We start from the raw sequence: 113,518 nt of genomic DNA on the forward strand, positions 1-113,518 counted from the left end.
GACGGTGCCGCGCTCAACGCTCTTGGCCAGCGCTGAGGCGACGCGGTCACGGGCGGCGGAGGCAGCGTCGTCGTCGCGCTCCACCACCACCACTGTTGCTCCGGCCGTGCAGAAAGCGTGGGCAATGCCTGCGCCCATCCGACCGCCGCCGAGCACGCCTACCGTGGAGGGAACTGCCATTACTTTTTCTTCCTCTCAAGAAACGCCGACATGCGGTCAAACTTGGCCTGCGATTCAAACAGAATCCCCTGCGCCAGGGTGTCAATGACGGGGTGGGCCTCCGCCGGGGCGGCGAAAACTGTTTTGGTGAGCCGGACCGCCAGCGGGTCCTGGCGGTCGATCCGGTCAGCCAGGGCGTGCGCGGCGTTCAGCAGCTGCTCGGGAGCGGCGAGTTCCGTGACCAGGCGGGCCGCCAGCGCTTCCTCCCCCGTCAGCACGCGTCCGGCCAGCAGGATCTCCTTGGCGAGCGGCTCGCCCACGAGTTCCTTCAGCCGCCAGGCGGCACCTGCAGCGGCCAGAATCCCCAGCGAGGTTTCCGGATTGCCGATCTTCAGTCCTGGCGTGCCGATGCGGAAGTCCGCAGCGAAGGCCAGCTCCGCTCCCCCGCCCAGCGCGTAGCCGTCCAGGGCAGCGATGACGGGCATGGGCAGCTTGGCGATCCGGGCGAACACGGTGGAGTTAATGCCGCGCAGGGCGTCGTCGCGGCGGCGTTCCCGCAGCTGGGCTATATCCGCCCCCGAGGCGAACACCCCGTTGCTTCCGGCCAGGATGAGGATCCGGGGGTTCTCTTCCAGATCGGCACACAGTACGTGCAGCTCGTCCACCATGGCGGAATCAATGGCGTTGCGGACTTCCGGCCGGTTCAGGACCGCGGTGACGCGCCCGTTCCCCTCGGTGATCTGCAGGGTGGTGAAGGAGCTGTAATCGTTGCCCATTTACACGGCCTCGATCAGCATGGCCGTACCCTGGCCGACGCCGACGCACATGGTGGCGATGCCGTGGGAAGCACCCTCGCGTTCCATCCGGTTCAACAGGGTGATGGCTATCCGGGAGCCGGAGGATCCCAGCGGGTGGCCCAGGGCAATGGCGCCGCCGTCGTTGTTGACGATGTCCTCGTTCACACCGAGCCGGCGGATGCAGGCCAGGGACTGGGTGGCGAAGGCTTCGTTCAGTTCAAAGGCGCCGACGTCGGCAAGTTTCACGCCGCTGCGCGCGAGGACCTTCTGCGTGGCCGGGACCGGACCGATGCCCATGATTTCCGGCGGCACTCCGGCGGAGGCGCCGTCGACAATCCGGGCCCGGGCGGTGAGACCGTATTCGCGGATGGCGCGCTCGGACGCCACGATGATGGCGGAGGCGCCGTCGTTCAGTGTGCTGGAGTTGCCGGCGGTGACAATGCCGCCGGCCCGGACCACGGGACGCAGCTTGGCGAGCACCTCAGCGGTGGTGCCCTCGCGCGGACCCTCGTCGGTATCCACCACGGTGTCGCCCTTGCGGCCGCGGACGGTGACCGGAACTATTTCGTTCTTGAAGTGTCCGGCGGCAATGGCGGCCAGCGCATTCTCATGCGAGCGGACGGCAAACGCGTCGGCGTCGTCGCGGGAGATACCGTCCACGGCGGCCAGTTCCTCTGCGGTTTCCGGCATGGAGTACGTCATCTTGCCGTCGCGGGAGAGTTCTCCGGAGGTAAAGCGTTCGTTCACGAAGCGCCAGCCGATGGAGGTATCGAAGGTTTCACCGGGCTTGGCGAAGGCCTTGGTGGGCTTTTCGGTGACCCAGGGCGCGCGGCTCATGGATTCGGTGCCGCCGGCAATGACAATGTCCGCGGCTCCCGCCTTGATCATGTGCGAGGCCATGATGATGGCGGACAGCCCGGAGGCGCAGAGCCGGTTCACGGTGATGCCGGGAACGTCGCTGGGGAACCCGGCGAGCAGCGCTGCGAGGCGTGCTACGTTCCGGTTCTCTTCGCCGGCACCGTTGGCGTTGCCCAGGATGACTTCGTCGACGACGGCGGGGTCCAGTCCCTCGCGCGCCACCAGTTCCTGCAGCGTCAGTGCCGCCAGGTCATCGGGCCGGACACTGGACAGCGCGCCCCCGTATCTGCCCACCGGGGTCCGCACTCCGCCCACGAGAAACGCTTCAGTCATGTCTGCTCCCACTGTCTGTGTGCCGCCGGCCGACGCTGGCCGGGCAGCATTTACTGACCATTCGTTCTGTAAAGAATTGCACGGCGGCGTACCGCGGTCAATGTGACCGGCCTTAGGTGACGGACGGCTCCTGCGGACAGAAAGTCCGCAGGATCATCCGCAGCCGGCGGTTCGCGGGGCTAGGCTTCGGGCATGAGCTTCAACATTCAAATATGCGTGGACTGCGAAAACGCCCATGAGCAGGCTGATTGGTGGGCGGAAACGCTGGGCTGGGTCGTTGAACCCCTGGACCAGGCCATGATTGATTCCCTGCTGGATCAGGGGACCATTTCCCCGGACATGCTGGTTGACCATAAAGGGCAGCGGCGGTGGCGCGACGGTGCGGCGATCTGTCGGGAAAGCGAGGTCGGCTCCTCGGAACGCCTGCGTATCCTTTTCCAGCCCGTGCCCGAGCCCAAGACGGCAAAGGACCGCATCCATCTGGACGTCCATATCAACGGGGCGGACAAGGACGTGATACGGGCGGAACTTGAGGCACGCGGAGCCACCTTCCTGTACTCGGAACAGCAGGGGCCATCATCCTGGTACACCATGGCCGATCCCGAAGGAAACGAATTCTGCATCGCCTAGGCCAACGGGCAGCGGCGAGAGAATCCGGCCTGCGGCGCTTCCAGGGTTATTGCAGCAGTTCCGCCGGCACAGCGTAGGTCAGCAGGACCGCCAGCAGGTTCTTGGCGGCGTGCACGGCGTAGGACAGGATGAAATTGTTACCCGCCCAGACGTAGATGCCCACCAACACCGCACCCATCGCCAGGTACGGCATCAGGACCGGCAGCGTCAGCGCCTCCTTGCCGGCCAGGTGGATGCCCGCGAACAGCACCAGGGAGATTCCGCAGCAGACCCATATGTTCAGGTGCCTGCTGAGCTTGCCGATGAGCAGGTGGCGGAAGATGTACTCCTCCACAAACGGAGCGATCAGCACCAGCAGGGGAATGATCAGCAGCGGAGGCAGGGACACCACCAGCCCCTGGACTGCTTCCTGGTTGACAGCTGTTTCGGGCGGTCCGGTGAAGGCCACCGCGACGGCGGTGAGCACCAGCATGGCAAAGACCCCGCCCGGAATGATGGCCAGCGTCAGCCAGGGCCGGGTGGCCAGGATGCGGGTTTCCCGCACCGCGTACCGCCAGGAAGCCCAGGCGGCCAGCGCGCCGGCCGAAAGGTAGAACGCCAGGTTCACCACGTAGCCGGCCAGCAGCGGATCGGGAATCAGGGTGGTCAGTCCGGGGATGCCGAGCCCCGGGGCGTAACTGAAGATCAGCAGGAACAGCACATAAAACCCTCCGGCAATTCCGTCGCGCCGGGTAAAGGCGTAGGACAGGAACTCCGGCCGGCGAAGCTCAGCCACGTTAGACGGTCAACTCCGCCATGACGCGGGGCATGGCGTCCAGCAGTTCCCCGGCCAGGAAGCTGAGGGGTCCCTGGGCGGCGGCCAGCCGGTCGCCGGCGGTGGAGTGCAGATAGGTTCCCCAGCAGGCGGCCTGTTCGGGACTGGCTTTTCGTGCCAGGAACCCGGCGATGGCGCCGGCCAGAACGTCTCCGCTGCCGGAAGTTCCCAAACCTGAGTTGCCCGAAGGAACTTCCCAGCGCCGGCCGTCCGGTGCCGTGATGAACCCGTGGGCCGCCACCACCGCCTTATATTTGGCCGCAATATCGAGGGCCGCCTGCTCCACGTCGAGGTCCGCCTCGGGGTCAAGGTCCAGCAAACGTGCGGCTTCGTTCTTGTTCGGAGTAAGCACCAGCCGGCCGGCCCAGCCTTCATACACCTCCGGCAGACCGGGCAGAACGCCAAGTGCGTAGGCATCGAGGACCACCGACGCGTCATCCTTCATCAGCGGAGCAATACTCCGGAGCAGCTCTGCGGTGGAATCGGCGTCGTCCAGACCGGGGCCAACCACCACCACGTCGGACGTTTCCAGATCGGCCCCAATGGCCTTGCCCGCCCGGGACCCGGAAATTACGCCGTCGTCTTCGGGCAGCGGAGCGCACCCCGATTCGGGAACCGCCACGGCAACGGCCACGGCCACTGATTCGGTTACGGCGAGTGTCAGCCGGCCAGCTCCTACACGCAGGGCAGCGCGGCCGGTGAGCATGGCAGCGCCGGGAGAACGCCGTGCGCCGCCGACCACCAGCACGTTGCCGCGGTCGGATTTGTCGGCGGCCTCACGGTTGACCTGCCAGCCCCTCAGCAGGGCGGGAGTTACGGCAGTTACGGGTTCAACGGGGGTGGACATGGTTGTCATCTCCTGCATGCTCGGTCACCGGTGCGCCGCCGGATTCCAGGTGGTCAACGGCATTGAAACTCTCCAGCGCCCAGCGGCCCTTTCCTTCCGGGCGCATCAGACGGGTAATGGAAGCGTTGCGGACGCTCGTACTGGCGGCAATATCTAGAAGTTCGGCCTCGCTGAGCTGCTCGCAGATGTAGCGGATCAGCATGATCACGGCGTCATGGCAGACGACGGCGACACGCTTTCCGTCGTTTTCGTCGTCGATGTCGCGGAGGACCGAACGCAGCCGCAGTGCCACGTCGGCCCAGGATTCCCCGCCCGGGGGCCGGTAGGAGAACTTGCCCAGCCAGTTTCGCCGCTGTGCTTCATCCGGGAAACGGGCGTCCACTCCTGCTGAGGTCAGCAGGTCCAGGATGCCCAGTTCCCGGTCGCGCAGCCGTTCGTCCAGGCGCATGTCCTGCAGGCCTGTCAGCTCGGCTGTCTGCCGGGCCCGCAGGTACGGCGAACACCAGACGGCCTCGGGACGTTCATCCTCCGGCAGCGCGGCGAGCCAGCGGCCCAGCGCTTCACCCTGCTGAACACCGGCGTCACTCAGCGGAACGTCGGCGTCCCGCAGCCCAATGTCGATGACTTCGGCCCCGGAGCGGTGTGCCGCTGTGGCAGCTACGTTTCCCGCGCTTTCGCCGTGGCGGATGAGGACCAGTTCAATTGCACCCATCCTCCGACTCTACCCCTGCTCCAAAATCGAGCCGAGATGAATTGAAGAAAAAACCATCCGGGATTCATTATTCGAAGTCCTTGATTTGGGCACAGCGGATGTGGTTAGGCTCGACAATGGAAAATACGCTTTGGAACGCCTCAACAGACATTTCCAGGATTTCTGCAGGGAATCGGGCACGGCGGACTTTATTGGCATGCTCAGGGGTGGTTGTCCTTGCATCCTGCTCTGCGGCTCCCGCGGACAGCACCGCCGCCGGGAGCACCAACAGCCCTGCCCCCACTGTCCCTTCGTCTTCTTCTGCCTCCCCCATGCCCGTTCCCTCATCTGCATCAGCTGAAAGCACACCCTTACATGAACCTCTGTCACCGGATTCACGGTCGTACCCGGCGGAAGAACTCGTTCTCTCCGAAAAGGGAACAGGCAGCGGAAGCTATGTTGTTGAGGGTGGACTGAGAGAGGGAGAATCCATCACCATTGCGGTCATGTGCACCCCGGGCGGAAAACTGGACGTGAAGACCGACCCCGCCATCGCAGGCATCGGCAACTTTCACTGCGGCAATGGGCCGCTTGACATGAGCGTCAGCAATCCCGCCTTCGTGCGGGACATTCCGGATCTGTTCGTCACTGTGGAGACGTCCAGCGGCGGGTCCTTCTGGGTTCAGGCCCGGGTCCACAGCGGCGCCTAGGATTTATGAAAATGTTTCCTTTGCATGGATAAATAAACTCCCAACACTTTCCAAAAAACCTTGATTCACCTTACGTCATTGTGTTTAGGGTCGTTGATGGGAACCTTTATGAAGGAAAGTGCATCGACCGCAGCACGCACCTCCGCCACCCGAAAGGTGAGCGGTCTTCTGGCCTGCGTGTTTGTTGTTGCCCTCGGTGGTTGTTCCGCAGATGGGGCAGCCGAAGCCGAGCCGGCAACCACGCCGGCTGCCGAAAGCCCGTCCCCCTTCGTTGTTGCTCCAGAATCGGATCTGGCGGAACCCCTTGCACCGCAGATTGAATTCGACGGTTATTCTCCCTCCGGGCAGAGGGTTCTTTCCGAGCAGGGCGTTGGCACCGGAACCCATGAGTTTGACGGAGTACTGGAAGCGGGACAGGTCCTGAGCCTCTCTGCGTCCTGTTCCCCCGGTGATTCGGTGTCCATCAGCGCAGGTATGGGGAGTTATACCGTTCCCTGCAGCAGCCCCGGCAGTTCATATTCTTTCAATGCTCCGGCCGCCGAGCCGGTTGAAGACGTGGAAGTCACTGTGGAAACAGCTGACGGCTCCCCCTACTGGCTCGCGGCCTGGGTGCACGACGCAGAATAAGCCTGCCGCGCGCCATCACGTGCGGGTGCGCTGGTCCACCTTGCCACCGTTGCGGACTGTAAAGGTCAGCAGGAACGCAACTGCGGCGAAGGCCGCCAGCAGCATGAGCCCCACGAAGTAGCTGCGGTTGGCCGGATCGTAGGTGGCACCCATGACCAGCGGCGGAAAATAGCCGCCCAGTCCCCCGGCGGCGGCGATGATCCCGCCGACCGTGCCCACGTCCTGCGCCGGCGCTGCCCGTCCCACCCAGGCAAACACACCCCCGGTGCCCAGCCCCAGGAACAGGGCCATCAGGATGAACGCCGTGCCGTACACCCGTTCCTCCTCCGGCCGCAGCGCAACGACAATGGCCAGGACCACGGTGCCGGCCAGGGACGTGAGCGTCACCAGTTTCGGACCCACTTTGTCCGCGATCGTTCCGCCGATGGGCCGGGCGATCACGGCTGCCACGGCGAACCCGGCAGTACGGGTTCCGGCAGCGGTGGCGTCATAGTCGTACACGTTGCCCAGGTACGTGGGCAGGTAGTTGGAGAACGCCACGAACGCGCCGAACACCACCCCGTAAAGGAAGCACAGTTGCCAGGTCACGCGCAGGCTGAAGGCGTGGGTAATCTTCGGCAGCACCGGTTCGGTGGGTGCAGACCAGGCCGGTGACTCACGCAGAATCAGCCAGCTCAGAACCGCCATGGCCGCCACCACGACGGCGATGGTGATGTGGGTGCCCATGTAGCCGACGGCGGTGACCAGCCGCGGCGTGAAGAACGCCGAGACGGCGGTGCCCACCATGCCCGCGCCGAAGACGCCGGTGGCGAATCCTTTCCGGGTGCGTTCGTACCAGGCCGAGCAGAACGGAATACCGATGGCGAACACCGTCCCGGCGATGCCCAGAAAAAACGCAATGACTACCAGGAACGGGAAGTTCCCCATCTGTCCCACGATGCCGGTCAGCAGCACCAGCGGCGCGGTAACACCCAGAATGACGGTGAACATGATCCGGCCGCCGTAGCGGTCGGTCAGGGCCCCCACGGGAATGCGGGCCACGGATCCCACCAGGATGGGCATGGCCACCAAGATGGAGGTCTGACCCGGTCCCAGATCCATGTCTGTGGCGTACCGGCTGGACAACGGCCCGATGATTGTCCAGGCCCAGAACCCCACCGTGGACGCCACCGTGGCAACAATAAGGTTCTTCAGCTGACCGGATCTCAGGTCCGCGGATGACGCCGGCGATTGCGCTGAAGCTGGCATGACGGTCTCCTCTCGTGCAGGGCTGGTGCCGGCGCATCAGTTCCGGGGTGTGCCTTTGCGGTTGCGGTCCGGAGTGCCTACCGGAGCCCAGCTGCCGCGCGGCGTGGGTGACCCGGGTGCAGGTCTCTTTCCGCGGGAGCGGTAGACGATGTACGGGCGGAACAGGTACTGCACCGGTGCGGTGAAGGCATGGACCAGACGGGTGAACGGCCAGAGCGCAAACAGCGCCAGCCCCCACAGGGTGTGGATCTTGAAGGAAAGGGACGCTGCGGTCATCGCGGCAATGTCCGGCTGGAAAATGAAAATGGAGCGGAACCACGGCGCCACGGTGTCCCGGTAATTCACGATCCCGGCGTCGAAGACGGAGAAAACGGTGGTGGCCAGCCCGGCCAGGATGGCGGCCAGCAGGAAGATGTACATCACTTTGTCATTCCGGGTGGTGGCCATAAAGACCGGCCCGGTGGTCCGCCGCCGGTAGATCAGCAGGACGATCCCCACAAGCGTGGCGAACCCGGCAATGGAGCCCACGCTGAGGGCAAAGAAGTGGTACCGGTCCTCATTGATCCGGATGGCATCCATCCAGGTCTTCGGGATGACCAGCCCCACAAAGTGGCCCACGATCACCGCCAGGATGCCAAAGTGGAACAGTGGAGAGGCAATGCGCAGCAGCCGGGATTCGTACAGCTGGGAGGAGCGGGTGGTCCAGCCGAACTGGTCATACCGGTAGCGCCAGATTGAGCCCAGAATGAGTACGGCCAGCACCACGTAGGGCAGCACGCCCCAGAGCATCACGTCGCCCAAACCCACCTGCACGTTGGCCGGCGGAGGTACGTCCGCACGTATCATGGCGCGTTCCTTTCATGCACCGGCAGCAGCCGGGAACTGTAAGGTTCCAGGCCCACCGTTTCCGTGGGCGGCCCGTAGCCGGCCGTCTGCATGACCGTTTGCCGGTCCTCGGGAGAAACCCCGGGCAGGGTCGAGCAGACCAGGGCCAGGGCTCCGGAGTACGGAAGATTGTCATCGCGCAGTGCCAGCCGCAGCAGTTCCAGCGAGGGCCGGTAGCGCTGCAGCAGTTCGTAGCCGTCCGACGGGGAAACCTTGGCGGCGAATTCCAGCACCAGCGGCAGGTAGTCCGGCAGCTCGGAGCCTTCGGGCAGGGCGCCGTGTGCCCGGTAGACCTCTTTGAAGGCTGCGAGCGCCTCACCGCGGCGGCGGGTGTCGCCGTCGGTCCAGTAGGTCAGGTGCAGGCTGTGCCGCTTCGACAGGTCAAATTCCTGGACATAATTCGACTGCACCTCGGGCAGCGGTTCGACGGTCAGCCAGGAGAGCAGCTCATCCAGCGGTTCGGCATCCGCGCCGGCTTCGGCGAGCGCCGCACGCATGGACGGCACCAGGTCCACCAGTTCCTGGTCGGGATACTCCAGCAGCAGCCCGCAGACCTGCCGGACGACGGCGCTGCGCCGGGGATGGGCATCCTTGTACGGCTCCGGCTCGACGGTTCCTTTGCCGGGCTTGCCGAGCAGTTTCTCCAGCAGGCTCACCGGCCACCTCCCTGCTGGTCAGGTCCGTCGCCCTCGGCCTGGTCGTAACCGGCGCCGATGCCGCTTTCGGACTGGGTACCGCCGGTGGTTCCGGGCACACCGCGGTTGCCGTCAGCTGGAAACAGGCCCCTGGGAGACCCCCGCCCGTCCCAGTTCAACAGGTTGACGCGGCCGCCGAGATCGCCGTTGCCGGTGGGATCGTCCCCGCGCTGGCGGGCCTGCAAGGCGGCGAAGTTTTCCACCGCAACGGGCATCGGCCGCCCGGAGGCTTCGCCGAAGACACCGGTTTGCCCCATTCCGGGGCCTCCGTCCACATCCAGGGAACAGCCGATTTCCTCCAGGTTGTGGGCGTCCTCGAGATGGGCACTGGGAATGACGTAGCGCTCCTCATACTTGGCGATGGCCATCAGCCGGTACATGGCCACGATCTGTTCGCCGGTCATTCCAACATCGGCGGCAATCTGTTCATCGGGGGCGTCACCGAGGGTGATGTTCCGCATGTAGGCGCGCATCGCGGCGAGCTTGCGCAGTACACCGGTGACCAGGTCAGTGTCCCCCGCAGTGAACAGCTCCGCCAGATACTCCACGGGGATCCGCAGCGCCTCGATGGCGCCGAACAGATTATCCGCGCTCTCGCCGTCGTGCCCCTGTTCCTTCAGCACATCCACGATCGGGGACAGCGGCGGCACGTACCAGACCATGGGCATGGTGCGGTACTCCGGATGCAGCGGCAGTGCCACCCGGAAGGTCTTGGCCAGTGCGTACACCGGCGAGCGCCGGGCGGCCTCCAGCCAGTCCTCCGGAATGCCCTCGGCCCTCGCCGCGGCAAGCACCTCCGGGTCATTGGGATCCATCATCAGATCCAGCTGGGCCTCGTACAGGTCCTTTTCATCCGGGACCGAAGCGGCAGCTGTGACCCGGTCGGCGTCGTACAGGAAGATGCCAATGTAGCGCAGCCGGCCCACACAGGTCTCGGCGCACACCGTGGGCAGGCCCACCTCGATGCGCGGATAGCAGAAGGTGCACTTCTCTGCCTTGCCCGAGCGGTGGTTGAAGTACATCTTTTTGTACGGGCAGCCGGTCACGCACTGCCGCCAGCCGCGGCAGCGGTCCTGGTCCACCAGCACAATCCCGTCCTCTTCGCGTTTGTAGATCGCACCGGACGGGCAGGACGCCATGCAGGAGGGATTCAAACAGTGCTCGCAGATCCGCGGCAGATAAAACATGAAGGTGGAGTCGAATTCCAGCTTCACCTTCTCCTCCGCCTCGCGGCGCATCTTTTCCAGCACCGGGTCGCTGAGCTGGGTGCGGGGCGAACCGCCCAGGCTGTCATCCCAGTTGGCGGACCACTCGATCTTCATGTCCTCGCCGGTAATCAGGGACTTCGGCTTCGCCACCGGAAAATCGTTGCCGGCGGGAGCGTTGATCAGGTTTTCGTAATCGTAGGTCCACGGCTCGTAGTAGTCATCCAGCTCCGGCTGGACCGGGCTGGCGAAGATGCCAAAGAGCTTGGCCAGCCGGCCGCCGGCCTTCAGCTTCAGCTTGCCGCGGCTGTTCAGTTCCCAGCCGCCCTTCCACTTCTCCTGGTCCTCGTAACGGCGCGGATACCCCTGCCCGGGACGGGTCTCCACGTTGTTGAACCAGACGTATTCAGTGCCTGCCCGGTTGGTCCACGCCTGTTTGCAGGTAACGGAGCAGGTGTGGCAGCCGATGCACTTGTCCAGCGCCATCACCATTGCTGTTTGGGCCATGATTCGCATCAGTACGCCACTTTCTGGGAACGCTTGCGGACAACGGAAACAATGTCACGCTGGTTGCCGGTGGGACCCAGGTAGTTGAAGGCCCAGGACAGCTGCGCGTAACCGCCGATCATGTGGGTGGGCTTGACCAGGATGCGGGTCACCGAGTTGTGGATCCCGCCGCGCCGGCCGGTCGCCTCCGACTTGGGCACGTCAATGATGCGTTCCTGGGCGTGATGGACATAGATGACTCCGGCCGGCATCCGGCTGGACACAATGGCCCGTCCCACCAGGACCCCGTTGTTGGAGATGCACTCCACCCAGTCATTGTCATTAACTTCAATCAGTGCAGCGTCCTGCGTACTCATCCATACGGCAGTTCCGCCGCGGGAGAGCGAGAGCATCAGCAGGTTGTCCTGGTATTCGGAATGGATGGACCATTTGTTGTGCGGCGTCAGATAGCGCACCGCCACCGACAGGTCGCCTCGGGTGCCCAGCTGCGGTTCTCCGAACAATCGATGCATGTCCAGCGGCGGCCGGTAGATCGGCAGGGCCTCCCCCATGTCCTGCATCCAGTCATGGTCCAGGAAGAAGTGCATCCGGCCGGTCAGCGTGTGGAAGGGCTTGAGCCGCTCAATGTTGATGGTGAACGGTGCGTAGCGCCGCCCGCCGGTTTCCGAGCCCGACCATTCCGGCGACGTGATCACCGGCGTGGGCCGGTCCTGGGTGTCGCGGAAGGTGATCTTCTTGTCCTCCGCACCCTCGGCCAGGTCCGCCAGCGGGGTGCCGGTCCGCTTCTCCAAGGTCCGGAAACCCTGCACCGCCAGTTCCCCGTTGGTGGTTCCGGAGAGCCGCAGGATGGCCTCGGCCATCCGCGCATCCGTATCCACGGCCGGGCGGCCCGCCGCAGCGCCCCGGTCATACACCCCGTGCATCCGGGCCAGCTCCTGCACCGGCCTGGTGACGTCATACTTCACGAACTTGGTGACCAGGCCCAGCTTGTCCGCCAGCGGCCCGACAGCCACGAACTTCTGCGCAATGGCCGTGTAGTCCCGCTCCACCACTTTAAGCTCGGGCAGGTTCTTGCCCGGGATCGCCGGAATGTCGGTGCCCTTCCAGTCCGGGGCGTGGCCGCCGGGCTGGGCAATTTCGCCCGGGGTGTCATGCGTCAGGGCCGTAGCCACCAGGTCCTTCCGGACGCCCAGATGGGTCACGGACTGGCGGGAGACTTCCTCGGCCAGCAGCCGGAAAAGATCGTAGTCCGTCTTTGCTTCCCACGGCGGTGCGATGGCGGGCGTGAACGCATGCACATACGGATGCATGTCCGTGGAGGAGAGGTCGTATTTCTCGTACCAGGTGGCGGCCGGGAACACGACGTCGGAGAGCAGGGTGGAACTGGTCATCCGGAAATCAGCGGACACCAGCAGGTCCAGCTTGCCCTCCGGTGCGTTGTCCCGCCAGACGACGTCGGCGGGCCGGGATTCGCCGTGATCCTTCCCCATCACGTTGTTCAGGGTGCCCAGCAGATGCTTCTGGAAATACTCCTCCCCCTTGGCTGAGGAACCCAGCAGGTTGGAACGCCACAGAACCAGGGTTCGAGGCCAGTTCTCCGGCGCATCCACGTCCTCCACGGCAAACCGCAGCCGGCCGTCCTTGAGCCGCCGGGCCACCCAGGACGCTTCATTGGCTGCCTCGCCGCGGGCCACGCCGGCCGCTGCCTCGTCGGCCACATCCAGCGAATTCTTGGCGTCAAACTGCGGGAAGAACGGCATCCAGCCCATGCGGGTGGACTTGGCGATCACATCTGCGGTGTGCATCCCGCGCAGGTGCCCCTGCGCCAGCGGCGACTGCATGGAATCAGAGGAATAGCCGTCGGAACGGAACTGGTCGGTGTGCATGTACCAAAAGGCGGTGCCGATCATGAACCGGGGAGGCCGGTTCCAGTCTCCGGCCGACGCCATTGCCGCCCAGCCGGTGATCGGCCGGCACTTTTCCTGGCCCACATAGTGAGCCCAGCCGCCGCCGTTGCGGCCCTCGCAGCCGGTGAGCATGAGCATCGCAAGGATTGCCCGGTAGGTAACGTCCCCGTGGTACCACTGGCAGATTCCGGCGCCGAGGATGATCATGGACCGGCCCTTGGACTTTTCAGCGTTGGCCGAGAACTCACGGGCGGTGCGGATAACCGCTTCAGGGGACACATTGGTGACTTCCTCCTGCCAGGCAGGAGTGTAGGGGGTTTCTGCGTCGTCATATCCGGCGGCCCACTCCCCCGGCAGTCCGTCCCTGCCCACCCCGTATTGGGCGAGCATCAGGTCAAAGACCGTAGTCACCGTGCGTCCGGCGACCGTCGCGACCGGCACGCCGCGGCGCATCACGGAGCCCACGCCGCTGGGATCGGTGAAGGCCGGAAGGTCCACCCTGCTGGTTTCCCCCTGCCAGGAGGAAGCATCAGCGATGGACAGCGCCGGAACCACGCCTTGCAGGTCCAGGTTCCATTTCCCGGCGTCGCCGTCGTTGTAGCGGAAGCCCACTGAACCGTTGGGCACAACGGGGGTACCGGCGTCGCGGTCCAGCAGCACCGTCTTGAAGGCGGCGTCTGCGGCTCCGGACTCACGCCCGCCGAGGTCCGCGGCGGTGAGGAACTTGCCCGGAACCACCGTTCCGTCGGCGCGGGTGTCCACCGAGACCAGGAACGGGAGGTCAGTGAACTGGCGGACATAGTCCTCGAAGAACGGAACCCTGCGGTCCACGAAGTTCTCCTTGAGAATCACGTGGCCCATGGCCATGGCGAGCGCACCGTCTGATCCGGCCTGGGCAGGGAGCCACTCGTCCGCGAACTTGGTGTTGTCCGCGTAGTCGGGGCTGACCGAAACCACCTTTGTCCCGCGGTAGCGCCCCTCCACCATCCAGTGGGCGTCCGGGGTGCGGGTGACCGGGATGTTGGAGCCCCACATCATCAGGTAGGTGGCATCCCACCAGTCCCCGGACTCGGGCACATCGGTCTGGTCCCCGAAAACCTGCGGGCTGGCCACCGGCAGGTCCGCGTACCAGTCGTAGAAGCTGTTCATCACCCCGCCGATGAGGTTGATGAACCGCGCGCCGGCTGCGTGGGACACCATGGACATGGCCGGAATGGGAGAGAAGCCGGTGCAGCGGTCCGGACCGTAGTTCTTGATCGTGGCCACGTGCGCCGCGGCTGTCATTTCCAGCGCCTCGGCCCAGCTGGAGCGGACCAGTCCCCCCTTGCCGCGGGCCTGCTGATAGGTGCGGCGGCCTTCGGGATCACCGACCACCTGTTCCCAGGCCAGCACCGGATCCCCTGTGTCCTTCTTCGCCGCCCGGTACATTTCCAGAAGCACGCCGCGGATATACGGATAGCGCACGCGGGTGGGTGAATAGGTGTACCAGGAGAATGCGGCACCGCGCGGGCAGCCCCGAGGCTCATATTCGGGGCGGTCCGGTCCCACCGTGGGATAGTCGGTTTCCTGCGCCTCCCAGGTGATGATCCCGTCTTTGACGTAGACCTTCCAGGAGCAGGATCCCGTGCAGTTCACTCCGTGGGTGGAGCGCACCACCTTGTCATGGCTCCACCGGTTCCGGTAGAACGAATCGCCCTTGCGCCCGCCCTCCCGGAACACGGCACGGCCGTCGTCGGTCTCATCCCAGCGGGTGAAAAATCTGCCGAGCTTGAGCATTGCTTCTGTTGCCGGGCCATCGATCCCCGGAGCGGAACCAGCCATGAAACCCACGCTAGGCCGGGAGCGGCGGGCCGGACAGTCCAGCGGCACGAAATACCTGCCGCGGGGGCAAACCGGGCCGGAGGGACGGCTTCTGCGCAGTGCCCCCACGGGGTCCCGCACAGTGGGTTTGGGATGGAGCGATAAACTCGGAACTGTGAGCACAGATCTTCCTGAACAGGTGTCCGATATTTTCGACCCGCAGCAGTGGCGTCTTGTCTCCGGGTTCGAGGACCTGCAGGACATGACCTACCACCGCCAAGTGGAGCGCTCGGCCGACGGCGGGATCGTGCGTGACCTGCCCACCGTGCGCATCGCGTTCAACCGTCCGGAGGTCCGCAACGCGTTCCGCCCGGGCACGGTGGATGAGCTGTACCGGGCCATGGACCATGCCCGGATGACCCCCGACGTTGCCACGGTTCTGCTCACCGGCAACGGCCCCTCCCCCAAGGACGGCGGGCATTCCTTCTGCTCCGGCGGAGACCAGCGGATCCGCGGCCGCGACGGCTACCGGTACGCCGAGGGCGAGACCCGGGAAACCATCGATCCGGCCCGCGCCGGCCGGCTGCACATCTTGGAAGTCCAGCGCCTGATGCGCACCATGCCCAAGGTGGTCATCGCCGTCGTCAACGGCTGGGCCGCCGGCGGCGGGCACAGCCTGCACGTGGTCTCGGACCTGACCATCGCCTCCCGCCAGCACGGGAAGTTCAAGCAGACCGACGCCACGGTGGGCAGTTTCGACGCCGGCTACGGTTCGGCGCTGCTGGCCCGGCAGATCGGCCAGAAGAAGGCCCGTGAGATCTTCTTCCTCGCCCGGGAGTATTCCGCCGAGGACATGGTGGCCATGGGCGCGGTCAACGAAGCCGTGGACCACGAGAACCTGGAAAAGGTCGCCCTGGACTACGCCGCGGACATTGCCCGGCAGTCCCCGCAGGCCATCCGCATGCTGAAGTTCGCGTTCAACCTGGCCGATGACGGCCTGGCCGGACAGCAGGTCTTCGCCGGGGAAGCCACCCGGCTGGCCTACATGACCGATGAGGCAGTGGAAGGCAAAGAAGCCTTCCTTGAGAAACGGGACCCCGACTGGTCCTCCTTCCCCTACTACTTCTAAGCCGCCGCCATGGAACTGCTGACCGTCCACACTCCCGCCGGGTTCAATGCCGAGGCGCTGCTGGCTCCGCTGGCAGACGCCCTCGCCGGTGAAGGTCCGGCGGTCGCTCCGCATGCGGACCCGAACCAGACCTTCTCCGGGGAACTGCCCAACGATGACATCGCGCTGGTGATCAGCACCTCCGGGTCCACCGGAACCCCCAAGCAGACGATGCTCAGCACCGATGCCCTTGCGGCGTCCTCCATGGCCACGGCCATGGCGCTGCACGCTGACGGGCAGTGGCTGATGGCGCTGCCGGCACACTACATTGCCGGCGTCCAGGTCCTGATCCGGTCGCTGTACGCAGGGACCCAGCCGGTTTTCATGGACACCTCCGGTTCTTTCAGCGCTGCGCGCTTCACACAGGCTGCGGAACAAATGACGGACCGCAACCGGTTCACCTCCCTGGTGCCCACGCAGCTGCACCGGCTGCTGACCAACGTGGAGCCGGAGACCCTGCGCGTGCTCCGCCGTTTCAACGCCATCCTGCTCGGCGGTGCACCCGCCGGCGCCGGTCTGCTCGCCGACGCCGCCGCCCTGGGCCTGAACGTGGTGACCACGTACGGCATGAGTGAAACCTGCGGCGGCTGCGTGTACGACGGCGTGCCGCTTCCCGGTGTCGATGTCCAGATGGAATCCGGTGCTCTCTGGATTGCCGGTGACATCCTGGCCGACGGTTACATGGGACAGCCGGAGCTGACCGCTGAACGTTTCCGCTTTAATTCCGGCAAACGCTGGTACCGGACCGATGACACGGGCGACGTGCGGAACGGGCGGGTGACGGTCTCGGGAAGGCTGGATGACGTCATCGTCAGTGGCGGCATCAAGATTTCCGCCGCCTCCGTGAGCGCCGCCATCGAACAGCTGCCTGAAGTGTCCGAGGCCGTGGTGCTGGGACTGGACAGCCCGGAGTGGGGCAGCCTGGTGGGTGCCGCCGTCGTCGGCTCCGTAGATCCTGAAAAGGTGCGGGACGCCGTCCGCTCGGCGCTGGGAAAGCCTGCCGTGCCCAAGGTGGTGCTGTTGCTTGAGGCCCTGCCCCTGCTGGCCAACGGCAAAACCGACCGGGTGGGGCTCCGGCGCCTCCTGGCGGCCGCCGGGCACACCCACCCCTGAGCCGCCGGCGCCCGCCTTCCCTGCGGGTTTCACGGCCGGCCTCCGGCTCATTGGAACGTTGAAAACCATCAGAACCAACACGAGAACAAGAGGACGTTGATTGTGGCTACAGCCGCGCAGTGGTTAGAAGGAGCCCGCCCCCGCACCCTGCCGATGGCAGTGGCGCCGGTCATTATCGGCACGGCCGCGGCGTATGACCTGGGGTCGTTCAAACCCCTGAATGCCGTGCTCGCCGCACTGGTGGCCATCCTGCTGCAGGTGGGCGTGAATTACGCCAACGACTACTCGGACGGCATCCGCGGAACTGATGACAACCGGGTGGGCCCGCTGCGGCTGACCGGATCCGGCGCGGCACGTGCCAATCAGGTCAAGTACGCGGCCTTCGCCTGCTTTGGTGCTGCCATGGTTGCCGGTCTGGCCCTGGTCGTCCTGTCCTCGGCCTGGTTCCTGATTCTGGTGGGAGTGGGCTGCGTCGCGGCGGCCTGGGGTTACACGGGCGGCCGCAACCCCTACGGCTACCTGGGTCTGGGCGACGTCTTCGTGTTTGTGTTCTTTGGTCTGGTGGCAACCCTGGGCACCACGTACACGCAGGCCGGACAGGTCAGCCTGCCTGCGCTGATTGGTGCCGTGGGTACCGGACTGATCGCGATGGCGCTGCTGATGGCCAACAACGTTCGGGACATCCCGACTGACCGCGAGGCTGGTAAACGGACCCTGGCCGTGCGGCTGGGCGACGAGGCTGCCCGCATCAGCTACGTAATGATGCTGGCGGTGGCCATCCTGCTGCCGCTGTTCCTCGCGGCCGACTACCCCTGGGTGCTGCTGGTGCTGCTGCTGATTCCGGCCTGCCTGATGCCCAGCTGGCTCATGCTCAAGGGCAAGAAGCGCCGGAGCCTGATCCCGGTCCTGCAGCAGACCGGGCTGATCAATCTGGGCTTCGCACTGCTGTACAGCCTCGGACTCGTCCTTACCCGGCTGCTGGCCTAGGGATAACGCCCGGGATCGTGCTTACTTCTCGTCGCGGGGACGGCGGTCTGAGTTGATCTGCACATCCGGGTGCGCGTCCAGCAGGCTGTCTTCAGCACCGGCGTCGTCGCGTTCAACGCGGTTTGTGGTCCGCGGGTTGTTGCCGTGGAAGCGCTGCTGAACAGTGCGCGCCGCTTCGTCGCGCATCTCGCGGAAGAACAGGTACGTCACGCACCACGCCAGGACGGCACCGACAATGGCGGAGAGCACAAGGCCCAGCCCAAGCCACACGCATGCTGCAAAGAAGACGGCCACCAAACCAAGGCGGAGAGCGGTAAATTTCCAGAAAGCCACACCGCCATTCTAGTGGCTGTTCCTGCGGCGGGCGTCTTCAGGACCGGGTTGGAAGCTGTTCGACCCGCCCGGCTTGGAACTCACAGCTGAAGGTCAGGTGCGCTCCCCTACAATTGAGTCATGCCTCGCCTCGTGCTTTTCGGTGTCATCATTGTCGCCGCCGTCATTATTTACGCCATCATCGACTGCGTCATGTCGCGGGCGCAGGAGGTGCGCAGCATCTCAAAGACTGCATGGATCTTCACGATCGTGCTGTTGCCGGTGATCGGCGCGCTCCTGTGGTTCCTGTTTGGACGGCCCAAGAGCGGCCCGGAGCCGAAGAACCGCAAGGTCCGGCATCCCACCGCACCCGATGACGACCCGGAGTTCCTGCGCAACCTGGCGATCCGCCGTCGGCAGCAGGAGAAGGAAGCCGAGCTCAAGCGGCGCGAAGCCGAACTGCGTGAGCGTGAAAAGCAGTCCGGGACCAAGAAGAACGACGACGAAAAGCCCACCACGTAGACCTTTCCGGTGTTGAACCGCAGAACCCGCTCCCGGCATCACGGGGGCGGGTTTTTTGCTGCCCGGCGGCGGGGGTCGGGTCTGGCGGCTGCCTGTCGTCCAGGTCTGGCGCCGTCGGTGCCCCACTGTTCCAGCAGGACCCTGCACCGAGAAAGCAAAAACCCGCCGCCCGGCGAACCGGAGGACGGGTTTTTGCGGCCGAAAGCCAATAAGCGCGTTAGACGCCGGAGTAGCTGTGCAGGCCGGCGAAGAAGACGTTCACGATCGTGAAGTTGAAGACCACGCAGAGGAAGCCGACGATCGAGAGCCAGGCGGCACGGGTACCGGTCCAGCCGCGGGTGGCGCGGGCGTGCAGGTAGCCGGCGTACACGACCCAGATCACGAAGGTCCAGACTTCCTTGGTATCCCAGCCCCAGTACCGGCCCCAGGCCTGCTCAGCCCATACGGACCCGGCCATGAGGGTGAACGTCCACAGCACGAAGGCCACGGCATTGATGCGGTAGGCGAAGTTTTCCAGCGCCTGGGCGGACGGAACAATGCGCAGGAATGCGAGTTTGGAGGTGCCGCCGGCGCGGATCTTGGACTCGCGGTCCGCCTGCAGCAGCTGCAGGACGGACATGGCGAACGTGAGCGTGAACAGCGCGGAAGCAATAACCGCCACCGACACGTGAATGATGAGCCAGTAGCTCTGCAGTGCCGGGATCAGGTGGGCCACCGGCGTCGGGAAGCCAATGGTCGCCACCATCATCATGATCAGGACCAATGCCAGCACGAACGTGCCCAGGAAGCGCAGGTCACGCTTGAGCAGGACCAGCAGGAAGACGACGGCAACCACGAGGGCGCCGGTGGTGCAGAACTCGTACATGTTGCCCCAGGGCACCCGGTGGGCGGCGAGCCCGCGGGCGACCACGGCTGCGGTGTGGATCAACGCACCCAGGATGGTCAGCGCAACGCCGACGCGCGCGGCGTTGCGGCGCGCTCCAACGTACCCCATGGAGGCATCAGCAGTCTGTGCCACGGCACCGCCGTCGGCAGTCGTGCCGTCGGCGTCCCAGCCGCGCACGTTGCCGTCCGCCAGATACGTGTCGGAGCCGGCGCGGCCCGAGCGGGCGGACGGGCCGGAGACAGCGCCGGCGCGGGCGGGCACCGAAGCCCCGGCCTGCTGCTCGGTGAGCTTGGATTCCACGGCATGGATGGTTTTGCTGCTCTTGGCGAGGTCCCAGGTGAAGGCAAGGAACGCCACCGTATAGGCGAACGCCGCCAACAGCATGAACAGCTCGCTGTACTCAGCGAGGGTGTAATCGATGGAGGGCATTACGAGTCCTTACCTGTTTCCTTCTCCTGCGCGGCATTGCTGTCCGCTGATGCTCCGGGTTCTTCGTCCCGGTCTGTCATGTGCTGTCCGGCGCCCGGGGCAGATGTTCCCCCCGCGCCATTGTCCTCCACTGGGCCGGCACCCGCCAACCACTGCTTTTGGAGCAGATCGCGGACGGCTGCGGCCTCGGTGGCCAGGCGCTGGTCTTCACCGCGGGCCAGGAGCCCGTATTCGACCATGATTCGGCCGTCGGCATGGGTTCCGGTGCGGACCCAAACGCGGCGCCGGGCCAGGAACAGTGACGCTGCCAGGCCGGCGAGGGAGAGGGTGGCGAAGGTCAGAACCCAGATCTTCGCCGGATCGTAGTGGATGTCCAGGGCGGCGTAGCGCTTGATGCCGTCAAAGCTGATGGAGCCCTTGCCGTCGGGAAGCTCGTAGGTCTCGTTGACGCCCAGGACAATGCCGCCGGCATCCAGGTTGCGGCTGTTGATCTCGGTGAGATCCTCGGTGTCCAGGACGTACACGTTGCTCGGCACGCCGTCGTCCAGGCCCAGGTCGCCGTAGTAGGCGTTGAGGTTCAGCTGCGGATTGATCGGATCCGGGTCGCCTGAATAGGACACGCCCTGCTCGTCGAGCATGGCCGTGGGGAGGAAGAAGCCCACGAAGCCGAGCTGGTCCGGCTTGGCATCCGGCGCCTTGATCACCATCAGTGACGTGTACATGCCGTCGCTGGGAACGGACACAACCGGACCCTGCAGTGCAATGTTGCCCTCGCCGTCGCGCACGGTGACGACGGGCGCATAACCGTTGCCGACCAGGTAGACGCGGCTGCCGCCGATGGTGAGCGGGGCGTTGACCTTGAGCGTTTCGGTGTGCTCGGCGGCATCCGGGCTTTCCTTGACCGTCATGTCGGCGGTGAAGTCCAGCGGCTGGCCGTAGTGGGTGGGCGACTCGCGGTCGAACCGGACGCTGAACTTGTCCAGCGTCAGCGAGTAGGGCGCCAACTGCTGCTCGGTGAAACTGGTGCCCGGGGTGAACGAGTCGTAACCCACCAGGGTGTTGACGAAGGATTCACCCTCCACCACCACCTTCTGTCCGCTGTAGCCAAAGAGTCCGCCGACGGCGATGCAGATCAGCACCCCGATCAGGGCGGTGTGGAACACGAGGTTTCCGATTTCCTTCGCGAAGCCGCGTTCAGCCCCCACGGAGGGGCGGTCGGTGTCCAGGTCCCGGACATCCACCCGGTAGCCGCGCTTGCGCAGCATCTGTGCGGCTTCCTTGACAGCGGCGGCAGCAGTGAGGCCCGACGACGCCGGCACGGCCAGGGTTCCGTACTCCGGCAGCCGGGACAGCCTCTTGGGTGTGCGCGGCGGCTTGGAGCGCATGGCCCGGTAGTGTGCCTTGGCCCGGGGAATGACACACCCGATCAAGGAAATGAACAGCAGCAGGTAAATCGCCGAGAACCAGACCGAGGAATACACGTCGAAGAGCTGCAGCCGGTCCAGCCAGGGACCGGTGTCCGGATTGTCCTTCAGGTACTGCGTGACGACGGCAGGGTTGGCCGGCCGCTGCGGAAACAGCGATCCCGGCACAGCGGCCACAGCCAGCAGCAGGAGCAGGAACAGCGCCGTGCGCATGCTGGTGAGCTGGGTCCAGGCCCAGCGCAGCATGCCCAGCGGGCCGAGGGACGGCAGCTGGACATCCCCGCCGCGGCCCTTGCCGCCGGCGCCGTTCCTGCCGCCCTTGCCTCCGCCGGGCACGCCGGAGCCACTTGCGCCGTTTTTCTCGGCTTCGGTCAAAACATCCGGTTCGCGCTTCAACTGGCTCTCATGGTTCTTTGAAGGGTGTTTGGGCGGGGCATGGGCTCTGGGAGTCCTTGGTCTTTTGTCAGCGGGATTGGCGTAGGCATCAGATCGGCAGGGTCACACTATCCAACCAACCTTGGAGATTGTTGATCCAGATGTTCCAGACGCCTGTGATCATCAGGACACCCAGTGCAATCAGCATTCCGCCGCCGAATCGCTGCAGTGCGAGCCGGTGCCTGCGGAAGACGCCCAGGGCGCCCATGCCGCGGCGGAAGCCCAGGGCGATCAGCAGGAACGGCAGGCCCAGGCCAAGGCAGTAGATGAAGGTCAGGAACGCGCCCTTGGCGGCGGTGGCATCGTCCCCGGAGAAGGACAGCAGCTGCACGGCCGAGAGGGTCGGGCCGAGGCAGGGCGCCCAGCCCAGCCCGAACGTGATGCCCAGCAGCGGTGCGCCCCACAGCCCCGCCGGCGGGCGGGCGGTGATTTTCCGGTCCCGCTGGAACCAGCTCAGGCCGCCCATGAAGACAATGCCCAGGACGATGATGGCCGCACCCAGGACCTGCGGAATCCAGGCCTGGTCGGCACCGCGCAGCCAGCCTCCCAGCTGGCCCACGCCGGCGCCGATGATCACAAAGACGGCGGAAAAACCCAGCACGAAGAGGCCGATCCCCACCAGCATCCGTCCGCGGCGCTGCTTTTGGAGGTCAACACCGGTCAGGCCGGTGACGTAGCCCAGGTATCCGGGAACCAGCGGCAGCACGCACGGGGACAGGAACGAAACGAGCCCGGCCAGGGCTGCCACCGGAATGGCCAGCAGCATGGAGCCGTTCAGGATGGTCTCGGCGAAAACGTTCGCGGCAGGCAGCGCAGCGGGCACGCCGGCGGTGAGGGCTGAAGCAAACATGCCGGCTAGGCTGCCAGCGCGTCGGAGATGAGGGCCTTCAACGTGCCCTTGTCCGCCAGGCCGAGGATGCGGGCGGCCACGCGGCCCTCGCGGTCCAAGACCAGCGTGGTGGGAACGGCCGACGGCGGCACGAACTGGGTCATGGCCAGTAGGATTCCGCCGTCCTTGTCCTGGAAGCTGGGATAGGGAATGTTGAACGACCGTTCGAAGGCTTCCGCGGTGTTGCGCTCATCCCTGATGTTCACACCGTAGAAGCGCGCCCCCTCGGGCTCGAACGCATCGTGGAGTTCCACCAGATCCGGGGCTTCCTTGCGGCAGGGCGCACAGGCGGCGTACCAGAAGTTCAGCACCACTACGCTGCCGGCAAATTCCGACGACGAGACGGTGGTGCCGTCAAACAGGGCGCCTTCCAGCTGTACGGGCTCGCCGCGCTGGTCAGAGGCATATTCGGTGACGGACCCGTCACCGGCGATGTAGTTCTTGTTGTCCCCCGCTTTGGCCTGCGCGGCAAGCGGATCCTCCACGGCGCAGCCCGATGCTGCGGCAACTGCAGGCACGCCGAGAGCCAGGCCGGCGCCAAGCTTCAGGAAGGAGCGGCGGCGCATGGCATCCGGCTGGGGGGTGCTCTGAGGATTCTTCAACTATTTCCAGCTTTCATCGCGGCAGGGGGGCCACTTCTACAACGCGTAGTAATTCTATTATGCTCCCGGAATGTTCGCCGCACCGGGCAGAAGATCCGCGGAGGGCTCGGCGTACCGGACGCCGATCAGGGTGTCCCCGTCGAAATCCAGGGAGGTTACGGAGGTCAGCGTGCACTGCCGGTTGCGGGGATCATGCCAGAGTTTGCGTCCCTCGGCGGACAGCCGCGTGACCCAGATGGGCAGCTGATGGCTGACCAGGACGGCTTCGGCACGGTCGCCGCCGAGCTCGACGGCGCGCAGCCGGGCGTCGGTGACTGCCTCCATGACACGCGCGGCCTGGGCCGCATACGGTTCACCCCAGGACGGCTTGAAAGGGTTGCACATCAGCGGCCAGTAGCGCGGGTTGCGCAGCCGGCTGGTGACGCCGGAGAGCCCCTCGAACTTGTTGGTGGCTTCCAGGATGCGCTCATCGGTGGTGATGCCCAGGCCGAGGGACGCCGCGATGGGAGCGGCGGTCTCCTGCGCCCGCGTCAGAGGCGAGGCGACGAGGTGAACGAGCTTGGCGCCGTCGTTCTTCTGCGCCTCAAAATAACCGGCAACGCGGCGGGCCATCTGCTGGCCAAGCTCGGAAAGGTGAAACTCCGGCAGGCGCCCGTAAAGGACTCCGTCGGGGTTGAAGACTTCTCCATGACGGACGAGGTGGATCGAGGCACGCGACATGTTCCTAAGTTTCGCAGAGTGAGCGCGCAGGACTAAATTCGTCACAATGGTTGAAGCTTGAACTAAACCGTGCGATAGTTGATGCAAATGCATGAACATGCAGCGGGGAGTCTCCCCGACATCTACCAGCATCAGGAGCACCTCATGATCCCCAGCGGACTCATCACCGGCACTTGGACCCTCGACGGCTCGCACAGCGAGATCGGTTTCACTGTCCGCCACGCCGGCATCAGCAAGGTGCGCGGCAACTTTGACGATGTCACCGCCGTGATGGAAATCGGCCCCTCCCTCGAGGATTCCACCATCAATGCCGTCATCCAGTCCGCGTCCTTCAATTCCAATGACGCCAACCGCGACGGCCACGTCAAGGGTGCCGATTTCTTCGACGTCGAGAAGTTCCCCGAGCTGACCTTCGCCGTCACCGGCATCGAAGGTTCCGGCGAGACCTACCGCGTGGCGGGCGACCTGACGATCAAGGGCACCACCCGCCCGGTTGTCCTGGAGACCGAATTCAACGGCGTGGCAGTGGACCCCTTCGGCGCAACCCGTGCCGGTTTCTCCGGCTCCACCGTCATCAGCCGCAAGGACTTTGGCCTGACCTGGAACGCCGCACTCGAAACCGGCGGAGTCCTGGTCGGCGACAAGGTGACCATCAGCGTGGACGCAGCCTTCGTGGCTGCCGCGTAACACAGGCATCACTCCCGCTCCGGCGGGCTGCAACGTAACACCCCGGCCTTTGGGACGGGGTGTTACGTTGTTTATGCTCCGGGATAGGCTGGAATGGATCTGATTGCTGTTCCCTGATCATTCCTTCCAGGAAGCAGTACCCGCACCAACGAGCAAGCAGGCGGCGATGAGTACTCCCCCGAATACCCCGGATCCCCGGGATCCGAACGTTCCCTCGAATCCCGGCGCAGCCGATGACCAGCCCAAGTACGGCCAGCGGCTTCCCCAGCCGCCGCAGTACGGGCAGGACCAGCCGTATCCCGCCTACGGCCAGCCGGGAACCCCCAATCAGCCCGGCCAGCATTCGTCCCCCTACGGGCAGCCGTATGGACAGCAGCCGTACGGACAGCCTTACGGGCAGCCGCAGAGCCCCTACGGATACCAGGCGCCGCAGCCATCCGGATATGCGTATCCGGGATCCGGCGGTCCGGTTCCGGGCATTAAGGGTCCGGCACCCCGGGAGGTTATGACGGGCTTCTGGCTCATCATCGCTGCCGGCATCGTGACCTTCCTGTCCATGATCATCACGGTGCTCTCCAGCGCTGAAGATCCGCTGGCCACGCTTCCTCCCGCGGACCGCCAGGACATGGAGGATGCCGGCGTCACCGCGGAGCTGATGCGCAGCTCGTTCCTGACCGTAGGTGTGGTGGTGGCGGTAATCGCCCTGCTGATCTACGTCCTGCTGGCTGTCCTGATCCGCAAGGGCAAGAACTGGGCACGGATTGTTGCCACAGTGTTCGCCGCGATATCCGCCGTCGGGCTGCTGCTGTCCCTGGTGACCGGAATCGCCTTCTCCTCGCCGCTGAACCTGCTGAACATGCTGGGCACATTGGCCGGAATCGCCGGCGTTTTCATGCTGTACCGCCCTGCGTCCCAGCCATATTTCCGCAGCCAGCCGCGTTTCGGACCCTACTGACGGACCTCCAAGGGAGCCGGAGCCGCTGCTGAGGCGGCACGCACCAAAAAAAGCCGGACCGTTTCCACGGACCGGCTTTTTTAGTGCCCGGGTCTCCCGGAGAGGGCCCGCAGTGGTCACAACAGCAGGGAAGCGGCGTAGCGTTTGATCTCCCGCTGGGATGGGCAGCCCATCCAGGCGCGGAGAGCGTATCCCTTTGGACGAAGGCGGCACCCGCGATGAGTTCCCTTCCTGCTTCCCCCAATCCACAAAAAACCCGTGTTTCCACCCTGGGCACCAAGGTGCGAACAATGATCACTGCACGCATCCGAACGGCGCGATCCGGCCCCAGGGAACCCGGCAGCGAGCCGGTGTCCGTGACCCGCCCCACGGAAAAACATCCGGCGCCGCCGGCACCCAGGCACAGAGAGCTGGCCGGCGTGGTGGTTCCCGATATGCCCTCTGCCGTCCCCGCTCCTGCTTTGCCTGCCCGTATTCCCTACAGCGAATGGAAGGGGCCGCGGCCGCGTGCCGTCCGGCTGGCCTTCGCCCTGATCCTGCTGGCGGGTTTCATCAGCCTTATCAGCGGGGTGCAGGCCGGCCGTGCACCGATCACTGAGCTGCCGCCCCTCGTTGTTCAGCTGGGAGAGCTGGGCGTTGACACCAGCGAGTACGCGGCTGCCCTGCAATTTATTGCCCTCGCCGCCGCACTGGTGGTCTTCGGCCTCTATCTGCTGTTCGCCTTCATGATCCGGGAAGGACGCAACTGGGCGCGGATCGGCGGCTCGGTGCTGGTTGCCGCAGCGCTCGTCGCGGCCTTCCTGAACGCCGCAGTTCCCCAGACGGTGGCCCTGCTGGTGGCTGCCGCAGGGCTTGCGCTGCTGTACCGGCGCGACTGCGCCAGGTACTTCCGGCCCCGGCGCAGCCAGTATCTCGGCGAGTCCTGACGGGAAGCACGACGACGGCGGCCGGCTACGTGCCCAGTCGCGCCCGGGCCTTCGCTGCTATTTCCGAAGCCTGGGCCCGCTGGGCGTGGTAGGCCAGGATCTGGAGCTCCGTGGCCATGTCCACCTTGCGCAGCTGGACATGGTCCGGAACCTGAAGCACCACGGGCGCGAAGCTCAGGATGCTGGTGATGCCGCTCTCGATGAGCCTGTCGCACAGTTCCTGGGCCACGTCAGCGGGAACAGAGAGCACCGCCATGTTGGCCCTCGTCCGTTGAACCACGCCCTCCAGGTCCTTCACGGGGCTTACCCGCAGCCAGCCGACTTCCTGGCCGATGACCATTTGGTCGGCGTCGAGCAGTGCCACCACTTCAAAGCCGCGCGATCCGAACCCCGGATACCCGGCAAGCGCTTTACCCAGGTGTCCGGCACCGACGATGGCGACCCTCCAGTTGCGTGTCAGCCCCAGTGCGGCCGAAATCTGGTCGCTCAGATACGAGACCTCGTAACCCACGCCCCGGGTGCCATAGGAGCCAAGGTAGGACAGGTCCTTGCGAAGTTTGGGAGAGTTCACTCCCGCAGCTTCGGCCAGTTCGTCGGAGGAGACACGCTCCACTCCGTCCGCCAGCAAGGCGCCCAGTGCACGCAGGTAAATGGTGAGGCGGGCCAGGGACGCAGGCGGAATATGCCGGTGGACAACTCCAGCCGGTGCGGGTTCCTCCGAAGTACTCACAGGTCTCGATCCGTTGCTGTTTTTTCCGGGCGCCAGGCTGCCAGAAGCCGGCGGATCCTTTTTTCATCAAGCTGCCAGAAGTCCCGCTGCACGCCGTCGATCAGAAGCACGGGAATCTCCTCGCCGAACCGGGACGTCAGGTCCTCGTCGCCCTCGATGGATTGTTCACGCCAGCTGATGGGCAGGTCCTTTTTGATTCGTTCAAGCACCGAGCGCGCATCCGCACACAGGTGGCATCCCGGACGCGTGAGCAGGAGGACATCCGGTGCAGCAGGTGATGAAGTCATACCTCTAAATTAGCCTCTGTAACGATTTCCCGTGCCGTATTTCGTCCGAGGGCACCGGACACAACTTTTTGCGTAGACTCGGGGTATGCCCAGAACCACCGCAGTACGAGCCGCCGAGCCCACGGCAGCGGCGGTCAAACCTGGCGGGGCTGCGTTCTTCGACGTCGACAACACCCTGATGCGCGGAGCAAGCCTCTTCCATGTGGGGCGCAAAATGTACCAGCGCAGGGTCTTCACGCTTCGCGAGGCGTTTGGCTTTGCCCGCAAGCAGCTGCGGTTCATGCTGCAGGGCGAGAATCTCAAGGACGTTCATTCGGTGCGTGACGCCGCGCTGACGCTGGCCACCGGCTTGGCTGCCTCGGATATCCGGATTCTGGGCGAAGAAGTCTATGACGAGATGATCGAATCCAAGATCTGGCCCGGAACCCGCGCCCTCACCGAACAGCACATGAAATCCGGCCGCCCCGTGTGGCTGGTCACCGGCACGCCCGTGGAAGTGGCCTCCGTAATTGCCGAACGGCTGCACCTGACCGGGGCTCTGGGAACGGTGAGCGAAATTGACGGCGGCCTGTACACCGGACGCCTGGTGGGCGAGTTCCTGCACGGTCCTGCCAAGGCCGAGGGCGTACGCGTCCTGGCGGAGAAAGAAAACCTCGACCTGCAGCAGTGCTGGGCATACAGCGATTCCTACAACGACGTTCCATTGCTCAGCATGGTCGGCCACCCCGTGGCCATCAACCCGGATGCACGGCTGCGCCGCCATGCCAGGGACCGTAACTGGACCATCTACGACTTCCGGTCCGGCCGCCGTGCCGCAACCCTGGGGCTGAAGGGTGCCACGGTGGCGGGAGGCGCGTACGGATTGTGGCGCGGTTTTTCCTGGGTCCGCTCCCGCTAGGGGTTCACCAGCTGCCCTGCCCTTAAATGACAAACCCGCCGGCCCAGAAGGGCGGCGGGCTTGTCCAGGAAAGATCCTGGTTACTTCTTGTTGCGACGCTGGTGGCGGGTCTTGCGAAGCAGCTTACGATGCTTCTTCTTTGCCATACGCTTGCGGCGCTTCTTAATTACTGAACCCACAGAGTCCTCACAAACTTGAAATAGTCAGACGCCGGCTCCAACGCTTTGGCACCGTTGGCACCCGCGTCGACACCGGCAGTTAATTGCCACGGTGTAAAACGTTCTTTAACAGGGTACCGCCTCGCCGCGGTATCCAGTGACAGTGCTACGCAGTGTCCGACCGGCGGTCCGTCACGGCATTTTTCAGCACCTGCTGGACCGCGGATTCGGGCACCCGGTAGGATCGCCCGAAACGGACTGCCGGCAGCTCACCGGAGTGCACCAGACGATACACGGTCATCTTGGACACACGCATGACGTCCGCGACTTCTGACACTGTCAGAAACCGAACGTCCGAGAAGTTTCCCTCGTCTGCCATATGCCTTTTGTTCCTTTGTTGAGGTGCAACAACCGGCTGCACGGCAGGTCGGTCCGGAAACGCGGACACCTGCCAGGAGGAATGTTGTCCGGTCTTCCACTCTAGTGTCTCAGGTCACTGCAGAGAAGTTGACAGGCCATCTTCACCGTTCGCTGCACCTTTTAGGCTGGACCGTGGACTGGCTCTGAGGCAGCCTCAGATGATGCCCTGGGCGAGCATGGCATCAGCCACCCGGACAAAACCGGTGATGTTCGCGCCCACCACGTAGTTTCCGGGGGAGCCGTATTTTTCCGCGGTCTGCGCGCAGTTGTCGTGGATGTTGACCATGATTTCCGTCAGACGGCGTTCGGTGTGTTCGAAGGACCATGAATCGCGGCTGGCGTTCTGCTGCATTTCCAGCGCCGAGGTGGCCACGCCGCCCGCATTGGCGGCCTTGCCCGGGCCGAACAGCACGCCGGCCTCCTGGAAGATCTCAATGGCTTCCGGAGTACAGGGCATGTTGGCACCTTCGGCCACCGCCAAGACGCCGGATTCCACCAGTGTCCGGGCGTCCGCTGCGTTCAACTCATTCTGGGTCGCGCAGGGCAGCGCCACCGTGGCGCCGGCGTTCCAGATCGAGCCGCCGGGAACGTAGGCGGCGGAGCTGCCCCGGCGCTTGGCGTAGTCGGTCATGCGGCCGCGCTCCACCTCCTTCACCTCGCGCAGCAGCGGCACATCAATGCCGGTTTCATCCACCACGTAGCCCTGGGAATCGGAGCACGCAATGACTGTTGCGCCGAGCGACTGTGCTTTCGCGATGGCGTTGATGGCCACGTTTCCGGAACCGGAAACAATGACGCGCTGTCCCTCCAGGCTCAGGTTGCGGGTCTTGAGCATTTCTTCCACAAACAGCACCACGCCAAAGCCGGTAGCTTCGGGACGCACCAGGGAACCGCCCCAGCCGGTACCCTTGCCGGTCAGTACTCCGGACTCGTAGCGGTTGGTGATGCGCTTGTACTGGCCGAACAAATAGCCGATTTCGCGGCCGCCCACACCAATGTCGCCGGCCGGAACGTCGGTGTACTCGCCGATGTGGCGGTACAGCTCGGTCATGAAGGACTGGCAGAAGCGCATGACCTCGGCGTCCGATTTGCCGCGCGGATCGAAATCGGATCCTCCTTTGCCCCCGCCGATGGGCATCCCGGTCAGGGCATTCTTGAAGATCTGCTCAAAACCGAGGAACTTAACGATGCCCAGGTAGACCGAAGGATGGAACCGCAGTCCGCCCTTGAACGGGCCGAGGGCCGAGTTGAACTCCACGCGGAAGCCCCGGTTGATCTGCACCTGGCCTTTGTCATCCACCCAGGGGACCCGGAAGATGATCTGGCGTTCCGGTTCGCAGATCCGCTCAAGGATGGCGGCTTCCCGGAACTCGGGGTGCTTCCGGAGGACCGGCTCCAAACTGTCGAAGACTTCGACTACGGCTTGGTGGAACTCGGTTTCGCCCGGATTGCGGCGAAAGACCTCGTCCCGGACGCTGATCAGTGTTGGGTCCATGGTGTGATGCTCCTTAGCGTATTCCCCCTTCTACGCTAGCGTTTGCAGGCCCGGCCTGCGATGTGTGACGGGGAAAGTCAGGCTAGGGGCGCCGGCGCCGGAACTTCGGGAACTGTCCCAGCAGGTCTGCAGCGCGTTCTGCGGCGCGGCCCACCGTGCGGCCCAGATGGGGTGCCAGGGCCGGATCCACGCCCGCCGGCACTGCCTCTGCACTGCCCGATTCCAGCCCGGCCGCTGCTGCTGCCGCTGCCGAACGGTGGTCTGCCGACGACGACGATCGGCCGGCGAAGAACTGCCTGCCCGGCTGCGACGGCAGGACCGATCCTGCGGCAACGGATGCCAGCCGGGGATCCGCGTTGGCGGCCGTTTGGAGCGACGGGAGGTCGAAGGCCCGCAGCCAGAGCACGATTTCCTCCAGCGGAGCCGTCTGCAGCGAGTAGTAGCGTTTTTGCCCCTCGGCCCGCATGGAGACCAGGCCCGCTTCGCGAAGGACCTTCAGGTGCTTCGACACCGTGGGCTGGCTTACTTCCAGTTCCTCCACGAGCGTGCCCACGGATTTGTCTCCGCTGCGCAGCGCTCCCAGCAGTTCACGGCGGGTGCCTTCCGCAATGACCGCAAAAACATCATCGATGACCATGATCCCCACTTTATCCGTTCCCCGGGAAAAGACAGGCTTCGGGGCGCGGGGGAAGATGACCCCTGCGTCCCGGCCTTCGGCAGCTAATCAAACCAGGGATCGAGTCCGTGCAGCGGAAAGACCTCTTTCCGGGTGGCCATCACTGTGCGGTCAATCTCGTCGTTGGGGTCGTATCCCACTTCCCAGGACCGCCACCAGAGGTCAACACCGTCGCCCATCAGCGGCGGGGAATCCTCTCCGTAGTGTTCCTTCACATAATTCCGCCAGGGCTCGGGAACCGGCGTGTTGCAGCGGACCCTGCCGTTGGCTGCCACGGACATCAGCAGGCTCCAGGAACGGGGAACCACGGACACCACGTTGTAGCCGCCGCCGCCGGTGGCTATCCACCGCCCCCCGCAGATGGTGTTGGCAAGGTCAGCAATGGACAGGGCCGCCTGCCGCTGGGTTTCAACGCTGAGCCGCAGGTTGGTCAGCGGGTCATGGAGATGGCTGTCACAGCCGTGTTGGCTGACGATGACTTCCGGCGCAAAGGCTTCGGCAAGCTGCGGAACCACGGCGTGGAAGGCCCGCAGCCACCCCGCGTCGGAGGTCCGGGCCGGCAGTGCCACGTTGACGGCGGTTCCTTCAGCGCCGGGGCCGCCGGTTTCATTGGCGAAACCGGTGCCCGGGAAGAGCGTCAGCCCGGTCTCATGCAGGGAAATGGTCATGACCCGCGGATCGTTCCAGAAGATGCTCTGGGTTCCGTCGCCGTGATGGGCGTCGACGTCGATATACAGGACCTTGCCGACGCCGTTGTCCAGCAGCCGGGCGATGGCGGCCGCGGCGTCGTTGTAGATGCAAAAGCCTGAGGCACGGTTGGCTGCCGCGTGATGCATTCCGCCGCCAAAATTTACCGCGTGCAGCACCTCGCCGGACAGAATCGCGTCCGCTGCTGCCAGGGATCCGCCCGCCAGTCGGGCGCTGGCCTCATGAATGCCCGCAAACGCGGGGTTGTCTTCGGTTCCGAGCCCGAACTTCTCGCTGGTCGCCGTGGGATCCGCACTGACGGCACGGACGCCGGCAATGTAGTCGCTGCCGTGGACGGTGCCCAGCTCCGCGTCGCTGGCAACGAAGGGCTCCCCCACTGACACGCCTGGCAGATCAAAGATTCCCAGCTCGCGGGCAAGCCTGGCGGTGAGGTCCAGGCGCAGCGGACTCATGGGATGTCCTGTGCCAAAGTTGTAGGCCAGCATGGACTCGTGCCAGATGATGCGGGTTGGCATGACCGGAAGACTCAGTCCGCGGTTGATCATGCTGAACAGGCTACGCGATGTGCGCGATACTTGGAGTTTGAACGCGGCCGCATTGGCCATGGTCCCCTGCTTCAGCGCTGCATCGGTGGTGTACTACTGTTGAGCACCGCGACCCCGCCTACTTTCACCTGTCACCAAGGAAACAAGCACGATTATGGCAACCATCCGGCAGCCCAGGGAATCCCGGGACCAGTTGCGGCTGCTCCGGCAGCTGCAGCCCGCAAAGGTGTTCTCCGGCCTGCGTGACTTCGTGGATGCCGTGGCCGCAGGCTCCCCCGCCCGGCTGGCCCTGATCGTCTTCGCGCTGGTCATCCTTTTATTCACGGCGTTGTTGTCCCTGCCCGCGTCTTCGAGCACCGGTCAGGTCACTCCTCTGCATGACGCTCTCTTCACCGCGGTGTCTGCTGTCTGCGTCACCGGCCTCACTGTTGTTTCCACCGCAACGCACTGGTCCGGCTTTGGCCAGGTCCTGATCCTGATTGCCATCCAGGTGGGCGGGTTGGGAATCCTGACCATGGCCTCCCTGCTGGCTCTTGCCGTCAACCGGCGGCTCGGAGTGCGCGGAAAGCTGATCGCCCAGGAAGGCATGAACACCGGCCGGCTTGGTGAAGTCGGTTCGCTGCTGCGCATCGTGGTCAGCACCACCGTGGCGATTGAATTAGTCCTGGCCGCTATTCTGGCCCCGCGGTTCATGATCCTGGGCGAATCTGCGGGCCAGGCCATCTGGCATGCGGTGTTCTACTCGGTGTCAGCCTTCAACAATGCCGGTTTCACACCGCACTCGGACGGCCTGGTGCCCTATGACGAGGACCTGTGGATCCTGGCCCCCCTGATGGTCGGGGTTTTCCTGGGCAGCCTGGGTTTCCCGGTCATCATGGTCCTGCTGCAGAACAGGCTGCACGTGCGCCGGTGGAACCTGCACACCAAGCTCACCCTGCTGGTCACCACCATCCTGCTGGTGGGCGGCAGCATCCTGTGGGGCGCCTTCGAATGGTTCAACAGCCGCACCATCGGAGACATGAACGTGGCGGACCGGATCCTCCATTCAGTCTTCGCATCCGTCATGACCCGTTCCGGCGGCTTCAGTCTGGTGAACATGTCCGACCTGGATGCCAGCACGCTGCTGATCACCGACATGCTGATGTTTGCCGGCGGCGGCTCGGCCTCCACCGCAGGCGGCATCAAGGTCACCACACTGGCCGTTATCTTCCTTGCCATCGTGGCTGAGGCCCGCGGAGATTCCGACGTCCGTGCCTTCGGCCGCACCATTGCCTACAGCGCCATGCGTGTGGCCATCTCCGTGGTCATCCTTGGTGCCACTATGGTGGCCGTGTCCACTGTCGCGCTGCTTGCGATCACGGGGGAAACGCTGCAACCGGTGCTGTTCGAGGTGATTTCCGCCTTTGCCACCTGCGGGTTGAGTATAGGACTGAGTGAAGCGCTGCCTCCGGAAGGCAAGTACCTGTTGTCAGCACTGATGTTCGCCGGCCGCGTAGGTACGATCACTCTTGCCGCAGCGCTGGCGATCCGGCAGCGCAGCACGCTGTACCACTACCCCGAAGAAAGGCCGATCATTGGCTGACAGACCAGCTCACAACGCTCCCGTCCTCGTTATCGGGCTGGGACGCTTTGGCTCCGCCACGGCCGAACAGCTGGTCAAGCAGGGCCGCGAGGTCCTGGCCATCGAACGGGATCCGGCCCTGGTCCAGAAGGCCTCGGGCATCCTCACCCATGTGGTGCAGGCCGATGCCACCAACATTGACGCCCTCAAGCAACTGGGCGCCCAGGACTTTTCCTCCGCCGTCGTTGGCGTGGGCACCTCCATCGAATCCAGCGTGCTGATCACCGTAAACCTGGTGGACCTGGGCATCGAGCACCTCTGGGTCAAGGCCATCACCTCGGCGCACGGCAAGATCCTGGCCCGTATCGGCGCCAACCACGTCATTTATCCGGAGGCCGACGCCGGCCGGCGCGCCGCGCACCTGGTGGGCGGCCGGATGCTGGACTTCATCGAGTTCGACGACGACTTCGCCATCGTGAAGATGTATCCGCCCCGGGAAACCCAGGGCTTCACCCTCGGCGAGTCCAACGTGCGTTCCAAATACGGCGTGACGGTGGTGGGGGTGAAGTCCCCGGGCGAGGACTTCACCTATGCCCGCGCAGATACCAAGGTTTCTTCCCGGGACATGCTCATCGTCTCCGGGCACGTGGATCTGCTCGAGCGGTTCGCCGCCCGGCCGTAGCGTTTCCCTGCACAGGACGCTCAGCCTCCCCGCGAACCGCCGGGTGTGCAGGTATGGCGGGGTCGCTGCCCTGCAGGCCCTCCCGGTGTGCAGGTATGGCGGCTTCCGACGCCGGCAACCCACCAGACCTGCACACCAGATGAGCCGGGCTCCGGGCAACCCACCAGATCTGCACACTGAAGGGGTCCGCCCGAAACCTCAGCCCCCGAATCCTCAGCCCCGGTGTTCTATTTTTTGGCCGAAAGTTCGGCGGTGATTTCAGCGGCACGTTCAGCGGCTGCCCGCGCCCCCCGTGCGATGACGCCGGGCAGGTCCTGCTCGTCGAAGCTCCGGATGGCCGCTTCCGTGGTCCCGTTGGGGCTGGTCACCCCGCGGCGCAGTGCTGTGGCATCGGCCCCGGGCTCGGCCAGCATGTAGCCGGCGCCGGCCACGGTGTCGCGGGCCAGCACTGCCGACAGCTCGGGGTCCAGGCCCAGTTCCACCCCGGCGCGGGCCATGGCCTCGGCGAGGTAGAAGGCATAGGCGGGGCCGGATCCGCTGACCGCAGAGACGGCGTCCACCTGCTCCTCGGGAACCTGCACCACCCGTCCGGTGGAGGCAAGCAGTTCGGCGGCCAGCGCCATGGTGGCCTCCGTGGCACTGGTTCCGGCGGAGATCGACACCACTCCGCGGCCCACCTTGGCCGGGGTGTTGGGCATGGACCGGATAACCGGCTGCCCGGTGGGAAGCCCCGCTTCCAGCATCTCCAGCGACACGGCGGCAGCCACGCTGATCACGACGGCGCCGCCCGGCAGCGCGGAGGAAATCTCGGCCAGCAGTGCTGCGACGCCCACCGGCTTCACCCCAATGATGACGACGTCGGCGCCGGCCACGGCAGTGCGGTTTGCTTCGGGGTCGTCATTGTTGGCCAGCACGGTGATCCCGTGGCGTTCACGCAGCTCAGCGGCCCGCTCGGGGCGCCGCACGGTGGCGGTCACCTGCGCGGCCGGCAGCCCGCCGGCGAGGATTCCGCTCAGGATGGCTTCGTTCATTGAGCCGCAGCCCAAAAAGGTCAGGTGGGTTTCTCCGGTATCCATATTCCCGATTCTGTCATGGCACGGCGCTGCCGGGTTCCGTGACGAGCAGGTCCGGAGAGGGGGCGCTACTCCGAAATCTGGCCCAGATTCATGCGGGCAAACTCCAGCGTCTGCTTCAGCTGGTCTTCCCGCTCCCCTGCACCCTTGGCCTTGCGGGTGCTCACTTCAATCGCCACCACCCCGGCGAATCCGGTTTCGCTTAGGTACTGCAGGGCCTCGGCGCAGCGCTGGGTGCCTTCGCCGGGCAGCATGTGCTCATCGCGCCCGTTGGGGGTGCCGTCGGTGAGGTGCACGTGGTGCAGCCGGGATCCCAGCTTGCGCAGTTCCTCATAGGAGTCCATGCCGGCAATAGCCGCGTGGGAGAAGTCCCAGGTGACGTGCTCATAGGGTTCGGGGATGGGGTTCCAATGCGGCAGGTAGGCCTTGGCCTCACGCCCGCGGACCCGCCACGGGTACATGTTTTCCACCGCAATGGTGACCCCGTACTGGTCTGCGATGTGCCGCACGCCCTCGGCAAAGTTCTCGGCATACCCGGACTGCCAGCGGAACGGTGGATGTGCCACCACCGTGGTGGCTCCGACTTCCGCGGCCATGGCGGCGGAGAGCTCAATCTTGGTCCAGGCCTTGCCCCACACCTGCTGGGTCAGCAGCAGGGTAGGCGCGTGGATGGCCAGGATGGGCTGTGAATAACGCTCGCTGAGTCCGTTCAGGGTTTCCGGGTTCTGGCTGTCGCTGTTGCCGGTAACCATGATTTCCACGCCGTCGTAGCCCAGATCATGGGCGATGGCGAAGGTGTCATGCACGGACAGCGGGTAGACGGAAGCGCTGGAGAGGGCCACTGGAATGACCTGGGCGCCGCTTTCGTCCACCGATGGAAACTGGGGTGAAATAGGCATTCAGTTGGACTTTCCGTAGATAAGGCTGCGTTCGGCTCCGGAGCCGGAACCCAGGACCTGAGGGATGCTCTCCGTTCGCGGACTGTCGGGAAGCGGCCCGTCCGATTCGAAGCGGAGAGTGTCGAAACGCTGCAGGATCAGCCCCTCGCGCAGTGCCCACGGGCAAATCTCCAACACCGGCAGGTCAAAGGCTTCCATCGCGGCATGGGCGGTCATGGCACCTGCCAGTACCTGGGCGGCACGGATCGGCGACACTCCGCCGAGGTTGCTGCGGTCATCGATGCTCATGGTCTCCAGCCGTTTGGTCCACAACCCCAAGTCTGTGCGCTCCAGGCGACGACGAACATAGGGGCCCGCTGCGGACGGCGCGGCGCCTGCAATACGGGCCAGCGACCGAAAGGTTTTGGACGTGCCCACGGCAAGGTCCGGCCGGCCCTGGAGTTCAAACTCAGCGGCAGCATCGCGGACCGCGCCACGGATGTATTTGCGCAGCTTCTTGATGCTTTTGGCAGTGGGCGGATCACCCGTCAGCCAGTCCCGGGTCAGGCGGCCGGCTCCCAGCGGCAGGGACAGCGCAGTTTCGGGCAGCTCGTCGGCGCCCTGCGCCATTTCAAAGGACCCGCCGCCAATGTCCAGGTCCAGCAACGTTCCTGCTCCCCACCCGTACCACCGGCGGACGGCCAGGAAGGTGAGGGACGCCTCCTCGGGCCCGCTGAGTTCACGCAGGTGGACACCGCTTTCGGCCTCGACCCGGGCCAGCACGGCCTCACCGTTGGCTGCCTCGCGGATGGCTGAGGTACAGAACGCCAGCAGGTCCTGGGCGCGGTGACGGCGGGCAAAGTCACCGGCCTCGGCAACGAAATTGATCAGCTCGCGCTGGCCCGCTTCGGTGATGGCGCCGTCGTCGTCCAGATGGGCGATCAGCGACAGCGGACGCTTATGGGAAGCGAACGGCACGGGCCGGGCACCCGGGTGCGCGTCCACCAGGAGGAGATGGACGGTGTTGGAGCCGATGTCGAGCACGCCTAATCGCATGACACCATTATCCGCTCCGAAAACGCAGCCGCTGCACACAGCGGCTGCGTCCGGGCCGGGATCCGCTTCGCTGCCGGAGCGGGCGGTTCGCCTACTTCTTCGCCGGTGTGCGCTTGCGGGCCGCGGGCTTGCGGGCGGCAGGCTTCTTGACCGGACCCTTTTCGCGCTTTTCCGCGAGCAGGTCAATGGCCTGCTCGCGGGTCAGCTCTTCAATGGCGGTGGACCGCGGAACCGTGATGTTGGTGATGCCGTCGGTGATGTACGGACCGAAGCGGCCGTCCTTGACCACAATGGGCTTTTCCGACACCGGATCCGTACCGAATTCGGCCAGCGGAGCCGCAGCCTGCCGGCCGCCGCGCTGCTTGGGCTGGGAGTAGATCTCCAGCGCCTGTTCCAGCGTGATGGTGAAGATTTCCTCCTCCGATCCGATCGAACGCGAGTCAGTGCCCTTTTTCAGGTACGGGCCGAAGCGTCCGTTCTGCACGGTGATCTCGTTGCCTTCGGCGTCGGTGCCCAGCACGCGCGGGAGCTTCATCAGCTTCAGCGCTTCCTCAAGCGTGACGGTGTCCACGCTCATGGATTTGAACAGCGACCCGGTGCGCGGCTTCTGCTTCACGGGCTTCTTCGGCGGCTTGGGCTTGCCGTTCTTGTAATACTCCACCGGCTGGTTCGCCAGTTCCTCGGCGGTGACCTCGGGGATCAGCTCAATTACGTACGGTCCGTAGCGGCCGTTGCGGGCCACGATGGTGCGTCCCGTTTCCGGGTCCTCGCCCAGGACACGTTCTTCCGGTCCGGCCGTCTCCATCAGTTCGATCGCCTTTTCGGCGGTCAGCTCATCCGGAGCCAGGTCTTCGGGAACGTTGGCGCGCTCGGGTTCGGTGCCTTCCGGGGCGTCAGCGGGCAGCGGGCGTTCCAGGTAGGGGCCGAACTTGCCCACGCGCAGGACGATTCCCGGTGCAATCTCGATCGAGTTGATCGCCTTGGCATCGATCTCGCCGAGGTCGTTCACGATCGTGTGCAGGCCGGTGTCCACGCGGTCACCGTAGTAGAACTGGTTCAGCCACTCCACGCGGCCGGCCTCGCCGCGGGCAATGCGGTCCAGGTCCTCTTCCAGTTCGGCGGTGAAGTCATAGTCCACGTAGTCCGTGAAGTGCTCTTCCAGCAGGCGGACCACGGAGAAGGCGATCCAGCTCGGCACCAGTGCCTGGCCGCGGTTGGTGACATAGCCGCGGTCCATGATGGTGGAGATGGTGGCGGCGTAGGTGGACGGGCGGCCGATGCCGAGTTCTTCAAGCACCTTCACCAGCGAGGCTTCGGTGTAGCGCGGCGGCGGGGACGTCTCGTGTCCGACGGCGTTCAGCTCGGCGGCCGTGAGGACGTCGTCGGCCTTCAGGACCGGCAGGCGTGCGCCGTCGGTGCCTTCGGCGTCGTCGTCGCGGACGGCGTCGCGGCCCTCCTCGTAGGCGGCCATGAAACCGCGGAACGTGATGACGGTGCCGGAGGCGGAGAATTCGGCGTCCCGGCCGTCGGACGCCACAGCGCCGAGGCGGACGGACGCCGTGGAGCCCTTGGCGTCAGCCATCTGGGAGGCGACGGTGCGCTTCCAGATCAGTTCGTAGAGCTTGAATTCGTCGCCGCGCAGCGAGGACGCCACCTGCGCCGGAGTCCGGAAGGAGTCACCGGCGGGGCGGATGGCCTCGTGGGCTTCCTGCGCGTTCTTGGACTTGCCCTTGTACACGCGGCGCGCTTCGGGCACATACTCGGGGCCGTACAGTTCCGAGGCCTGGCGGCGGGCGGCGTTGATCGCCTGGTCCGACAGTGCGGGCGAATCGGTACGCATATAGGTGATGTAGCCGTTTTCATACAGCCGCTGGGCCACCTGCATGGTCACCTTGGAGGAATAGCGCAGCTTGCGGCCGGCCTCCTGCTGCAGGGTGGAGGTGGTGAACGGGGCGGCCGGACGGCGGGTGTACGGCTTTGTGTCCACTGAGCGGACAGTGAACGACGACGATTCCAGGTTCGCTGCCAGCGAGGTGGCTGCCGCTTCGTCCAGGTGGGCAACGGCCTTGCCCTTGAGCTCGCCTAGGTCGCTGAAGTCCTTGCCGGTGGCGACGCGGGCGCCGTCCACGGAGACCAGCTTGGCCTTGAAGGATTCGGCCGCTCCGGTGGCAAAGGTTCCCAGCAGGTCCCAGTAAGAGGCGGTCCGGAATGACATGCGTTCGCGTTCACGTTCCACGACCAGGCGGGTAGCCACGGACTGCACCCGGCCGGCGGACAGGCCGCGTGCCACCTTGCGCCAAAGGACGGGAGAGATTTCGTAGCCGTAAAGGCGGTCCAGGATGCGGCGGGTTTCCTGCGCGTCCACCATGGCCACGTCGACGTCGCGCATTTCCAGCAGGGCGCGCTGGATGGCTTCCTTGGTGATTTCGGGGAAGGTCAGGCGGTGAACGGGAACCTTGGGCTTGAGCACCTGCAACAGATGCCAGGCAATGGCTTCGCCTTCGCGGTCACCGTCAGTTGCGAGGTAAAGCTCGTCGGCGTCTTTCAGGGCAGCCTTGAGTTCGGCAACCTTCTTCTTCTTGTCCGTGGACACCACGTAATACGGCTCGAAGTCGTTGTCCAGGTCAACCGCGAACTTGCCCACGGCCGTCTTCTTCAACTCGGCCGGCAGGTCCGACGGCTGCGGCAGATCCCGGATATGACCCATTGAAGCCGTCACCTCGAAGCCCTCGCCCAAATAAGCGGCAATGGTCTTGCCCTTGGCGGGAGACTCGACAATGACTAACTTCTTGCCGGTCTTCTTGTCCGTCGCCTTAACTGGCACTGTTCTCCTACGTACGAAGGTGGTTCAAAAGTATGGGTTGTTGTGTCCGGGCTCTGGTCCCTGGACCGCTACATCCTCAGACAGTATGCGGGATGCCCCAGCACTAGGGTAACCGCATTGAATGGGAGTTGCTGACGATAGGACCGAAAAGCCGAACGTCCCCCGGCGGCCGTTAACTGGCAGCGGGAACCAGGAAACCGTCCAGCACCAGGTTGCGGACCTCGGCTTCCAGTCCGGCGGCAAACTCCGGTTCCGGGCGCTCCAGCAGCACTGCAAGCGCCCCGATAATCTGCCCCACGGACAGTTCCCCGTCACTGGCGGAGACAAAGCCGGTCAGCTCCGTGCTCATCAAATTGGTGCGCCGCAGCCCCGCTCCCTGACGCAGCAGGATGACGCCGGGATGTTCGGCACCGGGCCGTGAGTGACGTTCCTCGGTGACGTCGTCGGCTACCTCCAGGTGCGCGTTCTCCAGCGAGGGGAGCGCTGCGAGCCAGTCAAAACGCCCGACGGCGGCGCCAAGGTGCGGTCCAACGGGTTGTTCCAGCGGATGGGTGATCTCCTCAAACCGCCGCAGCGGTGCGGCTCCCGGCACGGGCCGGCGGCGCAGGAAGATGGATCCGAAGCCGATGGCCCGCACCCGGCGGGAGGCGAAATCCTCAAGGTAGGCGGCGTAGGAGTCCAAATATTCGGCACGGTTCCGGTTCTCTGCGGCGTCTCGCAGCCACATTTCCGCGTATTCGGCGGGCTCCAGGATTTCGCGCTGGATCACCCACGCATCTGTTTCCGGCGGCAGCCAGGACTCCAGCCGCGAGGACCAGTTCCGGGACCCGGTTTCCTGCGTTTCACGAAGCTCACTGTTGGCAAGATCACTCTCCTGGATCTCCCAGTTGCCCAGCATTTGCGCCGTGCCGCCGGGAACCAGGACATCCTGAAGGGTGCGCACAAGGGTGGCTACGATTTCATCTCCGGCCAGGCCGCCGTCGCGGTAGGTGAAGCGGTCCTCCGCGTTCTCGGCCCGGGTGCGGGGCGTAATCACGAACGGCGGGTTGGACACCACCAGGTCAAACTGCTCTCCGGCGACCGGTTCCAGCAGGCTGCCCATGCGCAGTGCCACCCGCTTGCCAAGGTGCTGCGGATCCAGGTCCAGGGCGCGGGCATTCAGCAGCAGATTGAAGCGGGTGAATGCGAGCGCCCGTTCCGAAATATCCGTTGCCGTGACATGCCGGGCATGGCGGAGAAGGTGGAAGGCCTGGATGCCGCAGCCGGTGCCCAGGTCCAAGGCCCGCTCCACCGGGCGGCGGATGGTGAGCTGAGCCAAGCTCAGCGAGGCCTGACCGATGCCCAGCACGTGGTCATGCCGGAGGACTCCCGGACGCTGATGTGCACCCAAATCGCTGGCCACCCAGAGGTCCACGCCGTCGGCGTCGTCGTCGATTTCATACGGCCGAAGGTCGACCGCTGCGCGGAACGTTCCGTTCGGCACGGCCTCGGCCAGTCCCAGCGCCAGCAGCCCCCGGGTGCCGGCCCGCGGCAGTGCGGCGTCCAGCGGTTCAGCGTCCACCTCTTCCCCGGCCAGCCACAGCCGGATCAGGACGGAAACCGGATCCGGTTCCGCCTTGGCCGTCTCTTCACGGCAGCGCAGGATCGCAGGCACCAGCTGATCGCGGCCCAAGGCGGCAGCGGCGGACTCCCCCAGGAAGTCCGCCACTCCGTCCACCGTGTAGCGTGCCTCCGCCAAATCCGCGGCCAGGGCCTGGAGCAGGGGAAGGTCGGAACTCTGGGGTGCATCCGGTACACCGGCAAAATCAGTCACTCCCCCAGTTTATGGCTGGCCCGCCGGGCGTCCGGACACAGGGATTCCGCTAAGAAGCAGAAACCTCCTCCAGCTCGCCGCGTCCGGCGGACACCGGTTCGGCCGTCCGCCCGGCCGCGTGCCGTGCCGCCAAGTAGCCGAAGACCGCAGCCGGGGCAATGGTGGCGCCGGCACCGGGATACGTCCTGCCCATGACCGAGGCGGTGGTGTTCCCGGCTGCATACAGGCCCTCGATGACCGACCCGTCTTCGCGGAGCACCCGGGCATCCGGATCCGTCACCAGTCCGCCCTTGGTGCCGAGGTCCCCCGGGTAGAGCCGGACAGCGGTGAACGGTCCTTTTTCCAGCGCACCCAGGTTGGGGTTGGGCTTCACTCCGGGATCGCCGTAGTAATTGTCATAGGCGGTGTTGCCCCGGCCAAAGTCCTCATCCACGCCGGTGCGGGCGAAACCGTTGAACCGCTGCACCGTGGCCGCCAGGGCCGCCGCCGGGACGTTCATTTTTTCGGCCAGCTCTTCCACCGTGTCAGCCTGCAGCAGCAGGCCTTCGGCCGCCCATTTCTTCTTCCCCACCATGATGGCCGAGAACAGGTAGCGCCGCCGGTGCCGGGCTTCCATCACCAACCAGGACGGATTGGCCGTCACGGTCTGGTTGCGTTCGAGCATGTGGTGGCCAAAGTCCACATAGGATTCGGATTCGTTCAGGTACCGCTGGCCGGACGAGTCCACCACCAGCGAATGGGGCATGGAGCGCTCGGCCAGCGAGAAGGCGACGCCGCCGCCGGGGGCCACCGTGGACGGCCCCCACCAGGCGTCATCCATGAGTGCCAGGGCTGCGCCGCGCTGGGCCGCCAGGTCAATGACGTCGCCCTGGTCACCCTCGGGCGCGGAAGAGTATTCCTGCTCCAGCCCGTGATACTTTTTGCGCCATTGCGCATTGCGGGCGAAACCGCCGGCTCCCAGCACCACGCCCTTCCGTGTCCGGATCCGCACGCTGCGCCCGCGGCGGGTAACAACGGCACCCACCACCGCGCCGTCGTCGTCCTGGATCAGGTCGATCAGGGGCGAGGACAGCCACACAGGGGTCTGCTGCTGGCGCACAATGTGCATGAGCGAGGAGGACAGTGCGCCGCCCAGCCCATACAGCCGCTTGCCGCGGGCGAGGCCGCCCAAAGTGCGGAAGACGAAGCGCGCGCCGCGGATAAAGCCGCTGGGCGTGGACCAGGCGCGGGAGAGTTCCCAGACGTCGTCAGTCATCAGCGGCACGGGAACGCCGGACTTGGCGGCGCGCGACTGCTTGAACCAGGTTCCCAGCACCTTGGTGTCGAACGGGCGGACCTCCAGGGAGCGGCCGATCATGCCGCCGGGTTTGTCCGGGTAATAATCCGGATAGTCCTTGGACCGCATCCACTGCACGCCCAGGGCGCCCAGCATGGTGACGACGTCGGGAACGGCATGCAGGAAGGCCAGCTTGCGCTCTCGGGAGGACACCGGGCCGACGTCGTCGATCACCGTTTCCATGTAGGTGAGGGCCTTTTCCGTGCTGTCAGGCACACCTGCCCTGGCCATCAGCGGGTTGTTGGGCATCCACATCCCGCCGCCGGAAACGGCGGTGGTGCCGCCCCAGACGTCGGTGCTTTCCACCACCAGCACGTCCAGTTCATCCTCGGCGGCGGTGATCGCGGCCGTCAGTGCAGCCGCGCCGGTACCCACCACCAGGACGTCGACAATCCGGTCCCAGTCCTCCCCTGCCGGTGTTCCTGCCTGCGCACTGCCGGTGTTTTCCTTGTGCTCCTGTGCCATGGCCTGCTCCCCCTATGGGTCTGCGTTCCCCGGACGACGGTGTCCGGGGTGAAACGCACGCTACAGGTGGAGGGCACAACAGGCCAGAGGCACACAGCGTCCCTACTCGGTGCAGCCGTCAGGGCAGCGCAGCGTCGAAGGGTCCGCGGCGCACTCAGCGCAGTACAGGGTGAGCTTGCGGCAGGAGGGATTGGAGCAGTTCTCGAACTTGCTGGTGGGTGCGTCGCAGCGCACGCACTTCCCGATCGTGGCCGCGTCCTCGGTGAACTCGGTGTGCATCCGCTTGTCGAACACATACAGGGACCCTTCCCAAAGTCCTTTGTCCCCGTAGGCCTCGCCGTAACGGACAATCCCGCCCTGCATTTGGTAGACCTCTTTGAAGCCGCGGTTGATCATCAGGGAGGACAGCACCTCGCACCGGATGCCGCCGGTGCAGTAGGTGACCACGGGCTTGTCCTTCAGCTCGTCGTACTTCCCTGAATCCAGTTCGGCGATGAAGTCGTGGGTGGTGGAAACATCGGGCACCACGGCGCCCTTGAATTTGCCGATCTGCGCCTCGAAGGCGTTCCGGCCGTCAAAGAAGACCACCTCCTCGCCGCCGGCCTTCTTTTCCTCCACCAGCTCGTGCAGTTCCTCGGGCCGCAGGTGGGTGCCCCCGCCCACCACGCCGTTCTCATCCACTTTGAGCTCGCCGGGGGCGCCGAAGCTGACGATTTCGTCGCGGACCTTGACGCTCAGGCGCGGAAAGTCCTCGGCTCCGCCTTCGGAGTACTTGATGTCCATCTTCTTGAAGGCCGGATACTCCCGGGTCGCCTTTACATACGCCTTCACGGCGCTGAGCTCGCCGCCCACGGTTCCGTTGATGCCGTCACGCGAGATGAGGATCCGTCCGCGCAGCCCCAGTTTTTCGCAGAGGGTGCGCTGCCACAGGCGGATCGCCTCCGGATCGGAGAGGGGCGTGAAGGCGTAATACAGTGCAATTCGATTCATGGCCACTCATTAAGGGTAGACCGGAGCGGGACGCTGAATTTCATCAGCGCACATACCTTTCGCCTCCCGGCGCCGCTAGTGTTCATTCATGAGAGTGCTGAATGACGATTTGCTTGAAACCTGGGTGACCGGCTGGTCCCGGGCACGCGGTTACCAGACACGGCGCGAAGGCCGTTTTCCTGCGGTGCTGCTGCATGACAAAACGAACGACTGGGAGTACTTCGCACTGGAGCCTTCCCCCGATGAGTTTGCCGCACTCGCGTCCTCCGCCCGGATGAGTCCGGAACGGCTGTTCACGATCGTCACCGAACGAGTGAATGAAACCCGCGGCACTGCCCTCGTTTACGGTCTCAACGTCCGGTCAACGGACGAGGTTTTCATGACCATGGACATGATCGGACAGGACATCGAGGATCCACGGCCCCTGGACGGGTTTGACTGTGAAACCCAGCGCAGCGGCACAGTGGGAACTGTCACGGTCACGGCCGGGGGCGAGCTCGCGGCAAGCGGCAGCGTTGCCATCGTGGACGATACGGCGGTCTACGACCGCATCGTCACGGAGCCCGGCTACCGCCGGCGCGGGCTGGGCAGTTATGTGATGCGGGCGCTGACCGCTGTGGCCCTGGAGCACGACGTCGATGCCGGGCTGCTGGTGGCCACCGCCGACGGATTGGAGCTGTACCGATACCTAGGTTGGGAGAACGTGGCCAGCGTGGTGATGTTCGAGCCGAAGCTGTAGTCCCGGGAAGAAACCGCCCGCAGTTCAGCCTGCGGCTGAGCGGGCGGTTTGGACTGCGGCCGTCCCGCCGCCCGGTGGGAGAATTGCACAGTGGCCCTACATGATTCCCTGATCCCCCTGCTCGGCTCCGGCGCCGACCCGGAACAGTTGGTGCATGTCCACGAAATCCCGGCCCGGCAGGCTGTTCCGGTTCCGTGGCCGGACTGGGCACACCCCGACGTCGTCGCCGCCTACGGCACGGTGGGCGTCCACGAACCCTGGCGCCATCAGATTGAAGCCGCGGAGGCTGCGCACTCGGGGCGGCACACGATCATTTCCACCGGCACCGCCTCGGGAAAATCCCTGGCGTACCTGCTGCCGGTGCTGGATGAGATCCACCGCACCGCACTGGATGACCGGGTCACCCTGGAGCCGACCGGGTCGGTGGCCCTGTATCTGGCCCCCACCAAAGCGCTGGCCGCCGACCAGCTCTCCGCCGTGAACGCGCTGAACCTTCCCACGGTGCGCGCTGAAACATACGACGGCGACACCGACACCGGCGCCCGGCGCTGGATCCGGGACCATGCCAACCTGGTGCTCGCCAACCCGGACATGCTGCACTTCGGGGTACTGCCCAACCATGCGTGGTGGGCGAGGTTCTTCCGCCGCCTCAAGTACGTCATCATCGATGAGGCCCACAGCTACCGCGGCGTGTTCGGCTCCAATGTAGCCAACCTCATGCGCCGGCTGCGCCGGATCTGCCGCTACTACGGCGCCGATCCGGTGTTCATCGGTGCGTCCGCCACGTCGGCGGACCCGGCTTCCTCCTTCGGGCGGCTCATCGGCGGCGAAGTCACGGCCATCACGCGGGATGCCTCTCCGCACGGAGCCACCACCGTGGCCCTCTGGGAACCGCAGCTCACCGAGCTCAAGGGCGAAAACGGGGTGCGCTCCCGCCGGACCGTGATCGCGGAAACCTCGGACCTGCTGGCGAATCTGGTGGCCGCACAGGTCCGCACCATTGCCTTCATCAAGTCCCGGCGCGGCGCCGAAACCATTGCCACCATCACCCGGCGGCTGCTGGACGAGGTGCATCCTTCCCTGCCGGACCGCGTGGCGGCGTATCGGTCCGGGTACCTGCCCGAGGAACGCCGCGAGCTGGAACGAAGGCTGCGCAGCGGCGAGCTGCTGGGAATCTCCAGCACCTCCGCACTGGAGCTGGGCATCGACATTTCCGGGCTGGACGCCGTCCTGGTGGCCGGCTGGCCCGGCACCCGTGCTTCCCTGTTCCAGCAAATCGGCCGGGCCGGACGGTCCGGACAGGACGCACTGGCTGCCTTTGTGGCCAGCGATGATCCGCTGGACACCTACCTGGTGCACCATCCGGAGGCGATCTTCGACATGTCGGTGGAAGCCACCGTCTTCGACCCGTCGAATCCCTACGTCCTGGGACCGCACCTCTGCGCCGCCGCCGCTGAAATCCCGCTGACCCCGGACGAGCGGGAGCTCTTCGGCCCCACCGCTGCCGGGCTGCTGGATTCCCTGGTGGAACAGGGCTACCTGCGCCGACGGCCCTCCGGCTGGTTCTGGACGCATTCCGAAAGCGCCGCGGCCATGGTGAACCTGCGCGCCGACGGCGGCGGGCCGATCAATATCGTGGAGTCCGACACCGGCATGCTGCTGGGCACCATGGACTCCCCGCAGAGCCAGTACCAGGCCCACACCGGTGCGGTGTACGTCCATCAGGGACAAACCTTCATGGTGGATGAGCTCAACGAGGCGGACCACTGCGCCATGGTCACCCGCGGCAACCCCGAGTTCTACACCCAGGCCCGGGACGTCACCCAGATCGAGGTGATCGAGACCGAGCGGACCTCGCAGTGGGGCGAGATCCAGGTGTGCTTCGGCACCGTCAAGGTCACCACCCAGGTGGTCTCCTTCCAGCGAAAGGCCCTGATCTCCAACGAGATCCTGGGCGAGGAACCACTGGAACTCGAAGCCAAGGAACTGTTCACCAAGGCCGTCTGGTTCGTCATCGACGAGCACCTCCTCACAGGTGCCGGGCTGATTCCGGCGGACTTCCCCGGCGCCCTGCATGCCGCCGAGCACGCCTCCATCGGGATGCTGCCGCTGATCGCCACCTCCGACCGGTGGGATATCGGCGGTGTTTCCACCGCCCTGCACGCGGACACCGAGAAGCCCACGATCTTCGTGTACGACGGGCACCCCGGCGGTGCCGGCTTTGCCGAACGGGCCTATGAAGCCGCCGAGCTGTGGCTGACTGCCACGCGCGACGCGATCCGTGCCTGCGAGTGCGAGCGCGGCTGCCCGTCCTGCGTGCAGTCGCCCAAGTGCGGGAACAAGAACAATCCGCTGTCCAAGGCCGGGGCGGTGACCCTGCTGCAGGTGCTGCTGGACAACGCCCGCAACAGGGAAACCGAAACCGGCGGATTCCTGGATCCTGCCGCTGCCGCCCGGCACTCGGGCTAAACACGGACGTCGCGGCACACGGACGTTCACGGCGGCGGCCCCGCCCTGGCCTGACCCGTGGCAGAACTCATCAGCAGCGGAACCCGCACTTCCGTTTCCACCTGCACACTCTGGTCTCCGGCATCCACCGTGCACCCGGTCAGCACGGCACGGTTGCGGGCAGCGACCTCCCCGGCCGCACTGCACGGATCCCCGGGCCGGAGTTCCCGCACGGCATCCGCGGCGGCCAGCGCCGCGAGGTCGGCCGCGGTGGCCGCCCTGGTTGCCGCCACCGTGGTCTGCAGCAGCAGCAGAACAGCCCCGCACAGGACCAGCAGCAGTAGGCCGGCCCCGAGCATCAGCACGGTTCCGGCTCCCCGCTCGGACATTCCTCCTTTCCCGCTCAGCCCACGGGCGGTCTGTTGGCCCACGGGCGGCCCTCCCTCCTGGTTGTTTGCCGCTGGTTGCATACCGCTGGTTTGGTGTTCCGAACTTCGCGTCCCGCGGTGTTCTAGCCGCCCGGCGCCAGGGACTCCGGAAGAACAGCTGCCGTGGCGGTCACTTCCAACGGCAGCAGGTCAAGCAACGGAGCTGCGACCGACGACCTGACTTCCACCTGCATCCACTCCCCGTTCACCGAGACGGCTATCAGGGCATTGGGGCCGGCGATCCTCCTGGCGGCGTCCTCCGCCTCCGCACCGCTTCCGCGCATGAGTTCACGGGCCGCAGCACGCGCGGCTTCCTCGACGCGGAGCTGGGTGGCTCCCGCCGCCACCCCCGTGAGGACGGCGGCCAGGAGTAGAACCACCGCGGGCAGGCCGACGGCCAATTCCGCCGTGACTGCTCCCCGAGCGGCTGTGTCGAGCGGCCCCGCCCGTTTCACCTCCTACCCCAGGGTGAGCGCACTGCGGATCAAGCCCATCAGCAGCGTACGGACCTCCCCGCTGCCCAGGACCGCCACAAGCAGGGCGGCGAAGGCCACGGCCGCCAGGGTGGCGATGGCATATTCGGCGGTCGCCATTCCCGCTTCCCGGTCTCGGATGCTTATGCGGCGGCGGGCTGCTTTGTCGACCGGAAACGGATACACGTTCTCCGGTGGCTGAGGATAGAGGACGGTCACCGGCGCATCCGTCTCGTAGCTCGGTTCGCCGCTGTAGCTTCGGCCGCGCTGGGCGGTGGTAACGGATCTGCTTAGACCTGGCATGGTTCCTCCTGTTGTGATTGCTGCGACCTGTAACTGCTCCGCTGTTGTGGCGGTGATCCGATCCTTCAGTGGCCGGAACCTTGGAACCAGACGCAAGGCTGCCGTTCCGGACAACGGCCGCTGCCAAGTCGGCTGTGGAGGATGGGAATGACCCGGAAGCATGTGGCTACGGAAAGGATGGAAGAAGGGACAGCAGCAGCGGCACTACCGACAGAGCCACGAATGCCGGCAGCGCACACAGTCCCAGCGGCACCACCAGCCGCACCCCGAGCGCGGCAGCCCGGCGTTCCGCCTCCCGGGACCGGCGGCGCCGGATTTGAGCCGCCTCCGCAAGCAGGACGGCGGCGGAAGGGGCACCGGTGGTTGCGGCAAACCTCAGGGCCTTCCGCAGATGGGTTGCCGGCGCGGGCAGTCCGACCGGGCCGGGGGAGGCCAGTTCCCATGCCGCGGCCCACGGAGCGCCCAGTTCCAACCCTGCCTGCACCCGGCGCAGACACCTTGAGGTTTTCGGATCCACGACATCAGCCAGCACGGCAAGTGCCTGAAGCAACGGCTGTCCGGCTTCGAGCATGGCGGCCACGAGATCCAGCATCAGGGCCGGATCATCGATGCCAATGCCAACGTTCACGGAGTGTCCCGGTTTGTTTCCGGGCAGAGTGTTGCCGTTCAAGGCACTGTGCGGGCCGGATCCAGTTGGCAGCGTCAATTCCGCTGCGCTCCGCCCCGGCAGCAAAAGCAAGAGGCTTGCCGCGGCAAGAAGTGCGGCCACCAAAGCGGGGGCCATCAGGTGCCCGCCGCCTGCCGTACCAGTGCGCGAGACCAGAACCTGCCAACCAGTGACAACGCAACACCCGCTGCCCCGGCCAGCCATCCCGCCGGGCTCCCCAGCAGCACCCCCACCGGATCGGCACCCAGCAGATACCCCAGTCCCAGCCCGCCCACCGGCAACCAGGTCAGCAGCCGGACGGTGGCCTGCGGTCCAGCCATGGCGGTCTCACGAGCTGCCTGATGATCCAAGCCGCGCTCAAGCTGAGCGGCGTACCGGCCCAGGACACCTGCCAGCGGTGCCCCGCTGCGCTCCGAGACACAGACACACGCTGCCAGCTCGGTCCAGAGCCCGGTCAGTGATTCAGCGCTCCGGCTCCCGTGTCCCTGCCGGCCTGTCCCGGTTGCCCCGGTAACTGACTGAGCCGCGACTCGGAAAACAGGTACGGGGCTGAGCCCCAGGGACGTCGCCTGGGCGGCGGCGTCGAGGACGGGCAGCACCTGCGCTGCCATCGACCCGGCGCGTCCCCTGCCGTCGTCGAAATAGTCATCGAAATATAGGGAAGCAGCATCCGCCCACAGCTGGTGGGGTGCCCGTCCAGCGGTGAGCAGGCCGGTGAGCTGATGGATGAGGAGCGGCGCATCCTGCAGCGCCGGATCCGGACGGGACCTGGGCAGCCGGCGCAGAATTGACCGGCGCGGGTGCCCGGTCCCTGGCCGCCCCTGCTCTGAGGCCCGGAGGCCAGCGACCGGAGAAAGCTGCACCGGGGTGCGGGAAGGCGGCAGCAGGAGCACCGCCGACAGCCCAAGCAGCACGGCAATCCAGAGACCGGTCATGAAGCGGATGTTTCCGGCGCCTGGTCCGCACCGATCCGCCGCTGAAGTGCCGCCCATCCTTCGCCGTGCCGTCCGGCAGCACCTGGTGGCAGCAACGGCAGCAGCGCCGGCACTGCCAGCAGCCGCCCGTCTGCCGATGCCGTGATCACTGCGATTTCCGCAACCCGCCGGCCGGCGGTGTCGCGGGCCAAATGCACCACCACGTCCAGGGCGCTGGCTGCCTGCAGATTGACCGCGGCGCTGCTCATCCCGGCGAGCGCCCCGAGAGCCGCCAGCCGGGCGGGAACGCTGGCAGCGGAGTTGGCATGGATGGTGCCGCCTGCGCCGTCGTGTCCGGTGTTCATGGCAGCCAGAAGCTCACGGACCTCGGCGCCGCGGCACTCCCCCACAATCAGCCGGTCCGGCCGCATCCTCAGAGCCTGCCGGACCAGTTCGGCCTGGTCCACTGTGCCGGCCCCCTCCACGTTTCCATGCCGGCTCTGCAGTCCCACAACATGAGGATGGCGCGGGTCCAGCTCAGCGGCGTCCTCCACGAGCACCAGCCGTTCATGCGGTTTGCTCAGCGACAGCAGGGTGGAGAGCAGCGTGGTTTTCCCCGTTCCCGTGGCCCCGCTGATCAGGAAGTTCAGGCGGCACGCGATGATGCGCCGAAGCACCGCGGCGCTCTCAGGATCCAGCGTTCCACCGGCCTGCAGTTCCGACAGCGTGAAGGTGAGCGTGCGCCGGATGCGGATGGAGAGCAGTGTGGAACCGGTGGAGACCGGACGCAGCACCGCATGGACACGGTAGCCGCGCAGCTGCACATCCACACACGGGTTGGAGTCATCCAGCCGCCGTCCGCCTGCCGCAATGAGCCGGGCCGCAAGGCCTTGAACCTCTGCATCGGAGCTGAACCGCAGCCCGGTCAGTTCCAGCCCGTGTCCGCTGTCCACCCACACCCGGTCCGGACCGTTCACCAAGATGTCGCTGATCCCGGGCAGCAGCGCCAATTCCTGGAGCGGGCCCAGCCCCTGCAGTTCCGCCTGTACCCGGTCAACAGCGCGCAGGGCACCCTCGGCACCCAGCAGCCGTCCGCTGGAGTGCACTGCAGCCGCCAAGCGCGCGGCAGTAACCGGCTCCCCGTCGTCCAACATCCTCCGCCGGACCTCCCGCACCATCGGAGAATCGCCTGCGCGAGGCGCCGGCTGATCCGAGGGCAGGCCACGGGCGGCGCGGCGGCCCGTCTGGCCGCTCATCTCGACGGCCTTTTCATCGCGGAGGCCGGAACAGGCAGTTCCGCGGCAAACCGTTCCACCAACTGGCCGGTCACCCGCCGGATGCTGCGGCTGCGGCCGCGCTGCAGCAGGAGTCCGCGCGCCTCGGCATGTTCCAGACGCCGGGCAGCCGGCAGATAACCAGCCAGGGACAGACCTGCAGCGTCAGCTGCGCGGACGTCATCCAGTCCGTCGCCCAGCGGTCCGCGGACCACCGCGGCTTTGGGCACGGCAGCTCCCAGACTCCGGGTAAGTGACCTGGCGGCGAGCACGGGCCGCAGACGCCCCGGAACCACCAGCAGCAGGGCATCACAGGAGAGCAGCAACGAACTGGACGGCTGCCGTGCGCAGTCCACAATGGTGAGGGCAAAAGCCCCTCGTGCAGCGTCCATCACCGCCGAGATGCTCTCGTCGGCAGGATAATCAGCGGACGGCGAGTCGGCTGCCCAGGTTTCATCCGTCCCGCCGCCCGCACGGGCCTCTCCGGAATCTCCGGAAAGCAGCGCGAAACCCGATACCTGGGGAAGCGCGGACACGAGCTGCACCGGATTCAAGGTGCCGCGGACATCCGCCAAATCAGGCCAGCGCACCCCGGGCACGTCGCCGCTGCCAAGGCTGGCATCCAGCCCTCCGCCGCAGGGGTCGCCGTCCACCAGCAGCGTTTCCACCCGGCGCTCGGCGGCTTCGTGGGCAAGCCAGCAGGAGAGCGTGGATGCCCCTGCTCCCCCGCTTCCGCCCACTACTCCCACCACGAAGCCCGAGGCTTTGCCTCGCCTCCGGCCCAAATATTCGGCCAGCCAGCCTGAGGCTTCCGGAAGTACTGCAACGCGCGCTGCTTCCCGCCGGGCTGCCTCCTGCCACAACTCCGTGTCCTGGGCGGTGCCCACCAGGATGACTTCGGGCCACCGAAGCCCGGGCCCGCCCTGTGGCACATGATGTCCGGATCCCGCCGCCACGTCGCTGCCCAGCAGCAGCACCTCCGGGTTTCGGTGAGCCGCAGCTTCGGCATCCGCCATCACTTCCAGTTCCACACCGGCTGCCGCAGCAATTCTGGCCACCTCGTCCTGCAGCGGCTGGGATCCGCTGATCAGGATGACCGGCGCCGCGATGGTTGGAACGCCTGTCGCAGAGCGCCCCGAAACCGGTCCCGGCGTCGTGCGCAGGCTAAACCGTGACGGGGCCCGAAGTCGGTCCGCAAGGAACTGCGCCGGCTGCGGAGCGCGGTTCTTCCGCGACCTGGACGCCGGCACCCACAGCTGCTCTTCACTCATGCCCAGACACTCTCCCAGCCGCGGCACAAGTGCATCGGGCAGTGACGGCGCTGGGGACAGCGCAGGGTTTCCCTGACACTGTGGAGGAGACCGGATGGAGCAGCAGGGACAATGGAACCATGTACGTTGTCCTCACTGCCGCCGGATCGGCCGCCGCTGCCGGATCGCTGCTGCTGCAGGAGACCGACGACGCCGGGCACCCCGCCGCACCTCCCGCCGTCGTCGCCCCCGCGAAATTGGCAGCCGCGGTGCTCCATTACGAGGACCAGCCCCGGAACGTCCGCTGGGTTTTCGGCAGCACACGGGAGATCTATCCTCAGCTGCTCGACGCCGGCGTCACGGTGGAACGCAGCCATGATCTGGCCCTTGTCCGCGGCATTCTGCGCTTTTCCGAAGCCGTCCCCGCGTCCCCTTATATAGACAAGCTGCGCACCGAAGCGTCCGACGAAGACACGGATCTGCTCCCCCGCCAGCTGCTGCCGGTGCAGCCGGCACCCAACCAAAGCTCGCTCTTCGAGGAGCTCGAAGGCTTCGATCCCCTGCCCGGCAGGCGCGGCCCGTCGCTGGAAGACCAGGTTGCCGAGCTGCAGGCCCAACTCGCCGCCGTGGCCGGCGCTTCCTCCCCGCGCCGCCTGGCCCTGCTGCTGGCCGCAGAATCTGCCGGCGGACTGATTGCCGTGGAAATGGAGCACGCCGGCCTGCCCTGGCGCCGCGACATCCACGAAGCGATGCTGGAGCACGAACTGGGACCGCGCCCGCCCGAGGGACAGCGTCCGGTCCGGCTGGAACAGCTCGCCTCGGAGCTGCGGGACAAACTGGGCAACCCCGGGTTCAATCCGGACTCCCCGCAGGAGCTGCTCCGTGCCCTGCACCGAGCCGGGATCGAAGTGAAAACCACCCGGTCCTGGGAACTGCAGCAGCACGAGCATCCCGCCATCGCTCCCCTGCTGGAATACAAGCGGCTCTCCCGGCTGCTGACCGCCAACGGCTGGACCTGGCTGGATGCCTGGGTGGACGGCGGCCGGTTCCGGCCCGAGTATGTGGTGGGCGGGGTGGTCTCCGGACGATGGGCCTCGCGCGGCGGCGGTGCCCTGCAGATTCCCAAATACGTGCGCGACGCCGTGCGGCCGGACCGGGGCCACCGGCTGATTGTCGCAGACGCCGCGCAGCTGGAGCCCCGGGTGCTCGCGGCCCTGGGCCAGGATAACGCCCTCGCGGCCGCAGCCCGCGGCAAGGACCTGTACCAGGGCATCGCGGACCAGAACTTCAACGGCGACCGGTCGCTGGCCAAAATGGCAATGCTCGGCGCCATGTACGGCGCCACCTCCGGTGAGGCTGGCCGGCTGATGCCCGCCCTGACCCGGTCCTATCCGCAGGCCATCGACGTGGTGGAACGCGGCGCGCGGGCCGGAGAAGCAGGCAAGGTGGTCAGCAGCCATCTTGGCCGCAGCTCGCCGCCGGTATCGGAGCGCTGGCTGCGTGCCCAGCAGAGTTCCTCCGCTGAGGAACAGCGCCGGGCCGAGTCCCTGGCCCGGTCCCAAGGCAGGTTCACCCGCAACTTTGTGGTGCAGTCCACCGCGGCGGAATGGGCCCTGTGCTGGCTGGCGGAAATACGACGGCGGCTGCGGGCGGCGTCCACGGCCGCACCGGCGGGGCAGCTGGTGTTCTTCCTGCACGACGAAGTGATGCTTCATGTGCCCGCGGACCGGGCCGACGAGGTCAGCGCCCTGGTCACCGAGGCCGCAGCCGCTGCCACCCGCCTGCTGTTCGGGCAGATTCCGCTGGAGTTCCCGGTGGTGGCCGTGACCGTGGATTCCTATGCCGAAGCCAAGTAACGATCCCTCCGCGGAGGCGCTGCAGCGGGCGACGGGAACCAGCGGACCACGATAAGGGCGTAGGCCAGCGTAAAAGCCAGCGAAAAGGGCAGGGCAGCCAACGGCAGGTCGGTGGCATTGAGGTCCCCGAAGCCCGCCGCACCCAGGCCGAGCGCTCCCACGTTGTTGATGACATGCAGCGCGATGGCTGCTTCCAGCCCGCCGGTGCGCCAGGTGATCCAGCCGGCCGCGACGGCAAAGGCTGCAACATCAATCTGCCCCACCAGTCCGTAGCCGTGGCCGACGACGAACAGGGGAACCGGCAACAGGATGGCGAAGGCCGGATGGCGCAGCCAGGATCCGATGCCCTGCATCAGCAGACCGCGGAAAGCATATTCCTCGGCGGTTGCCTGCACCGGTACTAATGCCAGGACTACGAGCAGCAGAAGCCACACGTTGCCGGAACTTCCGCCGCCGTCCGTCACTGCGCCACTGCCTCGCAAGGACTCCGGCACCAGCAGGCTCAAGGCGTTCATGGCCACGAACAGGCCGGCAGCCAGGACCAGCGGCTTGGGAAAGCAGCGCCAGCGCAGCCGGCCGGTGACCGAGGAGAGTGTTCCTGCGGAACGCCTGCCGCCCCACCGCACGCCCAGCGCCGCCGCGGGCCAGAGCAGACCGACGGTTCCCAGCAGGAAGGCGAGCTGCACCGGGTCGCCGAGGTCTGATTCCGCAGACAACGCCCGCTCCACCGTTGCGGAAACGCCCGGCACAAAGATCCCCACCGCCGCCGTTGCCCCCATCGCCAACATCATCAGGACAAAAAAGAGGACGACGGTGACCATCACCGTGGTCAGCGGGTGCCACCATCGGTAGCCGGGCTGGGAGCGGGCCAGGCGGTGAAACGGACGGGGAGGGGCGAGACGGACGGGAGCGGGGCGGGCCGGGGTCACGGCATCCGGATGATCAGCAGAAAAGGTCATGCCTGAAGCCTGCCCGCTCAGGCTTCCTTTCCGCTTCGGCCATTTGACCCTCGGCGCCAGCCACATGACGAAAAAGACTTCATGCTTTTGGCTAATTGTGGTCCGTCACGCCGCTCATTAGGATTTCGAGAATGCCGCTCCCGACTCAACACCTCAGCGTCTGGCAAACGGCAGGCATCACTGCCGCAGCCGCGGTGGTCGGGTTCCTCGTTTTTCTCGTCGTTCGGGGTTCCATGCTGCCGCCCGACGACGCCGATCCCACGCCCTTCATGGGATTGATGTTCCTGGACTTCATCCTGGGTCTGACCGCCGTCGGCCTCCTCCCCCTCGCCCTGCGCCGGGCACCGGTTGCCGCTGGTCTTGCCATCATTGCCCTCAGCGGACTCTCCACCCTGGCCTTTCCCGCCGCCTGCCTGTGCATTGTCCGCATCGCAGCCCTGAGACGGCCGCGTCTTCTGGCTGCCACTGCGCTTGTCTTTCTTGCAGCAGTGTTGGTCGACTTCGCCGTCAACCCGGTTGCTGGTGGTGCCGAAGACTACGGATGGGTTCTTTTGATCGCTTTGGGCATGCTGGGAGTTCTGGTACTGATCGGGATGAACCGCGGCGCTAAAAAGGCGCTGATCGTTTCCCTCCGGCAGGAAGCGGACAGCGCCCGCCGGGAACAGGATGCACGGGCGGATCAGGCTCGGCTGGCCGAGCGCACCCGGATTGCGCGGGAGATGCACGACACCCTGGCTCACCGCCTGAGCCTGATCAGCATGCATGCCGGAGCCTTGGAGTACCGCACCGATCTGGACCCGGAAACCATCCGGTCCACGGCCGGAATCCTGCGCGAGACCGCCTCCAAAGCCACATCGGAACTGCGCACCGTGTTGACCGTTCTGCGTGAAGACGCAGTGGACACCGCACCCCAGCCGAATATCTCCTCCATTCCGGCACTCGTGGAAACAGCCCGGGCGGCCGGCACCGACATCACGCTGAGCATCGAACCGGCGCTGCTGGGCACCGCGCTCGACGCCCCCGCCGATGCAACCTCCCGCCACCTGTACCGCGTGGCGCAGGAGGGCATCACCAACGCCCAAAAACATGCTCCCGGCCATCCCGTGGCGGTGTCCCTGACCGGTGCACCCGGGCAGTGCATCACCGTGACGGTGAGCAACCCGGTCTCGGGGTCCAAGCCCCCTGCGCCGGACGGGCTCGGTCTGATTGGACTGGCTGAGCGGGCGCGGCTCTCCGGCGGCTCCTTTGAATCGGGTGCCAGGCACGGGGTCTACACCACGGCAGTGCAGGTTCCCTGGTGAGCGCCGCATCAATCAAGGTCCTGATCGCGGACGATGAACCCCTCATCCGTGCAGGGCTGCGGCTCATCCTTGACGGGGCCCCGGATATTTCCATCGTTGGTGAAGCGGGCGACGGCGAGACCGCCGTCGTGCTCGCCGCGGAACTAACACCCGACGTCGTCCTCATGGACATCCGGATGCCGCGGCTGAACGGCATCGCCGCCACGGAACGCATCACGGCGTCGCCGCAGCCGCCCAGGGTGATCGTCCTGACCTCGTTCGACACCGATGATTTCATCCTGTCCGCCCTGCGCGCCGGCGCGAGCGGTTTCCTGCTCAAGGACACCGCGCCCGCGGACATGGTCTCTGCCGTTCGCGCCGCGGCAGCGGACAACCTGCGTTTCTCCCCCGGCGTGCTCAAACGCATTGTGGCGGCAGCGGCCACTTCCTCCGCGGCACCCGCGGAACCGGCGGAACAGCACAATCCGCTGGCGGCACTCAGCGAGCGCGAACGCGTGATTGCCCGTGCGGTTTCCCGAGGGCTCACCAACACGGAGATCAGCGCTGAACTCTTCGTCAGCGTTGCCACGGTCAAAACCCACATCGCGAGCGCTTTCACCAAGCTTGATGTCGCCAACCGTGTCCAGCTGGCCGTGACCGTCCTCCAATCGCCGTCGCCGTCACCAATCAAAGTCGGCGAAAGGTCCGGACTCGCGAAGGATTAGCCCCGCCCGCAGGCAGTTATCCCCAAGGTAACTTTTTTCCTTCAACGGGACGCCGCCGCATGCCATACTCGGGGCAGCATCAGTCCGTTCCGCTCCGGGGGGAGAAAATGAAGCTTCAATTTGACCCGCCGATGCAGCCGTCCACGGCCGGATCCGGCGGGGGTGGGAGCTACTCCATGGACCCGTCCGGTATCCATGCCACCCTGGTGGACATAGCCGCTGACGGCCAGTCCTTAACGCAGGCAGCGAAGGCCGCCCGCACCTGCGGGGACAAAGCCGCGGGATATTTCGGCACCGCAACGGTGGTGGCGGACGCCTTTAACAGGTTTTGGTCCGACCGCGACGACGTCGGGGAGCGCGTAGCCTCCCTGCTCTTCCGAAAGGCCGACGCCGTCTCCACGGCCGCCTCCGCCTTCTCCGAGGCTGACGGCACCATGGCGGCCGCGGCTTCGGCTGCGCTCGCGAAGCTCCCGGCTGACTATGCGCCGTACCGCCTCGGCCAGTACCGGGCGGTGCAGTAAGCCATGCGGTCCATGCGGCTGCCGCATATCGACGTTCCCTGGGATGAGCTGGAGGACAGTGCCGCAGATATGGTCCTGCGTGCCAGGACAACCGCCGATTATCTGGTTGACGCAGCCGCGGCCTGGGATCGGTTCCGCGACTACTATCATCATCCGGCTACCCAGGACCAGATTTACGCCGCGCTGGCCGAGCTGAAGGAACCAACCGAAGACTGGCAGCGGTCACTGCAGGACGCCGCAGTGACCCTCAGCGCCTTCGCTGCCGCCGGGCGGGTCCTGGCCCGGCAAGCGCAGGACCTGCAGGAAGCATTCGGGCAGTTGGGCCCCCAGGAAACGGGCGAAGAGGGTGCGGCGCAGGACAGCGCCGAACAGCAGCTCGACGACCAAGCCGCCACTCTGGTGCGCAGCTGGGCCGACCTGCAGGAGAGAACCGCGGCTGCGCTGGCAGAAATCCGCTACGGACAAGGGGCGGGCCTGCCCATGGGTGCAGCCCCGGGCGGCAACATCCTGCCAGCCGTGGGGTGGTCCGCCCTTACCGGAAAGCTTGACCAACGTTTCGGCACCCTCAACCCCGATGCACTGCTGCCGTCTCTGCTGGGCCTGAACGAGGCAGAACTGCGGGAATGGGGAGCCGCCAATCCGGAGGCAGCGGCGCTGCTGGCGAACCGGGAACTTGCCGGTGCATTCTGGCAGCACCGGCCCGAGGCGATCATGCAGAAGGCGATGGCCGGCGGCGCCCATCTCACCCAGGACGGCATCGCCGGCATCCGGGACGCCTGGCTGAGTTTGTCGCAGCAGGACCAGGAGCGGCTCCTGCTGCTGTATCCGGGGGTCTTCGGCAGCCTCAACGGCGTGCCCTTCGCGCAGCGGGCCAGGTCCAACCTCATCACGGTTGCTGGCCTCCAGCAGAATCTTCGGGAGAAGCTGGCCGGGTTGCGGGAGCCCGTCCGCGATGACTACCAGGACTGGGGTGTCGCGGCAGACCGTTGGAAGGCGGCCCATGACCAATGGAATGCACAGCGCGAGCACCTCGAAGAAAAACTCAAGGGCCTGGACTACGCCGTGGCAGAGAACGTCCAAGTGGTGATGGTGAGCCTGGAGGACAACGGGCAGATCGTCACCATGACCGGACAACCGTCAGCTGACACCAAGATCATGGGCGCCCTGGTGCCGGGAACCGGGGCACGCCTTGGCGAACTTGAGGCGTATCTGAAGCGTCTTGAGGCAATCAGCGATGGCCCCGGTGCGGATACGCTCGGCTTCTACTGGCAGGGCACCAATCTGCCGCAGGACGTCGTCTGGGACAATAGATCACCGGTCTACAACGAAGCAGGCGCCCCGCTGCTGGCGGCCTTTGACTACGCTGTCGACTTGGAGATCCCAGCAGGCGCACGCACAACCTACGTGGGCTACAGCGCCGGCGGCTCCCTGCTCGGAACCGGGGAGCGTGTGGGCCTGGACTCCACCAACATCGTCTACGTTGCTCAGGCCGGCCCCGGACACGAGGTGAGCAGTCCCGGGGACACGGCAAATCCGCAGGCCAACCGGTACGCCATCCAAACCAGGAGCGATCTTCTGATAATCGGCGCACAGGGCGTTGGAGGCGCGGCCCACGGAGGGTCGTTCTGGGAGGGCGGCGGCGTCGGCAGGATGGGTGCCGTCCGTCTGGAATCCGGTTTTCGCGACCCGTTGATCGCCGACAGCCTGATGGGCGGACATATGGATTATTTCGGGAGGGGATCCACCTCGGCCGAAAACATCAAGGGCGTCATTCACGGCGGCGAGGTCAGCCTCTTCATCGAGGACGTCTGGTATTCAACCGCTGACGGCGGCTTCTACGTCTCACCCATCGAACTCCGTCCGCAGGACTACATCGGCAACAGAATGGAAACCGTAAACGTGTTGGATCTCGAACAATGACTCCCGTTAGCCGGCGGTTCCGGCGCAGTCCATCGTTCCTCGCCGCTGGAGCCATCGGTCTGATGCTCCTGGCCTCCGCTTGCGCTGCTCCATCCTCAGCCGACCCCAACGACACGGAGACCGACATGTCCAATCAAACCGACAAGTTTTCTTCGCCGGAGCAGTTTGCTGCTGTCCAGGAGCAGCTCGAGCTGTTGTTTCCTGCCCTGGAAGAGTCCGCCGCTTCCAGCGTGGAACTGTCCCCGCAGATGCTGAGCGAGGACTCCTGCCTTGGCCCCCAGGGCGGGGAACCGCAAACGCAGACCAGCTGGCTGGGTGTGCTTCGCGGGTTGCCTGCGGACGATGCGGCGGCCAATGCGGCGATTGACGCCTTGGCCTCACATCTGCAGTCCGACAACTGGACCGTGGTTGTGGACTCCGATACGCCGGACGTCAAAATCGGCAAAGCCCGCCTCGTCTATCTTCAACAGGGGCCGGTGAATCTGCGGCTCACCCACGAGCGCGGTTATCCGGACATCGTCGAAGTCCTCGCTACCACCCCCTGCATGGATCACCCTCAGGACCATCAGATGCAGCGGTCCCGTCTGGACCCCAGCTACGGGAAGAGCAGCCGGTACTACCCCGACGGCGCCTAGGAGAACCGGTGAGGGCTACAGCTCCGGAACTATTTCGCGCTGCTCGTCCCAGGGCAGGGTCCAGCCCAGTTCCTGAAGCACCCCGTTGAGGATGATCCCGGTGAAGCCCCACACCAGCACCCCGTTCACGAGGAACGCCGGCGAGCGGTGCGTCAGGCTGCCGTGAGTCATGACAGCGGTGCGCCGGTTCTCCGGGTTCAGCAGGTCCGCCACCGGGACCCGGAAGACGGACGCCGATTCACCGTAATCCACCACGTCCACAGGCGTGGGCCGGTCCCACCAGCCCAGGACCGGGGTCACCAGGAAGTTACTCACCGGCAGGCCGACCTCCGGCAGGGTGCCCAGAACGACGACGCCGGCCGGGTCCAGTCCGGTTTCCTCCTGCGCCTCGCGGAGCGCGGCAGCCACCGGTCCGGAATCCGCGGCATCCAGGGAGCCGCCGGGGAAGGCCACCTGCCCGGGATGGTCGTTCAGGGTGGCGGCCCGCTCCACCAGCAGGACGTCCAGTTCCTCGGGCACGCCCGCGGTACGGAAGTCAGCGGGTTTATCGTCCAGGTCGCCGAAGAGGATCAGCACCGCTGCACGCCGTGCCGTGGCCGGATCCACGCTGCGCCGCAGCAGCTCCAGGTTCGCGTCAAAGCTGGTGCTGCGCGCGGAAGCGGAAACGCCCAGCTCCCGCAGGTCGGCGTAGGCGCTCATGCTTCCAGCCCGTAGCCTGCGGCGCGCAGCTGGGCACGGGTTTCCGCGGCCATCATCCGGGCATGCAGTTCCTCGCGGCCGGGAGCCAGCTCATACTTCAGCAGCTTTTTCGCTTTCTCGGGATCAGTTTCTCCCTCGCCGTAGGACGGGCACAGCGCGGCGACGGCGCAGGCGCCGCAAGCCGGGTTCTTGGCGTGGCAGACCCGCCGGCCGTGGAAGACCACCCGGTTGGACAGCGGCGTCCAGTCCTTGGGCTCGAACAGTTCCGCCACGTCCTCCTCGACCTTCACCGGGTCCTTGGCGGTCGTCCAGCCAAAGCGGCGCGACAGCCTGCCAAAGTGTGTGTCCACCGTGATCCCGGGAATGCCGAAGGCGTTGCCGAGCACCACGTTGGCCGTCTTCCTGCCAACTCCGGGCAGCGTGACCAGCTCTTCGAGCGTGTCCGGCACCTCGCCGTCGTACTCATCCACCAGCCGGGTGGACAGCGCCTTGATGCTGGCGGCCTTGGCCCGGAAGAAGCCGGTGGGCCGGATCAGCTCCTGCAGCTCCGTCTCATCGGCTTCCGCCAGCGCTTTGGGGTCCGGATAGCGGGCGAAGAGCGCGGGAGTAACGGCGTTGACCCGGATGTCCGTGGTCTGCGCGGACAGCACGGTGGCCACCAGCAGCTCGAATGCGTTGGTGAAATCCAGTTCGGCCACGGCATAGGGATACAGCTCCCCCAGCCGCCGGTTGATCTTCCGGGCCCTGCGTTTCAGGGCCAGCAGGGAGGAATCACTCCCGGTTGCCTTCGCCACGTGCTCGTTTCCTTCTGTTGCGCGGTTCGGTGGTGGATTGTTTCCGGTCTACTCGCCGGAATCCTCACCGACGCGCTCGATGTTGCTCAGATCCCGCAGCACGCCGATGCGGCCCGTGCGCTTGTCCTGCACGAGGAACTCGGTGCCGCGGTCTTCCAGGCCCAGTTCCCAGTCGCCCGGGTGGAACATGAACAACGGCAGGCCGGTGCGCTCGTCCACAATCTGGCGCGGGGTGCCCACGGCAAACCAGAATGCCTCCACCACGTTTTCGGACTCATCGCGGGTTGCGCTGATGGAATCGCTGCCCGACGACGCCGGAACCTTCGGCGCTGCCTGCGTGGCGGGCTCCGCCTCAGATTGCTTTGCGGAAACCACGGGATTGACGGTGGTGGCCGCGAGGTCATCCTCGTTGCTCCGGGCCGGTGCGGGTGCGGCTGCAGCCGCCGGTGCCGGCGACGGCGACGGCGCGGGAGAGGGAACCTTGTCAGCACCGGACTGTTCGCGGACAGATTCACTGCCGGCGCCCTGGACGCGGGCACCTTCGGTTGCGGCTGGCTCGCTCCGGACGGCCTGGCCGGCAGGTGCGGCAGGTGCGGCAGCTGTGGCACCGGTTGCAGCATCCGCAGGGATGCCATTGACTGCCGGCGCATCGGCATCGGCTGGAACGCCGTCGTCGGTCTTGCGGCCGAACAAGCCGGTCGGAGCCAGCTTGCCCATGCCCTTGCCCATTCCCGACAACCGGGATTCGGCGGGCTTGGCGTCGTGCGAAGCACCGGGAGCGCTGGAGTCCGCCGGAGCGGGACGGGCGGGACGGCGGCGCAGGCGCACGGCGTCGCGGGCCATCACATGAGCCGGCTCCGCGGGGCGTTCGCTGAATTCGCGGGAGAAGGGAGGGATGTGCGGGGCCAGGGTGGTGGCCGCCACCAGGCCGAGCGCCCCGATGAAGGTGAGCATCGTGCCAATGGTGAACACGTTGACCAGCTGGAGGAAGAAGAAGGCGACAGCGAGCACGGCCACCACGGAACCGAACTGGTCCACGGAGAGCGATCCCACGCGGTACTTCAGTTCAGGAGCCATGCGGCGGGCAGCAAACAGTCCGGCAACGAGCAGCGGCAGGATGATGCCGATTCCCAGGAAGAACAGCGGCGTCACCGGCGACCAGAGGTTGGCTTCCAGGCCGAAGACGAGGCTCCACGGCAGCAGGGAACCGATCAGCATGAGCAGGACCGAACCGCCGACCACTGTGTCGCGCAGGCCAAACGGACCCAGGACAGCAGTCCGTACGTTGTCCTTGCCGGCGGAGTGGCTCTCCGACGGTGCCGGAGTCTCCGTCGCCGTTCGGGCGTCGTTCTCAACGGGGGGCTGGTTCATTTATGTTTCTCCATTCACGACCGCCGCCTGCGGGCCGACACAACATCTGCGGTCCGCGGCAACGGCGAGCCGCATGCACGGGTAAAAAAAGCGGTTGCTTCCTTGCACAGCCTAGTCAACGCAGGTGCCGCAGACTAGCCGAACTGCCGCGCAGCCACCGGCCGTGACCTACCGCTCACCGCACAAATACCCCCGTTGCCGGGCGTGGATGTGACGGTTGACACACTGCCGGCTGATCAGCGTTAGGGTGGTTGCAACGCTACGGCAGCCCCTCGATCCGGGCTGGACCGTGGGCGACAGCTAAAGCGAAAGGGTTCATCATGTCGGAACAGTCCCCCGTCAAGCAGCAAGGCGACGCTCTGGAGAACCTGCTCCATGAGCGCCGCAGTTTTCCGCCCAGCGCGGATTTTGCCGCCAATGCAGTTGCCCAGCAGGCGGTATATGACGAAGCAGCGGCGGAAGGTCCGGAGTTCTGGGCACGCCAGGCCCGCAGCCTCCTGACCTGGGACGAAGACTTTACCGAAACCCTGGACTGGTCCGACGCACCGTTTGCCAAGTGGTTCGGCGGCGGAAAAATCAATGCTGCCTACAACGCCCTGGACCGCCACGTTGAGGCAGGCCGCGGGGACCGCGTGGCCCTTTACTTCGAGGGCGAGCCCGGCGACACCCGCACCTATACGTATGCGCAGCTCACTGAAGAGGTCAAGAAGGCCGCCAACGCCTTTGAAACCCTGGGCGTATCCAAGGGTGACCGGGTGGCCGTGTACCTGCCCATGATTCCAGAAGCCGTGATCACCATGCTCGCGTGCGCCCGCATCGGAGCGGTCCACTCGGTGGTGTTCGGCGGGTTCTCCGCCGACGCGCTGCGCAACCGCATTGACGACGCCGAGGCCAAACTGGTGGTCACCGCCGACGGATCCTACCGCCGCGGCAAGCCCACCGCCCTGAAGCCGGCCGTGGATGAGTCGCTGGCGCAGGAAGGCCACACGGTCACCAGCGTTGTCGTCGTGAAGCGCAACGGCGAACCGGTTCAGTGGACCGAAGGCCGGGACATCTGGTGGGACGACGCGGTCGGCACGGCGAGCGCCGAACACGCAGCGGTGGGCCACGACTCCGAACACCCGCTGTTCATCCTGTACACCTCCGGCACCACGGGGAAGCCCAAGGGCATCCTGCACACCACCGGCGGCTACCTGGCGCAGACGGCGTTCACGCACCTCAACACCTTTGACCTGAAACCCGAAACCGACGTGTACTGGTGCACCGCGGACATTGGCTGGGTCACCGGACACAGCTACGTCACCTACGCCCCGCTGGTCAACGGCGCCACCCAGCTCATCTACGAGGGCACCCCGGACACCCCGCACCAGGGCCGCTGGTGGGAACTGGTGGAAAAGTACAAGGTCTCCATCCTCTACACCGCCCCCACCGCCATCCGCACCTGCATGAAGTGGGGCCGCGACATCCCCGGAAAGTTCAACCTGGATTCCATCCGCGTGCTGGGATCCGTGGGCGAGCCGATCAACCCCGAGGCCTGGATGTGGTACCGCACCGTCATCGGCTCCAACGGCGGCAAGAAAGAGGTTCCCGCCCCCATCGTGGACACCTGGTGGCAGACCGAGACCGGCGCACACATGATCGCCCCCATGCCCGGCGTCACCGCAACCAAGCCCGGTTCCGCCCAGGTGGCAGTTCCCGGCATCTCGATCGACGTGGTGGACGAGATGGGCGAATCGGTGCCCGACGGCTCCGGCGGCTTCCTGGTCATCAAGGAACCCTGGCCGGCCATGCTGCGCGGCATCTGGGGCGACCCGGAGCGCTTCAAGGCCACCTACTGGTCCCGGTTCGACAACATGTACTTCGCCGGCGACGGCGCCAAGAAGGACGAGGACGGCGACATCTGGCTGCTGGGCCGCGTGGATGACGTGATGAACGTGTCAGGACACAGACTCTCGACCACGGAGATCGAGTCCGCCCTGGTGAGCCACCCGTCAGTGGCGGAAGCCGCCGTCGTTGGGGCCACCGATGACACGACCGGCGAGGCGGTGGTGGCCTTTGTGATTCTCCGCGGCAGCGCCAAGGACGACGACGACATTGTCACCACGCTGCGCAACCACGTCGGCAAGGAAATCGGTCCGATCGCCAAGCCGCGGCACATCCTGGTGGTGCCCGAGCTGCCCAAGACCCGCTCCGGCAAGATCATGCGCCGCCTGCTCAAGGACGTCGCCGAAGGCCGCGAGGCCGGGGATTCCAGCACGCTGGCGGACAACACCGTTATGCAGCAGATCGCGGAGTCAATGCGTAAATAGCCCCGGGAAAACAACCCGCGAAATGGCAGAAGGTGCGCTTCCCAGCCCCGGGAAGCGCACCTTCTGCCATTTCGGCGAGGGAAGGACGGCTGTTAGGCCGTGGTCACGTCGAGCTCCACGTCGATGTTGCCGCGGGTCGCGTTGGAGTACGGGCAGACCTGGTGGGCGGCGTCCACCAGCTTCTCGGCGGTGGCCTGGTCCACGCCGGACATTTCCACGTGCAGGGCTACGCCAAGCTTGAAGCCGACGTCCTGCTTGTGGATGCTGACGTCGGCCGTAATGGCGGCGTCGGCGATCGGAGCCTTTTCGGCGCGGGCGATCATCTTCAGGGCGGACAGGAAGCAGGCGGCATAGCCGGCGGCGAAGAGCTGCTCCGGGTTGGTGCCGTCGCCTGAGCCGCCCATCTCCGTGGGAGTGGCCAGGTTGACCTTCAGCTGGCCGTCGCGGGTCTGGGCTTCTCCGTTGCGGCCGTCTCCGGATGCGGTGGCAACTGCGGTGTACAAAGCGCTCATGGCAACTCCTCTAAGTCGGGGGTAACAGGTAGACTAACTAGTACGTCTACTTGGTCCCCAAGTAAACGCGCCTTGACCCTAAACCGCAACCCCGGGAGGACCCATGACCACCAGGCCGCCGGTGCGCACCCGCATCTTGGACGCTGCCGCCCTGCTCTTCTACACCGAGGGCATCCGTGCCGTGAGCGCAGACCGGATCATTGCTGCGGCGGAAACCACCAAGGTCACGTTCTACCGCTACTTCCGCACCAAGGAAGAGCTGGTGGTGGCCTATCTGCAGGCCCAGTCGAAACGGACCCGCGCGGCCGCCGAAAACCTGAGCCCCGACCCCTGCACCGGACTGCTGGAACTGGCCGAGGCCATGGGCGTCGAGACCTGCATTCCCGGCTTCCGCGGCTGCCCGTTCATCAATGCTGCCGCGGAGTATCCGGACCCCCGCTCGCCGATCCGGGCCGTGGTCCTTGAACACCGGCAGTGGCTGCACGCAGAGGTCAGCGGCAGGCTGGCGCAGCTGGGGGCACAAGACCCGGATTCGCTGGCGGATCAGCTGCTGATGCTGCGGGACGGTGCCATGGTCCATGGCTATGTGGCCGATCCAGCGAGCGTTTCAACGGCGCTGATCAACGGCGGACGGGCCATTCTCGGCAGCCTCGTGCCCTGACAAAAAGCCCGCCCCGTCGCCGCGTCCTTCGGTCCGGAGGGTGAGATGGAACTCATTGAGTTGGCACCTGCGCGCCCGGGATAGCAGAATCAGTGCTCGTGTCCACTTCCAGCACTTCCTCCCCGCTGCCCGCTTCCGCCTCTCCGGTAACGGATCCATTGCCCCGCTCACCGCGCATGGCGCGCAAGGTGGCCGGCGCGTCCTTCGTCGGAACCGCCCTGGAGTCCTACGACTTCTATGTCTTTGGAACGGCAGCCGCGCTGATCCTGAACCGGATTTTCTTTCCGGAGGTCGATCCGCTGATCGGCACCCTGCTGTCCTTCCTGTCCCTGGGCATCGGCTTCATTGCGCGCCCGCTCGGAGCCGTCATTTTCGGCCATCTCGGTGACCGCATCGGCCGCAAGAAGTCCCTCATTTGGACGATTGTCCTGATGGGCACGGCCACCGGAGTGATCGGCCTGCTGCCCGACTACAACGCCATTGGCCTCTGGGCCCCGGCACTGCTGGTGACCCTGCGGCTGCTGCAGGGACTGGCAGTCGGCGGCGAATGGGGCGGAGCCGTCCTGATTGCCACCGAGCATGCCGAACCCCGCAAGCGCGCCCTCTACGCCGCCATTCCGCAGATCGGCTCCCCGGTGGGAACCATCATGGTTACGGGCATCTTCCTGCTGCTGACCAACGTGTCGCAGGAAACCATGGAAGCCGGGCTGTGGCGGGTGCCGTTCCTGCTGGCCTTCCCCTTCATGGCCATCGCCCTGTATCTGCGCTTCGCCATCGAGGAAACCCCCGTCTTCAAAGAGGTCGCCGGGCATCAGTCCCTTCCCCGGGTTCCCGTCCTGGAGGTCCTGAAGACCCAGCGGCTGGCCGTCCTGGTGGCCACCTCGGCGTCCCTGCTGGGCATCGGCTCCTACTTCCTGATGACCACCTACACCCAGGCCTACGGAACGGAACAGCTGGGCCTGTCCGGAACCACCGTGCTCAATGCCGCCCTGGTGGGCTCGGTCCTGCAGCTGGCCACCATTCCGGCGTTCGGCTGGCTGGCCACCAAGATCGGCTCCGCGCGCATGGTCGCCGCCGGTGCCGTCGCCACGCTGCTGATTTCCTTCCCTCTGTACTGGCTCATCAGCACCGCGGACCAGACCACCTACATCCTGACCATCCTCATTGGCGGGATCGCTCCGACGGCCGCCTGGGCCGCCCTGGGCGGGTTGATGGCCGATCTCTTCCCGGCCCGCACCAGCTTCACCGCACTGTCCCTGGCCTACAGTTTCGCCGGCATCCTCGCCGGGTTCGCCCCGGCCGCCACGCAGGCCTTCGCCCGGGCAACGGACAGCGCGTGGTGGCATCCCGGCGTCGTGCTGGCACTGATGTCCTTGGTGACCATCGCCGGCGCCCTGGCGGCCGGACGCATGACGCGCCGTGCCGAGGCGCAGACGCTCCCGGCCGCGGTGGCGCATAGTTAAGCCATGACTGCCTCCCGCACCCGAAACCTCCTTGTCCTCAACGGCCCCAACCTGAACCTCCTGGGCACCCGGGAGCCGGGGATCTATGGCACTGAGACGCTCGACGACGTCGAAACGCTCGCCATGAAGGCGGCAGAGGCGCACGGCTGGACGATCGACTGCATCCAGTCCAACCATGAAGGGGACCTGATCGACGCGATTCACGGCGCCCCGGGGCTGGCGGACGCCATCATCATCAACCCGGCGGCGTACAGCCACACCTCGGTCGCCATCCCCGACGCGCTGTCCGGCGTCGGGCTCCCCGTCGTCGAGGTGCACCTGAGCAACATCCACCGGCGCGAGGAGTTCCGCCACCACTCCTACGTGTCGGCGGTGGCCGACGTCGTCATCTGCGGCGCCGGAATTGTCGGCTACGGCCTGGCGGTCAACTATCTCGCTGCCCGGCTCGACGGCGAAGCCGCGGACTGAGCCCGCGGCGCCGCGGCAGTCCTACTCTCCCGAGATGCACTGCCCGGGCGAAACCGGATCGGAGTAGCCGGCGGCGGCTTCGGCCACCGGACCCAGCTCGGCCAGGGACAGCGCGTAGCCGATCGGCTGGTCACCGGTGGTCTTGGCGAAGATCACCCCGGCAACCTGGCCGTCAACGTCCAGCAGCGGGCCGCCGGAGTTGCCCTGCTGCACGTTCGCGGCGAGTGTGTAGACCTCCACCACCTCGGGTGAAGAACCGTAGATGTTGCGGACTGACACGTCGGAAAGGCGTTCAACGTTGGCCGCCTGAAGGCGGAACGGGCCGCCGGCGGGATATCCGGCAAAGGCGGCGGTGGTGCCGTCCGGAAGGACCTCGCCCAGCGGGATCGGCTCGGCGTCCAGATTGTCCACGGCCAACACAGCCAGATCACGGGCACTGTCGAAGTAGACCACGTCACCCGGAAGCGCACCGCCGCCGGGCACCTGCACCACGGGCCGGGATACCCCGGCCACCACATGGGCGTTGGTAACCACACGGTCATCGGCAACAACGAAGCCCGAGCCTGTCTGGTTCTGCCCGCATTGATACGCGGTTCCGGTGATTTTCACCACGGAGGCCGACGACGCCTGCAGGGCCTCGGACGAGAGGGCCTGCTCAGGGGGCACCACGGTGTCCGGGGCCGCGCTGTCCAGGATGGTGGGCAACCCTTCGGCCAGGGTGAAGGACCGCATTTCAGCGGTCCAGGTCTTCACCCGGTCCGGAGTGGCCTCCTCGATGGAGCTGAGCACCTTGGAGGACGTGATCTGCTGTGACAGGAACGGAACGCCGAGAGTGTTGATGCTGAAGGCAAGCACGGACATCACCAGGGCTGACACTGCCAGGTTCACGGCCCCGCCCAGCAGGCGGTCCAGGAAACGCAGCGGCGGAAAGTTCAGCCAGCGGCGGATGTTGCCGCCCAGCGCCGCACCGAGTGCATGCCCGCCCAAGACAAGCACCACAATGGTGGCGATGACTGCGGTCAGCCGCCACCCGCCGTCGGTCACCCACTCGGTGACCAGCGGGATCGCGAAGAATGCGGCCACGGCCCCTGCCACAAAGCCGACTATGCCGCCCAGCGTCACCACAAGACCGTTTCGCAGCCCGGTGATGAAATAGAACAGCAGCGCCAACAGCAGAATGATGTCCAACAAGGAAAATCCGAGCACAAACAGCTCCAAGCGCGGTCTAGGGGTCTTCAGGGACCGGTCAAGACAGCCCCCCGCCACAAAAGTTTAGCGGCCCAAGCTGTGGACGCCGTGCGCGCCGAAGCGTGGAGGGCAGGACGCCGGGGCGTCCTTTTTATCATCCGTGGGCGAACAAAGCTATTACAGGTGTCACATGGGGCCGTAGTGCGAGAAGATAATGGAAGGGACAACTATTTACAGGAGATTTCATGGATATCGAGGTACTGCGCCGTGCGCCACTGTTCGCCTCATTGGGAGACGACGTCTTCGCAGCTCTGACCGACGAGCTGACCGAGGTCGACCTTTCGCGCGGCGCATCAGTTTTCCGCGAGGGTGACCAGGGCGACCAGCTGTATTTCATCGTGTCCGGAAAGATTAAGCTGGGCCGCTCGGCACCCGACGGCCGCGAGAACCTGCTGGCCATCCTCGGCCCGGGCGAGCTCTTCGGCGAGATGGCACTGTTCGATCCGAGCCCCCGCAACGCCACCGCCACCGCGGTGTCGGAAACCCGCCTGGCGGGACTGCGGCACGACAACCTGAAGGCGCTGCTGGAAACGCGCCCGGAGGTGTCGGTGCAGCTGCTGCAGGCCCTGGCCCGCCGCCTGCGCCGCACCAACGAGTCCCTTGCGGACCTGGTCTTCTCGGACGTTCCCGGCCGCGTTGCCAAGGCGCTGCTGGATCTGGCGGACCGCTTCGGCCGCCCCGCAACTGACGGCATCCTGGTGGCGCATGAGCTGACCCAGGAAGAGCTGGCCCAGCTGGTCGGCGCGTCCCGTGAAACGGTGAACAAGGCCCTGGCCGAGTTCGTCCAGCGCGGCTGGCTGCGCCTGGAAGCCCGCGCCGTCGTCATTTTGGACGTGCAGCGGCTGCGCCAGCGCTCCCGCTAGGTCTTTTCGAACCGCCTGACAGCGAACGACGGCGCCGCTCCCCTTACCGGGGGCGGCGCCGTCGTTTTCGGTTGGACGTCGTTTGCGTTCAGGGGCGTGCAGGAGTCAGCGCCCGTGCTGGGCCGAGCCTTCCCCGGCGCCGCTGAGCGAAACGGACAGCCAGTACCCGCCGTCTGCCTGCACCAGTTCGGGCCGGAAGACAGCCGCCGGGCGGCGGGACGCCAGGTAGGCAATGCATCCCCGGGCACCGGCCAGCTTTTCCAGCACCAGTTCCACCGGAGGCACCGTAAGTTCAGAGAGGGTGAGCCCGGTGGTGTCCGGGAGCCCGATCTCATCGCCCAGGGCCGTGGTGTTGCGTGCTGCTATTTCCTCCGCGGCCGAGCGCCACTGCCCCCAGCTCCCCTTGCCCTCCAGCAGCGAGGCCTCCTGCCCCATGGGCTGAACGACGGCAAAGTAACGGGTATCGAAGCGGCGCAGCGCAAAATCTGCTGTTTGCCAGTTGGACAGCGGCCGGAGCAGATCCGTGCGCAGGCCCAGGCCCCGCCGTGCCAGCAGCTCCGGAAAGGACTTGTCCCCCGCGGCAATCGCAGCCCGCGCGGCCATCCATTCCGGCCCGCGGTTGCCTTCCAGCAGCGTCGACTCATCCGGTCCCGCCAGCAGGATGCCGGTTTCTTCGAAGAGTTCCCGGATGGCGGCCACCACGTGCCGCCGTGCCAGCCGGGGGTCGTCGACGCCCAGGGACTTGGCCCACGCCGCCGGAGTCGGCCCGAACCAGGTGACGGGGTCGTCATCCACGGCGTCTATGCTGCCGCCGGGAAACGCCACCCTGCCCAGCGGAGACTCGCCGCGCCGGTAGGCCAGATAGGTCTCGGCGCCGCGCGGAGCGTCCCGCACCAGCACCACGGAGGATGCGAGGCGGGGTTTGCGCGGTGCCCGGTCACCGTGTTCAAACCAGCTCTCCGCGGCTCCCCGAAGATACGGGGGAACCGGGAAAAGCCGTACTGATGAATTAGGCAAATTCAGCGATCACTTCTACTTCGACGGGGGAATCGAGCGGCAGCACGGCCACCCCGACGGCGGAGCGGGCATGTGCTCCCGCCTCACCGAAGACCTTCCCCAGCAGTTCCGATGCACCGTTGATGACGGCAGGCTGTCCGGTAAAGGACGGATCCGATGCCACGAAGCCCACCACCTTGACGATGCGGCTGATGCGGTCCAAATCACCGATCTGGGCCTTGATGGCAGCCAGCGCATTCACGGCACAGGTTGCGGCGTATCCCGCTGCGTCCTCGGCCGGCACTTCCGCGCCAACTTTGCCGGCAGCGGGCAACACGCCGGAGACGAAGGGCAGTTGCCCGGAGGTGTAAACGTAGTTGCCGGTGACCACTGCGGGCACATAGGCAGCCACGGGCGCTGCGACGTCGGGCAGTTCCACGCCCAGCTCCGCCAGCCTCCGCTCAACGGCAGAAACAGCGCCGTCCCGCTCGGTCACTGCGACTTCTCGCGCTTCATGTAGGCCACGGCACCCGTCCCGTTCGGGGCGGGCGTGATCTGGACGAGTTCCCAACCTTCTTCACCGTGCATGTTAAGGACAGCTCCCGGCGTGTGAAGAGGAAGCGGCGTTATGAAATATTCCCATTTGCTCATAATCCAAAGACTAACGCGTGCTTGTAGACTGATGCGCATGGCAGCTCGCAAATCTCCCCTCTTTGATACGGCTACCACCCTCGGCCAGATCGTCGCCTTCTTTGGCGTCAGTGCGCTTTGTGGTGTTTTGGCCGCGGGTCTCCTGGTGCCCGCCGCCGCCGCCGCGGGCACAGCCGCGTCCGGATCCATCCAGTTCTTTGATGACCTTCCCTCGGAACTGCAGGCCGGAGCGCTGGCAGAGCCATCCAAGATTTATGCCAATGACGGCTCCCTCATCGCGACCCTTTATGAGGAGAACCGCCAGCCGATCAAGCTGGATCAGGTGTCCCCCGCCATGATCGATGCGATGCTGGCCATTGAAGACGACCGCTTCTACGAGCACGGCGGAGTGGACGTACAGGGCGTGATCGGGGCGCTGGCCTCCAACCTCACCTCTGATACGAACCGCGGCGCCTCCACCATCACGCAGCAGTACGTGAACAGCGTCATCATCGACACCAACCTGCAGAACGACAAAGAGGTGGTGCTCTCCGGCAACAAGGACTACGGAGACAAGCTGCGGGAGATGAAGCTGGCCATTGCCGTGGAAAAGCAGCTCTCCAAGGACCAGATCCTTGAGGGCTACTTCAACATCGTGCCCTTCAGCGGCACCACCTTCGGTGTCCAGGCCGCCGCCAAGTACTTCTTCAACGTAGATGCCTCCCAGCTGAACATCCCGCAGGCAGCCCTGCTGGCCGGCGTCGTCAACGGTCCTTCCGTCTACAGCCCCACGGGGAACCCGGAACTGTCCCTGCAACGGCGGAACGTTGTCATCCGCGCCATGCTCGACAAGGGACGGATCACGCAGGAAGAGCACGACGCCGCCGTCGCCACCGATCTGGGCCTGAACCTCACACCGGTCCCCAGCAACTGCACCGGCGCTGTTCAGGCGCCTTATTTCTGCGACTACGTCATGCACCTGGTTCTCAACGACGAGAGGTACGGCGCCACCACTGAAGACCGGCAGAAGCTGCTCTACCGCGGCGGCCTGACCATCAACACCACCCTGGATCCGGAGATCCAGAATGCCGCGCAGACCGCCGTCAATGAGACCGCGAATCCGGACACGACGGACCCCGAGATTGGCCACTCCATGGTGTCAATGGAACCCAAGACCGGAAAGATCCTCTCCATGGCGCAGAACACGCGCTACACGCCTGAACAAGGCGCCGGCAACTCGGTGCTGAACTTCAACGTGGACGTGAACCAGGACGGCGACCCCAACAAGCCGCTGGGCGGCATGGGTGGTTTCCAGCCGGGCTCGACCTACAAGCCTTTCACCGTGGCCGCCTGGCTGGATGCAGGAAAAACCCTCAACACCACGCTGAACGGCAGCAAGCGCACCTACCCGGCGGGCTATACCTGGAACGCCAGCTGCTGGCCCGGGGGACGGTACGGCATTCCGGAGGCCTGGACGCCGATCAACTACGGCGACACCAATTACAAGAACACCACGGTGATTGACGGCCTGGCGAACTCCCTGAACACCATCACCATGGCCGAGATCAACCAGCTGGATCTCTGCAAGTTCCAGGAGATGGCTTTCGCTTCGGGTATCCACAACGGCAAGAGCTCCAGCGGCCAGAACGAACCGCTTGAGTCCATTCCGCCAGCGTCCTTCGGCGGCGGCGGCGACGCCTCCCCGCTGGCCATGGCCACCGGCTTTGCCACGTTTGCGGCCGAGGGCCTCAAATGCGAACCGCGCGCCCTGGAATCGGTGACGGCAGCGGACGGACGGACGTTCGAGGTACCTGCCCAAGAGTGCACGCAGGTCATGAAGAAGGAAGTTGCCCAGGGCGTCAACGCAGCCACGCAGCAGGTCATGACCAAGGGCTCCGGCTACTACCTGCAGAACGGCAAGCCCGTGGCCGGCAAGACCGGAACCAACGACTTCCGGTCCCAGACCTGGTTCATGGGCTACACCACGGGCATGGTCACCGCTTCCTGGCTGGGCAACCACGTCTGGGGCAACGAGCAGGGCTCAATGGAGGGCAAGCAGATCGGCGGGCAGGTCTATCCCGAGATTGACGGCTCGAAGATAGCCGGCCCGTCCTGGAAGAACTTCATCGACCGGATCCCCGACCAGTACGAGGCCAACCCGTTCACCGCGCCGCCGGCCTCGATCATGGGCACCGTGGCTGCGCCGCCGAAGCCTGCTCCCGCACCGGCTGCACCTGCTGCCGATCAGGACAAGGACAACGGCGGCGGCCAGGGCGAGGACAAAAAGAACGACGGCGACTAACGGTGGCTGCTTCTTCCTTGAATTCCGCCCTGCGTTCCGCTGCCTGGATCGCCGGCGGCACTGCCGGTGCCGGTGCGGCGGCGCTGGCCTATGCATCGCTGATTGAACGCAACCTCTTTGGTGTCCGCGAGGAGACGGTGGCGATCCTCCCTCCGGGCAGCGCCCCGCTGCGCGTGCTGCACCTGTCGGACATCCACTTTGTGCCCAACCAGAACATCAAGGTGCGGTGGCTACAGTCGCTGGCCGAGTTGGAACCGGACCTGGTGGTCAACACCGGCGACAACCTGAGCCATGTGGACGCTGTTCCGCCGCTTCTGGAAGCACTCAAGCCGCTGCTGCGTTTCCCCGGCGTGTACGTTCCGGGGTCCAATGACTACTACGGTCCCCGGGCGAAGAACCCGCTGACCTATTTCACCGGCCCTTCCAAGATCACCAAGGAGCCGCCGGCGCTGCCCTTCGGCGAACTCTTCGGCGCATTCGAGGACGCGGGCTGGACCGGTCTCACCAACCGCAGGGACTCCAAGGAGCTGGGCGGAGTCCGCTTCGATTTCTCCGGGGTGGATGATCCGCATCTGGACCGCGATGTTTACCCCGGGTTTCCGGAGCCCGGTTCCGGCACAGGTCTTCCGGCAGTGCGGGTGGGCGTCGCCCATGCTCCGTACCAGCGGGTGCTCAATTACTTCACCGACGGCGGCGCCGAGCTGATTCTGGCGGGCCATACCCACGGCGGCCAGGTCTGCATACCGTTCTACGGCGCGTTGGTCAGCAACTGCGACCTGCCCACCCGGCTAGCGAAGGGCCTCGCCGTCTGGGAGCACAATGGGAAGCGGGTCCCCATGAACGTTTCGGCCGGCATCGGGACCTCCCGCTTTGCCCCCATCCGGTTCGCCTGCCGCCCCGAGGCTGTCCTGCTGACGCTGACGCCTCGGCCGTAGTTCCTTCCCCGGTTCGTCCCGGCACAGCCATCGAGTGCTGAGCTTGTGCCCCTTTGCCCTGCCAAACTCCGGATTCCCATCGATTCTCCCCTCTCAGTGGGCTTAGGATTGAGCCTCAAAGGGACACTCTGCTTGTTGCAGCACCCTCCACCCGCTCAAGAAGGTTCCATGCCTGCGCAGACAACCCTGTGGCAATCCCTTGCACGGCTCTATCCGCATTTGCGGCCCATCCTCCCCCGCTTAATTCTCGGATTGTTCTGCGCCCTCGGTGCCAGCCTGATGGCCCTGGCCATTCCCCAGGTCTTCCGCGTGCTGATCAACACCTCGCTGAGCCCCGGCGGATCCACTGCCGCTGTGTGGGGAGCGGCCGGCGTCGTTCTGGGTTTGGGCATCCTCGAAGCAGGCTTCATTGCCCTGCGCCGCCAGTTCGTCATCGCACCGGCCACCACGGTGGAAACCCGGATGCGCACCTCGTTCTACCGGCATTTGCAGGACCTCGCCGTCTCCTTCCACGACCGCTGGGGCAGCGGACAGCTGCTTTCGCGGGCGATGAGCGACTTGAACCTGGTCCGCCGCTGGATGGCGTTCGGTGCCATCATGCTGGTGGTCACGGCGCTGACCGTGGTGGTTGGCTTCACCATCATGCTGTTCACGAGTTGGGTGCTGGCGCTGATCTTCATGGCTGCAGCCGTTCCAATCGTGATTTACGGCTACCGCTTCAACCGTTTTTACCGGCAGGTGTCCCGCCAGAGCCAGGACCAAACCGGAGATCTGGCCACCACGGTGGAGGAATCCGTCCACGGCATTCGTGTCCTGAAAGCCTTCGGCCGCAGCCGCGAGGCCCTGGATTCGTTCGAGGAACAGGCCCAGGAACTGCGGGAAACCGAAGTGTCGAAGGCAAATTCCCTGGCAAAGTTCTCCCTCGTGGTGACGCTGCTGCCCGAAGCCGCCCTCGCCGTCGCCCTTGTGGTGGGAATCATTGCGGTGGCGGACGGCAACCTCAGCATCGGCTCATTGGTTGCCTTCTTTGCCACTGCCGCCGTCGTCGCAGGGCCGGTGGAAGCCGTGGGCCCGCTGCTGTCCATGACCCTGACCGCCAAAACCGCAATTGACCGCCATTACGAGGTCATGGACGCGCAGTCCTCCATTCAAAGCCCGCAACGGCCGGTGCACCTGAACGATGTGCGCGGGGAGCTGGTGTTCGACGACGTCCATTTCGCCTACCCGGACACCAAAGAAGGCACGAGAAACCTGATCGACGGCGTGACCCTGTGTCTGCGGCCCGGCGAGACCATGGCGCTGGTGGGCGTGACCGGCAGCGGAAAATCCACCCTGCTGCAGCTGGTCCCCCGGTTGTTCGACGTCACCGGCGGTTCCATCCGGATCGACGGCACTGATCTTCGCCAGCTGGATCTGGAAGAACTGCGCACCATCGTGGCTGTGGCCTTTGAAGACACGACCCTGTTCTCCAGCTCGGTCCGCGACAACGTGCTGCTCGGCGCCGAACCGGCAAGCTCCGCCGAAGCGGATCAGCTTCTGGCACAGGCCCTGGACGTGGCGCAGGCCGACTTTGTGTACTCGCTGCCCGAAGGCACCGACACCCTCATCGGCGAGGAGGGATTGAGTCTGTCAGGCGGGCAGCGCCAGCGCGTCGCCCTCGCCCGGGCCATCGCCGCACGGCCCACGGTGCTGATCATGGACGATCCGCTCTCGGCACTGGATGTGCGCACCGAGGAACTGGTGGAAGGCCGGCTGCGCGAGGTGCTCGCGGACACCACCACACTGGTGGTTGCGCACCGTCCGTCAACCGTTTCCCTCGCCGACCGCGTGGCCCTGATGGAGGACGGACGCATCAGTGCCGTCGGCACGCACGCCGAACTCCTAGCCGGCAACGACCACTACCGGTACGTGATTGCCAGCCTGCCCACGGAACCCGAAGACCTGGACAGTCCACTCGAGGACGGCCCGCTGCCCGCGGACGCAGCCGACGACGCAGCGGGTGCCCTCGAGGCACCGCGCCTGGACGATGAGGAGATCATCCGATGAGCCGCTTCACCGTCCGCCGCGGCGCCGAAGATTCCGTCCAGCCCCGCAAGCCCTCGAAGCCGGGCAGGGGCGCCGATCCAAACTACGACGCCTCCGCCCGCCTGGGCACCGCCGGCGAGGACGCCGTCCACCTGGGCAGGGAAGAAAACCTCGCCGTCCGCCGCCGATCACTGGCCCTGCTGGGCTCCCTGATCCGACCCAACCGCGGACGCTTCATCGGCACGGTGCTGCTGGTGGTCTTCTCCCAGGCAGCGCGCGTGGCCGGACCGGCCATCATTGCGTACGGCATCGACCACGCTCTGCCGGATCTGCAGGCGGGCAACAGCCTGCCGCTGATCCTTTCCGGAGTGGCGTACCTGCTGGCGGCCCTGCTGGCAGCAGGGCTGACCGCGGGTTATGTCCGCGCCACCGCCCTGCTCAGCCAGGCCATGCTGCTGGACCTGCGGCTGCGGGTCTTCCGGCACACCCAGCGCCTGAGCCTGGAGTTCCACGAGAAGTACACCTCCGGGCGGATCATTTCGCGGCAGACCTCCGATCTGGAAGCGCTGCGCGAACTGCTGGACTCCGGCGTCAGCTCCCTCGCATCCGGCGCGATGTACATGCTGTTCACCGCCGTGAGCATCTTCCTGCTGGACTGGCGCACCGGACTGCTGATGCTGGTGGCCTTCGTTCCGATGTACCTGCTGACCCGCTGGTACCAGAAACGCTCCCAGCTGGCCTACCGCGCCTCCCGGGTCACCTCCGCGAAGCTGATTGTGCACTTCATCGAAACCATGACCGGCATCCGGGCGGTCAAGGCCTTCCGCCGCGAAAAGGTCAACGCCGAGAAGTACGACGAGCTGGCCGAGGATTACCGCGTAGCCACCGTCCGCTCCATCAACCTCAACGGCATCTTCCAGCCCGGGCTGGTGCTGATCGGCAACGCCACCGTGGCCGTGGTGCTTCTGGCGGGCGGCTTCCGGGTGCTCGACGGCGGCCTGGAGGTGGGTGCCCTGCTGGCGCTGCTGCTGTACTCCAAGCGCTTCTTCCAGCCGGTGGACCAGATGGCCATGTTCTACAACTCGTTCCAGTCCGCCTCGGCGGCGCTGGAAAAGGTTTCCGGCCTGCTGGAGGAAGTGCCCACCGTGCGCCCGCCGAAGCATCCGGTGGAGCTGGAGCATGCCAAGGGCGACATCCGGTTCGACGGCGTGGAATTCCGCTACGGCGGCGGCCCGGTGATCCTGCCGCAAATGGACCTGCACATTCCCGCCGGCCAGACCGTGGCCCTGGTGGGACAGACCGGCGCCGGCAAGTCCACCCTCGCCAAACTGATCGCCCGTTTCTACGACCCGTCACAGGGGTCCGTGCTGCTCGACGGCGTGGATCTGCGGAGCCTGACCCAGCGAGACCTTCGCCGCGCCGTGGTCATGGTGACGCAGGAAGCGTTCCTGTTCAGCGGCTCGGTGGCGGACAACATCGCCCTCGGCAAGCCCGAAGCCACCCGAGCGGAGATCGTTGCGTCCGCGAAGGCGGTGGGCGCGCACGAGTTCATCGAAGCCCTGCCGGAAGGTTATGACACCGATGTGAACAAACGCGGCGGCAGGGTCTCCGCCGGACAGCGCCAGCTGATCAGCTTTGCCCGGGCCTTCCTGGCCGATCCCGCGGTGCTGATCCTGGACGAGGCCACCTCGTCGCTGGACATCCCCAGCGAACGGTTGGTCCAACACGGGCTGAAGACCTTGCTCGGCAACCGGACGGCGCTGATCATCGCGCACCGGCTGTCCACCGTGGAGATCGCCGACCGGGTACTGGTCATGCACGCCGGCGAAGTGGTGGAGGACGGCACCCCCGCCGAGCTCACCGGCGGCACCGGCCGGTTTGCCAAGCTGCAGGCCGCCTGGCAGGAGTCCCTGGTGTAGGACGGGAGTGCCCGGTTTCGCGGAATCCACGGTGATCGTCTACACTTGTAAAGTTGCTTCAGCGGCGGGGAAACCCGGCGAAAAAGCAGTGGTTACGGGGTGTGGCGCAGCTTGGTAGCGCGCGTCGTTCGGGACGACGAGGTCGCAGGTTCAAATCCTGTCACCCCGACCAAACAAAAAGAGTCTGTCATTCGGCAGGCTCTTTTTTGTTGCCCTTCTCCTCCCGGCACCGAGTACGCTTCAATCCGGCCCCTTTCAGGCCGCACGCTGCTCACCACGGAGGAAACAACCATGGACATTACCCCTCAGATGATTCGACAGCTCGTTCCGTTTGCCGAATTCCTGGAGATCGATTTTCCCGAACTGTCGCCGCACCTCGTGGTGGCGCAGCTTGCCGACCGGCCGGAATACGGCACCATCGGAGGCGGAGTGCACGGCGGCGCGGTCATGGCCCTGGCGGACGTCGCCGCTGCAGTCATGGCGGTCATGGCCTCCGGTGACCCCGCAGCCGCGCCGGCAACAATGCAATCCTCCACAAACTTCCTGCGGCCGGCACGCGGTGTCCTTCGGGCCGAAGCCGAGGTAACGCGGACGGGCCGCACCACCGTCGTGGACGTCCGGGTTACGGACAGCTCCGGTGAGGCCTGTGCGGTGGTGCGCCAAATCGTGTCCGTCAAAGCCGCAGCCCAGCCTGCTTCCATCTGAGCAGGCAGACGGTGCGGCCCGTTCCCGCACCCTTGATCTGTGAATTCCCGGCGGTAAGCTCGAGGCGACAGCACACGCCACAGGAGCTCCCCATGGTTGTCCGCGTTGATTTGAATATCTCACTGGACGGGTTCGCCACCACTACGGATCAAACTCCCGAGGACCCGTTCGGTCAGGACTGGTCGCGGCTGGTGGGTCCGTACACCGCCACCCGGACGTTCCGGGAGCGTGTCCTGCATGAGTCCGGCGGAGGCACCACCGGCGTGGACGACAAATACGCTGCGGCGTACTTCGAGGGCATCGGCGCCGAAATCATGGGAGCGGGCATGTTCGGGCTGCACAACTTCCCCGACGACCCGGCATGGAAAGGCTGGTGGGGCGACGAAACTCCGTTCCGCTACCCGGTCTTCGTCCTCACCCACACCACCCGCGAACCCATCGATATGCCTGACGGGACACGCTTTGAGTTCCTCGCCGCGTCACCGGAAGAGGCGCTGGCACGGGCGGTCGATGCCGCCGGCGGCCAGGACGTGCGGATTGGCGGCGGTCCCACCGTGGTCAAGTCGTTCCTGGCAGCCGGGCTGGTGGACCGCATGCACGTGGGCATCACACCGATCCTGCTGGGCCGCGGCATCAGCCTCTGGGACGGCCTGCGCGGCATCGAGGACGGTTACGACGTCGGCGCAGAGACGGCGGAAAGCGGAGTCGTACACCTGACCTTCCAGCGCTGAGCGCTGACAAACCATAACGGCCCCGGGAAGCCCGGGAGCGCTCGGCGCTAGGCGAACGTCCGCCCCGTCAGCCGCTCATAGGCCTCCACATAGCGGGCACGGGTTCGCTCGACGACGTCGGCGGGCAGCGCCGGCGGCGGCGCGTCCGACGCCTTGTCCCAGCCGGACTCCGGCGAGGTCAGCCAATCCCGGACGTACTGCTTGTCGAAGGACGGCTGGGCCTGACCCGGCGAGTACAGCGCCGCGTCCCAGAACCGGGAGGAATCCGGGGTGAGCACCTCATCTCCCAGCGTGACCTCGCCGGTGGCCGGATCCAGCCCAAACTCCACCTTGGTGTCAGCCAGGATGATGCCGCGGTTCCGGGCGATCGCCTCGGCCGCCGTGTAGATGTCCAGCGTCAGCGAGCGCAGTGTCTCCGCTGTCCCCACCCCGACAAGCTTCACCACAGCCTCGTAATTGATGTTCTCGTCATGCTCGCCCACTTCGGCCTTGGCCGACGGCGTGAAAATGGCCGGCTCCAGCCGGGAACCGTCCACCAAACCGGCCGGCAGCGGCACGTCGCACACGGTCTGCGACTGCCGGTATTCCGCCAGCCCGGTGCCCGTGAGATAGCCGCGGGCGATGCACTCCACCGGATACATCTGAAGCTTTTTGCAGATCATGGCCCGGCCAGCCACCTCGGCCGGCACTCCCTCGTCCGCGGAAATCACGTGATGGGGAACCTTCAGCTGCTCGAACCACCATAGGCTCAGCTGTGTCAGGATCCTGCCCTTGTCCGGAATCTCGGAGCTCAGCACATGGTCAAAGGCGCTGATCCGGTCGCTGGCCACCACCAGGACCCGTTCACCCGCGCCCGGTGCCGACAGATCCGCCGGGACAAACAGGTCTCGGACCTTTCCTGAATAGACGTGGGTCCAACCGGCCAATTCGGGGGCGCTCATGCCAGGTCTCCATCTACGTCGCGGTCGGCCACGGGCTGGGAGCCTGCGGGAACGGCCACCTCACCGTGCAGCGCCTTCAGGGCAATGTCGGTGCGGTGCTGGGATCCATCCAGCGAGATCGTGTCCACGCCCGCGTAGGCCAAGTCGCGGGCGGCCTGCAGGTCAGCGCCCAGGCCGACGACGGCCAGCACCCGCCCACCGGCGGAGACCACCTTGCCGTCCTCGAGCCGGGTGCCGGCGTGCAGCACGTGCACGCCGTCAATCTTTTCGGCCTTCTTCAGCCCGCGGATCCGGTCGCCGGTGCGCGGTGCGTCCGGATAGTTGGCGGCAGCCACCACCACGGCAACTGCGGTCCGGGGATCCCACTTCAGCTGTTCCATGGCATCCAGTTCGCCCTTGGCTGCGGCCATCAGCAGTCCGCCCAGCGGAGTCTTGAGGCGGGCCAGCACGGCCTGGGTTTCCGGATCGCCGAAGCGTGCGTTGAACTCAATGACCCGCACTCCGCGTGAGGTCAGGGCCAGGCCGCAGTACAGGACGCCGACAAACGGCGTGCCGCGGGCTGCCATTTCGTCGACCGTAGGCTGTGCAACGCGCTGGACAACGTTGTCGACCAGGTCCGCCGGAACCCAGGTCAGCGGCGAATAGGCGCCCATGCCGCCGGTGTTGGGGCCTTCATCGCCGTCGTAAATGCGTTTGAAGTCCTGTGCCGGGGCCAACGGAACTACGTTCCGTCCGTCGGAGAGGACAAAGAGGGACACTTCGGGTCCGTCCAGGAATTCTTCAATCACCACCGAGCCGCCAACATCGAAGCAGGCCCGGGCGTGGGCCAAAGCTTCGTCGCGGTCGGAGGTGACCACCACGCCCTTGCCGGCGGCGAGCCCGTCATCCTTGACCACGTACGGGGCGCCGAAGGTGTCCAGGGCATCGGCAGCCTCCTCAGCGGTGGAGGCCACCCGTGCCATGGCGGTGGGCACACCGGCCGCCGCCATCACCTGTTTGGCGAACGCCTTGGATGCCTCCAGCTGTGCGGCCGCCTTCGACGGGCCAAACACGGGGATGCCGGCCTCCCGGAGGGCATCGGCAACACCTGCGGCCAGCGGGGCCTCCGGGCCGATCACCACCAGGTCGGACCCGAGGCTGCGGGCCAGAGCGGTCACCTCCGCGGGGTCACTGGCGTTGACCGCATGGACCGGGACCATCTGCGCCATGCCCGCATTGCCGGGGGCTGCGTGCACCTCGCGAACGTAGGGATCGGCCAGCAGGGATCGGACAAGGGCATGTTCGCGGCCACCGGGGCCTACAACGAGAACCTTCACAGTAGTTCAGCGTACTGGCTTGGCTCCGGCAGCAGAAAGAACCGCCGGCTTGTGACGAACCCGTGACGGCGCCGCCCGGACCTGCCCGGCCGGCAACCCATACAACCCATACGGACGTGCCCCGGCTGCGAATAAGTGCCATGACCGCTTCTCCGAAGTCCCACGCCCACCGCTTCCGGAACCTGCGCAGCACCTTGTACGCCGCACTGGCCGGAATTCTCGCCGCCGCCACAGTGCTGGCCGCCGCAGAGCTCGCCGGAGCCTTCTTCACAGCCCGGGCGCGGCCGCTGATTGCGCTGGGGTCCACTTTCATTGACTTCACTCCCCTGTGGCTGAAGAACTTCGCGGTGGAAACCTTCGGCACCAATGACAAGGCCGCGCTGTTTGCGGGCATGGCCCTGACTATTGCGGTGCTGGCAGCCTGTGCCGGGGTGCTGGCGCGCCGCCGCTGGGGGCTGGGCGTGGCCGCCGTCGTCGTCATGGGAGCGGTGATGGTGGCCTGCGTGCTGACCCGGGCCGGCGCCTCGCCGGTGGATGCCGGCCCCACCGTGCTGGGCACCGCCGTCGGGATCCTTGTCCTGCGCGGACTGATTCGCCGCATTCCCGCCACCGGAGCCATGCCAACCGTTGCGGTTGAAACTCCGCAGGAGAATAGTGGAAATCCGGCGGCGGGGTCCTCCGCGGCACCGCCCGCCGAGGTCTCGGCGGGGGACGGCAGGAACGACGGCGGTGCCGGGGCCGGCATCGGCAGTCCGTCCCCCGCACCCCGCAGAAGTCCCGCTCCCAGCCGCCGCGGTTTTTTCGCCGCCGCCGGGCTCACCGCCCTCGCTGCAACTGCCGCAGCGGCCGGCGGCCGGGCCATCGCCTCGGCCCGGAACACCACCGCGTCCTTCCGTGCCGCACTTATGCTGCCGACCGCCGCAACTCCGCCGCCTGCGCTGCCGTCCGGACTGCAGTCACCGGTGTCCGGAGTGACCCCGTGGCTGACGCCCAACGCGGATTTCTACCGGATCGACACCGCCCTGAGCGTGCCCGAAATTGATGCCGAAACCTGGGAACTGCGGATCCACGGCCTGGTGGAACAGGAGGTGCGGATCAACTTTGCCGAGTTGCTGGACTCCGACCTCGTGGAACGTCACCTCACCCTGACCTGCGTTTCCAATCCGTTGGGCGGAGACCTGGCCGGCACCGCCAAGTGGCTGGGCCTTCCGGTGCGCGAGCTGCTCGCCCGGGCACGCCCCACCGCGGACGCGGACATGGTGCTCTCCACCAGCATCGACGGATTCAGTGCCTCCACGCCGCTGGAAGTGCTGCAGGATGACCGTGATGCGCTGCTGGCGGTGGGCATGAACGGCGAACCGCTGCCCCCGGTGCACGGGTATCCGGTGCGGATGGTGGTGCCCGGACTGTACGGCTTCGTGTCCGCCACCAAGTGGATCATCGACATGGAAGTGACGCGTTTTGACGCACAGACCGCCTACTGGACGGACCGCGGATGGGCCGAGAAAGCGCCCGTGAAGACCATGGCGCGGGTGGAGGTTCCGGCGTCGTTCGCCCGGGTTCCGGCCGGTCCCGTGGACGTGGGCGGCACCGCATGGTCCCAGCAGCGCGGCATCACCGGGGTGGAGATCTCCATTGACGACGGCGACTGGCAGCCGGCGCTTCTCGCCGCCGAGGCGTCGGTGGACACCTGGCGCCAGTTTTCCTTCCGCACCGAAGCCCTTTCCAGCGGCAACCACACGGTCCGCGCCCGGGCCGCTGACCCGCAGGACGGCGTCCAGACGGACGCCCGGGCCGACACGGTTCCGGACGGAGCCTCCGGCTGGCAGTCAGTGCAGTTCATGGTGGAATAGAAGCATGCCTGCCACTTTTACTGCGTCCGATGCCGTTGAACTAGCCGTTGTGGAACGCAGCGGTTTCATCGAGTCCCGCCACATTGGGTCCGCCGTGGTCATGGCCGCTGACGGAACCGTTGTCACCGCCCTGGGCGACATCACAACGCCCATCTTTCCGCGCTCCACGCTGAAGCCCTTCCAGGCCGTGGCCGCCATGCAGTCCGGTGTTCCGCTGCGCGGGCCGCAGGTGGCGCTGGCCGCCGCCAGCCACACCGGGTCCAAGGAGCACACCGACGTGGTGTTGACCATGCTGGCAGCCGCCGGTGTCACCGAGGAGCATCTGCAGTGCCCCGAGGACTGGCCCCAGGACGAAGCAGCCCGCCACGAGCTGATCCGTGCCGGCAAGGGCAAGAACAAGCTGGCGTTCAACTGCTCGGGCAAGCACGCCGCTTTTCTCTGGGCCTGCACCGAAAACAACTGGGACCACGCCACGTACCTGGACCCTCAGCATCCGCTGCAGCAGCGCATCAAAGAGGTCATCGAGGAATTCACCGGCGAAAGCGTCAGCCACTGGGGCACTGACGGCTGCGGTGCACCGCTGGCCGCGGTTTCCCTCACCGGATTGGCCCGCGGCATCGGCCGCCTCGCAAAGGCTCCGGCCGGCAAGCACGGCAACGCCCGCGCCGCCACCGTGGCCACCGCCATGCTCGACTACCCCTGGGCCGTCCACGGCCACGGCCGCGAAAACACCGTGGTGATGGAGGACTTGGGCATTATCTGCAAGAACGGCGCCGAGGGGGTGCTGGTCCTGGGCACCGACACAGGCGTCTCGGTGGCCCTGAAAATGCTCGACGGCGACACCCGGGCCGCCTCCCTGGTGGGGCTGACCCTGCTCGCAGCCAGCGGTGCGGTGGATCCCGGCAAGATCAGCGCAGTGCTGGACAAGATTGTCCGCCCCATTCTGGGCGGCGGCGAGCCGGTGGGCAGCATCCGCCTGGGCGCACCGGTGACGGCGCTGCTGGATTCCGCACTGCTGGATTCCTGAGCGGACCGGCCGAACACCTCATGGCACGACGACGGGTCCCCGCCACCGACGGCGAAGCTGCGCTGCGCGCGGCCCTCGCGGCAGCAGCAGGCGGAACCAAACCCAACCGGAATACCCTGGCCACGGCCGTGCGCTATTCGCTGGAAGAGCTGGCGGAGCGGGCACCGGGCAACAGCGTGGAGGTTCGGGTTCCGCCGTTCGGCGTCACTCAGTGCGTGGCCGGACCCCGGCACACCCGCGGCACCCCGCCCAACGTGATTGAAACCGACGCCGCCACCTGGCTCGCCCTGGTCTCCGGGCAGCAGTCCTGGGAGGAATCCCTCCAGGCCGGAAAGGTGGCGGCCTCCGGGCTGAGGGCCAACCTTTCGGAATGGCTGCCGCTCTTCCGTGCAGGCCAATAACCTCTACTGCCGGTAGAATTTTTCGTATGGATTCCCAGCAGCACAACCCTGAACGCCGTGAGATAACCATCCGCCGCGCTCCCCGCTTCGTTCCCTTCCTCCTGCTTGGCGTGATCGCCGGCTTCATTGCCGCGCTGCTGGTCGCCTATGTCGGACCGGAAAACCCCACCTACACGCGCGAAGCAACCCTGGGCTTCTTCACCGTCATGTTTGCGATCCCGGGCGTGGCGCTCGGCGCTCTGGTTGCCCTGCTCCTGGACTGGATCAGCGTCCGCAAAACCCGCCGCGCCGTCGTCGAGCGCGACGAAGAGTAACTCCGCCTGCCCCGAGCCGTAATGGTTGCGCACGAAGGTCGGGGTTTCCCCATGGCGTGAGACACTAAACACATGGCACGCGGTGACGGAAAGCTTTCCCACGATCTCATGCCCGGCGAAAAAGGCCCGCAGGATGCCTGCGGAGTTTTCGGCGTCTGGGCCCCCGGCGAAGAGGTAGCAAAACTTACCTACTACGGGCTTTATGCACTGCAGCACCGCGGACAGGAGTCCGCAGGCATAGCCACCAGTGACGGCAACAGAATCAGTGTCTATAAGGACATGGGTTTGGTGTCCCAGGTCTTCGACGAGACGACGCTGAACACCCTGGGCGGACACATCGCGGTGGGGCACTGCCGCTATTCCACCACCGGAGCCTCCCACTGGGCCAACGCGCAGCCCACCCTTGGTGCAACCGCCAGCGGCACAGTGGCTCTGGCCCACAACGGCAACCTGACCAACTCCGCCGAACTCTACGACATGATCGTTGACCGCGAGGGACGCCCGCGCTCCGGTGAGATTGCCCAGGGCAACACCTCGGACACGGCGCTGGTCACCGCCCTGCTCAACGGCTCGGACGGCCGGTCCCTTGAAGAAACAGCACTGGAACTGCTGCCCAAGCTGCGCGGCGCCTTCTCCTTCGTCTTCATGGACGAAGGAACCCTGTATGCAGCGCGCGACACGTACGGAGTGCGGCCGCTGGTCCTGGGCCGGCTGGACCGCGGCTGGGTGGTGGCCTCGGAAGGTTCCGCACTGGCCACCGTGGGCGCCAGCTTCATCCGGGAAATCAAGCCCGGTGAGTTCATCGCGATCGATGAAAACGGAGTCCGGAGCACCATGTTCGGCGAACCCACTCCGGCCGGCTGTGTCTTCGAGTACGTCTACCTGGCCAGGCCCGACGCCGTCATCAACGGACGTTCGGTGTATGAAAGCCGGGTGGAAATGGGCCGCCAGCTTGCCCGCGAGCATCCGGTCGAGGCGGACATCGTCATCCCCGTGCCGGAGTCCGGAACCCCCGCCGCCGTCGGCTATGCCGAAGAGTCCGGAATTCCCTTCGCCCACGGATTCGTCAAAAACTCCTATGTGGGGCGCACCTTCATCCAGCCCAGCCAGACACTGCGGCAACTGGGCATCAAACTCAAGCTCAACGCGCTGGAATCGGTCATCCGGGGCAAGCGTGTGGTGGTGGTCGATGACAGCATTGTCCGCGGCAACACCCAGCGGGCCATTGTGCGGATGCTGCGCGAAGTCGGCGCTCGGGAAGTGCATGTCAAGATTTCCTCGCCGCCCGTCCAGTGGCCCTGTTTCTACGGGATCGACTTCGCCTCCCGTGCGGAACTGATCGCCAACGGTGCCGCCGTGGAGGAGATCTGTGCTTCCATCGGGGCTGACAGCCTGGCATACATCTCCGAAGACGGCATGATCGGCGCCACCCAGCAGCCCCGACAGCGCCTGTGCACCGCCTGCTTCACCGGCGTGTATCCGATTGAGCTGCCGGCAGCGGACAAACTGGGCAAGTCCCTGTTGGAGTCCGCAGCACCGGCCAACCCTGCGGACGCGGACGGCTCCAACGGCTGCGATCCCGGACCCGATTCCGAGTTTGAGAACCTCCTCACCGAACCCGATAAGAAGGAAGCCGTATGAGCTCGTCCGACACCGCCATCACCTATGCCTCAGCGGGCGTGGACGTTGAAGCCGGAGACAAAGCCGTTGAATTGATGAAGGCAGCTGTGAAGGCCACCCACAATTCCTCCGTCCTGGGCGGAGTAGGCGGTTTCGCCGGGCTCTATGACGTGTCCCGGCTCCTGACCTACAAGAAGCCACTGCTGGCAACGTCCACCGACGGCGTGGGCACCAAGGTTGCCATTGCCCAGGCCATGGATATCCACGACACCATCGGTTTTGACCTGGTGGGCATGGTGGTGGATGACATCGTGGTGGTGGGTGCCGAACCGCTGTTCATGACCGATTACATTGCGTGCGGCAAGGTGGTCCCGGAGCGCATCGCTGATATTGTCCGCGGCATCGCTGCGGCCTGCGAGGTGGCCGGCACCGCACTGGTGGGCGGTGAAACAGCCGAGCACCCCGGCCTGCTGGGCGAACACGAGTACGACGTTGCCGGTGCCGCCACCGGAGTGGTGGAGGCCCACAACCTGTTGGGCCCCGAGCGTGTCCGCAGCGGCGACGTGGTGATCGGCATGGCCTCCTCGGGCCTGCATTCCAACGGTTACTCGCTGGTCCGCAGCGTCATCAACCGCGCCGGCTGGCAGCTGGAGCGCCAGGTCAGCGAGTTCGGCCGGACACTGGGCGAAGAGCTGCTGGAACCCACCCGTGTGTATGCCGCTGACTGCCTGGACCTGGCCCGGCTGGAAGCACCAGGCGTTCACGGATTCAGCCACGTTACCGGCGGCGGCCTCGCCGCCAACCTGGCACGTGTGCTGCCCAAGGGCCTCGAGGCGACGGTGGACCGCTCCACGTGGGAGCTGCCGCCCATCTTCAAGCTGGTGGGTGAACTGGGCAACGTCCCGCAGCCCGATCTGGAACGCACCCTGAACCTCGGCGTGGGAATGGTGGCCATTGTGGACGCCGCCGGCGCAGATGCAGCGGTTGCCCGGCTTGCCGAACGCGGCGTCCCGGCCTGGGTCATGGGCACGGTTGGTGCTGCAGGTCCGGCACAGGCAGGCCCGGACTACGTCCAGGGAGCCAAGGGCGTCGACGGCGGCGCCGTCCGCCTGGTGGGAAACTACGCGTCCTAGTACCGCCTGCCGCACAACAACGGGTGCCCATCTGCTGTGATGGGCACCCGTTGCTGCACCATCCGCGGTCAGCGCGGGGCTGCCACTGCGGCGGAAATTTGGGTGTTAACGGCCTTCAGCGGATCCACCCGAGGGGTGATCCGCTGAAGGATAGCAATTGGCCGACGCTTTGAAGTGCCGCTTAACCGGTGCGGCGGGAAGTACCTTCATCGTCGTCATCGTCGCCAAATTGATCCGCGTACTTGTCTTCGTACGCCGAGTAGTCCGGCTCGGCCGGCTCCTCGGGATATCGACTCGATGGACGGCTCGTTGGTCCCGCAAGCTCACGCTGCAGTGCCGAGTAGTCCGTGGCCGGGGTGAAGTACTTCATTTCCCGGGCCTGCTTGGTTGCTTTTGCCTTTTGACGGCCGCGCCCCATGGCGTGACCCCCTTTTTGCGTCGATCCGGAGGTGGTCGCTCTGAGCAAGATGAGCGAGGCCCCGGAATATTTGGTCAATTTGTCGTAAGTACAGGTTACATGTTTTCGGGCCGCCTTGTGCCCCGCCTCGCCCTTTGTGGCGCTCCAAGGCACGGGATTGTCCGCACCACCTGCAACCCCCCATCCTGCGCTACCGCGCCGACACTGGGTAAAGTCAGGGGTGGAGACAGATTTGGGGCCCCTTACGGGCCACCTACAGGGAGGACTGACGTTCACCATGAGCGATAAAGACAGCACACCGGGGACAGATTCCCCTCCCGCGTCGGGAGCTTCCCCGGTGAAGCCACCGGCGGAGGACCCCGCTGCGGTTACTCCTGCGGCGTCCGGGCTGCCGGACCTGGAAGCCCACGCGGAGGCGCCGCAGTGGCTGTCAGGGGATGACGGTCACGACACCCAGGTCTGGACTGCCGCGTTCGAGGGTGCTGCCGACGTCGACGGCGCAGCAGACAGCCGGAACGACGGCAGCGCTGCAGACAGTGCCGCCGCGGCCGAAGAACCGGCGCTGACCAATCCGGATGATGTCACCTTGGAAGAACCGTCGCTGGAAAGCCCCGACATCAGCTCCGAGGCGGCCGAGGCAGCCTCGCTCAATGATGCGGCAGCAGAGGTCAAGGAAGTGGAGGCCGAAGCAGCGGACGCCGCGGTCCTCACCGACCCGGCAGCCAATCACCCTGCCGCGGTCAGCCGCACCGAGGGAATCGCTGCGGCGGCCCCCATGACCGGCAACGGGACTGCGAATGACGAGGAGGCTCCGGAGGACAGCTCCACCCCGGTGGGGCCGGAACCGGCTGAGCCGGAGGAGACCGCTGCCCCGGCAGTGCCTGCCGACTCCCGCCGGTCCCGCCGCGATGCCGAATCCCCTGCCGCAGCGCCAACGTCCGGCAACGGGGGAAGCAAACGCACCCTGCTCATCATTGGAGTGCTGGGGGTGCTCGCTGTCCTGGTGGTGCTGTTCTTTACCGTGGTGCTGGGTTCCGAAAAGGAACCCGGGGTGCTGGAAGAGAACGTGGCACCCATCGAGCTGGACGCCGGAGCCTGCCTGGCCGGCTTCACCGGAGTCAACGAACCCGCAACGGTGGTCACCTGCGAAACCCCCCACAACGCCCAGCTGGTCGCCTCGGCCACCTACCCGGACAGCGACGAGTTCCCCGGCACCGATGCGCTCTCGGAACGTGCCACGGAGGTGTGCTCCGAGGTCCGCTACTCCGATGTGTTGACCGATTCCCCTGATTTGGACCTTCAGGAGAACAAAGTCATTCCCACCCGCGAGTCATGGGATGACGGGGACCGCCGGATCGACTGCTTTGTGGTCTCCAACGGAGAAGCGGACCTGACGGCGTCGCTGCTGGCCGACTAGCCCGAGGGCGGCCGGGTGCGGAGGGGGCACCCGCCTAGGCCGCTTCGACCGTCAGTCCCACCGGTTCGGCCACCAGCTCTTCGCCGTCAAGGCTGACGTTCCCCTCGGGGCGGTCCACCAGCACGGTGTCCCCGTCGCTGATCCTGCCCGCCAGGATGCCGCGGGCGAGCTTATCGCCGATCTCCCGCTGCACCAGCCGCCGCAGCGGGCGGGCACCGTAGGCCGGGTCATATCCGGTCAGCGCCAGCCATTCGCGTGCCGCGTCGGTGACGTCAAGGACCAGGCGGCGTTCATGCAGCCGGTTCGCCAGGGCCTGCACCTGGATATCCACAATCTTGGACAGGTCCTCCAGGCTCAGCGGATCGAACAGGATGACGTCGTCCAGGCGGTTCAGGAACTCGGGCTTGAAGTTGGAGTTGACCATGGCCATGACCGACTCCCGCTTTTGCTCCTCCGTCAGGCCGGGGTCCACCAGGAACTGGGACCCGAGGTTGGAGGTCAGGATCAGGATGACATTGCGGAAGTCCACGGTGCGGCCCTGGCCGTCGGTGAGCCGGCCGTCGTCGAGCACCTGGAGCAGGATGTCGAAGACTTCCGGATGGGCTTTTTCCACCTCGTCCAGCAGGATGACGGAGTACGGCCGGCGTCGGACCGCTTCGGTCAGCTGGCCACCCTCCTCGTACCCCACGTATCCGGGAGGAGCACCGACCAGCCGGGACACCGCATGCTTCTCCGAGTACTCGCTCATGTCAATGCGCACCATGGCACGCTCATCGTCGAAGAGGAACTCGGCGAGCGCTTTGGCCAGCTCGGTCTTGCCGACGCCAGTGGGACCGAGGAAGAGGAAGGAACCGGTGGGCCGGTCCGGGTCGCTGACCCCGGCACGGGACCGGCGGACCGCATCGGAAACGGCGCTCACAGCCTTGGTCTGGCCGATCAGGCGGGAACCGATGTTCTCCTCCATGTCCAGCAGCTTCTGGGATTCGCCTTGGAGCATCCGGCCGGCCGGAACACCGGTCCAGGCAGAGACAACCTCGGCAATGTCATCGGCGGTGACTTCCTCCGAGACCATCAGCTCCCGGGTTTCCTCGCCAAAGGTGCTTTCCTCCGCCTGCTGGGCCGCCTCCAGCTCCTTCTGAAGCGCGGGAATTTCACCGTAGAGGATGCGGGAGGCTTCGGTGAGGTCGCCGTCGCGCTGGAACTTTTCCGCTTCACTGCGGAGCTCATCAATCTGGGCCTTGAGATCGCCCACCCGGTTCAGGCCTGCTTTCTCCGCTTCCCAGCGCGCATTCAGGGCCGCGAGCTCTTCCTTCTTGTTCGCCATGTCCTCACGCAGGACTGCCAGCCGCTCCACGGAGCCGGCGTCCGTCTCGTTGGCCAGAGCCAACTCCTCCATCGTCAGCCGGTCGACTGCACGGCGGAGCTCATCGATTTCCTCCGGAGCGGAGTCGATCTCCATGCGCAGCCTGGAGGCCGCCTCGTCCACCAGGTCGATGGCCTTGTCCGGCAGCTGGCGGCCGGTGATGTAGCGGTTGGACAGGGTGGCAGCGGCCACCAGGGCGGAATCCGCAATGGCCACCTTGTGGTGCGCCTCGTAGCGTTCCTTCAGTCCGCGCAGGATACCGATGGTGTCAGGGACGCTGGGCTCCCCCACATAAACCTGCTGGAAGCGACGCTCCAGTGCAGCGTCCTTTTCAATGTTCTCGCGGTATTCATCGAGCGTGGTGGCGCCGATCAGGCGAAGCTCGCCGCGCGCCAGCATTGGCTTGAGCATGTTCCCGGCGTCCATGGAGCCTTCAGCGGCACCGGCGCCCACCACGGTGTGCAGCTCATCGATGAAAGTGACAATTTGACCTTCGGCGTTGGAGATTTCCTCCAGCACGGCCTTGAAACGCTCCTCGAACTCACCGCGGTATTTGGCTCCGGCCACCATGGAGCCCAGGTCCAGGGAGAGCAGTGTCTTGCCGTTCAGGCTTTCCGGAACATCCCCCGCCACGATCCGCTGGGCCAGTCCCTCGACGACGGCGGTCTTGCCGACGCCGGGCTCCCCGATCAGCACGGGGTTGTTCTTGGTCCGCCTGCTCAGCACCTGGATGACGCGGCGAATCTCGGAATCGCGTCCGATGACCGGATCCAGTTTGCCGCTGCGTGCCATTTCGGTGAGGTCGGTGCTGAACTTTTCCAGCGCCTGAAAGGTGTTTTCCGGGTCGGCATTGGTCACTTTTCGGTCTCCTCGTACAGATGGAAGGGCTGCCTGCAAAGCATCATGGCCGGCACCGTTGTCCCGCAGGGCCTTGCCGGCCGCACCGCTGTCCAGGGACAGACCAAGCAACAGATGCTCCGTCGAAACGAAGGCATCACCCAGTTGTTCGGCTTCCTGCTGGGCCGCGGTGATCACCTGCAGCATGGGACGCGAGAACTGCGGCTGAGCCACTGAAGACCCCGACGACGACGGCAGGGCGTGGATCGCGTTACTGGCGGCGGCGCTGACGGTGTCCGGGTTTGCACCTGCCGCCTTGAGCAGGGCGACCGCGACCCCCTGGCGCTGGTCCATCAGCGCCTTCAGAAGGTGGGCGGGCTCAATTTGGGGATTGCCCGCCGTGGCAGCGTTCATGGCGGCTGCCTGCAGTGCCTCTTGGCTCTTGTTGGTGAATTTGGTGTCCACTACGGGTTCCTTCCAAGCTCAAACTGGATTCCAGCTTCCGGAGCGAGTCCCAGAAAAGATCATCCCACCGGACGCAACAAAGTTGAGTCAATACGACTCAACTAGAATTGTATAGGTTATCCACGGCGTTTGCACGACGATGAGGCCCGGTTTTCCCGCGCTTTGACCGAAAACGTCGAACGCAGACCCGGAATGGCATGAACCCGCTTTAGGAGAGGCCGGGAACAGCTTCGTGCTCGTGGTCCCAGTCCTCTTTGGCCCGCTCCCACTCTGCGTTTCGCGCCTCGTACAGCCGCTGCTGCTCCCCTTCCAGCGAGGTCCAGCCGATCACTCCCATGGTTTCCTGAAATTCCTCCCCGCCGAGATAGCCAGCGAGGTGATCGAGGAAGAATTCCCACCCCGGACCTGCTGCCCATTCCCCGGAATCCGAGTTAATAAGGAAAAAGCCCCTGCGCACCGATGCGTACTTCAACTCCACATGCGTATATGAATCCTCGGCCGCCAAATGCACTTCGAGTTCGGCGGCTTGTCCGCCCGGACGGGTGAAGGAGACCGTCAACAGCCGGGGCGGATCGCACCGCAGGATGGCACCCCTGGTGCCGTCGGGGAGTTCGTAGCTGCCTCCCCGCCGCAAATCCCCCTCGGGCCGTCCCACGTACTTCTCCAAGGCATCCGGGTCCGTCAAGGCCGCCCATACTTCTCCGACGGGATAGGCAATGGTCCTGCCGACGACGATCATGAGCGCGTGGCCGGCTTGGATCTGCCGCCTGCCAAAAGTGCGTTTGGTGGATGCGGCTGCGGAGTCCGGTTCGGACATGGTTTCTACCCCTCTGTAGAACAACCGGCCACCGGTTCGGGCCCTCCAAAGGCCATCGGCGCCGGACGGGCCGTCAGCAGAATCAGTGGAAGCGGGTTGTGCGCCGAGGCCGCGGACGGCCTGTTTTGCAAAACCGTAGCAGGGAAAACCCGTGCTGGACAGGGGTCCGGGAAGGCCCGGCAGCACCGTCCGGCCGTGATCCCAACCATACAAATAAGGGTGCTGATCAGGCTTTTGATAAGTTCGAATTGCCCCCTCAGCCGCCCAGACGGCCGCTGCCGTGCGTGCTGCCGTGAAGAACAGTGCGGGCTGGTGCGTTGCCTGGACACCAACGCTTTTGACTGCCGGAGCAAACTACAACTCCACAGCAACCTGAAGGATTGTCCCCATGAGAGAACTTGCGGACCCGGAGCCTGCGGAAACCGCCGGCCTCCGGACCCGGGTTAATAAGACGGTCTTCATTGGTTCCGCCGCCGGCGTCCTGGCCATTGCCCTCTGGGGGATGCTGGCCACTGACAACGCCGAGTTCGTTATCGGTTCCATGGTGCGGTGGGTCTCCGTCAACATGGGCTGGTACTACTTCCTGGTGGTCAGCCTGACCGTGATCTTTGTCCTGGCCACGGCGCTGACACGCGTGGGCAAGACCAAGCTCGGCCCGGACCATTCCAAGCCCCACTTCAGCATGTTTACCTGGGCGGCCATGTTGTTCGCCGCCGGGATTGGCATTGACCTGATGTTCTTCTCGGTTTCCGAGCCGGTCACCCAGTATCTGGCTCCGCCCGCGGGCGACGGCGCCACCGCGGAAGCGGCGCGGCAGGCACTGGTGCTGACCCTGTTTCACTACGGCATCACCGGTTGGGCACTGTATGCCCTGATGGGCCTGGCGCTGGGCTACTTCGCATACCGGCACAACCTGCCCCTGAGCATCCGATCAGCCCTGCACCCAATCTTCGGAAAGAGAATTGACGGACCGCTGGGCCACGGGGTGGACATCGCCGCCCTGCTGGGCACCATCTTTGGCATCGCCACCTCGCTGGGCATCGGCGTCGTGCAGTTGAACTACGGGCTGAGCTTTATGTTCGGTTTGCCGGAAAACCTTACGGTGCAGATTTCCCTGATTGCCCTGTCGGTCATCATGGCCACCATCTCCACGGTTTCAGGAGTGGAAAAGGGAATCCGCCGGCTCTCAGAGCTCAACGTGATCCTCGCCGTCGGCCTGATGCTCTTTGTCCTGATAGCCGGCAGGACCAGCTTCCTGCTGGACGGAATTGTCCAGAACATCGGCGACGTCCTCAGCAGCTTTCCCTCCATGACCATGGACACCATGGCCTATGACCGCCCGGATGAGTGGCTGAGCTCCTGGACCCTGTTCTTCTGGGCCTGGTGGATCGCCTGGGCACCATTCGTGGGCCTGTTCCTTGCCCGGATCTCCCGCGGCCGGACGATCCGCGAGTTTGTCCTGGGCACCATGATTGTCCCCTTCGCCTTCATCCTGCTGTGGATCTCGATCTTCGGCAACTCCGCCCTGGACCTGGTCATGGGCGGCAATGCCGCCTTCGGGGAAATGGCCATGAACCAGCCGGAGCGGGCCTTCTACGGTCTGCTGGAGCAATATCCCTGGGCGCCCGCGACGGCGGCCATTGCCACCTTCACCGGCCTGTTGTTTTATGTGACCTCTGCGGACTCCGGTGCGCTGGTCATGGCGAACTTCACCTCCCATCTAAAGGATGCGGATTCCGACGGACCGAAGTGGCTGCGCATCTTCTGGTCCGTGGCGACCGGCCTGCTCACCCTGGCCATGCTGATGGTGGGCGGGGTGACCACCTTGCAGAACGCCACCATCATCATGGGACTGCCGCTCTCCATCCTGCTGCTGTTCATCATGCTTGGGGTTTACAAGGCCCTGCGGGTGGAGAACTCGCTCACGGACAGTTACCGCGCCTCACTGCCAAGCATCATTGCCGGGCGCAGCTTGGACGCGCGCGGCGGACGCAGCTGGCGCCAGCGGCTTTCCCGCGTAATGACCTACCCGGGCCCGCGGCAGGCCGAACGCTTTATCCAGACCGTGGCCCGGCCCGCTCTGCAGGATGTCCACGACGAGCTGCGGGAGCAAGGCGCCGACGTTGTCCTCTGCGAAGGCGAAGTTGCCCCGTACGGCATCCACCAACTGGACCTGCAGGTGGGCATGGCCAAAGAGCGTGGTTTCAAATACCAGATCTACCCCGTGCAGTACGACACCCCGTCCTATGCCCACAACGCCTCCGCGGACAGAAAGTATTTCCGGTTGGAGGTGTTCTCCCTTGAGGGCAGCCACGGCTATGACCTCATGGGGTACACCAAGGAACAGGTCATTACTGACGTCCTGGACCACTATGAGACGCATTTGGAGTTCCTCCACCTCAACCGCGAAGTACCGGGCAACACCTCGATTGCGGAGGATCAAGTGACAAGGGACAACTGGGAAGTCGATTTTGCCGGCGGAGAAGGACGCGGCGCCTAAGGTGTGCGGGCGCCGCATCAACCCGATCAGGCACCGGGTACATTGAGCAGATGGGGATAAACCACAAGCTCACATCTGTTCTGGCAGTCTCGGCCCTGGCGCTCACGCTGATGTCCTGTTCGGAGCAAAAGCCTTCGCCCGACAACGCCGCGGCAGCCCTGGCTCAGGGCCTGGCCAAGGCGGACGTTTCGGCAACCGCCTTTACCTCGGGAACCCCCGCGCAGGTGAACACCGAGCTGGAGTCGCTGCTGGCAGGCATGGGCACGGTCCGTCCCGCCGTCACCGTGGCCGGGATCGAAGAAGACTCAGAGGACGACGACGCCGCCACCGCCCGCCTGGCCTACGCCTGGGACGTGAACATGGACTCGGAGCCGGACTGGCAATACGAGACCACTGCGGATTTGCGGCGCGGAGAAGACGATGCCTGGCTTGTCCAGTGGGCTCCGTCGGTACTTTTTGACTCCCTTGCCGATGGCGACCGGCTGGTCCGCACCACGTTCCGCGGAATGCGCGCCGACATCCTGGACCGCAACGGCGACCCCCTGATGAGTTCCCGGCCGGTGCTGCGGATCGGCATCAACAAGCCGGGCCTCCTGGAGGATCAGCAGGCCTCGGCTGCCGCCGCCCTGGCCGAACTCGTCGGCCTGGATCCGGCAGCGTACACAGCCCAGGTTGCAGCGGCCGGACCCGATGCCTTCGTCGAAGCCATCGTGCAGCGCCAGGACGCCGAGGGGCCAACGACTCCCGAAGCCCTGGCCGCCATTCACGGTGCCGTGACCTTTCCCGATACGCGGACCCTCGCTCCCACCCGGACCTTTGCCCGCGCCCTGCTCGGCACCGTGGGCGAGGCCACTGCTGAACTGATAGAGGAATCCGACGGACGGCTCTCCCCGGGTGACCTGACCGGACTCTCCGGGCTGCAGAAGCAGTATGAAGACCAACTGCAGGGAACTCCCGGCATGACCGTCACCATCGAACATCCCACCGACACAACAACCCCGGTCCTTGAGCTGAGGCCGAAAACAGATGCCGTCCCCCTGCAAACCACCTTGGACCCCCGGCTGCAGACCCTCGCTGAAGACATCCTGGAAGACGAGCCGTCGGCATCGGCCATTGTCGCCATTCAACCGTCAACCGGTGACGTCCTCACGGTGGCCAACGGGCCGGGCAGCGAAGGCCAGCAGACCGCACTGCTGGGCCAGTATCCGCCCGGTTCCACCTTCAAGATTGCCACCTCGCTGGCTCTGCTTCGCCAGGGCGTCACTCCCGACAGCACGGTCTCGTGCCCGGCGGAGCTGACCGTCGACGGCCGCAAGTTCAACAACGCGAGCAGCTATCCGGCGGCGTTTGTCGGCGATATTGCCCTGAGGGACGCATTCGCGCAGTCCTGCAACACGGCCTTCATCAATACCCGGGATACCGTGCAGCAGGACGCACTGGCATCCGCCGCGGCGGATCTGGGCATCGGAGTTTCCGCGTCCATGGGCGTACCCGCGTTCTTCGGCTCCGTCCCCGGGGAAGCGGACGGCACGGCCCACGCCGCGTCCCTGATCGGGCAGGGCGAAGTCCTCGTCTCTCCGCTGGCGCTGGCGGTCGCCGCAGCATCCGTGGGCAAGGGCGAACGGGTGACTCCCCTGCTGGTCACCCCCAATACTGCGGCAGAAACAGGCACGGAGTCAGGATCGTCATCAGCGTCCGCTTCAGCGGCGCCCACCGACGCGTCCGACGCCGGATCATTCACCGCCGCAGAGTCCGCTTCGCTCCGGGACATGATGCGCGGCGTTGTTACCGACGGGGGCGCCAAGATGCTGCTGGACGTTCCGGGAGAACCGGTGCTGGCCAAGACCGGCACGGCGGAATTCGGCAGCGAAACCCCTCCGCGGACCCACGCCTGGGTGGTGGCGGTGCAGGGTGACCTGGCCGTCGCGGTGTTCGTCGCCGAGGGTGAACTGGGTTCAACGTCCGGCGGACCGCTGATGAAGGCCTTCCTGGACGGCGCGGCCGGCCAGCCCTAGCCGCGGTACTGCCCGTAACCGGGGGGAGGTCCATACTGTCCGCCGGGGCCGTACCCCGGTCCCTGGGTACCGGGTCCGTAGCCACCGTAAGGCGCGGGCGATCCATACGGCATGAGGCCGGGACGCCCGGTCGGAACAATGACCTTCCCCAGCGGCATCAGCGAGATCGGCACCATCTTCAGGTTCGCGATTCCCAGCGGAATGCCGATGATGCTGACAAACATCGGTATGGCAGTCAGGATGTGCCCGGCGGCGATCCACACACCGGCCACCACCAGCCAGATGACGTTGCCGACCGTGGAGAAAAGGCCGGGGGCGCCGCCGCGGTCCACCACGGTACGGCCAAAGGGCCAGAAAGCGTAGGACGCAATCCGGAAGGACGCGATGCCGAACGGAATGGTCACGATCAGCAGGCAGCACACAATGCCGGCCAGCACATATCCCAGCGCCAGCCAGATGCCCCCGAACAGGAGCCAGATGAGGTTCAGGATGAGGTTCATCGTCTCATTCTGGTGCACCGTGCCCCGCAGCACCATGTCCGGGACGGCAGCTCGTTGTGGTCCGCCTCTCTGCAACTAGACTGGGAGCATGCTGCCTATCAACGATGATGCCGGAACACCCGCTGCCGAGCCCGTGGAACTGTCCACCAACCAGTGCTGGGAGTACATCCGCCAGGCGGAGATCGGCCGGCTGGCCGTCATTGCCGATGCGCACCCCGAAATTTTTCCGATCAACTTTGTAGTGGACCACGGATCCGTGGTTTTCCGGACCGCCGAAGGAACCAAGCTTCGGGCGGCCCTCGAAAACGGAACGGTGGCCTTCGAAGTTGACGGCTACGATGACCGCCTTGGCTTTGCCTGGAGCGTTGTCCTGAAGGGCTCAGCTGTCCGGCTGGAGTCCATCGAAGAGGTGCTCGCCTCGGAGGAGCTTCCCCTCTTCCCTTGGCAGAGCGGGGAAAAGAACCACTTCATGCGGATTGAACCGGCAGAGACCAGCGGCCGCAGTTTCCGAATCAACAAGGCCGCACGCAGGCACTACCTGCGCGGCACCAAGCCGCAGGCTTCCGTCGAGTAAGACAACATTTATCCAGTTCATCGAGTTCATCGAGTCAGGACACAGTGACCAGCACAGCGAACACCGCCGCACCGATTATCCGGTTCCCGGAGCTTCCTTCCGCACCCTGGGGGAACAACAATGGCCGGGTCAAGGACATCGCGTCGGGAACGGGATGGCGCCTAAGTGTTGCCTCCGTCGACAAGCCCGGTGCCTTCACCGCGTTTCCGGGGATGGACCGGATTACCGTGCCGGTGGAGGGTGAGCTGCTGGTGCTCACCGTGGACGGCGCCGAGCACGGCATGGAGAAGTTCCGGCCCTTCCGTTATTCGGGGGATGTTCCCGCCGAAGCCGCCCTGCCCACCGGCCCGGTGACCGTGCTCAACACATTCGTGGACCGGAACACCACAGGTGCCGCGGTGATGGTGGTTGAACTGTCCAAGAAGAACCCGCAAACCCTCGGGCCCGGCCAGCTCCTGGTGCTGCTGCACGGCAGTGCCACGGCCACCGCTGCAGGCGGTTCCGCAACGGCGCTCGAGCCGCTGGACACTGTTGTCGGTGCTGACGAACGTCCGGCAGTGCTGGGACGCGGATATGCCGCCGTCGTGTCCTTCTACGACCTGGACTGACCCGCGGATAAGAATCCGGACCGTAAAACCGAACAAAAAAGGCGCCTGCCTCCCCAAGGGAAGCAGGCGCCTTTTCGCGCTTCAGCGCTGAACCCTAGCGGGAGCGGCGCTCGTTCGATGCCGGAGCGGTGGCGCGGCGGGGGCCGGCACCGCGTGCGGGACGGCCGGCACCGGAGGGTGCCTGCGCACGTGATCCGGCAGCTGAGCGGCCGGCACCTGCGGGAGCCACGTCACCGGCACGCTGGCCCGTGGCCGGACGGCGGTTGCGGCCCTGCGCCGTGGAAGCAGCCGCTGCGCCGCGGCGTCCGTCCTGCGACCGCTGGCGGGGAGCATCGGGCGTGAAATCGTTGCGGTCACGCTCGCTGCGCTCCGTACGCTCAGCCGAGACACGGCCGCGTCCGCCGGATCCGCCCCGGCCGCCGGCACGGGGTGCGGTGGTGGAACGGGCGGCGCGCTTGCGCTGGGCGTTGGCGCCGGTGGACCGGCCGCCGCCCTGCTGCGGTGACTTCGACGCCAGTTGGGCGGCGCGCACATGCGGCTCCACAACGGCGGCTCGATCACCGATCAGCTTTGCGATGGACGGGGAATTGTGCGAAACCTTTTCGATGGAGACGTCAACGCCCGCAGCCTTCATCAGCTTGGACACTTCACTCTTCTGTTCCGGCAGCGTCAGCGTGACAACGGTTCCGCTGGAACCGGCGCGTGCCGTACGGCCTGAACGGTGCAGGTAAGCCTTGTGCTCCGTGGGGGGATCAATGTGGACCACCAGTTCGACGTCGTCCACGTGGACGCCGCGGGCTGCAACGTCAGTGGCGACGAGCACACGCACGTCACCGGTGGAGAATTCCGCCAGGTTCCGGTCGCGGGCGTTCTGGGACAGGTTACCGTGCAGGTCAACGGTGGGAATTCCGCTGTCCGTCAGGAACTTGGCCATCTTCCGGGCATGGTGCTTGGTGCGCATGAACATGATGCGCCGGCCCTGGCCGGAGGCCAGTTCCTTGACCAGCAGCTTCTTGGCCGTCTGGTCCTGGACCAGCAGCACGTGGTGGTCCATGGTGGACACCGCCGCCTGCGGCTCATCAACCGAGTGCGTCAGCGGGTTGGACAGGTAGCGGCGGACGAGCTTGTCCACGCCGTTGTCCAGCGTTGCCGAGAACAGCATGCGCTGTCCCTTTTCGGGGGTGCGGTCCAGCAGACGCTGGACAACCGGCAGGAATCCAAGATCAGCCATGTGGTCGGCTTCATCGAGCACAGTGATTTCAATGGATTCCAGGCTGATGACCTTCTGCTTCATGAGGTCTTCAAGCCGGCCGGGGCAGGCAATGACAATGTCAACGCCGGCCTTGAGTGCTTTTTCCTGGCGCTGCTGGGAAACACCGCCGTAAATAACGGTGGTGGTCAGGCCCAGCTCCTTGGCGAGCGGCTCAATCACGTTGTTGATCTGTGTGGCCAGTTCGCGGGTGGGTGCCAGGACCAGGCCCAGCGGGCGGTTGGGCTTGCGGCGGTAAGCCGCTTCGGCCTCGGCCAGCCGGGTAACCAGGGGAAGAGAGAAAGCGAGGGTCTTGCCGGAGCCTGTGCGGCCACGGCCGAGCACGTCGCGGCCCTTGAGGGTGTCGGGAAGGGTTTCAACCTGAATCGGGAATGCTTCGTCAATTCCGGAAGCGGAGAGGGAGGAAACCAGAGCCTTGGGTACACCAAGGGCAGCAAAAGTAGTCATTAAAAGACAAGCAACTTTCGGTAAGTGGCCCCAAAGCCGTATGGCGCCGGGGGTTCGCCGAAGAAAAGTCAGACAGTGTCCAGTGGCTCGGCCGCAAGTGGCCGGCGGGACAAAAGAAAGCGTTCTATCGACGCAGGTTGCGCTGCTTACACACGCGGCTTTTAGGCGCGGCAGTCACAACAACTTCGTCCAGTTTACCGGTTTGTGCCCAGATTCCTAATCGGCGCCCCGCACGGGACGCCGCGGACAGGCCCGGCGGCGGCCGGTTCCGATGTGTTCCGGGCCCGTGTTCCGCCTGCAAACGGTCCGCTGTACAGCCGATAACATTAAAGGTAATGACTACTGAACCAGCCCTGCCCGACGCCGGCTCCCTGCATGCTGATGATCCGGGGGCAACCGCCCCGGAGGCTATCGTCCCGGATGAAACCGGAGACCCCCGGCACTTCCGCTCCCCGGTGTCCTTCGTGCGGCGCGGATCCCGCCTTCAAGGACGCCGCCAGCAGGCCTGGGACGAGCTTTCCGACCGGTTTGTCATTGACGTGCCGCGCGCCGAAGCGGACACTTCCGTGGACCCGGACTACGTGTTCGACGCCGCCGCGGAGTTCGGGCGCACCGCTCCCCTCGTGGTGGAGATCGGCTCCGGCCTGGGTGAAGCCGTCACTCACGCCGCGGAGCAGAACCCCGACAAGAACTACCTCGCCGTAGAGGTCTACCTTCCCGGCCTGGCCCAGACCCTGCAGCGCATCGGGCAGAAGGAGCTCACCAACGTCCGCGTGGTCCAGGCGAACGCCCCCGAGGTCCTGACCACCATGCTTCCCGCCGGTTCGGTGGACGAGGTGTGGGTCTTCTTCCCTGATCCCTGGCACAAGACCCGCCACCACAAGCGGCGCATGGTCAAGGACGAGTTCGCTGAACTGGTGGCCCGCGTCCTGGTGCCCGGCGGCATCTGGCGCCTGGCCACCGACTGGTCCGACTACGCCGTGCAGATGCGCGAAGTCCTCGATGCTTCCGCACGGTTCGAGAACCTGCACACCGGTGAGCTCGCCGGCGAGGACAGCCCGCTGACCCGCGTCAACCGGGAGGGCTTGGAAAAGAAGGCGCCGGTCAACGACGTCGACACCCGGGGAGGGTGGGCGCCCCGCTTTGAGGGACGCATCCTGACCAGCTTCGAGAACAAGGCCCACCAAGCGGGCCGCCTGATCTTCGACCTGACCTACCGCAAGGCCTGATCCCATGACTGAACCCAATGACGCCCGTGTGGGCCTCTACATCGACTTCGACAACATTGTCATCTCGCGCTACCAGCAGCTGCACGGCCGCAACGCCTTCCAGCGCGACGGCATCCGCAACTTCGACAAGACCAGCCGCGACGCCGACCCCGAGATCGCTGCGAAGCTGACGGCCGCGACGGTCGACTTCAGCGCGATCATCGACTTCGCCGCGTCCTTTGGCACGCTGGTGGTCAACCGTGCGTATGCCGACTGGTCGGTGCCGGTGAACGCCAGCTACCAGCGCCAGCTCATGTCCCGGGCGGTGGACCTCACCCAGCTGTTCACCACCACTACCCGCGGCACCAAGAACGGTGCGGACATCCGTCTCGCCGTCGACGTGGTGGAGGACCTCTTCCGGCTGCCGGACCTCACCCACGTTATTATCGTGGCCGGAGATTCCGACTATATTGCGCTGGCGCAGAAGTCGAAGCGGCTCGGCCGGTTTGTCGTGGGCATCGGCGTCGCCGGATCCACCAGCACCTCCCTGGCTGCCGCGTGCGATGAATTCGAGGACTACGATTCGCTGCCCGGCATCGAGAAGGCCGCAGCCCCGGAGCGCACCAGCCCGGGCCGGAAGCCCGAACCGGAGGCAGTCCAGGCCGATCCTGTCCCCGGCAAGGTCCGCCCGCTCACCACCATCCCCATGTTCTCGGACACCGGCGACACACAGCTGAACGACGAGCCGGAGGCACCCGAGGACATCGATCCGCAGACCATCGCCACGGAACTGCTCCTGCGCGCCCTGCAGATCGGCCATGCGAAGGGCGACGCCGACGAGTGGCTCAACACCGGCACCATCAAAAACCAGATGCGCCGGATGGACCCCTCCTTTAACGAAAAGCCCCTCGGCTACCGGTCCTTCACCGACTTCCTCTCCTCGCACAGCGATCTGGTGGAGCTGGAGGAAAGCGGCCCGCAGCGCCTCATCCGCCTGCGTCCCGACGCTGACAAGCGGCGCTGAGAACCGCAGCACCGGTGCATACTTCTGACATGGAACAGACGAATCACAGCTCCGCACCCGAACCCGCCGAGTCCAATGAATCCGCCGGGGACGCCCTCCCATCCCCGCGGGAACCTGCTGCAGTCGGAGCCTTCTGGGACCAGCGCTACGCCGAAAAGTCCGCTCTGTGGAGCGGTCAGCCCAATGCAGCCCTGGTGAGCGAGGTCCGCGGACTGCAGCCCGGAAGGGTTCTGGATGTCGGTTGCGGCGAGGGCGCCGACGCCGTCTGGCTGGCGGAGCAGGGCTGGGACGTCACGGCACTGGAGGTCTCTCAGGTGGCGCTGGACCGGGCTGCCCGGCAAGCCGAGCAGCGGGGCGTGACCGTGAACTGGCTGCACTCCGGACTGGTGGAGGCCACCCTTCAGCCGGCGTCCTTTGATCTGGTGTCGGCTCAGTATCCGGCCCTGCTCCGCACCGACTCGAACGCGGCCGAGCTGGCCCTGCTTCGTGCCGTGGCACCCGGCGGCGTCCTCCTTCTGGTGCACCATCAGCTGCCCGCCGACGGAGACACCGGGGCACACAGCGCGGCTCTGCGGGACTATGTGGGACTGGCCGACGTGGCCGCCCTGCTGGATGAAAACTGGCGCATCGAGGTGCACGAGGTCCGTCCCCGGCACGTCAGCGCCGGAGCTGGTGCACACCACACGGAGGATGTCGTCCTGCGGGCGCGGCGCCTTCGCTGACCTTTCCCGGATCTTCCAGGTCAACTTCTTTTCGCGAACCCCTTGCCGCAGATTCAGCGGCGGTTTTCTCCGGCCAGCCGATCGGCGCGTCCTCGCTCCCCTGCCTGCTGGCTTGGACGCTGGCGCTTGGCGCACTGGCCGTGTGGGCCAACCGCCGGGACCAGGGACGCCGGTTCCGCTAGGCCGTCAGGGTGAAATCAGAGCGACTGGACGTAACCGTCGTCGGCGTAGTCCATGGCGTCCTGCTTGCCGGCGGGCAGGGCGCGCAGCTTGCTGCGGCGCTGCACCAGGGACGCCAGGCTGAGCTGGGTGGCGAATGACCGCGACGCCGGCGGGCGCTGTCCGCGGGTCAGCGTCACCACGTCGCCGGCCAGCCCGGCGGCGAACACCCGGCTTCGGTCCGGAGTGCGCTGCTGCAGCGAGTCCAGCTCCGCGGAGAGTTGATCCACCCGTGCCCGGAGCCCCGAAACCTGGTTTTCCAGTTGCATGATGCGCTTGATGCCTTCCAGCGACACGCCCTCCTGGGAGAGCCGCTGGACCTCGCGAAGCATGTCGATGTCGTGCTGCGAGTAGCGCCGGGACCTTCCGGGAGCGCGGCTCGGGCAGACGATGCCCAGCCGGTCATACTGCCTCAGAGTTTGCGGATGCATATCCGCCAACTCAGCGGCAACGGAGATCACAAAGATAGGCGCGTTGACGTCTATGCCCATTGTTCCTCCTTGACAGCTGTTGAAGTAGTAGTAACCATAGCCCGGTTTCGGTTCCCGGAGCACGGGAACCGAAACCGTGTTCCGTCAGTTACAGCCGGGCCCTGGCAGCCAGCCCTGCGCGCGGGTCCTCACCCTTGGTGGCGTCGGCGAAGGCCTCAACAGCGGCTTTCGCTTCCTTGTTCAAATGTGAGGGAACGGCGACGTCGATGGTCACCAGCAGGTCACCGTTGCCCTTGGACGTCTGCACGCCCCGGCCCTTGACCCGCAGTGTGCGCCCGGACGGGGTTCCGGCGGGCACCTTGAGTTTTACCTTGTCCGAGGTCAGCGTCGGCACCTCGATCGTGGCGCCCAGTGCGGCTTCGGGGAAGCTCACCGGTACGTGGATGCGGATATTGTTGCCGTCCCGGACAAAGAAATCGTGCGGGGTGACGTTCACGGTGACCATCAGGTCGCCGTTGCCTGCCGCTCCGGGCTGGCCCTTGCCTCTAACCCGAATCTTTTGGCCGTCCTTGACCCCTGCGGGGACCCGGACCTCCACCACTTCACCGCTGGGCTCGCGGAGCCCGATGACGGTGCCGTTAATGGACCCGGCGAAGGAGATGGTGGTGCTGGCTGTGCGGTCGGCACCCTTTTGCGGCGGTGTTGAACCGAAACCGCCGCCAAAGCCTCCGCCGCCGAACAGATCGGCGAATTCCGGCGGAATGTTGCTGCCGCCGGTGCTGTAGCTGGTGCGGCGGCTGCCGCCGGGACGCGCCCCCTGGCCAAAAAGTCCGCCAAAGAGATCCTCGAAGCCGGCGCCGCCTGCGGGGCCCGCCCCGCCGGGACCGCCGGCGGAGAAACGCGCACCGCTGCCCATGGCGCGGATCGCGTCGTACTGCTGGCGCTCGTCGGCGTCCGACAGCACTGAATACGCTTCGGAGAGATCCTTGAACATCCGCTCGGCCGAGGGATCATCCTGGTTCTGGTCCGGATGGTACTTGCGCGCCAGCTTCCGATAGGCCTTCTTGATATCGGCTTCCGACGCGTCCTTGGGGACACCCAGAATCTTATAAAAATCCTTATCGACCCAATCCTGACTAGCCAATTGGCGTCCCCTTCCTCAATTTACTGCTCCTGCCCACACCCCGCAGGTTGCGGACCGGACGTGCACTGCTGGAAAAAAGGTGCCCGGGGCCGCCGTGAGACGGCCCCGGGCACCCCTGCCTACTGCTCCGGAACGGAGACGATAACCTGTGCCGCCCGCAGGACCCGGTCATTGGACTTGTAACCGGCCCGCAGAATCTGCGTCACTGTATCCAACTGGACGTCCGGGCTTTGCTGCTGGATCAGGGCTTCATGGATGTTGGGGTCAAATTCAACCCCCACCTCGTCAATCCGTCCCAAGCCGTACGTCTTCAGCGAATTTTCCAGCTTGTTGGCGATGGAGGCAAAGGGCCCCTCCGCCAAGTCGCCGTGCTGGCGTGCGGCGTCGATGTCATCCAGGACGGGCATCAGGGAGTTCAGCACTCCAATGACGGCCATTTCCCGGGCGACGTCGCGGTCCCGCTCCACCCGCTTGCGGTAGTTGACGTATTCCGCCTGCAACCGCAGCAGGTCGTTGCGCAGCTCCGCAGCTTCCGGTGATCCCGCGGCAGAGGGCTGCGGGGGAACATCGGCGCTGTTGAGGATCTGCTCGGCCTGGGCCAGAGCATCGCCTTCGGCACCGCTGTCCGCGGCGGACGTTTCACCGGGGGCTGCCGTTTCGGAGTCCGCCGGCACCTGGCCGGCGGGATCCTGCTCGTCGCCGTTGGGCTTCTCGTTGTTTCCGTTGCCTTCAGCCATGATTACTTCTTGTCTTCGTCGTCGACAACCTCTGCATCAACGATGTCTTCGTCGCCTGCGGAGGAAGCATCGGAGGCGCCTGCGCCACCGGCTGCACCGGCACCTGCAGCGCCTTCAGACTGAGCGGAGGCGTAGATGGCCTCGCCCAGCTTGGTCTGCGACGTCTGCAGCTTCTCGAACGCGGACTTCACCTCGTCGTCGTTCTCGGTGCCTTCCAGCGCCTTCTTCAGCGCGTCGACATCGCCCTTGACCTCGGTCTTGACGTCTTCGGGCAGCTTGTCCTCGTTGTCCGTGATGAGCTTGTCCACGGAGTAGGCCAGCTGCTCGGCGGAGTTGCGGACGTCGGCTGCCTCGCGGCGCTTCTTGTCCTCCGCTGCGTGCTCTTCGGCTTCGCGGACCATGCGGTCGATGTCTTCCTTGGAGAGGGAAGAACCGCCCGTGATGGTCATGGACTGCTCGGCGCCGGTGCCCTTGTCCTTGGCGGACACGTGCACAATGCCGTTGGCGTCGATGTCGAAGGTGACCTCAACCTGCGGGACGCCGCGCGGAGCCGGAGCAATACCGGTCAGCTCGAACGTGCCCAGCGGCTTGTTGTCGCGGGTGAACTCGCGCTCACCCTGGAAGACCTGGATGGCCACTGACGGCTGGTTGTCATCGGCCGTGGTGAAGGTTTCGCTGCGCTTGGTGGGGATGGCCGTGTTGCGCTCGATCAGCTTGGTCATCACACCGCCCTTGGTCTCAATGCCCAGGGACAGCGGGGTGACGTCGATCAGCAGGACGTCCTTGCGCTCGCCCTTCAGGACACCGGCCTGCAGTGCGGCACCAACGGCCACAACCTCATCCGGGTTCACGCCCTTGTTCGGCTCCTGGCCGCCTGCCAGTTCCTTCACCAGTTCGGTGACGGCCGGCATACGGGTGGAACCGCCGACGAGGATGATGTGGTCAATGTCGGAAACCTTGATGCCGGCTTCGGAGATGACGTCCTTGAACGGCTTCTTGGTGCGGTCCAGCAGGTCCTTGGTCAGGTCCTGGAATTTGGCACGGGAGAGGTGCTCGTCCAGGTGGACCGGGCCCTCGGGGGTAACCGAGAGGTACTGCAGGGAGATGTTGGTGGAGGTGGCCGAGGAGAGTTCCTTCTTGGCCTGCTCCGCTGCTTCCTTCAGACGCTGCAGGGCAATCTTGTCCTTGGACAGGTCGGCACCCTTGGCCTTGGCCTGGCTCAGCAGGTAGTCAACGATGCGCTGGTCCCAGTCATCGCCGCCGAGGCGGTTGTCACCGGCGGTGGCGCGCACCTGGATGGTGGAGAAGTCATCTTCATCCTTGCCGACTTCCAGCAGGGAAACGTCGAACGTTCCGCCGCCGAGGTCGAAGACCAGGATGAGTTCATCTTCCTTGCCCTTGTCCAGGCCGTAGGCCAGTGCGGCTGCGGTGGGCTCGTTGACGATGCGCAGCACGTTCAGGCCGGCAATTTCGCCGGCTTCCTTGGTGGCCTGGCGCTCGGCGTCGTTGAAGTAAGCGGGAACGGTGATCACGGCGTCGGTGACCTTCTCGCCCAGGTACGACTCGGCGTCGGACTTCAGCTTCTGCAGGATGCGGGCTGAGATTTCCTGAGCGGTGTACTTCTTGCCGTCAACGTCCACGCTCCAGTCGGTGCCCATGTGGCGCTTGACGGAGGAGATGGTGCGGTCAATGTTGTTGACAGCCTGGCGCTTGGCGATCTCGCCTACGAGAACCTCGCCGGACTTGGCGAAAGCAACAACGGACGGCGTGGTGCGGCCACCCTCTGCATTGGCAATAACGGTGGGCTCGCCGCCTTCAAGGACGGAGACAACCGAGTTGGTGGTTCCAAGGTCAATACCTACTGCACGTGACATTTGCTTCCTCTTTCCGTGGAAAACGACGCCGTTGCGGGGGCAAAGCCTTCCGCAGCGCGTCTTGAGCGTTCTGGACTCAACTTTACTCACGCTCCGACCTTTGTCAACAAAGTTGAGCCTTCTCGACTCAAGTCCTTGAAATTGGGGGCCAGGCCTTGCCGCTCCCGCTCCCCGACACGAGGCGCACCTCCGGACAATCCGCGCCGGTGCCCGCGTATCCTCCTCCTATGGCTCCCGAACAGTATTCGCACGGCCACCACTCCAGCGTGGTTGGCGCCCACGCCCAGCGCACGGCTGCCGACTCGGCGGCTTATCTGCTCCCCTATCTGGAGTCCGGAATGACCCTGCTGGATGTGGGCTGCGGCCCGGGCAGCATCACCGCTGATCTTGCCAACCTCGTGGACCCCGGACCCGTCACCGGGCTGGACCAGTCCGAAGACGTGGTGGCTCTGGCACGGAAGCTCGCCGCCGCACGGGGACTGGTCAACACGGAGTTCCTCGCGGGAAACGTATATGACCTGGACTTTCCGGACGCAACGTTTGACGTTGTCCACGCCCACCAGGTGCTCCAGCACCTCGCGGATCCGGTGGCAGCCCTGCGGGAAATGCGGCGGGTGACCCGGCCCGGAGGAATAGTGGCGGTCCGGGACGCGGATTTCCACGGCATGAGCTGGTACCCGGAGTTACCCGAACTCACCGCATGGATGGACACCTACCAGCAGATTGCCCGCGGCAACGCGGCAGAGCCGGACGCCGGACGGCGCCTGGTTGCGTGGATCCTTGAAGCCGGCTTTACCGAGTTCGAACCGTCAGCTTCCAACTGGCTCTACGCCACCCCCGAACGCCGCAGCTCGTTCGGCGAAGGATGGGCGGACCGGGTGCTGCACTCCGCGTTTGCCGCGCAGGCACTGGATCGCGAATTGGCCGACGAGGCCGGGCTGGCGCGGATGGCTGAGGGTTGGCGGCGCTGGTCACAAACCGCGGACGGATGGTTCCTGCTTCCGTCCGGCGAGGTCATCGCCTGGGCCTGAAGCCGGTGCCGCCTCGCCGGCAGTGGGTACGCTGGAGGAATGTACAGAATCATCACGGTCTGCACCGGCAACATCTGCCGCTCCCCCATGGCCCAGTTCTGCCTGACCCGCGCCTTCAACGAGGCTGGACTGGGAGACGAGGTCCGGGTCGACTCCGCCGGAGTGACAGCATGGGAGGCCGGACGCCCGATGGACCCCCGCGCCGTGGATGAACTTACACGCCACGGCTTTGACGCCCGCGAAACCGAAACTTTTCGGGCACAGGAGTTCAAGGTGGATTGGTTTGCCGACCGCGACTTGGTGCTGGCTATGGATTACGGGCATTACGTCGAACTCCGGGACATGGCAGCACGCGGGCAGGACCAGGACAAGGTCCGCCTGATCCGCAGCTTTGATCCTGCCTCTGCCGCCCTTCCGCCCGAAGAACAGGGCATTGAAGACCCCTGGTACGGCACCATGAGCGACTTCGACTCCTCCTACGCCATGATCCGGGCCTCGGTGCCGGGCGTGGTGGAATATGTCCGGGACGCCCTGGCCGCCGGCGGATCACGCTGAAACCGCGCACGGCCCCCCTGCTTACAGGCCCGCTGCCCGTACTCATCGCCGTCGACGGGTTCTCCGGTGCCGGCAAAACCACCCTTGCGACGGAACTGGCTGCGGCGCTGCGCGCGCACCACACCGTGTCCCTGTTCCATCTGGAAGACATTTATCCCGGCTGGGACGGGCTGGCGGAAGGCATCGAATACTTCCGCCACCGCATTGCCCAGCCCCTCTCCGCCGGCCGTACCGCCCACTGGCAGGCCTGGGACTGGACCACAAACCAATACACCGACACGCGCCGCACCGAACCGGCCGACATCATCATCTTCGAGGGCGTGGGTTCCTCCAGCGCCGCAGTGAGCCCGC

The 113,518-nt window shown here is 65.7% G+C and carries 107 protein-coding genes, 1 tRNA gene and 1 pseudogene (2 of these 109 only partly in view); 50 read left to right on the top strand and 59 right to left on the bottom strand.

The window, feature by feature from the left end:
• The 3 genes in view from MUG94_RS14685 to MUG94_RS14695 are tightly spaced (each overlapping or abutting the next) and all read right to left on the bottom strand, a layout consistent with a single transcriptional unit that may run on beyond the window.
• A protein-coding gene (locus tag MUG94_RS14685) for a 3-hydroxyacyl-CoA dehydrogenase family protein (protein WP_227906869.1) crosses the window boundary here: on the bottom strand, positions 1–180 show its beginning. The gene continues 669 nt to the left of window position 1, outside the view; only the first 180 of its 849 coding nucleotides appear in the window; it begins with the start codon at positions 178–180; its stop codon lies off the left edge, out of view.
• Positions 180–935 (bottom strand): enoyl-CoA hydratase/isomerase family protein, encoded by a 756-nt coding sequence (locus MUG94_RS14690; protein WP_227890459.1) that lies wholly within the window; start codon positions 933–935, stop codon positions 180–182. The genes MUG94_RS14685 and MUG94_RS14690 overlap by 1 nt, the downstream gene beginning before the upstream one ends.
• Positions 936–2,147: a thiolase family protein gene (locus MUG94_RS14695; protein WP_227906871.1), complete on the bottom strand. Its 1,212-nt coding sequence runs from the start codon at positions 2,145–2,147 to the stop codon at positions 936–938.
• Between the two features lie 192 nt (positions 2,148–2,339).
• Between MUG94_RS14695 and MUG94_RS14700 the strand changes: the two genes are divergently transcribed.
• A complete protein-coding gene (locus MUG94_RS14700) occupies positions 2,340–2,777 on the top strand; it encodes a VOC family protein (RefSeq protein WP_227906873.1) in 438 nt (145 codons plus the stop codon).
• Between the two features lie 46 nt (positions 2,778–2,823).
• Here MUG94_RS14700 and MUG94_RS14705 read toward each other — a convergent pair whose 3' ends face one another.
• From MUG94_RS14705 to MUG94_RS14720, 4 genes are all read right to left on the bottom strand, one after another.
• The gene (locus MUG94_RS14705; RefSeq protein ID WP_227906874.1) at positions 2,824–3,552 is read right to left on the bottom strand and encodes a CPBP family intramembrane glutamic endopeptidase; all 729 of its coding nucleotides are present in this window, start codon (positions 3,550–3,552) and stop codon (positions 2,824–2,826) included.
• A 1-nt stretch (position 3,553) separates the two neighbouring features.
• Positions 3,554–4,438 carry an NAD(P)H-hydrate dehydratase gene (locus MUG94_RS14710; RefSeq protein WP_227906876.1) on the bottom strand — a complete coding sequence of 295 codons (885 nt, stop codon included), beginning with the start codon at positions 4,436–4,438 and terminating at the stop codon, positions 3,554–3,556.
• Positions 4,422–5,150: a histidine phosphatase family protein gene (locus tag MUG94_RS14715; RefSeq protein ID WP_227906879.1), complete on the bottom strand. Its 729-nt coding sequence runs from the start codon at positions 5,148–5,150 to the stop codon at positions 4,422–4,424. Before MUG94_RS14715 ends, MUG94_RS14710 begins: the two co-directional genes overlap by 17 nt.
• Positions 5,151–5,217: 67 nt before the next feature.
• Positions 5,218–5,463, bottom strand: a complete 246-nt coding sequence (locus tag MUG94_RS14720; protein WP_227906881.1) for a hypothetical protein — start codon at positions 5,461–5,463, stop codon at positions 5,218–5,220.
• Positions 5,464–5,635: 172 nt separating this feature from the next.
• Between MUG94_RS14720 and MUG94_RS14725 the strand changes: the two genes are divergently transcribed.
• Positions 5,636–5,839 carry a hypothetical protein gene (locus MUG94_RS14725; protein ID WP_227906883.1) on the top strand — a complete coding sequence of 68 codons (204 nt, stop codon included), beginning with the start codon at positions 5,636–5,638 and terminating at the stop codon, positions 5,837–5,839.
• Positions 5,840–5,947: 108 nt separating this feature from the next.
• A complete protein-coding gene (locus MUG94_RS14730) occupies positions 5,948–6,466 on the top strand; it encodes a hypothetical protein (RefSeq protein WP_227906884.1) in 519 nt (172 codons plus the stop codon).
• Between the two features lie 15 nt (positions 6,467–6,481).
• Here MUG94_RS14730 and MUG94_RS14735 read toward each other — a convergent pair whose 3' ends face one another.
• From MUG94_RS14735 to MUG94_RS14755, 5 genes are read right to left on the bottom strand one after another with little or no spacing between them, the layout of a single operon-like run.
• Positions 6,482–7,714 carry an MFS transporter gene (locus tag MUG94_RS14735; protein WP_227906886.1) on the bottom strand — a complete coding sequence of 411 codons (1,233 nt, stop codon included), beginning with the start codon at positions 7,712–7,714 and terminating at the stop codon, positions 6,482–6,484.
• Between the two features lie 36 nt (positions 7,715–7,750).
• Entirely contained in the window at positions 7,751–8,560 is an 810-nt protein-coding gene (gene narI, locus MUG94_RS14740; protein WP_227906888.1) for a respiratory nitrate reductase subunit gamma, read from the bottom strand.
• Entirely contained in the window at positions 8,557–9,255 is a 699-nt protein-coding gene (gene narJ, locus MUG94_RS14745) for a nitrate reductase molybdenum cofactor assembly chaperone (RefSeq protein WP_227906890.1), read from the bottom strand. The genes narI and narJ overlap by 4 nt, the downstream gene beginning before the upstream one ends.
• Complete coding sequence (gene narH, locus MUG94_RS14750; protein WP_227906892.1) at positions 9,252–11,015, bottom strand: nitrate reductase subunit beta; 1,764 nt, start codon at positions 11,013–11,015, stop codon at positions 9,252–9,254. Before narH ends, narJ begins: the two co-directional genes overlap by 4 nt.
• The gene (locus tag MUG94_RS14755) at positions 11,015–14,734 is read right to left on the bottom strand and encodes a nitrate reductase subunit alpha (protein ID WP_227906895.1); all 3,720 of its coding nucleotides are present in this window, start codon (positions 14,732–14,734) and stop codon (positions 11,015–11,017) included. Before MUG94_RS14755 ends, narH begins: the two co-directional genes overlap by 1 nt.
• A 154-nt stretch (positions 14,735–14,888) precedes the next feature.
• On the opposite strand from MUG94_RS14755, the gene MUG94_RS14760 reads away from it, so the two are divergent.
• The 3 genes from MUG94_RS14760 (at position 14,889) to MUG94_RS14770 (ending at position 17,981) form a co-directional block, all read left to right on the top strand.
• Positions 14,889–15,842, top strand: coding sequence for a 1,4-dihydroxy-2-naphthoyl-CoA synthase (locus tag MUG94_RS14760; RefSeq protein WP_227906896.1), 954 nt, complete (start codon positions 14,889–14,891; stop codon positions 15,840–15,842).
• 9 nt (positions 15,843–15,851) lie between these two features.
• Complete coding sequence (locus tag MUG94_RS14765) at positions 15,852–16,994, top strand: AMP-binding protein (protein ID WP_227890473.1); 1,143 nt, start codon at positions 15,852–15,854, stop codon at positions 16,992–16,994.
• Between the two features lie 102 nt (positions 16,995–17,096).
• Positions 17,097–17,981, top strand: a complete 885-nt coding sequence (locus tag MUG94_RS14770; RefSeq protein WP_227906899.1) for a 1,4-dihydroxy-2-naphthoate polyprenyltransferase — start codon at positions 17,097–17,099, stop codon at positions 17,979–17,981.
• A 21-nt stretch (positions 17,982–18,002) separates the two neighbouring features.
• Here the strand turns inward: MUG94_RS14770 and MUG94_RS14775 are convergent, their stop codons facing one another.
• Entirely contained in the window at positions 18,003–18,314 is a 312-nt protein-coding gene (locus MUG94_RS14775; protein ID WP_227890475.1) for a DUF4229 domain-containing protein, read from the bottom strand.
• Between the two features lie 120 nt (positions 18,315–18,434).
• Between MUG94_RS14775 and MUG94_RS14780 the strand changes: the two genes are divergently transcribed.
• Positions 18,435–18,815: a PLD nuclease N-terminal domain-containing protein gene (locus MUG94_RS14780; RefSeq protein ID WP_227890476.1), complete on the top strand. Its 381-nt coding sequence runs from the start codon at positions 18,435–18,437 to the stop codon at positions 18,813–18,815.
• Positions 18,816–19,032: 217 nt separating this feature from the next.
• On the opposite strand, the gene ccsB is transcribed toward MUG94_RS14780, so the two are convergent.
• The 5 genes from ccsB to MUG94_RS14805 all read right to left on the bottom strand — a co-directional run bounded on the left by ccsB (position 19,033) and on the right by MUG94_RS14805 (position 24,200).
• On the bottom strand, positions 19,033–20,130 hold the full coding sequence (ccsB, locus tag MUG94_RS14785) for a c-type cytochrome biogenesis protein CcsB (RefSeq protein ID WP_227906901.1): 1,098 nt from the start codon (positions 20,128–20,130) through the stop codon (positions 19,033–19,035).
• Complete coding sequence (resB, locus tag MUG94_RS14790) at positions 20,130–21,800, bottom strand: cytochrome c biogenesis protein ResB (RefSeq protein WP_227906983.1); 1,671 nt, start codon at positions 21,798–21,800, stop codon at positions 20,130–20,132. Before resB ends, ccsB begins: the two co-directional genes overlap by 1 nt.
• Before the next feature lie 238 nt (positions 21,801–22,038).
• Positions 22,039–22,839, bottom strand: a complete 801-nt coding sequence (locus tag MUG94_RS14795) for a cytochrome c biogenesis CcdA family protein (protein ID WP_227906903.1) — start codon at positions 22,837–22,839, stop codon at positions 22,039–22,041.
• A 5-nt stretch (positions 22,840–22,844) separates the two neighbouring features.
• The gene (locus tag MUG94_RS14800) at positions 22,845–23,444 is read right to left on the bottom strand and encodes a TlpA family protein disulfide reductase (protein ID WP_227906985.1); all 600 of its coding nucleotides are present in this window, start codon (positions 23,442–23,444) and stop codon (positions 22,845–22,847) included.
• Positions 23,445–23,537: 93 nt separating this feature from the next.
• Positions 23,538–24,200, bottom strand: coding sequence for a histidine phosphatase family protein (locus tag MUG94_RS14805; RefSeq protein ID WP_227906905.1), 663 nt, complete (start codon positions 24,198–24,200; stop codon positions 23,538–23,540).
• 144 nt (positions 24,201–24,344) lie between these two features.
• Between MUG94_RS14805 and MUG94_RS14810 the strand changes: the two genes are divergently transcribed.
• The 3 genes from MUG94_RS14810 to MUG94_RS14820 all read left to right on the top strand — a co-directional run bounded on the left by MUG94_RS14810 (position 24,345) and on the right by MUG94_RS14820 (position 26,768).
• Positions 24,345–24,887: a YceI family protein gene (locus tag MUG94_RS14810; RefSeq protein ID WP_227906906.1), complete on the top strand. Its 543-nt coding sequence runs from the start codon at positions 24,345–24,347 to the stop codon at positions 24,885–24,887.
• A 166-nt stretch (positions 24,888–25,053) separates the two neighbouring features.
• Positions 25,054–25,842: an ABC transporter permease family protein gene (locus tag MUG94_RS14815; protein WP_227906912.1), complete on the top strand. Its 789-nt coding sequence runs from the start codon at positions 25,054–25,056 to the stop codon at positions 25,840–25,842.
• 218 nt (positions 25,843–26,060) lie between these two features.
• Positions 26,061–26,768 (top strand): hypothetical protein, encoded by a 708-nt coding sequence (locus MUG94_RS14820; protein WP_227906914.1) that lies wholly within the window; start codon positions 26,061–26,063, stop codon positions 26,766–26,768.
• A gap of 25 nt (positions 26,769–26,793) precedes the next feature.
• Here MUG94_RS14820 and MUG94_RS14825 read toward each other — a convergent pair whose 3' ends face one another.
• Positions 26,794–27,498 (bottom strand): redox-sensing transcriptional repressor Rex, encoded by a 705-nt coding sequence (locus tag MUG94_RS14825; protein WP_227890483.1) that lies wholly within the window; start codon positions 27,496–27,498, stop codon positions 26,794–26,796.
• Positions 27,495–27,785, bottom strand: a complete 291-nt coding sequence (locus tag MUG94_RS14830; RefSeq protein WP_227890484.1) for a glutaredoxin family protein — start codon at positions 27,783–27,785, stop codon at positions 27,495–27,497. The genes MUG94_RS14825 and MUG94_RS14830 overlap by 4 nt, the downstream gene beginning before the upstream one ends.
• 85 nt (positions 27,786–27,870) lie before the next feature.
• Here MUG94_RS14830 and MUG94_RS14835 point away from each other — a divergent pair, with 85 nt between their 5' ends.
• Entirely contained in the window at positions 27,871–28,683 is an 813-nt protein-coding gene (locus MUG94_RS14835; RefSeq protein ID WP_227890485.1) for an HAD family hydrolase, read from the top strand.
• An 80-nt stretch (positions 28,684–28,763) separates the two neighbouring features.
• Here MUG94_RS14835 and MUG94_RS14840 read toward each other — a convergent pair whose 3' ends face one another.
• From MUG94_RS14840 to MUG94_RS14860, 5 genes are all read right to left on the bottom strand, one after another.
• Positions 28,764–28,862, bottom strand: a complete 99-nt coding sequence (locus MUG94_RS14840; RefSeq protein WP_003792170.1) for a 30S ribosomal protein bS22 — start codon at positions 28,860–28,862, stop codon at positions 28,764–28,766.
• Between the two features lie 145 nt (positions 28,863–29,007).
• Positions 29,008–29,220, bottom strand: coding sequence for a helix-turn-helix domain-containing protein (locus MUG94_RS14845; protein WP_227906916.1), 213 nt, complete (start codon positions 29,218–29,220; stop codon positions 29,008–29,010).
• Between the two features lie 195 nt (positions 29,221–29,415).
• Positions 29,416–30,756, bottom strand: coding sequence for an NADP-specific glutamate dehydrogenase (gdhA, locus tag MUG94_RS14850; RefSeq protein ID WP_227890487.1), 1,341 nt, complete (start codon positions 30,754–30,756; stop codon positions 29,416–29,418).
• Positions 30,757–30,838: 82 nt separating this feature from the next.
• A complete protein-coding gene (locus MUG94_RS14855) occupies positions 30,839–31,393 on the bottom strand; it encodes an ArsR/SmtB family transcription factor (protein ID WP_227906917.1) in 555 nt (184 codons plus the stop codon).
• An 83-nt stretch (positions 31,394–31,476) separates the two neighbouring features.
• Positions 31,477–32,685 carry an acetoin utilization protein AcuC gene (locus MUG94_RS14860; protein WP_227890489.1) on the bottom strand — a complete coding sequence of 403 codons (1,209 nt, stop codon included), beginning with the start codon at positions 32,683–32,685 and terminating at the stop codon, positions 31,477–31,479.
• Positions 32,686–32,839: 154 nt separating this feature from the next.
• On the opposite strand from MUG94_RS14860, the gene MUG94_RS14865 reads away from it, so the two are divergent.
• Positions 32,840–34,267 carry a TrkH family potassium uptake protein gene (locus tag MUG94_RS14865; protein WP_227906919.1) on the top strand — a complete coding sequence of 476 codons (1,428 nt, stop codon included), beginning with the start codon at positions 32,840–32,842 and terminating at the stop codon, positions 34,265–34,267.
• Entirely contained in the window at positions 34,260–34,928 is a 669-nt protein-coding gene (locus tag MUG94_RS14870) for a potassium channel family protein (RefSeq protein WP_227890491.1), read from the top strand. The genes MUG94_RS14865 and MUG94_RS14870 overlap by 8 nt, the downstream gene beginning before the upstream one ends.
• A 227-nt stretch (positions 34,929–35,155) precedes the next feature.
• On the opposite strand, the gene proC is transcribed toward MUG94_RS14870, so the two are convergent.
• The 7 genes from proC to trhO form a co-directional block, all read right to left on the bottom strand.
• Complete coding sequence (gene proC, locus MUG94_RS14875) at positions 35,156–36,004, bottom strand: pyrroline-5-carboxylate reductase (RefSeq protein WP_227906921.1); 849 nt, start codon at positions 36,002–36,004, stop codon at positions 35,156–35,158.
• A gap of 65 nt (positions 36,005–36,069) precedes the next feature.
• A complete protein-coding gene (locus MUG94_RS14880) occupies positions 36,070–36,900 on the bottom strand; it encodes a sugar phosphate isomerase/epimerase family protein (protein ID WP_227890493.1) in 831 nt (276 codons plus the stop codon).
• Positions 36,901–37,935 (bottom strand): Ppx/GppA phosphatase family protein, encoded by a 1,035-nt coding sequence (locus MUG94_RS14885; RefSeq protein ID WP_227906923.1) that lies wholly within the window; start codon positions 37,933–37,935, stop codon positions 36,901–36,903.
• Between the two features lie 91 nt (positions 37,936–38,026).
• On the bottom strand, positions 38,027–40,759 hold the full coding sequence (gene topA, locus MUG94_RS14890; RefSeq protein WP_227906925.1) for a type I DNA topoisomerase: 2,733 nt from the start codon (positions 40,757–40,759) through the stop codon (positions 38,027–38,029).
• Between the two features lie 172 nt (positions 40,760–40,931).
• Positions 40,932–42,572, bottom strand: coding sequence for a DUF7059 domain-containing protein (locus tag MUG94_RS14895; RefSeq protein ID WP_227906927.1), 1,641 nt, complete (start codon positions 42,570–42,572; stop codon positions 40,932–40,934).
• 49 nt (positions 42,573–42,621) lie between these two features.
• On the bottom strand, positions 42,622–44,373 hold the full coding sequence (locus tag MUG94_RS14900; RefSeq protein WP_227906928.1) for an FAD-binding protein: 1,752 nt from the start codon (positions 44,371–44,373) through the stop codon (positions 42,622–42,624).
• Positions 44,374–44,475: 102 nt separating this feature from the next.
• Positions 44,476–45,369: an oxygen-dependent tRNA uridine(34) hydroxylase TrhO gene (gene trhO, locus MUG94_RS14905; RefSeq protein ID WP_227906930.1), complete on the bottom strand. Its 894-nt coding sequence runs from the start codon at positions 45,367–45,369 to the stop codon at positions 44,476–44,478.
• An 82-nt stretch (positions 45,370–45,451) separates the two neighbouring features.
• Between trhO and MUG94_RS14910 the strand changes: the two genes are divergently transcribed.
• Together MUG94_RS14910 and MUG94_RS14915 are read left to right on the top strand one after the other, a co-directional pair.
• The gene (locus MUG94_RS14910) at positions 45,452–46,102 is read left to right on the top strand and encodes a GNAT family N-acetyltransferase (protein WP_227906932.1); all 651 of its coding nucleotides are present in this window, start codon (positions 45,452–45,454) and stop codon (positions 46,100–46,102) included.
• Between the two features lie 90 nt (positions 46,103–46,192).
• Entirely contained in the window at positions 46,193–48,571 is a 2,379-nt protein-coding gene (locus MUG94_RS14915; RefSeq protein ID WP_227906934.1) for a DEAD/DEAH box helicase, read from the top strand.
• Between the two features lie 26 nt (positions 48,572–48,597).
• On the opposite strand, the gene MUG94_RS14920 is transcribed toward MUG94_RS14915, so the two are convergent.
• The 7 genes from MUG94_RS14920 to ssd form a co-directional block, all read right to left on the bottom strand.
• A complete protein-coding gene (locus MUG94_RS14920) occupies positions 48,598–48,939 on the bottom strand; it encodes an Rv3654c family TadE-like protein (protein ID WP_227906936.1) in 342 nt (113 codons plus the stop codon).
• A 122-nt stretch (positions 48,940–49,061) separates the two neighbouring features.
• A complete protein-coding gene (locus MUG94_RS14925) occupies positions 49,062–49,433 on the bottom strand; it encodes a TadE family type IV pilus minor pilin (RefSeq protein WP_227906937.1) in 372 nt (123 codons plus the stop codon).
• Positions 49,434–49,436: 3 nt separating this feature from the next.
• Positions 49,437–49,754, bottom strand: coding sequence for a DUF4244 domain-containing protein (locus MUG94_RS14930; RefSeq protein ID WP_227906939.1), 318 nt, complete (start codon positions 49,752–49,754; stop codon positions 49,437–49,439).
• 166 nt (positions 49,755–49,920) lie between these two features.
• Entirely contained in the window at positions 49,921–50,382 is a 462-nt protein-coding gene (locus MUG94_RS14935; protein WP_227890504.1) for a type II secretion system F family protein, read from the bottom strand.
• A 155-nt stretch (positions 50,383–50,537) separates the two neighbouring features.
• Positions 50,538–51,356, bottom strand: coding sequence for a type II secretion system F family protein (locus MUG94_RS14940; protein ID WP_227906941.1), 819 nt, complete (start codon positions 51,354–51,356; stop codon positions 50,538–50,540).
• Entirely contained in the window at positions 51,353–52,591 is a 1,239-nt protein-coding gene (locus tag MUG94_RS14945) for a TadA family conjugal transfer-associated ATPase (protein WP_423724163.1), read from the bottom strand. The genes MUG94_RS14940 and MUG94_RS14945 overlap by 4 nt, the downstream gene beginning before the upstream one ends.
• Positions 52,588–53,880, bottom strand: a complete 1,293-nt coding sequence (gene ssd / locus MUG94_RS14950) for a septum site-determining protein Ssd (RefSeq protein ID WP_227906943.1) — start codon at positions 53,878–53,880, stop codon at positions 52,588–52,590. The genes MUG94_RS14945 and ssd overlap by 4 nt, the downstream gene beginning before the upstream one ends.
• 119 nt (positions 53,881–53,999) lie before the next feature.
• On the opposite strand from ssd, the gene MUG94_RS14955 reads away from it, so the two are divergent.
• Positions 54,000–55,715, top strand: a complete 1,716-nt coding sequence (locus MUG94_RS14955; protein ID WP_227906948.1) for a bifunctional 3'-5' exonuclease/DNA polymerase — start codon at positions 54,000–54,002, stop codon at positions 55,713–55,715.
• Here MUG94_RS14955 and MUG94_RS14960 read toward each other — a convergent pair.
• Entirely contained in the window at positions 55,697–56,674 is a 978-nt protein-coding gene (locus MUG94_RS14960; RefSeq protein ID WP_227906950.1) for a CPBP family intramembrane glutamic endopeptidase, read from the bottom strand. The two genes, MUG94_RS14955 and MUG94_RS14960, sit on opposite strands and share 19 nt — an antisense overlap.
• Positions 56,675–56,805: 131 nt before the next feature.
• Between MUG94_RS14960 and MUG94_RS14965 the strand changes: the two genes are divergently transcribed.
• From MUG94_RS14965 to MUG94_RS14985, 5 genes are all read left to right on the top strand, one after another.
• Positions 56,806–57,975, top strand: coding sequence for a sensor histidine kinase (locus MUG94_RS14965; protein WP_227906952.1), 1,170 nt, complete (start codon positions 56,806–56,808; stop codon positions 57,973–57,975).
• Entirely contained in the window at positions 57,972–58,679 is a 708-nt protein-coding gene (locus tag MUG94_RS14970) for a response regulator transcription factor (RefSeq protein ID WP_227906953.1), read from the top strand. The genes MUG94_RS14965 and MUG94_RS14970 overlap by 4 nt, the downstream gene beginning before the upstream one ends.
• A gap of 107 nt (positions 58,680–58,786) precedes the next feature.
• Positions 58,787–59,200: a DUF6507 family protein gene (locus MUG94_RS14975; protein WP_227906955.1), complete on the top strand. Its 414-nt coding sequence runs from the start codon at positions 58,787–58,789 to the stop codon at positions 59,198–59,200.
• 12 nt (positions 59,201–59,212) lie between these two features.
• Entirely contained in the window at positions 59,213–61,120 is a 1,908-nt protein-coding gene (locus tag MUG94_RS14980; protein WP_227906956.1) for a hypothetical protein, read from the top strand.
• Positions 61,121–61,245: 125 nt separating this feature from the next.
• Positions 61,246–61,755 (top strand): hypothetical protein, encoded by a 510-nt coding sequence (locus MUG94_RS14985; protein ID WP_227906958.1) that lies wholly within the window; start codon positions 61,246–61,248, stop codon positions 61,753–61,755.
• A gap of 15 nt (positions 61,756–61,770) precedes the next feature.
• Here the strand turns inward: MUG94_RS14985 and MUG94_RS14990 are convergent, their stop codons facing one another.
• Genes MUG94_RS14990 through MUG94_RS15000 form a run of 3 tightly spaced genes read right to left on the bottom strand, consistent with a single transcriptional unit; the run spans position 61,771 to position 64,619 of the window.
• Positions 61,771–62,454, bottom strand: coding sequence for an NUDIX hydrolase (locus MUG94_RS14990; RefSeq protein ID WP_227890511.1), 684 nt, complete (start codon positions 62,452–62,454; stop codon positions 61,771–61,773).
• The gene (gene nth / locus MUG94_RS14995) at positions 62,451–63,248 is read right to left on the bottom strand and encodes an endonuclease III (protein ID WP_227890512.1); all 798 of its coding nucleotides are present in this window, start codon (positions 63,246–63,248) and stop codon (positions 62,451–62,453) included. The genes MUG94_RS14990 and nth overlap by 4 nt, the downstream gene beginning before the upstream one ends.
• 48 nt (positions 63,249–63,296) lie before the next feature.
• Positions 63,297–64,619 (bottom strand): hypothetical protein, encoded by a 1,323-nt coding sequence (locus MUG94_RS15000; RefSeq protein WP_227906960.1) that lies wholly within the window; start codon positions 64,617–64,619, stop codon positions 63,297–63,299.
• Positions 64,620–64,939: 320 nt separating this feature from the next.
• Here MUG94_RS15000 and acs point away from each other — a divergent pair, with 320 nt between their 5' ends.
• Positions 64,940–66,928: an acetate--CoA ligase gene (acs, locus tag MUG94_RS15005; protein ID WP_227906961.1), complete on the top strand. Its 1,989-nt coding sequence runs from the start codon at positions 64,940–64,942 to the stop codon at positions 66,926–66,928.
• A 92-nt stretch (positions 66,929–67,020) separates the two neighbouring features.
• Here the strand turns inward: acs and MUG94_RS15010 are convergent, their stop codons facing one another.
• On the bottom strand, positions 67,021–67,440 hold the full coding sequence (locus tag MUG94_RS15010) for an organic hydroperoxide resistance protein (RefSeq protein WP_227906992.1): 420 nt from the start codon (positions 67,438–67,440) through the stop codon (positions 67,021–67,023).
• A gap of 103 nt (positions 67,441–67,543) precedes the next feature.
• On the opposite strand from MUG94_RS15010, the gene MUG94_RS15015 reads away from it, so the two are divergent.
• The 3 genes from MUG94_RS15015 to aroQ all read left to right on the top strand — a co-directional run bounded on the left by MUG94_RS15015 (position 67,544) and on the right by aroQ (position 70,032).
• A complete protein-coding gene (locus MUG94_RS15015) occupies positions 67,544–68,101 on the top strand; it encodes a TetR/AcrR family transcriptional regulator (RefSeq protein ID WP_227906994.1) in 558 nt (185 codons plus the stop codon).
• A 98-nt stretch (positions 68,102–68,199) separates the two neighbouring features.
• Entirely contained in the window at positions 68,200–69,564 is a 1,365-nt protein-coding gene (locus tag MUG94_RS15020; protein WP_227906996.1) for an MFS transporter, read from the top strand.
• A 3-nt stretch (positions 69,565–69,567) separates the two neighbouring features.
• The gene (gene aroQ / locus MUG94_RS15025; protein ID WP_227906998.1) at positions 69,568–70,032 is read left to right on the top strand and encodes a type II 3-dehydroquinate dehydratase; all 465 of its coding nucleotides are present in this window, start codon (positions 69,568–69,570) and stop codon (positions 70,030–70,032) included.
• Positions 70,033–70,053: 21 nt separating this feature from the next.
• On the opposite strand, the gene MUG94_RS15030 is transcribed toward aroQ, so the two are convergent.
• Positions 70,054–71,238: a MarP family serine protease gene (locus MUG94_RS15030; protein ID WP_227890528.1), complete on the bottom strand. Its 1,185-nt coding sequence runs from the start codon at positions 71,236–71,238 to the stop codon at positions 70,054–70,056.
• Positions 71,239–71,465: 227 nt separating this feature from the next.
• On the opposite strand from MUG94_RS15030, the gene MUG94_RS15035 reads away from it, so the two are divergent.
• Entirely contained in the window at positions 71,466–72,143 is a 678-nt protein-coding gene (locus MUG94_RS15035; protein WP_104053107.1) for a Crp/Fnr family transcriptional regulator, read from the top strand.
• Positions 72,144–72,248: 105 nt separating this feature from the next.
• Here MUG94_RS15035 and MUG94_RS15040 read toward each other — a convergent pair whose 3' ends face one another.
• From MUG94_RS15040 to sp36, 3 genes are read right to left on the bottom strand one after another with little or no spacing between them, the layout of a single operon-like run.
• Complete coding sequence (locus MUG94_RS15040) at positions 72,249–73,160, bottom strand: NUDIX hydrolase (protein WP_227890529.1); 912 nt, start codon at positions 73,158–73,160, stop codon at positions 72,249–72,251.
• Positions 73,153–73,635 carry a RidA family protein gene (locus MUG94_RS15045; RefSeq protein WP_227890530.1) on the bottom strand — a complete coding sequence of 161 codons (483 nt, stop codon included), beginning with the start codon at positions 73,633–73,635 and terminating at the stop codon, positions 73,153–73,155. Before MUG94_RS15045 ends, MUG94_RS15040 begins: the two co-directional genes overlap by 8 nt.
• Complete coding sequence (gene sp36, locus MUG94_RS15050; protein ID WP_146067190.1) at positions 73,632–73,790, bottom strand: Sp36 family protein; 159 nt, start codon at positions 73,788–73,790, stop codon at positions 73,632–73,634. Before sp36 ends, MUG94_RS15045 begins: the two co-directional genes overlap by 4 nt.
• Before the next feature lie 37 nt (positions 73,791–73,827).
• Here sp36 and MUG94_RS15055 point away from each other — a divergent pair, with 37 nt between their 5' ends.
• From MUG94_RS15055 to MUG94_RS15085, 7 genes are all read left to right on the top strand, one after another.
• Positions 73,828–76,071, top strand: a complete 2,244-nt coding sequence (locus MUG94_RS15055; RefSeq protein ID WP_227890531.1) for a transglycosylase domain-containing protein — start codon at positions 73,828–73,830, stop codon at positions 76,069–76,071.
• Between the two features lie 2 nt (positions 76,072–76,073).
• Positions 76,074–77,006 carry a metallophosphoesterase gene (locus MUG94_RS15060; protein ID WP_227907000.1) on the top strand — a complete coding sequence of 311 codons (933 nt, stop codon included), beginning with the start codon at positions 76,074–76,076 and terminating at the stop codon, positions 77,004–77,006.
• A 168-nt stretch (positions 77,007–77,174) separates the two neighbouring features.
• Entirely contained in the window at positions 77,175–79,052 is a 1,878-nt protein-coding gene (locus MUG94_RS15065; RefSeq protein WP_227907001.1) for an ABC transporter ATP-binding protein, read from the top strand.
• The gene (locus tag MUG94_RS15070) at positions 79,049–80,950 is read left to right on the top strand and encodes an ABC transporter ATP-binding protein (RefSeq protein WP_227907003.1); all 1,902 of its coding nucleotides are present in this window, start codon (positions 79,049–79,051) and stop codon (positions 80,948–80,950) included. The genes MUG94_RS15065 and MUG94_RS15070 overlap by 4 nt, the downstream gene beginning before the upstream one ends.
• A 95-nt stretch (positions 80,951–81,045) precedes the next feature.
• Positions 81,046–81,122: transfer RNA gene (locus MUG94_RS15075), tRNA-Pro, on the top strand.
• A gap of 119 nt (positions 81,123–81,241) precedes the next feature.
• Entirely contained in the window at positions 81,242–81,655 is a 414-nt protein-coding gene (locus MUG94_RS15080) for a PaaI family thioesterase (protein WP_227907004.1), read from the top strand.
• Positions 81,656–81,747: 92 nt separating this feature from the next.
• Complete coding sequence (locus MUG94_RS15085; RefSeq protein WP_227907005.1) at positions 81,748–82,386, top strand: dihydrofolate reductase family protein; 639 nt, start codon at positions 81,748–81,750, stop codon at positions 82,384–82,386.
• A gap of 47 nt (positions 82,387–82,433) precedes the next feature.
• Here the strand turns inward: MUG94_RS15085 and MUG94_RS15090 are convergent, their stop codons facing one another.
• Both MUG94_RS15090 and purD read right to left on the bottom strand, forming a co-directional pair.
• Positions 82,434–83,327 carry a phosphoribosylaminoimidazolesuccinocarboxamide synthase gene (locus MUG94_RS15090; RefSeq protein ID WP_227907006.1) on the bottom strand — a complete coding sequence of 298 codons (894 nt, stop codon included), beginning with the start codon at positions 83,325–83,327 and terminating at the stop codon, positions 82,434–82,436.
• Entirely contained in the window at positions 83,324–84,643 is a 1,320-nt protein-coding gene (gene purD, locus MUG94_RS15095; protein WP_227907008.1) for a phosphoribosylamine--glycine ligase, read from the bottom strand. The genes MUG94_RS15090 and purD overlap by 4 nt, the downstream gene beginning before the upstream one ends.
• 140 nt (positions 84,644–84,783) lie before the next feature.
• Here purD and MUG94_RS15100 point away from each other — a divergent pair, with 140 nt between their 5' ends.
• From MUG94_RS15100 to purM, 6 genes are all read left to right on the top strand, one after another.
• The gene (locus MUG94_RS15100; RefSeq protein WP_227907010.1) at positions 84,784–86,496 is read left to right on the top strand and encodes a molybdopterin-dependent oxidoreductase; all 1,713 of its coding nucleotides are present in this window, start codon (positions 84,784–84,786) and stop codon (positions 86,494–86,496) included.
• 4 nt (positions 86,497–86,500) lie between these two features.
• Positions 86,501–87,523: an asparaginase gene (locus MUG94_RS15105; RefSeq protein ID WP_227890540.1), complete on the top strand. Its 1,023-nt coding sequence runs from the start codon at positions 86,501–86,503 to the stop codon at positions 87,521–87,523.
• 20 nt (positions 87,524–87,543) lie between these two features.
• The gene (locus MUG94_RS15110) at positions 87,544–87,924 is read left to right on the top strand and encodes a sterol carrier family protein (RefSeq protein ID WP_227890541.1); all 381 of its coding nucleotides are present in this window, start codon (positions 87,544–87,546) and stop codon (positions 87,922–87,924) included.
• A gap of 26 nt (positions 87,925–87,950) precedes the next feature.
• Positions 87,951–88,238, top strand: coding sequence for a hypothetical protein (locus MUG94_RS15115; protein WP_227890542.1), 288 nt, complete (start codon positions 87,951–87,953; stop codon positions 88,236–88,238).
• Positions 88,239–88,310: 72 nt separating this feature from the next.
• Positions 88,311–89,879, top strand: coding sequence for an amidophosphoribosyltransferase (gene purF / locus MUG94_RS15120; RefSeq protein ID WP_227890543.1), 1,569 nt, complete (start codon positions 88,311–88,313; stop codon positions 89,877–89,879).
• Positions 89,876–90,991, top strand: coding sequence for a phosphoribosylformylglycinamidine cyclo-ligase (gene purM / locus MUG94_RS15125; RefSeq protein ID WP_227907012.1), 1,116 nt, complete (start codon positions 89,876–89,878; stop codon positions 90,989–90,991). Before purF ends, purM begins: the two co-directional genes overlap by 4 nt.
• 181 nt (positions 90,992–91,172) lie before the next feature.
• On the opposite strand, the gene MUG94_RS15130 is transcribed toward purM, so the two are convergent.
• Positions 91,173–91,409 carry a DUF3073 domain-containing protein gene (locus MUG94_RS15130; protein WP_104102792.1) on the bottom strand — a complete coding sequence of 79 codons (237 nt, stop codon included), beginning with the start codon at positions 91,407–91,409 and terminating at the stop codon, positions 91,173–91,175.
• A 277-nt stretch (positions 91,410–91,686) separates the two neighbouring features.
• Between MUG94_RS15130 and MUG94_RS15135 the strand changes: the two genes are divergently transcribed.
• A complete protein-coding gene (locus tag MUG94_RS15135; RefSeq protein WP_227907013.1) occupies positions 91,687–92,826 on the top strand; it encodes a septum formation family protein in 1,140 nt (379 codons plus the stop codon).
• Positions 92,827–92,860: 34 nt separating this feature from the next.
• On the opposite strand, the gene clpB is transcribed toward MUG94_RS15135, so the two are convergent.
• Positions 92,861–95,491 (bottom strand): ATP-dependent chaperone ClpB, encoded by a 2,631-nt coding sequence (gene clpB, locus MUG94_RS15140; protein ID WP_227907015.1) that lies wholly within the window; start codon positions 95,489–95,491, stop codon positions 92,861–92,863.
• A gap of 208 nt (positions 95,492–95,699) precedes the next feature.
• Complete coding sequence (locus MUG94_RS15145) at positions 95,700–96,308, bottom strand: SRPBCC domain-containing protein (protein WP_227890547.1); 609 nt, start codon at positions 96,306–96,308, stop codon at positions 95,700–95,702.
• Positions 96,309–96,696: 388 nt separating this feature from the next.
• Between MUG94_RS15145 and betT the strand changes: the two genes are divergently transcribed.
• Both betT and MUG94_RS15155 read left to right on the top strand, forming a co-directional pair.
• Positions 96,697–98,808, top strand: a complete 2,112-nt coding sequence (betT, locus tag MUG94_RS15150) for a choline BCCT transporter BetT (RefSeq protein ID WP_227907017.1) — start codon at positions 96,697–96,699, stop codon at positions 98,806–98,808.
• A gap of 50 nt (positions 98,809–98,858) precedes the next feature.
• Positions 98,859–100,823, top strand: a complete 1,965-nt coding sequence (locus MUG94_RS15155; protein WP_227907019.1) for a penicillin-binding transpeptidase domain-containing protein — start codon at positions 98,859–98,861, stop codon at positions 100,821–100,823.
• A 119-nt stretch (positions 100,824–100,942) separates the two neighbouring features.
• On the opposite strand, the pseudogene MUG94_RS15160 reads toward MUG94_RS15155, so the two are convergent.
• A pseudogene (locus MUG94_RS15160) lies at positions 100,943–101,323 on the bottom strand (YccF domain-containing protein); the annotation flags it as partial.
• Positions 101,324–101,411: 88 nt separating this feature from the next.
• On the opposite strand from MUG94_RS15160, the gene MUG94_RS15165 reads away from it, so the two are divergent.
• Positions 101,412–101,897 (top strand): pyridoxamine 5'-phosphate oxidase family protein, encoded by a 486-nt coding sequence (locus MUG94_RS15165; RefSeq protein ID WP_227907020.1) that lies wholly within the window; start codon positions 101,412–101,414, stop codon positions 101,895–101,897.
• Positions 101,898–101,941: 44 nt separating this feature from the next.
• A complete protein-coding gene (locus MUG94_RS15170; RefSeq protein WP_227890551.1) occupies positions 101,942–102,505 on the top strand; it encodes a HutD/Ves family protein in 564 nt (187 codons plus the stop codon).
• A 94-nt stretch (positions 102,506–102,599) separates the two neighbouring features.
• Here the strand turns inward: MUG94_RS15170 and MUG94_RS15175 are convergent, their stop codons facing one another.
• Complete coding sequence (locus MUG94_RS15175; RefSeq protein WP_227890552.1) at positions 102,600–104,222, bottom strand: DEAD/DEAH box helicase; 1,623 nt, start codon at positions 104,220–104,222, stop codon at positions 102,600–102,602.
• 335 nt (positions 104,223–104,557) lie between these two features.
• Between MUG94_RS15175 and trmB the strand changes: the two genes are divergently transcribed.
• From trmB to MUG94_RS15190, 3 genes are read left to right on the top strand one after another with little or no spacing between them, the layout of a single operon-like run.
• Entirely contained in the window at positions 104,558–105,451 is an 894-nt protein-coding gene (gene trmB / locus MUG94_RS15180; protein WP_227890553.1) for a tRNA (guanosine(46)-N7)-methyltransferase TrmB, read from the top strand.
• A 4-nt stretch (positions 105,452–105,455) separates the two neighbouring features.
• Positions 105,456–106,454, top strand: coding sequence for an NYN domain-containing protein (locus MUG94_RS15185; protein ID WP_227890554.1), 999 nt, complete (start codon positions 105,456–105,458; stop codon positions 106,452–106,454).
• A 29-nt stretch (positions 106,455–106,483) separates the two neighbouring features.
• Complete coding sequence (locus MUG94_RS15190) at positions 106,484–107,176, top strand: class I SAM-dependent methyltransferase (RefSeq protein WP_227890555.1); 693 nt, start codon at positions 106,484–106,486, stop codon at positions 107,174–107,176.
• 197 nt (positions 107,177–107,373) lie between these two features.
• Here the strand turns inward: MUG94_RS15190 and MUG94_RS15195 are convergent, their stop codons facing one another.
• The 4 genes from MUG94_RS15195 to dnaK all read right to left on the bottom strand — a co-directional run bounded on the left by MUG94_RS15195 (position 107,374) and on the right by dnaK (position 111,581).
• Positions 107,374–107,886 (bottom strand): heat shock protein transcriptional repressor HspR, encoded by a 513-nt coding sequence (locus MUG94_RS15195; protein ID WP_227890556.1) that lies wholly within the window; start codon positions 107,884–107,886, stop codon positions 107,374–107,376.
• An 88-nt stretch (positions 107,887–107,974) separates the two neighbouring features.
• Positions 107,975–108,970, bottom strand: a complete 996-nt coding sequence (locus MUG94_RS15200) for a DnaJ C-terminal domain-containing protein (RefSeq protein WP_227907022.1) — start codon at positions 108,968–108,970, stop codon at positions 107,975–107,977.
• A gap of 119 nt (positions 108,971–109,089) precedes the next feature.
• Positions 109,090–109,707 carry a nucleotide exchange factor GrpE gene (locus MUG94_RS15205; RefSeq protein WP_227907023.1) on the bottom strand — a complete coding sequence of 206 codons (618 nt, stop codon included), beginning with the start codon at positions 109,705–109,707 and terminating at the stop codon, positions 109,090–109,092.
• A 2-nt stretch (positions 109,708–109,709) separates the two neighbouring features.
• Positions 109,710–111,581 carry a molecular chaperone DnaK gene (gene dnaK, locus MUG94_RS15210; RefSeq protein ID WP_227890559.1) on the bottom strand — a complete coding sequence of 624 codons (1,872 nt, stop codon included), beginning with the start codon at positions 111,579–111,581 and terminating at the stop codon, positions 109,710–109,712.
• 227 nt (positions 111,582–111,808) lie between these two features.
• Between dnaK and MUG94_RS15215 the strand changes: the two genes are divergently transcribed.
• From MUG94_RS15215 to MUG94_RS15225, 3 genes are all read left to right on the top strand, one after another.
• Positions 111,809–112,612: a methyltransferase domain-containing protein gene (locus MUG94_RS15215; protein WP_227907024.1), complete on the top strand. Its 804-nt coding sequence runs from the start codon at positions 111,809–111,811 to the stop codon at positions 112,610–112,612.
• A 39-nt stretch (positions 112,613–112,651) separates the two neighbouring features.
• On the top strand, positions 112,652–113,167 hold the full coding sequence (locus MUG94_RS15220; RefSeq protein WP_227890561.1) for a low molecular weight protein-tyrosine-phosphatase: 516 nt from the start codon (positions 112,652–112,654) through the stop codon (positions 113,165–113,167).
• A gap of 125 nt (positions 113,168–113,292) precedes the next feature.
• On the top strand, positions 113,293–113,518 hold the 5' end (the start) of the coding sequence (locus tag MUG94_RS15225; RefSeq protein WP_341482148.1) for a chorismate-binding protein. Its footprint extends 1,847 nt past the window's final position; 226 of the gene's 2,073 nt are visible here — the first part of the coding sequence; it begins with the start codon at positions 113,293–113,295; its stop codon lies beyond the right edge, outside the window.

The sequence above is a fragment of the Arthrobacter gengyunqii genome, assembly GCF_023022985.1.
Classification (GTDB): Bacteria; Actinomycetota; Actinomycetes; order Actinomycetales; family Micrococcaceae; genus Arthrobacter_B; species Arthrobacter_B gengyunqii.

Coding starts and splice junctions, on each gene's coding strand:
- betT (WP_227907017.1), top strand. CDS start 96,697: ATGAGAGAACTTGCGGACCCGGAGCCTGCGGAAACCGCCGGCCTCCGG.
- MUG94_RS15065 (WP_227907001.1), top strand. CDS start 77,175: ATGCCTGCGCAGACAACCCTGTGGCAATCCCTTGCACGGCTCTATCCG.
- MUG94_RS15195 (WP_227890556.1), bottom strand. CDS start 107,886: ATGGGCATAGACGTCAACGCGCCTATCTTTGTGATCTCCGTTGCCGCT.
- MUG94_RS14845 (WP_227906916.1), bottom strand. CDS start 29,220: ATGGCAGACGAGGGAAACTTCTCGGACGTTCGGTTTCTGACAGTGTCA.
- gdhA (WP_227890487.1), bottom strand. CDS start 30,756: ATGGACCCAACACTGATCAGCGTCCGGGACGAGGTCTTTCGCCGCAAT.
- MUG94_RS15135 (WP_227907013.1), top strand. CDS start 91,687: ATGAGCGATAAAGACAGCACACCGGGGACAGATTCCCCTCCCGCGTCG.
- proC (WP_227906921.1), bottom strand. CDS start 36,004: ATGGATACCGGAGAAACCCACCTGACCTTTTTGGGCTGCGGCTCAATG.
- MUG94_RS15090 (WP_227907006.1), bottom strand. CDS start 83,327: ATGAGCGCCCCCGAATTGGCCGGTTGGACCCACGTCTATTCAGGAAAG.
- MUG94_RS15105 (WP_227890540.1), top strand. CDS start 86,501: ATGCCTGCCACTTTTACTGCGTCCGATGCCGTTGAACTAGCCGTTGTG.
- MUG94_RS14715 (WP_227906879.1), bottom strand. CDS start 5,150: ATGGGTGCAATTGAACTGGTCCTCATCCGCCACGGCGAAAGCGCGGGA.
- MUG94_RS14960 (WP_227906950.1), bottom strand. CDS start 56,674: ATGACCTTTTCTGCTGATCATCCGGATGCCGTGACCCCGGCCCGCCCC.
- MUG94_RS15130 (WP_104102792.1), bottom strand. CDS start 91,409: ATGGGGCGCGGCCGTCAAAAGGCAAAAGCAACCAAGCAGGCCCGGGAA.
- MUG94_RS14700 (WP_227906873.1), top strand. CDS start 2,340: ATGAGCTTCAACATTCAAATATGCGTGGACTGCGAAAACGCCCATGAG.
- MUG94_RS14780 (WP_227890476.1), top strand. CDS start 18,435: ATGCCTCGCCTCGTGCTTTTCGGTGTCATCATTGTCGCCGCCGTCATT.
- MUG94_RS14965 (WP_227906952.1), top strand. CDS start 56,806: ATGCCGCTCCCGACTCAACACCTCAGCGTCTGGCAAACGGCAGGCATC.
- MUG94_RS15155 (WP_227907019.1), top strand. CDS start 98,859: ATGGGGATAAACCACAAGCTCACATCTGTTCTGGCAGTCTCGGCCCTG.
- acs (WP_227906961.1), top strand. CDS start 64,940: ATGTCGGAACAGTCCCCCGTCAAGCAGCAAGGCGACGCTCTGGAGAAC.
- MUG94_RS15035 (WP_104053107.1), top strand. CDS start 71,466: ATGGATATCGAGGTACTGCGCCGTGCGCCACTGTTCGCCTCATTGGGA.
- MUG94_RS14900 (WP_227906928.1), bottom strand. CDS start 44,373: ATGGCACAGGAGCACAAGGAAAACACCGGCAGTGCGCAGGCAGGAACA.
- MUG94_RS15175 (WP_227890552.1), bottom strand. CDS start 104,222: ATGACTACTTTTGCTGCCCTTGGTGTACCCAAGGCTCTGGTTTCCTCC.
- MUG94_RS14755 (WP_227906895.1), bottom strand. CDS start 14,734: ATGGCTGGTTCCGCTCCGGGGATCGATGGCCCGGCAACAGAAGCAATG.
- MUG94_RS14835 (WP_227890485.1), top strand. CDS start 27,871: ATGCCCAGAACCACCGCAGTACGAGCCGCCGAGCCCACGGCAGCGGCG.
- ccsB (WP_227906901.1), bottom strand. CDS start 20,130: ATGCCCTCCATCGATTACACCCTCGCTGAGTACAGCGAGCTGTTCATG.
- MUG94_RS14805 (WP_227906905.1), bottom strand. CDS start 24,200: ATGTCGCGTGCCTCGATCCACCTCGTCCGTCATGGAGAAGTCTTCAAC.
- MUG94_RS15080 (WP_227907004.1), top strand. CDS start 81,242: ATGGACATTACCCCTCAGATGATTCGACAGCTCGTTCCGTTTGCCGAA.
- MUG94_RS15055 (WP_227890531.1), top strand. CDS start 73,828: ATGGCAGCTCGCAAATCTCCCCTCTTTGATACGGCTACCACCCTCGGC.
- MUG94_RS14910 (WP_227906932.1), top strand. CDS start 45,452: ATGAGAGTGCTGAATGACGATTTGCTTGAAACCTGGGTGACCGGCTGG.
- MUG94_RS14930 (WP_227906939.1), bottom strand. CDS start 49,754: ATGCCAGGTCTAAGCAGATCCGTTACCACCGCCCAGCGCGGCCGAAGC.
- dnaK (WP_227890559.1), bottom strand. CDS start 111,581: ATGTCACGTGCAGTAGGTATTGACCTTGGAACCACCAACTCGGTTGTC.
- MUG94_RS14860 (WP_227890489.1), bottom strand. CDS start 32,685: ATGATCAACCGCGGACTGAGTCTTCCGGTCATGCCAACCCGCATCATC.
- purF (WP_227890543.1), top strand. CDS start 88,311: ATGGCACGCGGTGACGGAAAGCTTTCCCACGATCTCATGCCCGGCGAA.
- resB (WP_227906983.1), bottom strand. CDS start 21,800: ATGCTGCGCTGGGCCTGGACCCAGCTCACCAGCATGCGCACGGCGCTG.
- MUG94_RS14990 (WP_227890511.1), bottom strand. CDS start 62,454: ATGAGCGCCTACGCCGACCTGCGGGAGCTGGGCGTTTCCGCTTCCGCG.
- MUG94_RS15165 (WP_227907020.1), top strand. CDS start 101,412: ATGCTGCCTATCAACGATGATGCCGGAACACCCGCTGCCGAGCCCGTG.
- MUG94_RS15185 (WP_227890554.1), top strand. CDS start 105,456: ATGACTGAACCCAATGACGCCCGTGTGGGCCTCTACATCGACTTCGAC.
- MUG94_RS14800 (WP_227906985.1), bottom strand. CDS start 23,444: ATGCGCCGCCGCTCCTTCCTGAAGCTTGGCGCCGGCCTGGCTCTCGGC.
- MUG94_RS15070 (WP_227907003.1), top strand. CDS start 79,049: ATGAGCCGCTTCACCGTCCGCCGCGGCGCCGAAGATTCCGTCCAGCCC.
- MUG94_RS14980 (WP_227906956.1), top strand. CDS start 59,213: ATGCGGCTGCCGCATATCGACGTTCCCTGGGATGAGCTGGAGGACAGT.
- MUG94_RS14985 (WP_227906958.1), top strand. CDS start 61,246: ATGTCCAATCAAACCGACAAGTTTTCTTCGCCGGAGCAGTTTGCTGCT.
- sp36 (WP_146067190.1), bottom strand. CDS start 73,790: ATGAGCAAATGGGAATATTTCATAACGCCGCTTCCTCTTCACACGCCG.
- MUG94_RS14810 (WP_227906906.1), top strand. CDS start 24,345: ATGATCCCCAGCGGACTCATCACCGGCACTTGGACCCTCGACGGCTCG.
- MUG94_RS15085 (WP_227907005.1), top strand. CDS start 81,748: ATGGTTGTCCGCGTTGATTTGAATATCTCACTGGACGGGTTCGCCACC.
- MUG94_RS14880 (WP_227890493.1), bottom strand. CDS start 36,900: ATGCCTATTTCACCCCAGTTTCCATCGGTGGACGAAAGCGGCGCCCAG.
- MUG94_RS14945 (WP_423724163.1), bottom strand. CDS start 52,591: ATGAGCGGCCAGACGGGCCGCCGCGCCGCCCGTGGCCTGCCCTCGGAT.
- MUG94_RS15015 (WP_227906994.1), top strand. CDS start 67,544: ATGACCACCAGGCCGCCGGTGCGCACCCGCATCTTGGACGCTGCCGCC.
- MUG94_RS14735 (WP_227906886.1), bottom strand. CDS start 7,714: ATGCCAGCTTCAGCGCAATCGCCGGCGTCATCCGCGGACCTGAGATCC.
- MUG94_RS14765 (WP_227890473.1), top strand. CDS start 15,852: ATGGAACTGCTGACCGTCCACACTCCCGCCGGGTTCAATGCCGAGGCG.
- MUG94_RS15010 (WP_227906992.1), bottom strand. CDS start 67,440: ATGAGCGCTTTGTACACCGCAGTTGCCACCGCATCCGGAGACGGCCGC.
- aroQ (WP_227906998.1), top strand. CDS start 69,568: ATGACTGCCTCCCGCACCCGAAACCTCCTTGTCCTCAACGGCCCCAAC.
- narI (WP_227906888.1), bottom strand. CDS start 8,560: ATGATACGTGCGGACGTACCTCCGCCGGCCAACGTGCAGGTGGGTTTG.
- MUG94_RS15220 (WP_227890561.1), top strand. CDS start 112,652: ATGTACAGAATCATCACGGTCTGCACCGGCAACATCTGCCGCTCCCCC.
- MUG94_RS14795 (WP_227906903.1), bottom strand. CDS start 22,839: ATGTTTGCTTCAGCCCTCACCGCCGGCGTGCCCGCTGCGCTGCCTGCC.
- MUG94_RS15215 (WP_227907024.1), top strand. CDS start 111,809: ATGGCTCCCGAACAGTATTCGCACGGCCACCACTCCAGCGTGGTTGGC.
- ssd (WP_227906943.1), bottom strand. CDS start 53,880: ATGAGTGAAGAGCAGCTGTGGGTGCCGGCGTCCAGGTCGCGGAAGAAC.
- MUG94_RS14730 (WP_227906884.1), top strand. CDS start 5,948: ATGAAGGAAAGTGCATCGACCGCAGCACGCACCTCCGCCACCCGAAAG.
- MUG94_RS14695 (WP_227906871.1), bottom strand. CDS start 2,147: ATGACTGAAGCGTTTCTCGTGGGCGGAGTGCGGACCCCGGTGGGCAGA.
- trmB (WP_227890553.1), top strand. CDS start 104,558: ATGACTACTGAACCAGCCCTGCCCGACGCCGGCTCCCTGCATGCTGAT.
- MUG94_RS14975 (WP_227906955.1), top strand. CDS start 58,787: ATGAAGCTTCAATTTGACCCGCCGATGCAGCCGTCCACGGCCGGATCC.
- MUG94_RS14690 (WP_227890459.1), bottom strand. CDS start 935: ATGGGCAACGATTACAGCTCCTTCACCACCCTGCAGATCACCGAGGGG.
- MUG94_RS14710 (WP_227906876.1), bottom strand. CDS start 4,438: ATGTCCACCCCCGTTGAACCCGTAACTGCCGTAACTCCCGCCCTGCTG.
- MUG94_RS14955 (WP_227906948.1), top strand. CDS start 54,000: ATGTACGTTGTCCTCACTGCCGCCGGATCGGCCGCCGCTGCCGGATCG.
- MUG94_RS15110 (WP_227890541.1), top strand. CDS start 87,544: ATGGCACGACGACGGGTCCCCGCCACCGACGGCGAAGCTGCGCTGCGC.
- MUG94_RS15205 (WP_227907023.1), bottom strand. CDS start 109,707: ATGGCTGAAGGCAACGGAAACAACGAGAAGCCCAACGGCGACGAGCAG.
- MUG94_RS14940 (WP_227906941.1), bottom strand. CDS start 51,356: ATGACCGGTCTCTGGATTGCCGTGCTGCTTGGGCTGTCGGCGGTGCTC.
- MUG94_RS14830 (WP_227890484.1), bottom strand. CDS start 27,785: ATGACTTCATCACCTGCTGCACCGGATGTCCTCCTGCTCACGCGTCCG.
- purM (WP_227907012.1), top strand. CDS start 89,876: ATGAGCTCGTCCGACACCGCCATCACCTATGCCTCAGCGGGCGTGGAC.
- MUG94_RS14725 (WP_227906883.1), top strand. CDS start 5,636: ATGTGCACCCCGGGCGGAAAACTGGACGTGAAGACCGACCCCGCCATC.
- MUG94_RS14855 (WP_227906917.1), bottom strand. CDS start 31,393: ATGGTCATCGATGATGTTTTTGCGGTCATTGCGGAAGGCACCCGCCGT.
- MUG94_RS14815 (WP_227906912.1), top strand. CDS start 25,054: ATGAGTACTCCCCCGAATACCCCGGATCCCCGGGATCCGAACGTTCCC.
- MUG94_RS15115 (WP_227890542.1), top strand. CDS start 87,951: ATGGATTCCCAGCAGCACAACCCTGAACGCCGTGAGATAACCATCCGC.
- MUG94_RS14885 (WP_227906923.1), bottom strand. CDS start 37,935: ATGCGATTAGGCGTGCTCGACATCGGCTCCAACACCGTCCATCTCCTC.
- MUG94_RS15100 (WP_227907010.1), top strand. CDS start 84,784: ATGACCGCTTCTCCGAAGTCCCACGCCCACCGCTTCCGGAACCTGCGC.
- MUG94_RS15145 (WP_227890547.1), bottom strand. CDS start 96,308: ATGTCCGAACCGGACTCCGCAGCCGCATCCACCAAACGCACTTTTGGC.
- MUG94_RS14720 (WP_227906881.1), bottom strand. CDS start 5,463: ATGGGGGAGGCAGAAGAAGACGAAGGGACAGTGGGGGCAGGGCTGTTG.
- MUG94_RS15000 (WP_227906960.1), bottom strand. CDS start 64,619: ATGAACCAGCCCCCCGTTGAGAACGACGCCCGAACGGCGACGGAGACT.
- MUG94_RS15190 (WP_227890555.1), top strand. CDS start 106,484: ATGGAACAGACGAATCACAGCTCCGCACCCGAACCCGCCGAGTCCAAT.
- MUG94_RS14920 (WP_227906936.1), bottom strand. CDS start 48,939: ATGTCCGAGCGGGGAGCCGGAACCGTGCTGATGCTCGGGGCCGGCCTA.
- MUG94_RS14820 (WP_227906914.1), top strand. CDS start 26,061: ATGAGTTCCCTTCCTGCTTCCCCCAATCCACAAAAAACCCGTGTTTCC.
- MUG94_RS14865 (WP_227906919.1), top strand. CDS start 32,840: ATGGCAACCATCCGGCAGCCCAGGGAATCCCGGGACCAGTTGCGGCTG.
- narH (WP_227906892.1), bottom strand. CDS start 11,015: ATGCGAATCATGGCCCAAACAGCAATGGTGATGGCGCTGGACAAGTGC.